Source organism: Methylobacterium gossipiicola, from assembly GCF_900113485.1.
Lineage (GTDB): Bacteria > Pseudomonadota > Alphaproteobacteria > Rhizobiales > Beijerinckiaceae > Methylobacterium > Methylobacterium gossipiicola.
The window spans coordinates 1-90764 of the sequence record NZ_FOPM01000018.1 but is presented as its reverse complement, the minus strand read 5'-3'; the positions used below and the strand labels follow the sequence as shown (position 1 = coordinate 90764).

91 protein-coding genes and 1 pseudogene are annotated in these 90764 nt (G+C 69.4%); 42 read left to right on the top strand and 50 right to left on the bottom strand.

Going from position 1 to position 90764, the window contains the following annotated elements; translation table 11 throughout:
* Positions 1-386: pseudogene (locus BM249_RS15465) on the bottom strand (polysaccharide biosynthesis/export family protein); the annotation flags it as partial.
* Positions 387-624: 238 nt separating this feature from the next.
* Here BM249_RS15465 and BM249_RS15460 point away from each other — a divergent pair.
* The 8 genes from BM249_RS15460 (at position 625) to BM249_RS15425 (ending at position 7595) form a co-directional block, all read left to right on the top strand.
* Complete coding sequence (locus BM249_RS15460; protein ID WP_091973494.1) at positions 625-1929, top strand: hypothetical protein; 1305 nt, start codon at positions 625-627, stop codon at positions 1927-1929.
* On the top strand, positions 1926-2489 hold the full coding sequence (locus BM249_RS15455; RefSeq protein ID WP_091973491.1) for a gluconokinase: 564 nt from the start codon (positions 1926-1928) through the stop codon (positions 2487-2489). Before BM249_RS15460 ends, BM249_RS15455 begins: the two co-directional genes overlap by 4 nt.
* Before the next feature lie 27 nt (positions 2490-2516).
* Entirely contained in the window at positions 2517-3341 is an 825-nt protein-coding gene (locus BM249_RS15450) for a Cof-type HAD-IIB family hydrolase (protein ID WP_091973487.1), read from the top strand.
* Between the two features lie 213 nt (positions 3342-3554).
* Complete coding sequence (locus BM249_RS15445) at positions 3555-4451, top strand: lytic transglycosylase domain-containing protein (RefSeq protein ID WP_091973544.1); 897 nt, start codon at positions 3555-3557, stop codon at positions 4449-4451.
* Between the two features lie 398 nt (positions 4452-4849).
* Positions 4850-5761: a helix-turn-helix transcriptional regulator gene (locus BM249_RS15440; RefSeq protein ID WP_280142685.1), complete on the top strand. Its 912-nt coding sequence runs from the start codon at positions 4850-4852 to the stop codon at positions 5759-5761.
* A 176-nt stretch (positions 5762-5937) separates the two neighbouring features.
* Complete coding sequence (cysE, locus tag BM249_RS15435) at positions 5938-6795, top strand: serine O-acetyltransferase (protein WP_091973543.1); 858 nt, start codon at positions 5938-5940, stop codon at positions 6793-6795.
* Positions 6796-6914: 119 nt separating this feature from the next.
* On the top strand, positions 6915-7127 hold the full coding sequence (locus BM249_RS15430) for a DUF3126 family protein (protein ID WP_091973479.1): 213 nt from the start codon (positions 6915-6917) through the stop codon (positions 7125-7127).
* Positions 7128-7265: 138 nt separating this feature from the next.
* Complete coding sequence (locus BM249_RS15425) at positions 7266-7595, top strand: DUF6949 family protein (RefSeq protein ID WP_091973477.1); 330 nt, start codon at positions 7266-7268, stop codon at positions 7593-7595.
* Positions 7596-7664: 69 nt separating this feature from the next.
* On the opposite strand, the gene BM249_RS15420 is transcribed toward BM249_RS15425, so the two are convergent.
* The 4 genes from BM249_RS15420 to BM249_RS15405 all read right to left on the bottom strand — a co-directional run bounded on the left by BM249_RS15420 (position 7665) and on the right by BM249_RS15405 (position 10943).
* The gene (locus BM249_RS15420; protein WP_091973474.1) at positions 7665-8366 is read right to left on the bottom strand and encodes a transglutaminase-like cysteine peptidase; all 702 of its coding nucleotides are present in this window, start codon (positions 8364-8366) and stop codon (positions 7665-7667) included.
* A 152-nt stretch (positions 8367-8518) separates the two neighbouring features.
* A complete protein-coding gene (locus tag BM249_RS15415; protein WP_425284838.1) occupies positions 8519-9160 on the bottom strand; it encodes a transglutaminase-like cysteine peptidase in 642 nt (213 codons plus the stop codon).
* Positions 9161-9503: 343 nt separating this feature from the next.
* Complete coding sequence (locus BM249_RS15410) at positions 9504-10130, bottom strand: PilZ domain-containing protein (RefSeq protein WP_091973468.1); 627 nt, start codon at positions 10128-10130, stop codon at positions 9504-9506.
* 207 nt (positions 10131-10337) lie between these two features.
* Positions 10338-10943: a PAS domain-containing protein gene (locus tag BM249_RS15405; protein ID WP_091973541.1), complete on the bottom strand. Its 606-nt coding sequence runs from the start codon at positions 10941-10943 to the stop codon at positions 10338-10340.
* Between the two features lie 246 nt (positions 10944-11189).
* Here BM249_RS15405 and BM249_RS15400 point away from each other — a divergent pair, with 246 nt between their 5' ends.
* Together BM249_RS15400 and BM249_RS15395 are read left to right on the top strand one after the other, a co-directional pair.
* Positions 11190-12002 (top strand): rhomboid family intramembrane serine protease, encoded by an 813-nt coding sequence (locus BM249_RS15400; RefSeq protein ID WP_091973465.1) that lies wholly within the window; start codon positions 11190-11192, stop codon positions 12000-12002.
* Positions 12003-12190: 188 nt separating this feature from the next.
* The gene (locus BM249_RS15395) at positions 12191-12622 is read left to right on the top strand and encodes a CBS domain-containing protein (RefSeq protein ID WP_091973463.1); all 432 of its coding nucleotides are present in this window, start codon (positions 12191-12193) and stop codon (positions 12620-12622) included.
* A gap of 11 nt (positions 12623-12633) precedes the next feature.
* On the opposite strand, the gene BM249_RS15390 is transcribed toward BM249_RS15395, so the two are convergent.
* Genes BM249_RS15390 through folE form a run of 3 tightly spaced genes read right to left on the bottom strand, consistent with a single transcriptional unit; the run spans position 12634 to position 14882 of the window.
* Positions 12634-13635: a patatin-like phospholipase family protein gene (locus tag BM249_RS15390; protein WP_091973460.1), complete on the bottom strand. Its 1002-nt coding sequence runs from the start codon at positions 13633-13635 to the stop codon at positions 12634-12636.
* 24 nt (positions 13636-13659) lie between these two features.
* Positions 13660-14103, bottom strand: a complete 444-nt coding sequence (hisI, locus tag BM249_RS15385; protein WP_425284839.1) for a phosphoribosyl-AMP cyclohydrolase — start codon at positions 14101-14103, stop codon at positions 13660-13662.
* The gene (gene folE, locus BM249_RS15380; RefSeq protein WP_483127891.1) at positions 14100-14882 is read right to left on the bottom strand and encodes a GTP cyclohydrolase I FolE; all 783 of its coding nucleotides are present in this window, start codon (positions 14880-14882) and stop codon (positions 14100-14102) included. The genes hisI and folE overlap by 4 nt, the downstream gene beginning before the upstream one ends.
* A 288-nt stretch (positions 14883-15170) precedes the next feature.
* On the opposite strand from folE, the gene BM249_RS15375 reads away from it, so the two are divergent.
* Both BM249_RS15375 and yidD read left to right on the top strand, forming a co-directional pair.
* Entirely contained in the window at positions 15171-15608 is a 438-nt protein-coding gene (locus tag BM249_RS15375) for an iron-sulfur cluster assembly scaffold protein (RefSeq protein WP_091973451.1), read from the top strand.
* A 5-nt stretch (positions 15609-15613) separates the two neighbouring features.
* Complete coding sequence (gene yidD, locus BM249_RS15370) at positions 15614-15994, top strand: membrane protein insertion efficiency factor YidD (protein WP_091973538.1); 381 nt, start codon at positions 15614-15616, stop codon at positions 15992-15994.
* On the opposite strand, the gene BM249_RS15365 is transcribed toward yidD, so the two are convergent.
* Entirely contained in the window at positions 15948-17330 is a 1383-nt protein-coding gene (locus BM249_RS15365; protein WP_244528792.1) for a 2-hydroxycarboxylate transporter family protein, read from the bottom strand. The genes yidD and BM249_RS15365 overlap by 47 nt on opposite strands.
* Positions 17331-17683: 353 nt before the next feature.
* Between BM249_RS15365 and thrS the strand changes: the two genes are divergently transcribed.
* Positions 17684-19711 carry a threonine--tRNA ligase gene (gene thrS / locus BM249_RS15360; protein ID WP_091973448.1) on the top strand — a complete coding sequence of 676 codons (2028 nt, stop codon included), beginning with the start codon at positions 17684-17686 and terminating at the stop codon, positions 19709-19711.
* Between the two features lie 72 nt (positions 19712-19783).
* Here thrS and BM249_RS15355 read toward each other — a convergent pair whose 3' ends face one another.
* Complete coding sequence (locus tag BM249_RS15355; RefSeq protein WP_244528791.1) at positions 19784-20200, bottom strand: hypothetical protein; 417 nt, start codon at positions 20198-20200, stop codon at positions 19784-19786.
* On the bottom strand, positions 20197-21108 hold the full coding sequence (locus BM249_RS15350; RefSeq protein WP_425284837.1) for a hypothetical protein: 912 nt from the start codon (positions 21106-21108) through the stop codon (positions 20197-20199). The genes BM249_RS15355 and BM249_RS15350 overlap by 4 nt, the downstream gene beginning before the upstream one ends.
* A gap of 152 nt (positions 21109-21260) precedes the next feature.
* Between BM249_RS15350 and BM249_RS15345 the strand changes: the two genes are divergently transcribed.
* Complete coding sequence (locus BM249_RS15345) at positions 21261-21824, top strand: nitroreductase family protein (RefSeq protein WP_091973445.1); 564 nt, start codon at positions 21261-21263, stop codon at positions 21822-21824.
* Between the two features lie 5 nt (positions 21825-21829).
* A complete protein-coding gene (locus BM249_RS15340; protein WP_091973442.1) occupies positions 21830-22441 on the top strand; it encodes a flavin reductase family protein in 612 nt (203 codons plus the stop codon).
* Positions 22442-22445: 4 nt separating this feature from the next.
* On the opposite strand, the gene BM249_RS15335 is transcribed toward BM249_RS15340, so the two are convergent.
* From BM249_RS15335 to BM249_RS15270, 14 genes are all read right to left on the bottom strand, one after another.
* Complete coding sequence (locus BM249_RS15335; protein ID WP_091973439.1) at positions 22446-23087, bottom strand: response regulator; 642 nt, start codon at positions 23085-23087, stop codon at positions 22446-22448.
* Positions 23084-23683: a hypothetical protein gene (locus tag BM249_RS15330; RefSeq protein WP_244528789.1), complete on the bottom strand. Its 600-nt coding sequence runs from the start codon at positions 23681-23683 to the stop codon at positions 23084-23086. Before BM249_RS15330 ends, BM249_RS15335 begins: the two co-directional genes overlap by 4 nt.
* A complete protein-coding gene (locus BM249_RS15325) occupies positions 23680-24618 on the bottom strand; it encodes a YncE family protein (RefSeq protein WP_091973525.1) in 939 nt (312 codons plus the stop codon). Before BM249_RS15325 ends, BM249_RS15330 begins: the two co-directional genes overlap by 4 nt.
* Entirely contained in the window at positions 24618-25151 is a 534-nt protein-coding gene (locus BM249_RS15320; protein ID WP_091973436.1) for an SRPBCC family protein, read from the bottom strand. Before BM249_RS15320 ends, BM249_RS15325 begins: the two co-directional genes overlap by 1 nt.
* Positions 25152-25156: 5 nt before the next feature.
* On the bottom strand, positions 25157-26149 hold the full coding sequence (locus BM249_RS15315) for a vWA domain-containing protein (RefSeq protein WP_091973433.1): 993 nt from the start codon (positions 26147-26149) through the stop codon (positions 25157-25159).
* A gap of 10 nt (positions 26150-26159) precedes the next feature.
* Entirely contained in the window at positions 26160-26714 is a 555-nt protein-coding gene (locus BM249_RS15310; RefSeq protein ID WP_091973522.1) for an MxaK protein, read from the bottom strand.
* Between the two features lie 92 nt (positions 26715-26806).
* Entirely contained in the window at positions 26807-27874 is a 1068-nt protein-coding gene (locus BM249_RS15305; RefSeq protein ID WP_425284836.1) for a vWA domain-containing protein, read from the bottom strand.
* Positions 27871-28812 carry a nonribosomal peptide synthetase MxaA gene (locus BM249_RS15300; RefSeq protein WP_091973430.1) on the bottom strand — a complete coding sequence of 314 codons (942 nt, stop codon included), beginning with the start codon at positions 28810-28812 and terminating at the stop codon, positions 27871-27873. The genes BM249_RS15305 and BM249_RS15300 overlap by 4 nt, the downstream gene beginning before the upstream one ends.
* Positions 28812-29687 carry a DUF58 domain-containing protein gene (locus BM249_RS15295; protein WP_091973427.1) on the bottom strand — a complete coding sequence of 292 codons (876 nt, stop codon included), beginning with the start codon at positions 29685-29687 and terminating at the stop codon, positions 28812-28814. Before BM249_RS15295 ends, BM249_RS15300 begins: the two co-directional genes overlap by 1 nt.
* Positions 29684-30715, bottom strand: a complete 1032-nt coding sequence (locus BM249_RS15290) for an AAA family ATPase (protein WP_091973424.1) — start codon at positions 30713-30715, stop codon at positions 29684-29686. The genes BM249_RS15295 and BM249_RS15290 overlap by 4 nt, the downstream gene beginning before the upstream one ends.
* A gap of 281 nt (positions 30716-30996) precedes the next feature.
* Positions 30997-31287 carry a methanol dehydrogenase [cytochrome c] subunit gene (locus tag BM249_RS15285; RefSeq protein WP_091973420.1) on the bottom strand — a complete coding sequence of 97 codons (291 nt, stop codon included), beginning with the start codon at positions 31285-31287 and terminating at the stop codon, positions 30997-30999.
* Positions 31288-31373: 86 nt separating this feature from the next.
* Positions 31374-31979, bottom strand: a complete 606-nt coding sequence (gene moxG / locus BM249_RS15280) for a cytochrome c(L), periplasmic (RefSeq protein ID WP_091973417.1) — start codon at positions 31977-31979, stop codon at positions 31374-31376.
* An 86-nt stretch (positions 31980-32065) separates the two neighbouring features.
* The gene (gene moxJ / locus BM249_RS15275) at positions 32066-32941 is read right to left on the bottom strand and encodes a methanol oxidation system protein MoxJ (protein ID WP_091973414.1); all 876 of its coding nucleotides are present in this window, start codon (positions 32939-32941) and stop codon (positions 32066-32068) included.
* Between the two features lie 143 nt (positions 32942-33084).
* Complete coding sequence (locus tag BM249_RS15270) at positions 33085-34968, bottom strand: methanol/ethanol family PQQ-dependent dehydrogenase (protein WP_091973411.1); 1884 nt, start codon at positions 34966-34968, stop codon at positions 33085-33087.
* A gap of 353 nt (positions 34969-35321) precedes the next feature.
* On the opposite strand from BM249_RS15270, the gene BM249_RS15265 reads away from it, so the two are divergent.
* Positions 35322-36215 (top strand): trypsin-like peptidase domain-containing protein, encoded by an 894-nt coding sequence (locus BM249_RS15265; RefSeq protein WP_091973409.1) that lies wholly within the window; start codon positions 35322-35324, stop codon positions 36213-36215.
* A gap of 4 nt (positions 36216-36219) precedes the next feature.
* Here the strand turns inward: BM249_RS15265 and BM249_RS15260 are convergent, their stop codons facing one another.
* Complete coding sequence (locus BM249_RS15260; protein ID WP_091973407.1) at positions 36220-37152, bottom strand: DMT family transporter; 933 nt, start codon at positions 37150-37152, stop codon at positions 36220-36222.
* An 85-nt stretch (positions 37153-37237) separates the two neighbouring features.
* Positions 37238-38329: a bifunctional DNA-binding transcriptional regulator/O6-methylguanine-DNA methyltransferase Ada gene (gene ada, locus BM249_RS15255; protein ID WP_091973405.1), complete on the bottom strand. Its 1092-nt coding sequence runs from the start codon at positions 38327-38329 to the stop codon at positions 37238-37240.
* Positions 38330-38541: 212 nt separating this feature from the next.
* On the opposite strand from ada, the gene BM249_RS15250 reads away from it, so the two are divergent.
* Both BM249_RS15250 and BM249_RS15245 read left to right on the top strand, forming a co-directional pair.
* Complete coding sequence (locus BM249_RS15250; RefSeq protein WP_425284835.1) at positions 38542-38778, top strand: hypothetical protein; 237 nt, start codon at positions 38542-38544, stop codon at positions 38776-38778.
* Between the two features lie 419 nt (positions 38779-39197).
* Positions 39198-40034 carry an SGNH/GDSL hydrolase family protein gene (locus BM249_RS15245; protein WP_091973401.1) on the top strand — a complete coding sequence of 279 codons (837 nt, stop codon included), beginning with the start codon at positions 39198-39200 and terminating at the stop codon, positions 40032-40034.
* A 21-nt stretch (positions 40035-40055) separates the two neighbouring features.
* On the opposite strand, the gene BM249_RS15240 is transcribed toward BM249_RS15245, so the two are convergent.
* The 9 genes from BM249_RS15240 to BM249_RS15200 form a co-directional block, all read right to left on the bottom strand.
* Positions 40056-40859, bottom strand: coding sequence for an MBL fold metallo-hydrolase (locus BM249_RS15240; RefSeq protein ID WP_091973399.1), 804 nt, complete (start codon positions 40857-40859; stop codon positions 40056-40058).
* Between the two features lie 78 nt (positions 40860-40937).
* Entirely contained in the window at positions 40938-41717 is a 780-nt protein-coding gene (locus tag BM249_RS15235; RefSeq protein WP_091973397.1) for a TatD family hydrolase, read from the bottom strand.
* Positions 41718-41761: 44 nt separating this feature from the next.
* Positions 41762-43258 carry a methionine--tRNA ligase gene (metG, locus tag BM249_RS15230; RefSeq protein ID WP_244528795.1) on the bottom strand — a complete coding sequence of 499 codons (1497 nt, stop codon included), beginning with the start codon at positions 43256-43258 and terminating at the stop codon, positions 41762-41764.
* 140 nt (positions 43259-43398) lie between these two features.
* Complete coding sequence (locus BM249_RS15225; RefSeq protein ID WP_091973392.1) at positions 43399-44460, bottom strand: DNA polymerase III subunit delta'; 1062 nt, start codon at positions 44458-44460, stop codon at positions 43399-43401.
* Positions 44450-45127, bottom strand: coding sequence for a dTMP kinase (tmk, locus tag BM249_RS15220; protein ID WP_244528786.1), 678 nt, complete (start codon positions 45125-45127; stop codon positions 44450-44452). Before tmk ends, BM249_RS15225 begins: the two co-directional genes overlap by 11 nt.
* A 10-nt stretch (positions 45128-45137) precedes the next feature.
* The gene (locus tag BM249_RS15215) at positions 45138-46337 is read right to left on the bottom strand and encodes a D-alanyl-D-alanine carboxypeptidase family protein (protein WP_143103782.1); all 1200 of its coding nucleotides are present in this window, start codon (positions 46335-46337) and stop codon (positions 45138-45140) included.
* Positions 46338-46511: 174 nt separating this feature from the next.
* A complete protein-coding gene (locus BM249_RS15210) occupies positions 46512-47921 on the bottom strand; it encodes a septal ring lytic transglycosylase RlpA family protein (protein WP_091973385.1) in 1410 nt (469 codons plus the stop codon).
* 470 nt (positions 47922-48391) lie between these two features.
* Positions 48392-48718 (bottom strand): ribbon-helix-helix domain-containing protein, encoded by a 327-nt coding sequence (locus BM249_RS15205; protein WP_091973382.1) that lies wholly within the window; start codon positions 48716-48718, stop codon positions 48392-48394.
* On the bottom strand, positions 48702-49340 hold the full coding sequence (locus BM249_RS15200) for a ParA family protein (protein WP_091973379.1): 639 nt from the start codon (positions 49338-49340) through the stop codon (positions 48702-48704). The genes BM249_RS15205 and BM249_RS15200 overlap by 17 nt, the downstream gene beginning before the upstream one ends.
* Positions 49341-49671: 331 nt before the next feature.
* Between BM249_RS15200 and BM249_RS15195 the strand changes: the two genes are divergently transcribed.
* The gene (locus BM249_RS15195) at positions 49672-50238 is read left to right on the top strand and encodes a PAS domain-containing protein (protein ID WP_091973376.1); all 567 of its coding nucleotides are present in this window, start codon (positions 49672-49674) and stop codon (positions 50236-50238) included.
* Here the strand turns inward: BM249_RS15195 and BM249_RS15190 are convergent.
* Together BM249_RS15190 and cobF are read right to left on the bottom strand one after the other, a co-directional pair.
* Positions 50235-51464, bottom strand: coding sequence for a COG3904 family protein (locus BM249_RS15190; protein WP_143103781.1), 1230 nt, complete (start codon positions 51462-51464; stop codon positions 50235-50237). The genes BM249_RS15195 and BM249_RS15190 overlap by 4 nt on opposite strands.
* 249 nt (positions 51465-51713) lie before the next feature.
* Complete coding sequence (gene cobF / locus BM249_RS15185) at positions 51714-52475, bottom strand: precorrin-6A synthase (deacetylating) (protein WP_091973370.1); 762 nt, start codon at positions 52473-52475, stop codon at positions 51714-51716.
* 95 nt (positions 52476-52570) lie between these two features.
* Between cobF and BM249_RS15180 the strand changes: the two genes are divergently transcribed.
* The 11 genes from BM249_RS15180 (at position 52571) to BM249_RS15130 (ending at position 65301) form a co-directional block, all read left to right on the top strand.
* Positions 52571-52969 (top strand): hypothetical protein, encoded by a 399-nt coding sequence (locus tag BM249_RS15180; RefSeq protein WP_091973367.1) that lies wholly within the window; start codon positions 52571-52573, stop codon positions 52967-52969.
* A 78-nt stretch (positions 52970-53047) separates the two neighbouring features.
* Complete coding sequence (locus BM249_RS15175; protein ID WP_091973364.1) at positions 53048-54739, top strand: efflux RND transporter periplasmic adaptor subunit; 1692 nt, start codon at positions 53048-53050, stop codon at positions 54737-54739.
* Positions 54740-54751: 12 nt separating this feature from the next.
* A complete protein-coding gene (locus tag BM249_RS15170; protein WP_091973362.1) occupies positions 54752-57880 on the top strand; it encodes an efflux RND transporter permease subunit in 3129 nt (1042 codons plus the stop codon).
* Between the two features lie 19 nt (positions 57881-57899).
* Entirely contained in the window at positions 57900-58289 is a 390-nt protein-coding gene (copM, locus tag BM249_RS15165) for a CopM family metallochaperone (protein ID WP_091973516.1), read from the top strand.
* A 70-nt stretch (positions 58290-58359) separates the two neighbouring features.
* A complete protein-coding gene (locus tag BM249_RS15160; protein WP_091973359.1) occupies positions 58360-58893 on the top strand; it encodes a (2Fe-2S)-binding protein in 534 nt (177 codons plus the stop codon).
* The gene (locus BM249_RS15155; RefSeq protein WP_091973356.1) at positions 58890-59921 is read left to right on the top strand and encodes an FAD binding domain-containing protein; all 1032 of its coding nucleotides are present in this window, start codon (positions 58890-58892) and stop codon (positions 59919-59921) included. The genes BM249_RS15160 and BM249_RS15155 overlap by 4 nt, the downstream gene beginning before the upstream one ends.
* Before the next feature lie 2 nt (positions 59922-59923).
* Positions 59924-62155: a xanthine dehydrogenase family protein molybdopterin-binding subunit gene (locus tag BM249_RS15150; RefSeq protein WP_244528781.1), complete on the top strand. Its 2232-nt coding sequence runs from the start codon at positions 59924-59926 to the stop codon at positions 62153-62155.
* A gap of 105 nt (positions 62156-62260) precedes the next feature.
* Entirely contained in the window at positions 62261-63235 is a 975-nt protein-coding gene (locus BM249_RS15145) for a S1C family serine protease (protein ID WP_091973353.1), read from the top strand.
* Between the two features lie 45 nt (positions 63236-63280).
* Positions 63281-64699 carry a methylenetetrahydrofolate--tRNA-(uracil(54)-C(5))-methyltransferase (FADH(2)-oxidizing) TrmFO gene (trmFO, locus tag BM249_RS15140; protein WP_091973350.1) on the top strand — a complete coding sequence of 473 codons (1419 nt, stop codon included), beginning with the start codon at positions 63281-63283 and terminating at the stop codon, positions 64697-64699.
* Between the two features lie 108 nt (positions 64700-64807).
* Entirely contained in the window at positions 64808-65092 is a 285-nt protein-coding gene (locus BM249_RS15135; RefSeq protein ID WP_091973347.1) for a BrnT family toxin, read from the top strand.
* Positions 65059-65301 carry a helix-turn-helix domain-containing protein gene (locus BM249_RS15130; protein WP_244528779.1) on the top strand — a complete coding sequence of 81 codons (243 nt, stop codon included), beginning with the start codon at positions 65059-65061 and terminating at the stop codon, positions 65299-65301. Before BM249_RS15135 ends, BM249_RS15130 begins: the two co-directional genes overlap by 34 nt.
* Before the next feature lie 370 nt (positions 65302-65671).
* On the opposite strand, the gene BM249_RS15125 is transcribed toward BM249_RS15130, so the two are convergent.
* Both BM249_RS15125 and BM249_RS15120 read right to left on the bottom strand, forming a co-directional pair.
* Positions 65672-66202, bottom strand: coding sequence for a GNAT family N-acetyltransferase (locus BM249_RS15125; protein WP_091973344.1), 531 nt, complete (start codon positions 66200-66202; stop codon positions 65672-65674).
* A 112-nt stretch (positions 66203-66314) separates the two neighbouring features.
* Entirely contained in the window at positions 66315-68009 is a 1695-nt protein-coding gene (locus BM249_RS15120) for an L-lactate permease (protein ID WP_091973509.1), read from the bottom strand.
* A gap of 290 nt (positions 68010-68299) precedes the next feature.
* On the opposite strand from BM249_RS15120, the gene BM249_RS15115 reads away from it, so the two are divergent.
* Entirely contained in the window at positions 68300-69223 is a 924-nt protein-coding gene (locus BM249_RS15115) for a manganese catalase family protein (RefSeq protein ID WP_091973341.1), read from the top strand.
* 54 nt (positions 69224-69277) lie between these two features.
* Here the strand turns inward: BM249_RS15115 and BM249_RS15110 are convergent, their stop codons facing one another.
* The 6 genes from BM249_RS15110 to yajC form a co-directional block, all read right to left on the bottom strand.
* On the bottom strand, positions 69278-70684 hold the full coding sequence (locus tag BM249_RS15110) for an alginate export family protein (protein ID WP_091973338.1): 1407 nt from the start codon (positions 70682-70684) through the stop codon (positions 69278-69280).
* 369 nt (positions 70685-71053) lie between these two features.
* Positions 71054-71935 (bottom strand): phytoene/squalene synthase family protein, encoded by an 882-nt coding sequence (locus tag BM249_RS15105; protein WP_091973335.1) that lies wholly within the window; start codon positions 71933-71935, stop codon positions 71054-71056.
* The gene (locus tag BM249_RS15100; RefSeq protein WP_091973332.1) at positions 71932-72318 is read right to left on the bottom strand and encodes an Mth938-like domain-containing protein; all 387 of its coding nucleotides are present in this window, start codon (positions 72316-72318) and stop codon (positions 71932-71934) included. Before BM249_RS15100 ends, BM249_RS15105 begins: the two co-directional genes overlap by 4 nt.
* Before the next feature lie 3 nt (positions 72319-72321).
* Complete coding sequence (gene secF, locus BM249_RS15095) at positions 72322-73287, bottom strand: protein translocase subunit SecF (protein ID WP_091973329.1); 966 nt, start codon at positions 73285-73287, stop codon at positions 72322-72324.
* 61 nt (positions 73288-73348) lie between these two features.
* Positions 73349-74956 carry a protein translocase subunit SecD gene (secD, locus tag BM249_RS15090; RefSeq protein ID WP_091973326.1) on the bottom strand — a complete coding sequence of 536 codons (1608 nt, stop codon included), beginning with the start codon at positions 74954-74956 and terminating at the stop codon, positions 73349-73351.
* A 63-nt stretch (positions 74957-75019) separates the two neighbouring features.
* On the bottom strand, positions 75020-75355 hold the full coding sequence (gene yajC / locus BM249_RS15085) for a preprotein translocase subunit YajC (RefSeq protein WP_091973323.1): 336 nt from the start codon (positions 75353-75355) through the stop codon (positions 75020-75022).
* 214 nt (positions 75356-75569) lie between these two features.
* Between yajC and BM249_RS15080 the strand changes: the two genes are divergently transcribed.
* From BM249_RS15080 to BM249_RS21375, 4 genes are all read left to right on the top strand, one after another.
* On the top strand, positions 75570-76442 hold the full coding sequence (locus BM249_RS15080; RefSeq protein ID WP_091973321.1) for an ATP-binding protein: 873 nt from the start codon (positions 75570-75572) through the stop codon (positions 76440-76442).
* Positions 76443-76584: 142 nt separating this feature from the next.
* Positions 76585-78210 (top strand): hybrid sensor histidine kinase/response regulator, encoded by a 1626-nt coding sequence (locus tag BM249_RS15075; protein WP_091973319.1) that lies wholly within the window; start codon positions 76585-76587, stop codon positions 78208-78210.
* Between the two features lie 527 nt (positions 78211-78737).
* Entirely contained in the window at positions 78738-79847 is a 1110-nt protein-coding gene (locus BM249_RS15070) for an AAA family ATPase (RefSeq protein ID WP_177232428.1), read from the top strand.
* Positions 79844-80461, top strand: a complete 618-nt coding sequence (locus BM249_RS21375) for a DUF3226 domain-containing protein (RefSeq protein WP_143103780.1) — start codon at positions 79844-79846, stop codon at positions 80459-80461. Before BM249_RS15070 ends, BM249_RS21375 begins: the two co-directional genes overlap by 4 nt.
* 80 nt (positions 80462-80541) lie before the next feature.
* Here the strand turns inward: BM249_RS21375 and BM249_RS15065 are convergent, their stop codons facing one another.
* Positions 80542-80949 carry a DUF3597 domain-containing protein gene (locus tag BM249_RS15065; protein ID WP_091973506.1) on the bottom strand — a complete coding sequence of 136 codons (408 nt, stop codon included), beginning with the start codon at positions 80947-80949 and terminating at the stop codon, positions 80542-80544.
* A gap of 362 nt (positions 80950-81311) precedes the next feature.
* Between BM249_RS15065 and BM249_RS15060 the strand changes: the two genes are divergently transcribed.
* The 5 genes from BM249_RS15060 (at position 81312) to BM249_RS15040 (ending at position 84820) form a co-directional block, all read left to right on the top strand.
* Positions 81312-82316 carry an ABC transporter substrate-binding protein gene (locus BM249_RS15060; RefSeq protein WP_091973311.1) on the top strand — a complete coding sequence of 335 codons (1005 nt, stop codon included), beginning with the start codon at positions 81312-81314 and terminating at the stop codon, positions 82314-82316.
* 6 nt (positions 82317-82322) lie between these two features.
* Positions 82323-83075, top strand: coding sequence for an ABC transporter permease (locus BM249_RS15055; RefSeq protein WP_091973309.1), 753 nt, complete (start codon positions 82323-82325; stop codon positions 83073-83075).
* A 2-nt stretch (positions 83076-83077) separates the two neighbouring features.
* Positions 83078-83842 (top strand): ABC transporter ATP-binding protein, encoded by a 765-nt coding sequence (locus BM249_RS15050; protein WP_091973503.1) that lies wholly within the window; start codon positions 83078-83080, stop codon positions 83840-83842.
* A 136-nt stretch (positions 83843-83978) separates the two neighbouring features.
* A complete protein-coding gene (locus tag BM249_RS15045; protein ID WP_091973308.1) occupies positions 83979-84191 on the top strand; it encodes a DUF2842 domain-containing protein in 213 nt (70 codons plus the stop codon).
* Positions 84192-84433: 242 nt separating this feature from the next.
* Positions 84434-84820, top strand: coding sequence for a hypothetical protein (locus BM249_RS15040; RefSeq protein ID WP_244528778.1), 387 nt, complete (start codon positions 84434-84436; stop codon positions 84818-84820).
* Between the two features lie 50 nt (positions 84821-84870).
* Here the strand turns inward: BM249_RS15040 and BM249_RS15035 are convergent, their stop codons facing one another.
* Positions 84871-85920: a polysaccharide deacetylase family protein gene (locus tag BM249_RS15035; RefSeq protein WP_091973305.1), complete on the bottom strand. Its 1050-nt coding sequence runs from the start codon at positions 85918-85920 to the stop codon at positions 84871-84873.
* 176 nt (positions 85921-86096) lie between these two features.
* Here BM249_RS15035 and BM249_RS15030 point away from each other — a divergent pair, with 176 nt between their 5' ends.
* Positions 86097-87278, top strand: coding sequence for a GNAT family N-acetyltransferase (locus tag BM249_RS15030; RefSeq protein ID WP_091973303.1), 1182 nt, complete (start codon positions 86097-86099; stop codon positions 87276-87278).
* 91 nt (positions 87279-87369) lie between these two features.
* On the opposite strand, the gene BM249_RS15025 is transcribed toward BM249_RS15030, so the two are convergent.
* The gene (locus tag BM249_RS15025) at positions 87370-89643 is read right to left on the bottom strand and encodes a GumC family protein (protein ID WP_091973300.1); all 2274 of its coding nucleotides are present in this window, start codon (positions 89641-89643) and stop codon (positions 87370-87372) included.
* Between the two features lie 210 nt (positions 89644-89853).
* On the opposite strand from BM249_RS15025, the gene BM249_RS15020 reads away from it, so the two are divergent.
* Complete coding sequence (locus BM249_RS15020; protein WP_244528777.1) at positions 89854-90426, top strand: polysaccharide biosynthesis/export family protein; 573 nt, start codon at positions 89854-89856, stop codon at positions 90424-90426.
* A gap of 6 nt (positions 90427-90432) precedes the next feature.
* Here BM249_RS15020 and BM249_RS15015 read toward each other — a convergent pair.
* Positions 90433-90764: transposase (locus tag BM249_RS15015; protein WP_143103779.1), on the bottom strand; the 332-nt coding region annotated here is incomplete at its 5' end.

The window sequence follows — 90764 nt, the reverse complement described above, 5'->3', positions numbered from 1 at the left end:
CCGTCGCGCGCCACCACCTGCTCGGGGATGGTGGCGGCCTTGGAACCGGCGGAGAAGCGGTCGGCGGAGAGCGGCCCGGAGAACAGGCCGCCGGACCCGGCCTCCCAGACGGAGACGGCGACGTAGTCGCCGATCCCGATGACGGGCTCCATGGACGGGCGGTGATCGCCGAAGGAGGCGAGCAGGCTGTCGAGGGGCCGTCCGCGCAGGGCCTCGACGGTGGCGGCGGTGAGATCGATGATCTCGTAGCGCGCGAAGGTACCCTCGCTCGTCGACACGTCCGCCCCGTCCACGATGGCGCCCGTCGTCGGGCCGGCGCCCGGAAGGATCGAGGAGCAGCCCGACACCGCCAGGGCGGTGCAGAGGGCCAGGGGTAGAACGCGCATGCAGGATCGCCTGTCGGTTTCTCTCGCCTGCTGCCTAGACCATCCCCATCGCCCTGTCCGTGGCGAGGCGGTCACAGTCCCGTTGGGACCGGCCGGACCGTGCCGTCATCCCCGCTGTGCACCGGCTCCCGCCTGTTCGATCTGGACATTCGGGACGCTTGTGGCGGCACGCGCGATGTGCCCACCTGTCGGCGGCCCTTCAGACCTCGATCCCCCGAGGCCACGGGCAGCGTGTGCCATGCTCCCTCTCGATTACACACCTCCGGGCCTCGCCGAAGCGATTCCGGGGGCGGTCCGAAGGCGTCAGATCTTCTATATCCCGGGCTACGATCCGGAGGGGCGCACCCGCTACCGGATGCTGTTCGTGCGCGAAGTCTCGCGCTGGGCCAAGCGATTCGGATTGCCCAAGCCCCGGATCGGACCCGCCACGCTCAGCCCGGATGGCCGCGTGCAGGGCTGGAGCGTGGCCGCCGAGCCCGCCTGGGGGGCCGCGCGGACCGACTACGACGTGCTGCTGTGGGACGACCTCGTGGTCCGCGACTTCGCCCGCTCGCGCTTCGTCAGCGCCGGACTCCTCGTGCTCGGCACCCTGCAGGTGATCGTCACCGGCCTCATGGTGCGGTTCTACCGGCTCAATTGGAAGTACGGCAACGTCATCCTCTACCCGTTCGTCCTGCTCTTGATCCTGGGCCTCGGCACGGCGTTCATCGCGGGCCTGGTGCACGCCCATCTCGGCGACGGGTTCGGGCACAGCCTGGGCTGGCCGCTCTGGGCGACGGTGCCCCTCGGGCTCCTCGTGGGCCTCGGCTGGATCAAGGCCATCGAGGCGCTCCTCAACCGCGTCTTCTTCTGGCAGCTCCTCAACGACTGGGTGTTCAACTGGCAGCACGGCCAGGGCTGGCGGCCGGACTACGCGGCGCGCCTCGACGCCTTCGCAGACCATGTCCTCGCGCGCCTCGCCGCCCTCGCGGCCGAGGGCGCCTCCATCGATGAGGTGATGCTCGTGGGCCACTCCTCCGGCGCCATGACGGCGGTGGAGGTCGCCGCGCGGGTGCTGGCGCGCGATCCGACCCTCGGGACGGGCGCGGCGAATTTCGCCCTCGTCACCCTCGGCTCGGGCCTCCCCCTCGTGGCGCTCCAGCCCCGCGCGACCCGCCTGCGCGCCGAGATCGCCGCGCTCTGCACCAGCCATCGCGTCGTCTGGGTCGATTACCAGGCGCCGCAGGACTGGATGAACTTTCCCGGCTTCAATCCCCTGCAGGAACTGGATTTCGCGCTGGGCGACCGCCCCGCCACCAATCCCCTGATCCGTTCGGCGCGGTTTCGCGACATCATCAGCCCGGAGACCTATCACCGGGTCCGCTGGCGGCCGTTCCGGATGCACTTCCAGTTCCTGATGGCGAACGACCGGCATGGGGCCTATGACTTCTTCGCCATGACCCTCGGCCCCCAGCGCCTGCGCGAACGGGTCCTGACTCCTCGCCATCCGTCCGCCGCCGCGCCCGACGCGCCGGCGCCGTTGGACCCCGAGACCGCGGCATGACCGGATTTCCCGAGCCCCAGTTCGCCCCGGCCGCCCCGGGCGCCCCCACCGTGGTCGTGGTGATGGGCGTGTCGGGCTCCGGTAAGAGCACCGTCGCGGCCTGCCTCGCCGAACGCCTCGGCTGGGCCTTCGTCGACGGGGACAGCTTCCACAGCGCCGCCCACATCGCCAAGATGCGGGCGGGCCATCCCCTGGACGACGACGACCGCGCCCCCTGGCTCGCCGCCATCGCGGCCTGGATCGACCTGCGGCTCCAGGCGCGCGAGCCGGGAATCGTGGTCTGCTCGGCCCTGCGGCGCGCCTATCGCGACGCGCTCGTGCGCGGACGCCCCGAGGTTCGCATCGCCTATCTCCACGGCGACCGCGCCCTGATCGAGGCCCGGCTCGCCGCGCGGCGCGGGCACTTCATGCCGGCCAGCCTCCTCGATACCCAATTCGCCATCCTCGAGCCTCCGACGGCGGAGGAGGGGGCCGTCACCGTCTCCGTCGACGCGCCCGCCGAAACCGTGGCGGCAACGATCGCCGCCCGTTTGGGATTGAGGGAGGCCAAGCCAGAATAGAGCAAGCCAGAATAGAGACGGGCCGCCATGAATCCCTCCGCCCCGCCCATCGCCCTCGTCATCTCCGATGTCGACGGCACCCTGGTGACCACGGACAAGCGCCTGACGGACGCGACCCGCGCGGCCGTGCGGCGCTTGGGACAAGCCGGCATCGGCTTCACCATCGCGTCGAGCCGCCCGCCCATGGGGCTCGGCTCCCTCGTGGCGGACCTCGACCTGCGCCTGCCGCTGGGGGCCTTTAACGGCAGCACCATCGTGGCGCCCGACCTCACGGTCCTGTCCGAAACCCTGATCCCCGGCGCCGTGGCGCGGGAGGCGGCGACCCGGCTCGCGCAAGCCCGCCTCGACGTCTGGGTGTTCGCCGACGGCGCCTGGAACCTGACCGACCCGCACGGCCCCTATACCGACCTCGAACGCAGAACCCTCGGGGCCGAACCCACCCCCGTCGCCAGCCTCGATCCGCTCCTGGACCGGGCCGCCAAGATCGTCGGCGTCAGCGGCGATGCCGGGTACCTCGCCGCCTGCGAAGCAAGTCTCGCGGCGGCCCTGGGGGAGGGGGCCGATGTCCACCGCTCGCAGGCCTACTACCTCGACGTCACCCCGGCCGGCGCCGGCAAGGGCGGCTTCGTCGAGGCCATGAGCCGCCGCCTCGGGATCGACCGGAGCCGGATCGCCACCCTGGGAGACGCGGGCAACGACGTGCCGATGTTCGCGCGAGCCGGCCTGTCCATCGCCATGGGGAACGCCGCGCCGCACGTGAAGGCGGCGGCCGGCGCCGTGACGGTGAGCAACGACGCGGACGGCTTCGCCCACGCCATCGACGAATTCGTTTTGCACAGCCGATCCGCCTGACCGTCCACGGCCGGCGGGCGGGCCTCACGGCCTTGCGGTGCTTAACAAATCCGTCCCGGGGGCGGAATTTATGTTTCTCAAGTGTGTATCCCGTGCGCCACAGCACATGGGGAAAGCAGAGTTGGCTCGCCCCAATCGCGGCGACAAGCCGCTTTCCAGCCTCATTTGGCCCCGACCTTGGCCGCTCAGAACAAGGACGATCCGGGTCACCGCATGCACCAGCGCCTCTTGCTCCTCGCCGTCGCCGCGTTGGCCGTTCCGGCTCAGATCCTGCCCACCCCGGCCTGCGCCCAGGGCAAGACGGCCGCGCGGGACAACATCGACGCGCTGATCGAGGCGCAGGCCCGCGCCGCCGGCGTCCCGGCGAGCTTCGTCCACGCGGTGGTGAAGCGCGAAAGCAACTACAATCCCAACGCCAAGGGCGGCAGCGCGCTGGGCCTCATGCAGATCAAGCACGCCACGGCGCGCGGCCTCGGCTATCAGGGCGACGCGGCCGGGTTGTTCGATCCGGCGGTGAACCTGCGCTACGGCATCGCCTACCTCGCGGGCGCCTACAAGACCGCCAAGGGCGACCTCGCCCGTGCCTACGGCTATTACAACCGTGGCTATTATTACGCCGCCAAGCGTCTCGGCATCGAGACCGAGGCCCCCGAGGACGTGACCACCGTGGCCTCCGGTGCGAAATCCGGCGCCAGCTTCACCAGCGCCTTCGATCGATCCGCATCCGCCGCCCCCAACGTCGCCGCCGCCAACACCGCCCTGGCCTATGCCCCGAGCCCGGCGGCGAACGCCGTCCCGACGGAGAGCGTCGAGGTTCCGCTGCCACCGCGCCGGCCCGCCTCCCTCTCGGAGGCCGCCGCGCCGACCGCGATGGCGAGCCTCGATCCGTCCCCCGTCTCGATGACGCCCCTCGCGCCGGTGCCGACGACGGCCGTTTCGCTGACGACGCCGACCTCCATGGACCCCGCCCCGAGCGAGCGGGTTGCCGTGCCGCTGCCCCCGCGCCGACCCTCTTCCGTCCTGCTCGCCTCCGTTGGACGCCTCCCCGTCGCGAGGAAGACCGGCGTCGCGCCGATCCTCGAAGCCTCGGCGCTTCCCGCCGCACAGTAACCCTTTCGAAACCGCCTCCGCCCCCCCAACCCGCTGGGCAGCGGGCGCTGCGAACCCTCGTCCCGCCCATGGGCGAGACCATCGCCCCCTGCACAAAAGTGCGGCACGACCCGCTTTTCCCCAGCAGCCATGCGGGAGACGCTTGCGCTCACCCTTCCGCGACCTCACATGCCGCATTGCAGCGTGTTCCGCGCCGGACCAATACCGGAAGAGTGGCGTGCTCAATTGAATACGATTGAGCTATGTCTCCTTGGACGCGATAGGATACGGGTCTTTCGATCCCGAGGATCGGTCGATTCGTCACCTGTCGCGTGATGATGGCGTTGTTTTCGCGCGTTGGCCGCGAGCGACGGCAAGTTTGAAATCAAGGGCTGCGCGGGCTTTCGGCCTGCCAGCATATCAGGAAGACGGACGACGGCATGGCCGGCGCGGTAGAAGAAGAATCGATCTTCCTGACGGAACTCGGCCGGCGGGTCCGGCACGCCCGCACGCTGCGTGGGCTCTCGCGCAAGCTCCTGTCACAGACCTCCGGTCTGTCGGAACGCTACATCGCGCAGCTCGAGAGCGGCCAGGGCAATGTCTCCATCATCCTCCTGCGTCGGGTCGCCAACGCCATGGGCGTACGCCTCGACGACCTCATCGCCGGCGAGAGCATGGCCCCCGACTGGCCCCTGGTCCGCGATCTCCTGGGACAAGCCTCGGCCGAACAGATCGCCCTCGCCAAGGGTATCCTGTCGGGCCAAGCCCCGGCGCGCGGCGAAGCCCCGCAGCCGCGCGTCGCCGTCGTCGGCCTGCGCGGCGCTGGAAAATCGACCCTCGGCCGCCGGGTGGCCGAGCGCCTCGGCTGGACCTTCGTCGAACTGAACGCCGAGATCGAGCGCGAGAACGCCCTCTCGGTCAAGGAGATCTTCGCGATCTACGGACAGGAGGGCTATCGCCGCCTGGAGCAGGTGGCCCTGCGTCGCCTCACGGAGCATCCCGGCCCGCTCATCCTGGCGACGAGCGGCGGCATCGTCGCCGAGCCCCTGACCTACGACCTGCTGTTGCAGGCCTTCTTCACGATCTGGCTCAGGGCGCGGCCCGAGGAACACATGCAGCGCGTGCGCGATCAAGGCGACCTCGCCACCACGGGCGACCATCCCTCCGCCATGCAGGAATTGCGGGCCGTGCTCGCGAGCCGCGAGCCGCTCTACGCCCGGGCCTCCTCGGTGGTCGACACGTCGGATGTTCCCGTCGAGACGATGGTCGATCGTCTCGCGGCCGCCATCGAGGCGCGCTTCGGCGCCCTCCCGGCGATGCGTCACGCCTGAAGTGTCACGGGCCGCCCTTGATCGGCACCCGGTCGAACCACACCCTAAGGTGGGACACGAAGAGACGTTCTCCCAGCGGCCCGGCAGGCGCGGCCCCTGACCTCCGGGGGCGATCGCTCGTAGACGATCATACGCCCGACGCGTCGCCGAGGCCTTGAATGTGCGAGGAGGAGATCATGTCCGTCCGTTCTTCCCCGACCCGCCCGAGCGACCGGAACACGATTCCGACCCTCGATCCGATCTGGTCCCGCTTGCGCGCGGAGGCCGAGGCCCTCGTCCGCGCGGAACCGCAGCTCGCCTCGTTCATCGTGGCGACCATCCTGAACCATCCCACTCTCGAAGGGGCCGTGGCCCACCGGGTGGCTTCGCGCCTCGGTCACGCGTCCCTGCAGGCCGAACTCGTGGCCCACGGCTTCCACGAGGCCATCGCCGACGACCCGCGCCTCGGCGAAATCTTCCGGGCCGATATCGGCGCCATCCTCGACCGCGACCCGGCCACGACCCGGGCCATCGAGCCGGTGCTGTACTTCAAGGGTTTCCACGCCCTTCAGGCCCATCGCCTCGCCCATTGGTACTGGACCCACGACCGGCGTGACCTCGCCCTCTATCTCCAGAGCCGGTCGTCCGAGGTCTTCCAGACGGACATCCATCCGGCGGCCCAGATCGGCCGGGGCGTGTTCCTCGATCACGCCACCGGCCTCGTGGTCGGTTCCACGGCGGTGATCGACGACGACGTGTCGATCCTGCACGCAGTGACCCTCGGCGGCACCGGCAAGCAGCGGGGCGACCGCCATCCGAAGATCCGCCGGGGCGTGATGATCGGGGCCGGCGCCAAGATTCTCGGCAACATCGAGGTGGGCGAATGCGCCCGCGTCGCCGCCGGTTCGGTGGTGTTGCGGGCCGTCCCGCCCCACACCACGGTGGTGGGCGTGCCCGCCCGCGTCGTCGGCACCGCCGGCTGCGCCGAGCCGTCCCGCGCCATGGACCAATTGCTCGGTCTCGACGCGTTCATTCACATCGCCGAAGGCATTTGAAGCGGGTCGGTCCCGGCGCTTGCCCACGCCCCGGCGGCATGGCAAGCGGTCCCGGACTCGAGCCCGCGACCGTCACCGGGCGCAGGCCGATCCGACCCCGAACGCGAGAGGCGATCAGCGTGACCAAGACCGACATCACCAAGGTACAGGACTACCTTCGCCGGACCTTCGCGAACACCAACATCCGTCTCGTGCCCCGCCCCAAGAAGGACGATTCGGCCGAGGTCTACATCGGAGAGGAGTTTTTGGGCGTGGTGTCCGTGGACGACGAGGACGGCGACCGTTCGTTCAACTTCGCCATGGCGATCCTCGACATCGACCTCGAGGACTGAGTCCACGCGCGTTCCGCACGGGCGATCACCGATGGCCCGTGCACAGGCTTAACCCTAACGCGGGGAAAGCCTTAACGTTTCGTAAACGACAGGGCACAGTGCGCTCCAAGGCTTCTTCAAGCGTGGAGCGTTCGCGTGATGACACTCACCCCCTCGGCCCTCGAATCCCTCCAGACCCTGTGCATCGGCCTCGCCCTGTCGGGCCTCCTCGCCAGCGCGTTCGAACTGTTCACCGCGCGGCGTGCGAGCTTCAGCCTGCTCGAGCGCGGCGGCGTCACCGCCGTGGCGGCCCTGCCGATGCTGGCCTTCGGCGCCCCCTTCATCATCCTCCGCAACACCCTGCGCGGACGCCGTTTCGAGCGTCGGCCGATCCCGTTCGTGATGATCGCCACGATGATCGCCTGCGGCTGGAGCCTGATGTCGGGCCGCGTCGCCCTCGACCTCGCCCACATGATCGCGGGGGCGTGAAGGCCATCCCCCGGCTCCGTATCGCCTGGTCCCGAACGCCGAGCCGGCCGCGGGACCTCGCGACGGGCTTCAGCGGTTGGCCGTCGCCACCGGGGACTCGCCGCCGTTGAGGGTCACCCAGGCGAGACCGTCCTGGCCTTCGCGCTTGATGAAACTGTAGCCCGTCCCCTGCGCGGACAGGATCGCGTCGGTCTTGTTGTCGAGGATGAGGTCGCCGCGATCCGTGCGGACCATGAGAACCGCATGGCCCTCGCCGAGGTCGTCGATCACCACGGTCATCCGCAGGGCGCGCCGGGGCAGGCCCCGCGCCACCAGCATCCGCCGCTTGAGAAGCTGAAAATCCTCGCAATCGCCCGTCCCGTCGTCGGGAAAGTCCCACCGGTCGACCACGCCCCAATGGGCCATATCCGTGATCGGCCGGATGCGCGCATTGACCCGATGGTTGACGCTGTCCAGCATCGCGCGGATGGACGGCGTCAAGGCGATGCGCGCCGGCTCGCGGACATTGACGGCGCATTCGCCCGGATGGCGCGCGCAGAAATCGGTCCAGGCGGCCACCGGCCGGGCTTCGGTTCCCGCCCGCAGGGCAGGGGCCTCGGGCAACGCCGCCGTGGAATGGGCCTGCACGGGACGGGCCTGCGTGCCGACCCCGCCACACAGCAGGATCGCCCCGGTGAAGGCGAGGCGACCGGCGCGGCTCAAGCGCGCGCGGAGAACGCGCCGCCTGCCGAATGCCGATGTGCCGAGCCTCTGCAGAATCGCGTGCCGCATTCGGGTCGCCCTGCCGTCCATTGCTGACGCGGCAAAGTTGGCACGGTAGCGCCCGGCGCTCAATCGGAAAGTTAAACCCTTTTTAACGCACCTGATCGGGCCCGGTTCCACCTCGGAGCGGACAATTTCGGCATTCGGAGTCGAGCCCGATCTCAGCGGTTGGCCGTGGTGGTCGGGGAGGTGACGCCGCCGAGGGAGACCCACGCCACGGCATCGGTGCCTTCGCGCTTGATGAAGACGTAGCCGGTCCGGTGCCAGGGCAGGACATGGCTGGTCTTGTTGTCGAGGATGAAGTCGCCCCGATCCGTGATCAGAGTCAGCACGGCGTGACCCTCGCCCTTCTCGTCGATGACGACCGTCATCCGCATGGCCCGGCGCGGCAGGCCAGATTCGGCTAGGAGCTTGCGCTTGAGGAGCTGGAAATCCTCGCAATCGCCCGAACCGTCCTCGGCGAGGTCCCAGCGGTCCGCCGACCCCCAATGATCGAGATCGGTCACCGGCTTGATCCGGGTGTTCACCCGGTTGTTCACGGACACGATGAGGTTCCAGGTGGCCGGCGTGAGGACGATCCGCGCCGCTTCGTTGGCGTTGACGGCGCATTCGGCCGGATAGCGATCACAGAACGTGCTCCAGGCCGCGATGGGGCGAGCCGGCCCGACGGGCGACGCGAGGGTCGCCGGAGCGGGCAGGGCCGCGAGGGTCGTCTGCGCCGTCTGAGCGTTGGGCACAGTCGTCCCGAACGCCGTCGCCAAGAGTGTCAAGGCGCCTACGGCAACCGATTTCATCCCATGCATCGCAACCCCCGTCCTTCGATGCTGTCAGGATGGGGCGCGGGCCACTGCACCGCGCTGAAATCGATCCGCGCAATTTTATCGAATCGGGCCCCATATCCGGCTCATCCGAGACAGCCCCAATCCGCCGCTTCCCCGATCGTTCACAATTGCCCGAGGGGTTTCACGAAACGGAAACCATCGCGGCGCCGCGCCCCCTCCGCCGGGACGATACGCGCGCTTCGCCGGGGCGGCGGAAACGATGAAGGCCCGAAGCGATATCCCGATCCGAAGATCGGAGCATCGCTCCGGGCCTTTTTGAGACCGCAGGTTCTCGATCCGAGGCGGAGCCTCGAATGGGGCCGGGCTAGAGGCGGATTCCCTCGTGGAACAGGTCCGCCGAGATCGGCAGAAGGAAGCTCACGCCGAAACCGCCCTCGAACTGGCGCACCACCCGCCCGGGGGTCCGGCCCACCACGACGATGCTGCCGAGGGCGGGAGCGATGCCGCATTTGATGGCCGCGCCCGACATGGACACGTCGATGAGCAGGGCGGGAATTTCGCGACCGCCGTCGAACCGCAGGGTCACGCCCGGCACGGTGGGCTTGAGACGTTCGTGGGTGCGGCCCTCGGGCAGGCCGAGGCTTTCGCGGTTGGCGAGCCAGGTGAGCTGGGACGCGATCTTCTCACGCTTGCGCGAGGTCGAACTCAGACGCACGGCGAAGCCTTCGGGCACGACGCGCGCGATGACACCCTCCAGCCGCCCGATCTGCTCGAGATAGAGCACCACGCGCTCGTCGATCCGTCCCGCTTCGGCACAGGTGAGGCGCACGCCCCCCGGGGACATGTCCACGGTCTGACACGGAAATTCCCGGCGGTCCGTCAGCATGTATCGGCCCAGCAGCGCGACCTTCACGCGCTGGTGCCGGCGCTTGTCCGTCACACGGATCCCACGGGCGGGTTTCGCCTCGGGGCGGACGAGGTCCTCAAGCATGATCGAACACGGTCCAGCTCTCTGAAAGCCAGGCACGCTAGGCCGCGCTCAGTTACGAAACCCTTCCGCGAATGCGATCGCGCGGCCCCGGGATGCGTCTTCGCTCGCCGGCGAAGTGACTTCCGTCACCTGGGTCGAGGGCGACAATCCCGAGGATCACGGCCGGACCAGCCCAGGCGGAAAATCCGGCCTGTCCCAGGCCCGACCTCAGCCCCGGCCGCCGGGGTGGACGAGAAGATGGCCGCGGCGAAACGGCAGGGCGTCGTTGGCGGGGGCGGGCAGGTCGCGGAAAGAGGTCTCGGCGCCGCCGAGGCGCCGCAGGTCCGGCCCGAGGACGCGCAGGGACGTGGTGCTCAAGCGGGTGACCGGCCGCAGGCCGAGCCAATGCGGCACCACGTGGGGGCTCAAGGCCCCGAGGATGCGCGTCTGGGTCTGGCCCCGGTGGCGCAGGGGCAGGAGGATGAGTTCGAGGTCGATGGTCTCGTTCCGGGCCGTCGTTCCCGTCAGCCCGGCCACCACTCCGAGGGTATCCACGGCCACGGTCTCGACGAGACGCCACGGATCGGCATCCGGGGCCCCCCAGAGGTCGGCGAACGCGTTGGTGCGCAGTTCGCGGCCGAACAGGGCACAGACGCGGGTGCCGGCAAGCCGGATCGCCGCGCTGCTGGCGGGCACATCGACTTCGAGGATCAGGCTGTCGGCCAGGAGGTTGCGGATGGCGCCGGGCTCGACCTCTCTGCGGTCGGGCGCGGCCCGCCCCCGGCGGAGACCGTCCCAGTAGGCGTGGAGCAGGCGACTGGTCGGATGCTTCATGATGTCCTGCGGTGGCATGGCCCTGACGGGTCCGGCGCGATGCGTTTCCTTTCGGGACGCGGAGGACCGCGCGCCGAAAGGATTTCGAAAGGCACAGCACACCCTATGCCGCCTGCGAAACGGGCGCGCGCTTAACCTTTGTTTAAGGTTAATGTCTTTAAGGTTAATACGGTCTGCGTGCTCGGGCCGGAACTTTCGCCGGACCGGGGCTTGCCGCATCCGCGAAAGCCCCGACATGGTGGCGCCATGGATGCCATGCCCGATCTGCCGCCTCAGAACCGCGTCCCGATGTTCAACATGCCGGGCGTCGTCACCGCGTCCATCGCGGTGCTGCTGGCGATCCACGCCCTGCGTGACTTCGTTCTGCCCGACGAGTGGGACATCTGGACCCTCATCCACCTCGCCCTGATCCCCGGGCGCTGGACCGTGGCCATCGATCCGTCGCGGATCGCGGACCTCCTGAAGGCGGCGGGCGCGGCGGGCGATCCCGACCTCGTCGGCGCGCGTCAGGCTTTCGCCCGCTACATCGCGGCCGAACCGTCCGCCAGCCCCTGGACCTTCGCGACCTACGCGCTCCTGCACGGCTCGTGGACCCATGTGATCTTCAACACCGTGTGGCTCGCCGCCTTCGGCTCGCCCGTGGCGCGCCGCTACGGCGCCCTGCGCTATGGAATCCTCGCGCTGGCGGGCGCCGTCGCGGGTGGCGCCCTGCATGTGATCCTCGATCCCTTGAGTACCGCGCCCCTCATCGGCGCGTCCGCGGGGGTTTCGGCCCTGATGGCGGCGGCGGCCCGCTTCGTCTTCCAGCCGCCGCCGGCCTATCGGCCCGCTCAGCCCTGGCAGTTGCCCCCGCCCCAGCGCCTGCAGACGATTCCGGAATTGCTGCGCAACCGCACGGCGGTGATATTCCTCACCATCTGGCTGGTGACCAACTTCCTGTTCGGCGTGATCTCGCTGCCGCTCGGCGCGGAGGCGACGGCGGTGGCCTGGGACGCCCATCTCGGCGGCTTCCTCATCGGCTTCTTCCTGCTGCCGTTGCTCGACCGGCACCGGGGCTGACGCGGGCGGGGACGCCGCCCACGCCGAATCATGGTTGACGCATCCCCGCTTGCCAGGACGTCGCGACGGCCACACTATCGCCACAGACGGCTTCGGAGCCGAAGGAGGCTGGACCGTTCGACCTCAAGAACCGCGAGCCGGGACCAACCCAGCCGCAGCTCAAGCGCGCATCAGGAAGGGAACACGCCATGACCGTCGCCCGTATCCTCGCCGAAAAAGGCCGCTCCGTCGTCACCGTGGAGCCGCAGCGGACCCTCGACGAGGCGATCCATCTCCTCGCCGAGAAACGCATCGGCGCCGTCGTCGTCAGCGATGCCGAGGGCGCGGTTCTCGGCATCCTGTCCGAGCGCGACATCATGCGGGCGCTGGCCCGCCAGGGGGCGGCCGCCCTCGACGCCCTCGTCTCCGAACACATGACCGCCGACGTCGTCACCTGCGCCCGCGACGCGAGCGTCGAGGATGTGATGCACCTCATGACCGACGGCCGCTTCCGGCACGTCCCCGTGCTGGAGGGCGGGCGGCTCGCCGGGCTCATCTCCATCGGCGACGTGGTCAAGCGCCGGATCGCCGCCGTGGAAGCCGAGCATCAGGCGATGCGTGACTACATCACCATGGCGTAAGTCGGCGGGACTCAGACCCGCGCCGCCGCCGACGCGACGGTGGCGCGGATGGCCGGCAGGGCGGCTTGCGCCGCCTCGCGACCGAGGGCAATCCCTTCCGCCGCGCGGTGAAACTCGAACAGGCCCATCTCGGCGAGACGCGGCGCGATCGTCGCGTCCGGCGGATCGCCCGCGAGGCGCGCCCGCGAGATCTTGTCCTGGGTGATGTTGAACGCGTCGAGCATCACCCGGGCCAAACCGGGGCTCGGCGCACCGGACGGTGGAGAACGCGGATGCGGCGGTTTGGACCGCAGCAGGGTCCATGGCCGGCGCCGGCGTCGCGGGGGGGCGACGAAAACCTCTGCCGCGGGCGCGACCGGGTCGAGGATCACCGGCCCGCCATCCGGGCGCGGATCGCCGTTGAGGTTGATGCAGACCACCACATCCGCCCCGAGGGCGCGGGCCAGGGTGACGGGGACGGGATTGACCAGGGTCCCGTCCATGAGAAGCCGGTCACCGAGCCGCACGGGCGGGAACACTCCCGGCAGGGCGTAGGAGGCCCGCAGGGCATCGACGAGGTTGCCCCGGGTGAGCCAAATTTCCGCGCCGGTCCCGAGGCAGGTGGCGACACTGGCGAAGCGGACGGGCAGGGCCTCGATGCGGCGGTCGGCGAGGTCGCGTTCCAGGCGCCGGCGCAGGCGGGCCCCCGCGATGAGACCCGATCCGAGGCGGAGATCGAGGAGACCGACGACGCGGCGCTTGGTCAGGGACAGGGCGAACGCCTTGAGCAGGCCGAGCTGACCCGCCGCGTAACAGCCCCCGACGACGGCGCCGATGGAGCAGCCCGTGACGACATCGGGATGGAGCCCGGCCTCCTCCAGCACCTCGAGGGCGCCGATATGCGACCAGCCCCGGGCCGAACCACCGCCGAGGGCGAGGCCGATCCGGGGGCGGCGCGGGGCGGGCGCCGCCACGGGCTCGACGGTCCCGGCGCCGATCCGGGCCGCGTCGGATGCCGAACCGTCCCAGGTCATGCGAGGACCGTCATGCGGGGAAAGTCATCCGGAGGCCGGCGTCGGCGAAGCGGCGGGGTGAAGGCGCACTGTTCCCGCCGAGGCTCCGAGCTCGACGCCGCGGTAGAAGCAGTCCCGCCGCCCCGTGTGGCAGCACCCGCCATCGCCGCCGACCGCGACGCGGATCAGCACAGCATCCTGATCGCAATCCACCCGCATCTCGACGACGCGCTGAATCTGCCCGGAGGTGGCCCCCTTGTGCCAGAGTTCACCGCGCGAGCGCGACCAGTACCAAGCCTCGCCCGTCTCCAGGGTGCGGGCGAGGGACTCGGCGTTCATGTGGGCGAGCATGAGCACCTGCCCGTCCGTCGCGTCGACGGCGATGCAGGCGATGAGGCCGTTGGCGTCGAAGCGGGGCGTGAAGACGGTGCCCTCCTCGACCTCGGCCTTTGCCCCCGGAGCGGGAAAGGAGATCGCCACCGCCGTCAGGACTTGTTGCGCACGAGGGTGAGGAAGCGCACCTGCTCGTTCGGATCGTTCCTGAAGGCCCCCCGGAACTGGGTGGTGATGGTCGAGACGCCGGCCTTCTGGACCCCGCGCATGGCCATGCACAGGTGCTCGGCCTCCACCATCACGGCGATGCCGCGCGGCTTCAGGATGCTCTCGATCACGTCGGCGATCTGCGCCGTCATGGTCTCCTGCGTCTGCAGGCGGCGGGCGAAGGTATCGACCACGCGGGCGAGCTTCGACAGGCCGACCACGCCCTTGGTAGGGTAATAGGCGATGTGGGCCAGCCCCATGAACGGCACCATGTGGTGCTCGCAATGGGAGTAGAACGGGATGTCGCGCACGAGGACGATGTCCGAGTAGCCCTCGACCTCCTCGAACACCCGCTCGAGGAGCGCATCGGCATCCTGCTCATAGCCGCCGAACAGCTGGCCATAGGCTTTCGCCACACGGGCGGGTGTGTCGCGCAGGCCCTCGCGGTTCGGGTCATCGCCGGCCCAGCGCAGGAGGGTGCGTACGGCGGCCTCGGCCTCCTCGCGGCTCGGGCGGCCGGTGGCGATGGCATCGGGCACGCGCTTGGCGGAGGCCGGCAGGGGCGCGATCTCCGCCGTCGGTGCGGGGGCGGGCGCGTTGTCGTTGCGCAGGCCGTTCAGGGGCGCGGGCACGGCGGCCGGGCGGGCCGCTTCGGGAATCTTCTGAGCCATCCGCGAATCCTCCGTCTCGGTCAGGCGGTAGGAAAGGGATTTGAGCGCGGCATCCATGGCATCTTCCGCCCGAGCGATCCGGGTCGTCATCGTGTTGCTGTCGGGCTTGGCGTACATCGTCGAACCATTGCCGTCTGGGGCTTCGGCCGGCGGGGACGCCCAGGCCGCAGGCGCGATCCAGGCCGTGGGCGCAGCCCGGATCGACGATCCGCCTCCTCGCGAAACGGCGCGTTGGCGCCTATATCGTCGTTATCGTGCCGCCGCGCAATGCGGGTAGCGCGGATCGGACAACCGAACCGGAAGCCGGCTTCGTACGAACCCGCGCAGGCCGCGAGGACAGCGCTCATGCTCGACGACATCTACAACCGCCGCATTCTCGAACTGGCCGCCGACATTCCCCGGCTCGGGCGCTTGTCCGCCCCGGATGCCAGCGCCACGGCGCATTCCCGCCTGTGTGGATCCACCGTCACGGTGGACCTCTGCGTCGCCGACGGGGTGGTCACGGATTTCGCCCACGACGTGAAGGCCTGCGCGCTCGGCCAGGCCTCGTCCTCCCTCATGGCCCGCCACGTGGTCGGGGCGACGGTGGAAGATCTACGCGGCGTGCGCGAAGCCGTGCGGGCCATGCTGAAGGAGAACGGCCCGGCGCCGGAAGGCGTGTGGGCGGATTTCGCCGTGCTCGAACCGGTGCGCGACTTCAAGGCCCGCCACGCATCGACCCTCCTCACCTTCGATGCCGTGGTGAGCGCCCTCGACCAGGCGGCATCGCGAAAAGCCGCCTGAGCGTGCTGCGGGCCGCCGCCCGAGGGGCGAGTCATGTGGCGATTCGCGCCTACCAGCTCACCCTGTCGGGTCTGATCGGTCGCCAGTGCCGGCACTGGCCGTCCTGCTCGACCTATACCGACGAGGCGATCGGGCGGCACGGCCTCTGGGCCGGCGGCTGGATCGGCGTGTCCCGGATCTGCCGCTGCGGCCCCTTCGGTACCCACGGCATCGATCTTGTGCCCGAGACCCTGCCGGCGCAGGCCCGCTGGTTCCGGCCCTGGCGCTACGGGCGCTGGCGCGGCGTCAACGCGCCACCCTCGCCATTCGCCTGCGAGGGGGTCGAGGCGGATGGCCGCCCTACACACCGATCCAGCGCATCACCACCAGGGTCCCGGTCACCGTAAGCGCCCCGCCGATGCGGGTGGCGATCTGCGCGAAGGGCATCAGGCTCATCCGGTTGGCGGCCGTCAGGATGGCGACGTCGCCGGTGCCGCCCTGGCCGCTGTGGCAGGCGTTCACGATGGCCGTCTCGATGGGATACATCCCGAGCTTGCGCCCGACCACGAACCCCGTCGCCATGAGGGTCACGACGGTCGCCACGATGGTGATGAGGTTCGGGACGGTGAAGGCCGCCACCAGCTTCTCCCAAGGGGTCAGCGACACGCCGACGGCGAAGAGAAGCGGGTAGGTCATGCTGACCTGCACGAACTTGTAGGCGACGAAGCCCCCGGCCTGAAGGCGCGGCGACACGGCGCTGGCGAGCTTGGCCAGCACGGCGAGGAACAGCATCGCCACGGGGGCGGGCAGGCCCGTGAGGTGGTGGGCCATCACGCCGAGGAGATAGAGCGTCACCGCCGTCAGGGCCGCCGCCCCCACGGTGGCGGCGTCCACGGGGATGTCCTCGGCCTTGGCGGCGGCGACGTCGTTGTCCCGATCCGGCTGCAGCCGGCCCTCGCCCGTGAGGTGGGGCCGACGCTTGCCCACGGCGTTGAGGGTGCCGGCGAGGATGATCGCCGTGAGGCTGCCGAGCATCACCGGTGGCAGTACCTGGGCGAACACGTCGCCCTGGCCCTGCCCGAGGATCGCCGCGTAGCCGATGGAGAGGGGGATCGCCCCCTCGCCGACGCCCCCGGCCATGATCGGCACCACGAGGAAGAAGAAGGTGTGGTAGGCGCCGAGCCCCAGGAGCGTGCCGACGAAGGTGCCGACGATCCCGGCCGCCACGGACCCGAGCGCCAGGGGCACGAAGATCTTGAGGAAGCCCTTGATCAGCACCTCGCGATCCATGCCCAGGATGCTGCCGACGATGATGGTGGCGATGTAGAGATAGAGGAAGTTGGTGAACTTCGTGAAATCCGTGATCGCCTTGAAGATCTGCGGCGGGATCAGGCCGTAGAACACCAGGGCGGAGGGGATGAAGGTCGCGAAGATCGCTCCGGCGCCGATGCTGCGCAACACCGGCAGCCGCTTGCCGATCTCGGCACAGGTGAAGCCGCCGAGCACCAGCACGGCGATCATCGTCGGCGCATCCGCGCGAATCTCGCCTTCCTGCGTCAGGATCGCCAGCAGGACCACGAGCACGACGTAGACCGGGAACGGAATGATGCCGATCTTGAAGTCGACGAGACGCCACCAGCCCTGGGGCCAGAACCTGCGCGCGGGCCCCTGCGCGCCCGGCAGATGCGCCGTCGAGGTGATGGCAATGCCCTCTGGGTGCGCCGTCGGTGTGGGGCTCGGCATGGTGTGTCTCCCGGCTGAGCCCTTGTGCCGCGCGGGCCGGACCCCTTGTTGTTCTCGTGGCGTGGATTTTTCCTCGGCCGGAATCGTGCCCGGCGCAGCCTTGCGCCAGCATCAGTCGCGTCGCGCTCACGTTGTCAATTGACGCGACACCACCGTGAAACGTGGTGACGTGACGATCATCCGGACTTGTCAGTCCGGCGCCCGCCCGCTCCAGTCACCGTCGCGGCCGGTTTCGCGTTCCTTCGCACGGCGAATGGGGCTAAACGGCACCGCGCGCTTCGACGCCCCGACCCGAACGAGACCCGCTTACCTGCCGCGTACGCAGGAGTGAGCGCCCAAGGAGCCCCTCGGCCATGCCGATCCTGACCTTCCCCGACGGCAACACCCGCAGCTACGACGAGGCGATCACCGGCCGCGCCATCGTCGAGGGCATCGCCAAGAGTCTCGCCAAGCGCACCGTCGCCATGGCCCTCGACGGTCAGGTGCGCGACCTGTCCGACCTCGTCCAGCACGACGCCCGCATCGAGTTCCTCGACCGCACGGACCCGCGCAGCCTGGAGCTGATCCGGCACGATTGCGCCCACGTGCTGGCCGAGGCCGTGCAGGCGCTGTGGCCGGGCACGCAGGTCACCATCGGCCCGGTGATCGAGAACGGCTTCTACTACGATTTCGCCCGCGACCAGCCGTTCACGCCCGACGACTTCCCCGCCATCGAAGCCAAGATGCGCGAGATCATCGCCCGCGATGCCGCTTTCACCAAGGAGGTCTGGGCCCGCGACGATGTCCGCAAGCTGTTCGCCGAGAAGGGCGAAGCCTACAAGGTCGAGCTCGTCGATGCGATTCCGGCCGGCGAGGACCTGAACATCTACCGCCAGGGCGATTGGTTCGACCTGTGCCGCGGTCCGCACATGACCTCCACGGGCAAGGTCGGCACCGCCTTCAAGCTCATGAAGGTGGCCGGCGCCTATTGGCGGGGCGATTCCAACAACCCGATGCTCACCCGCATCTACGGCACCGCCTGGGCCACGAAGGAGGATCTCGACGCCTACCTCAACCGCCTGGAGGAAGCTGAGCGCCGCGACCACCGCCGCCTGGGCCGCGAAATGGACCTGTTCCACTTCCAGGAGGAGGGGCCGGGCGTCGTGTTCTGGCACGCCAAGGGCTGGACGGTGTTCCAGGAGATCATCGCCTACATGCGCCGGCGCCTGAAGGGCGACTATCAGGAGGTGAACGCCCCGCAGATCCTCGACAAAGTGTTGTGGGAGACCTCGGGCCACTGGGAATGGTACCGCGAGAACATGTTCGCCGCGCAATCCGCCGGGGACGAGGCCGAGGACAAGCGCTGGTTCGCCCTGAAGCCCATGAACTGCCCCGGCCATGTGATGATCTTCAAGCACGGCTTGAAGTCCTACCGTGACCTGCCCCTGCGCATGGCCGAGTTCGGCGTGGTGCACCGCTACGAGCCGTCGGGCGCCATGCACGGCCTGATGCGCGTGCGCGGCTTCACCCAGGACGACGCCCACATCTTCTGCACCGAGGATCAGCTCGCCGACGAGTGCCTGAAGATCAACGACCTCATTCTCTCCACCTACGCCGATTTCGGCTTCGGCGAGATCGTGGTGAAGCTCTCGACCCGGCCCGAGAAGCGTGTCGGCTCCGATGCCCTGTGGGACCATGCCGAGGCCGTGATGACCCGCGTCCTCGCCCAGATCGAGGAAGCGTCGGGCGGCCGGATCAAGACGGCGATCAACCCGGGTGAAGGCGCGTTCTACGGGCCGAAATTCGAGTACGTGCTCCGCGACGCCATCGGCCGCGACTGGCAGTGCGGCACGACCCAGGTGGATTTCAACCTGCCCGAACGCTTCGGCGCCTTCTACGTCGATGCCGAGAGCGGGAAGAAGCCGCCCGTCATGGTTCACCGGGCCATCTGCGGCTCCCTGGAGCGGTTCACCGGCATCCTCATCGAGCATTTCGCCGGGCATTTCCCGCTCTGGCTGGCGCCGGTGCAGGTGGTGGTGGCCACCATCACGGGCGATGCCGACCCGTATGCGCGGGACGTGGTCGCCGCCGCGACCCGCCTCGGCCTGCGCGTCGAGGCCGATCTTCGCAACGAGAAGATCAACTACAAGGTCCGCGAGCACTCGCTGGCCAAGGTGCCCGTGATTCTCGTGGTCGGCCGCAAGGAAGGCGAGGAGCGCACGGTCTCGGTCCGGCGGTTGGGCAGCCAGCAAACCCGGACCGGCAGCCTCGACGAGACCCTGGCGGCCCTCGTCGCCGAGGCGACGGCCCCCGACCGCATCCGCGCCGACAGCGTCGCGGCGCGCGTGCCGAGCGCCGAGGTGAGCCTCGACACCCATCACGGCGAGGCCCCGACACCCTGAGCCCCAGCCGTACGGACCCTGCCCCGCGGTCAGGGTCCGTGAGATCCGGCGGGCGGCCGGGAACGAGAACGGTCAGATCGCGCAATTGGCGGAGAACAGCGCGAGGGTCCGCTGCATCGCCGCGTAATGGGCCGGGCTGGCCGGGTTGCGAAGCTCGGGACCGTCCGGGACGATGGCGGCGAAGCCGCTCTCGAGATCGGCCACGAAACCGCGCGGGCCGACGTGTTGGCCCATCCGGTTCGTCGTATCGACGTCGCCGCAGATGGCCCCCGCCCGGCCCGGGCGCAGGCGACCGTAGCGGGCGGCCTCGGGGGCCTTCAGCCCCTTGCCGAGGAGGGCCATGACGGCGGGCGCCGTCCCGGCGGGCAAGGCGGCGTCCGAGCCGTCGGCGATGGTCTGCGCCCGCGCGGCCGAACCGGCCATCAGCAGGGCGGCGAGGACCGAGGCGAGCCGCGACGGCCGCGGCGAAGGACGGAGAAACTTCGTCACGTGGCCTTCGCCTCCACCTCGATGTCGCGGTCCATCCCGCTCTCGACCTTGAATTCGCGGGTATAGACCTGCCCGTCGTGGCGGGCGATGAGCACGTAGTCGCCCTCGGCCAGGACCACCTGCGGAAAGGCGCCGATGGCCTCGCGGATGGTGTCGCCGCCCGGCGTCAGCACGCTGAAGGCCGTCCCGGCGAAGGCCTCGGCTCCGGGGGCGGCGACGAGCTTCAGGGTCACGGTGGCGGCGTGGTGGCTGAGCGTGGCGTCCGTGACCTTGCCGTTCTCGACCTTCAGGTCGGCGCGCTCGATGGCGTTCGACTCCCCGTAGGTGGACACCACGTGATAGGTGCCCTCGGGCAGGCGCAGCAGCTCGCCGGATTTGACGCCGCTGCGCACGAGACGACCCTCGGAGTTGGTGCCGATGGGCACGAACACCGAGAACGCGACCTGGGCCGCCGGGATCTTCACGTCGCCGATGGCTCCCGAGAGCTTGAGCGCCCCGGCACTGACCTTGAGCACATCCGAGACCGGCGCCCCCGCCATGACGATGCGCTTCGCGGCACTCGCGAAGCCGTACGTCACGGTGGCGACGTAGGCACCGGGCGCCAGGGTGAAGCTCGGCTCGGGGGCCTCGGAGCGCGCGACGATGGCGGGCTTCACCCCGTCCGTGCGGTCCTCGTAGATGCGCCAGGCGAGGCCCGAACGCAGGGGCTTGTCGTTGCCGGCGAACACCGCGCCGAGGGTCAGGGGCGCGTCGATCCGGGGGGCGGAGGGCTGCGGTTCCGGCTCGGTCAGAGACGGGGTCGGGAGGTTCGGCCCGATCCGGTTGTGGAGGCCACCATCCTGCGCGCGCGCGGGCATCGCCAGCCCCAGGGCCATCATGGCGACGGCGACCGTCGGGCTCCTGTTCATGCGACCTCTCCCTTGCGCGCGGCACACCTCGGCGGGCGCGCGGACCGCTCTGCGACGGGACCGTGGCGACGGCATGACCGACGGCATCGGCCGCCATCTATGCTAGATCTCCCGCAACGCCGCCATCCCCGGCCCATCGCCACAAGGTTTCGATGAACGCCACCCTCGATCTTCTGCGCACCCGCCGCTCCGTGCCGCCGCCTCGCCTCGACGGACCGGGGCCGAGCCCGACCGAACTCGACACGCTCCTGACCCTGGCCGCCCGGGTGCCCGATCACGGCAAGCTCGCGCCCTGGCGCTTCCTCGTCCTCGAAGGCGAGGCACGAACCCGCATCGGCGCCACCATCGCGCAGACCTACGCCGCCGATCATCCGGAGGCGGATGCCGCGCGCCTCGACCTCGAATCCAAGCGCCTCGCCCACGCCCCCGTGGTGGTGGCCGTTGTCTCCCGCGCCGGCCCCCACACGAAGATCCCCGAATGGGAGCAGGTGCTGTCGGCGGGTGCCGTGTGCATGAACCTCGTGGTGGCGGCGAACGCGGCGGGCTACGCCACCGCCTGGCTCACGGAATGGTTCGCCTACGACCGCCGCGTCCTCGAGGCCCTCGGGTTGAGCCCCGCCGAGAAGCTCGCCGGCTTCATCCATATCGGCCATCCCCAGGAGGTGCCGAGCGACCGGCCCCGGCCGGATCTCGCCGACATCGTCACCCGGATCTGAAGCCCATGCATTACGATTCCGAGACCCGGGGCCTGCCCCACAACCCGTTCAAGGCCCTCGTCGCGCCCCGGCCCATCGGCTGGATCAGCGCCATGAACCGGGCGGGTCAGGTCAATCTGGCCCCCTATTCCTACTTCAACGCCGTGGCCGCCGACCCCGACATGGTGATGTTCTCGTCCTCGGGCCGCAAGGACGCCATGACCTTCGCCGAGGAGGGCGGCGAGTTCGTGTGCAACCTCGCGACCCATGCCCTGCGGGACGCCATGAACGCCACCTCGGCGCCCCTGCCGCGGGGCCAGAGCGAGTTCGAGGCCGCCGGCCTGACACCGGTGCCATCGCGAAAGGTGCGGCCGCCGCGGGTGGGCGAATCGCCCGCCGCCATCGAGTGCAAGTGGGTGCGCACCGTGCCGCTGCAGCCCCTCGACGGATCGGACGCCAGCCACTTCCTGGTGATCGGGCAGGTGGTGTCGATCTACATCGACGACGCCTTCATCCGCGACGGCCTCGTGGAGACCGGGGCCATGCGGCCGATCCTGCGCGGCGGCTATTTCGATTACTTCACCGCCGAACCGGAGACGCGATTCTCCCTCAAGCGACCGGCGGGCGCCGGGCAGTAGGAACTCAGCGGGCGGGGCCGGCCTCGCCGTGCGAGACGGCGACGTGGATGAGTTCGGCCAGCGTCCGGACCCCGAGCTTGCGGCGCAGGCTGGCGCAGGCGGCGATGACCGTGCGGTAGCTCACCGCCAGGGTGTCGGCGATGGCACCGTAGGATTGGCCTCGGCCGAGAAGCGACAGGATCTGAAGCTCGCGCGCCGTGAGATCGGCCAGCGGCGCCGGCTGGCCGGCGAGGCCGAGCACCGCCACGCGGGTGGCGAGGGCATGGTCGAGGTAGCTCCGCCCGGACCGCACGGTCTCGAACGCCTCCTGGAACCGGGCCGCCGGGACGTCCTTGAGGACATAGCCCGTGGCGCCGCTCTCCAGGGCCCGCGAGACGATGATCGGATCGTCGTGCATGCTGAAGGCGAGGATGCGGGTGTCGCGCGCCAGGGTGCGGATCTGCCGGATGAGGGACAGGCCCGCCAAGGCCCCCGTGCGGAACGTGAGATCGACCACCACCATGCCGGGGCGCAGGCGGTTGAACAGCCGGTATCCCCCGGCGATATCCGTGGCCTCGTGGACGGTCTCGACCCCGGCATCCTCCATGATGCGGCGAAAGCCGCGCAGGATCACCGGATGGTCGTCCACGATGAGGACGCTCGTCATCGCGCGGTCCCGGGAGCGGGGCCGGGCGCATCCCCGGAGGCGGGGGGCGGACCGGCCTTGTCGTCGCCGCTGCCCTGGGCGGCGTAACGCTCCGTGAGGCGCGCCAGGGCGGTGGCCCGGTCCACCCCCTGACGGCGGGTGTTGTAGTACTGCTGGCACATCTCGCCGTAGAGCTGCTTACGGGTGGTCACCGCCGCCACGGCCTCCAGCCCGTCGAGGAGGTCGGCATAGGGTTCCGGCATCCCGGCCTCGGTCAGCATTTGCCCGAGTTGCACCGTGCGGTTGGCCACCATGCGCGGATCCTCGATGAACACCTGCTTGGCGCGGGCGAGGCTGTGGCGCAGATGATCGGCCTGCGAACCCACCTCGGGGGCGGGGCGGCCGAGTTCACGGCTGGCGAGCCAGCGGGCCGGCTCCATGGGGTCCGTCGGCGAGAGCCAGGGCGGAACGTCCGCGTCGGATTTCGTCGCGACCACGGTCCCGTCCTCGGTCTCAGGCCGAGCCTTGGCGGCCTCCTCCGGCCGGTCGCAGGCGGCGAGCCAGAGCGGAATGCCGAGGGCGAGGACAGGTCGCCGCCATGTCACGCGACGCTTCATCGGGGGGCCTCCGCCGGGTCCTGTTGCGCGAGAACGGCGAGGCCACGCGGTCCCTCGCCGACGGGAAGGCGCGCCGTCTCGGTGAGGGTGGGCAGATCGATCACCGACACGGAATCCGAGAACCAGTTCGCCACGTAGGCCGTGGTCCCGGAGACCACCACACCCTCCGGATAGCGTCCGACGGGAATCTTCGTAACAGGCGCGAGGGTGGCATCGAGGACGGTGAGCGTTCCGGTCTGCTGGTTGGTGACGAGGATGCGCGCCCCGTCACCGCTCACGGCGACGCCGTACGGCATCCCGCCGAGGACCGCGCGCCCCACCACCGCCAGGGTGGCGGTATCGATGGCGTAGAGGTCGCCGCCGCGCACGCAGGCCACATAGAGCCGGTCGCCCGCCGGGTTCAACGCGAGGGCGAACGGGGCCTCGCCCACCGGCACCGTACCGATCCGGGTCGAGGTGGCGGTGTCGACGACGCTGACCCGATGGCTCTCACGGTCGGCCACGTAGAGGCGGCCGGCGCGATCGAGGACGAGGCCCGCCGGATCGCGGCCGACGGCGACGCTGCCCTCGACCGCGCCGGTGGCGCTGGACAGGCGCACCACGCGGTGCCCCGACCAGTCGCCGACGAATACGCTTCGGCCGTCCGACGCCACCGCGAGGCCGAAGGGCTGGCCCGCGAAGGGGAAGCGGGCGACGACCCGGCCGCTCCGCCCCTCGACCATCGAGACGGTCTGGGTGTCCGGATAGGCGAGGGCGAGCCGCCCATCCGGCCCCGCCGCCACCTGCGCCGGCCCCTTGCCCACGGGGATCGCCGCACCCTGCGGCGCCACCGGCGTCAGGGTGCCGCCCTCCTGGCTCACCACGTAGACGGTCTGCCCCAGCACGGGGCCGCAGACCGTGCCGGCGAGGAGAACCGCGAGGGCGAGACGGAGAATCACTTGCCCTTGCCGCCCTCGACCTTGGCCTTCAGCCCCTTCAGGCCATCGGCGAAATAGGTGTTCATCGCCTTGCGGCCGGCCTCATCGCTCAGCTCCTCCGGCGGCTCATTGCCAGTGTCGCCCCGGTAGAACCGCGCGAGCCACTCCACCTTCGAACCGTCGCCGTCCGGCGTCACCGTGAGGGTCGCCGAATAGGACGAGACCGGCAGTGCCTTCAGGTCGGGGTCCGACAGGCGATACGAGTACGAGAAGCCCTTGTCGTTCATCTCGTCGAGCCCCTCGTCGAGGGTGCCGCCGTTCTTGAGGGTGATCTTGCGACGCCCGCCGGCGGCATTGCCATCGATGGCGACGCTCTTCGCGACATCGGGGTGCCACCCATCGATGCCGGCGAAGTTGCCGACCACCTTCCACACCGCCTCGGGCTTGGCCGCGATGGTGACGGTCTGGTCGACCTTCTGCGGCGTCGGGCCGTGGGCGAGGGCGGCCGTGGCCAGAACAGAGAGGAACACGGTCGGAACGAGAAAACGCATCCGGATCAGGCCTTTTTCAGGGTAGGACGGCGCGGAAATCGCAAAGCGCGCCAGGTGGGGAGCAGGAAGACGCAGAGGACGAGGGCTAGAGCGGCCCCGCCGAGGAACGGCCGCAGGTCGAGGCGACCGGCCAGGGGGCGCGGAGTTGCCGCGGCGCGAAGCGGGGCGCCGAGGCCAGCCGGTCCATCGAGATGGGCGTAGGCGAGGCCGGTCTCGGCCGCGAGCTTCTTGAGGTAGGGCTCGCGCACGGAGGAGAGGTGCTCGCTGCCCGTGGCGGCGGCCCCGCCGAAGGGGGCGTTGCGGGGGTTGTAGCCCTCGCGGCTCTCGGCATCCGCCGGGGGCGGGCCGAAGCGGTTCTCCTGCTGGACGTCGCCGGCCCCGTAGAAGCCGATCTCGCGGCCCCGGTCGTTGTAGCGGGGGATCGGCGACAGGGCATAGGCGCCCACCCCGACGATGAGGCCGCGCACGGCGCCGGGCTTGCCCTCGAAGGCCGGACCTCCGGTGCTGGGGAGTGGCGGCGCCTCCTGCCCGTCCGTCAGGAACAGGAGATCGGTGTCGAGGCTTCGAGCCATTTCAATGGAGCGGAACAGGCCGGCCGAGATGCGGCTGTCCCCCTCCCAGGCCATGCGCCAGTCGAGGGCCGCGAGCGCCCCGTCGATGGGCGCGAAATCGGCGCAGACCTCGATGGGCGTGAACAGAAGGAACGGCCGGCGCTCCGTGAACAGGCCGAGCGCGAACCGCGAGCCGCACGGCAGGGCGGCGACGAGGTCGCGCAGGGCGGCGCGCGCCGTGTCGAGGCGGCTCACGGGCTTGCCGTCGGCCCCCGTGTAGTCGCGCACGTTCATGCTGCCGGTGATGTCGACCACCGCCAGCACCGACACCCCGGTCCGGGTCAGCGGCAGGGCGGGCAGCACGAAGGTCAAGGCGGCGAGAAAGGCCGCTCCGGCCAGGGCCTGGAAGCGACCGTCGCGCAGATTGTGGGCGAGATGCGCCTTCACGGCTCGCCCCTCACGGTTCACCCCGGGGCTGGCCCGGAATGTCCGTCCAGATCTGCTTCGGCTCGGCCTTCAGCTCGTCGCCGGTCTTGCGATCGAACTCCGGAAAATCACGCACGAGGCGCGAGGCCACATCGAGGTTGAACTTGGCGTCCCAGTAATCGGGATTGCCCTGAAGGGCTCGGCGATAATCCTGGCGCGCCAGGGTGATGAGGGGACCGGCGGGGTCGAGGTCGCTGCGCTCCAGATGCGAGAACGCCTGCCGCAGGCGGGTGTTGGCTAGGGCGTAGCGGGCGCGGGCGACGCGATCGGTGTCGCCGGCCCGCGCGAGGGCGTCGATGAGGGGCTCGATCCCCTCGGCCTGGCCGCGCCGGGCCAGATCCTGGATACGCGCCAGCAGCAGGGGCGCCGAGGCATCGGTTCCGACGGGCACGTCGCGCCCGGCCCGGAGCCCCGCGATGGCGGCGTTGTTCCGCTCCACCCGCCACGCCGCCGCGCCGAACCCGAGGGCCGTGAGGCCAAGCAGGACCGGCAGGGCGACGAGGAGATGCGGCCGGGCCCGGCGCAGGGCTCCGACGACATGGAACCGGAGGGCCGGGGCGGCTCGCCCCTGGACGAGGGCGCTGCGCGCGGGCGGGGCGAAAGGAGGAGACGCAGGAGTCACGCGGCGATCCTTTCCGGGGCCGTCGCGGCCGGTCGCGCGGCGGCCCCGCGCCCACGTCGAAAATCGGCCTCGGCGAGCTTGCCCGCCACGAGGACGAGGAGCCCGAACAGGGCCATCCCGAAGGCGATCCAGGACAGGTCCCGGCGCGGGCGCTGCTCGGTGTAGGGAATGGGATCGCGCTCCAGGGCTTCGATCTGGCGAATGGCGGCGGCCACCGCCTCCGGGCCCTCGGCCTCGAAGGCGCGATAGGGGACGCCGAGGCTCTTGAAGAACAGGTCGAGGTGGCGCTCGGGCGCGGCCTGGGGCGTGTCCTCGCCGGCCGGCTTGTCGGAGATCGACGGCGAGCCCTTGGTGCGCAGGAACAGCCAGTAGAGGTTCGGGCGGACGCGGGCGAACTCCGCCCGCAGGGTCCCCTGGACCCGGGGATCGATCACCGCCGCGCCGTCCGAGACCATGAGGAGGGCGCGCGAGACATTGGCGGCCTGCGGCCCGAACTGGGCGAGCCCCAGGGCGAGACCGCGCGCCACGTTGGTGTAGTCGAGGCCCGGCCGGTCGATGGCCTGGATGGCGGCGCGTACGGCGGCGTGGCGGTCGGTCATCGGCACCACCAGCATGGGCGCCGTGGAGAAGGCGGTGACGGCGAACTGATCGTGGGCGCGGCTGCCGACGAAATCGCCGAGCAGACGGCGCGAGGCCGCCGCCTTCGATTCCTCCGCGCCCGAGGGCTGACGCCCGGCGAAGGTCTCGTTCATGCTGCCCGAGCGATCGACGAGGATCGAGACCTGGGCGCCGATGCCGGTCCGGGTCACGGTCTCGCCCCGGCGATACGGGCCGGCGACGCCGACGACGAGGCCCACGATGGCGAGGCACCCGGCGCCGCGCAGGGTCCAGCCGATCGTCCGGGACAGGGGATCGGCCGGCCCGGCATCCAGGGACGCCACGGCGACGACGCGCTGGGCCGAACGCCGGAACGGTAGCAGCGCCAGGGGCAGCAGCCACAGGACCAGGGGGGTGTCGACGGCGAACCGGGCCAAGGCCTCCGTCAGGGGGTCGCTCGGCATCATGCCGCCCGCTCGATGGCGGCGAGGCGCCGGGCTAGAGCCTCGAGGGCCGGCCAGGGCAGGGCGGCGCGGGCGGCGGCGAGGCCGGGACCAAAGAAGGCGAGGCGGGAGGCGCCGAGGAGGTTGCCCAAGGCTCCCGCATCCGGACGGTAGGCGGGGTGGCGAGCGAGGAAGCCGGGCAGATCGTCGGCGAGAACCCGGCGGCCATCGGTGGCGTCGAGGCCACGATGCAGGGCGAGCAGGGCCTCGCCATAGGCGGCCTCCGCATCGGGCGCGCGGCGGAGGCGGCGCAGCTGCGCCAGGGCGGCTCCGAACGGGCGTCCGCGCCGCGTCCGGAACGGACCCCAGGCCCGGTCACGGGCAACGCCCGCGAGGGCCAGCAGGGCGAGGGAGGCGAAGCCTCCCGCGCCCCACCACAGGGGGCCCGCATCCACGGCCGCGACGCGACCGTCCGGCCGCATGTAATCGACCGGATTCTCGCGGGTGGGCGGCACCACCTCGCGCAGGGGCGAAATCGTGAACGACCACGCCGGGACCTGCGCCGTGGCGGTGGTGGCGCCGTGGACGCCGACATTCTCGAAAGTGACGGCGAATCCTGGAATCTCCAGGGCGCGGACATCGAGGGCGGCGTAGAAATTCTGGTAGGTCAGGAAGAGGCGGACCCGACGGGCCTCGCCCTCGGAAGTCTTTTCGGGGCCGAGATCCGCGACGCGCAGATCGCGCAGGTCGAGCCAGTAGGCCTGCGGTCCGGGCTGCGGCAGCGAAGCCGCCTGGAGGGAGAAGCCCGCATCCACGACGATGTCGACCTGAGCCCGCACGAGGTCGCCGAGGAAATAGCCGAACGCGCGCGGCGCGCGGACTTCGACGCTGCGAACCTGGGCCTGCGCGGCACCGGCCCAGAGCAGGGCGAGGACGGCGAGGGGAAGCGGACGGACGCGCATCAGGTCCCGATGAGGTGGCGGGTGAGGGCCTCGGCCTCGAACCGTCCGGCGAGGCGGAACGGCGGGCGTCCGTAGGCGGTGGCGATGCGGCGCAGGGTATCGGCACGGGCCTGCTCGTGAGCGAGCCAGCGTCGGCGCAGGGCCGGGCGCATGAACACAGTGCGGCGCCCGGCGCCTTCGAGGTCGTCGAGTTCCATGAGGCCCCAGGCCGGCAGGCCTTCGTCCTCGGACGGATCGGCCAGCACCACGGGAACGAGGTCGTGGCGGGCGAGGCCGGAGAACACTTCCGCCACGAGGGCCTCGGGCCAGCGGAAATCCGAGATCACGAACACGATCTTCGGGCGCCCCACGAGGCGACGGCCCGCCTCGCGCAGGCCATCGGCCCGCGCGGCCGTGCAGGGCGCGGCGAGCAGACGTTCGCGGATGGCGGGGCCGATGCCGCGTCGGCGGGTCGGCGGCAGCGAAACGTCCTCGCGCACGGCGCCGTCACAGCCCAGCAATCCGAAGCTGTCGCCGATGCGGGTCGCGGAGGCCGCGAGGCTCGCGCAGAGGGCGGCCACGAGGTCCATCCGGTCGGCCTCGCCCCGGTAGCGCATGGAGGCGGAGAGATCGACGAGCGCCCACACCTCGACGGCCGTGCGGCTCTCGAACCGGCGCACATGCGTGCCCTCGAACGGGTCGCGCAGGGTCGCGCGCACGTCGATGCGGCGCGCATCGGGCATCCGCAGGAACGGAACCTGATCGCGGAACGTACCGAGCCCCCCGGCATCCCGCCCGCGATGGGCGCCGACGCTCGTGCCCGGCACCCGCCCGCGCGGGCGGTAGACGATGTCGGGCTGCGCGGTCTCGACCCGCGCGGCTTCGCCCGCCGTCATGGGGCCGGCACCGTGTCGAACACGGCGCGGCAGAGATCGGGCACGATGGTGGCGCGGCGCATCTCGTAGACGGGTTCGAGGAACACGCGGTGCGCCATCACATCGGGGAACACGGCGCGGATGTCCTCGGGCACGAGGAAGGTGCGGTTCTCGAGCCAGGCCCGGACCTTCGCGGCGCGCACGAGGAAGGCGACGCCGCGCGGCGAGGCTCCGCCCTGCACGAGGGCGTCCATGTCGATACCGGAGAGGCGGATGCCGGCGCCCCCCGGCCGCACCAGGGCTTCCCACAGGCCGACGACATAGGTCTCGATGGCGGGACTCGCCTGAACCCCGTGCTGGATCGCGCGGGCGATGCCGGGAATCGCCGCGTGGTCGAGGACATCGGCCGCGATGCCGTCGATGAGCGCGTCGGTGTCGTGGAAGCGCGGATCGAACACGAGGGCGCGGCGGCTCTCGGCATCGCGCGGCGCCTCCAGGCCGATCTCCATGAGGAAGCGGTCGCGGGCGGCGGCCGGCAGCTCGAAGGTCTCCTCGCGCTCGACGCGGTTGCGATCAGCGAAGACCTGAAGGTTGGGGAAACGGTATTCGCGGTTGAACGCGGTGAGGCTGCGCTCCGCCATGAGGCGCAGGAGCAGGGAATGCACCTGGGGCCGGGCGCGGTTGATCTCGTTGAAGAAGAAGATCGACAGGTCCTCGGCCCGGCGCAGGACCGGCCCTGGCTCGACGCGGGGTCGCCCGTCCTCGGCGAGATAGGTGTGGTAGACGAGGTCCGTGGGCATCATGTCGACGGTGCCCTCGACGCGCTCGTAGGCGCCCCCGAGCGCCCGGGCGACGGCCCGCAGCAGGGTGGTCTTGCCGACGCCGACATCCCCCTCCAGCAGCACGTGGCCACGGGCGAAGATCGCGATGGTGAGCAGGCGGATCGCCCGGTCCTGCCCGACGACGGCCCCGCTCACGGCCCGCTCGAACCGGACGGCGGCCTGGCGCCAATCGGTGAGCATCGCGTCGCCGGGGCGGGTTTCATTCATCAGGGGGCCTTGGATTCTTCCAACGTAAGATTGAGCCGAGAGACGGTCCGGCCGCCCGGGAACGGCATTTCGTGGCGGGCTTGGCCCTTCGCGCCTCGCGCGGCGCGCCACCCTGTTCATGCCTTGATCGGATCATCGTGAGCCCCCTCTCCCAGACGGGAGAGGGGTTCTGTCGCGCCTGACGCCGACGTTCGTGAGAACGGTCGCCGCACCGACGGACCAATTCGGGGACGGTCCGGAAGGAGCGCCCTGCGCGAGGACGCACCTCGCGCGGAACCGGTTCAGTTCGCCGACAGCTTGGTGACGTCGTACTCGAACTTGCCGGTCTTCTTCGCGGCTTCGATGCGCTTCGCGTTGCGCTCTTCCATGCCCTTGATCGACTCGGCCTGCTTGTTCAGCTCCTTCGGGTCGTGCTTGGGATCGTACTTCGTACCGGCGATCTTCTCCGGGAAGCCGGGCTTCGGCTCCCAGCAATTGCCGGCGGCCTTGCACTTGGTGCCATCGTAAGCCATCGCCGGAGCCGCCAGCATCGCGCCTGCACCGAGCGCCACCGCAAAAATGAACGTCCGCATGTCTGTCTCCTCCGTTTATGGTTGGCGCGGCACGGGCCGCTCTCATTCACCGCGCGGGCCTCGCGCAGCGTGACTTCCCAGGGACGCTAGTTCTCCAGCGGCTTGCACTGGCCCTTCACGTCCTTGGGGAAGGTCTCGCCCTGCTTGTAGGGCGTGTAATTCTTCTTCTGATCGGCATTGAGCCAGACCGCATCCTTGACCGGGCCGGTGTAGAGGTGCCGGATCCACGCGATGGTCTGCAGCATCTCGTCGGGGGTCAGATTCTCGTTGTGCGGCCCCATCATGCCGTTGGCGCCGCCGAAGATGGTGGCGAACAGGCCGGTATCCTCGGTGTTGGACGGATAGGTCCAGTAATTGTCGTTGAGGCCGGGGCCGAGCTTGCCCTCGGCCAAGTGCCCGTGACAGCCCGAGCACGAGGTCGCGAACAGGGATTCGCCGTTGCGCAGGCAAGACTTGTCGTCGATGTAGAGGTTCTTGCCGGTCTGGAGGAACTCCTTCACGGCCGGCGTGTCGCGGCCGCCTTCCTTGCCTTGGGACACGTCGAGCGGTTCACCCGTCACGGTGTTGCGGAAGACGATTCCGGTCTGGGGGCCGCCCGCGGGCTGGGCGAGGGCGGAGAAGCCGGCTGAGAGCCCGGCAGTGACGAGGCCGAGGCCGACGAAACCGGCCAGAAGGCCTTTGAAATGACGCATGAATTCGCTCTGACAGGGGTTTCGGCCGATGGGCCGTACTCTAGGGTGGCCCGCCTCGGGATCAGGCCCGGGGCGGCCGATGCGGATCAGTTCGAGGCGACCGAGAGGGGGACCCCCTCCTGCTTCAGGATCGCGTCGATCTGGGGCTTCGCCTTGGCGATGCCGGCGTCCAAGGCGGCCTTCAGGGCGGTGTCGTCACGGCGGACGCCCATGGATTGGTCGAAGCTCTGGGGCAATTTCTGACCGTCGCTGCGCACGGTGTCGTCGGGCACGGGGGTCACGCGGAGCGGCGTGCTCGACTCCTTGACGTAGCGGGCGACGTCGGGGCCGAAGGCCACGGCGACATCGGCCTTGCCGCCGGCGACTTCACTCACCATCCGGGCCGGATCGATCTGGGTGTATTGATTGCGCGGGGCGCGGAAATTCACCAGCGAGTAGAGGTAGGCCATGTCCTCCTCGTAGCGGCCGATATCCTTCAGCATCACCTCGCCGGGCGTGCCGAAGCCCACCACCATGTGGTCGACGCTCTTCAGGCGCGGATCGGCCCAGGACTTGATGTCGAGATCGCGGTCGGCGCGGGTGATGAAGACGTAACCGCTGCGGTAATATGGCTTGGTGGCGAGGACGCGCGGGTCGTCGCTGTCGAGCCCCACCACCACGTCGCAGAGTTTCTTGTCGAGGCCGTCGCGCACGAGATAGATCGCCGGCTTTTCGATCCACACGAACTGGGCCTTGCGCCCCATGGCCTCGGCGACGGTCGTCGCGATCCGGTTCTCCAGCCCCGATCCGTCCTTCATCGACAGGGGCGGCTGCACCGCCGCGCAGATGCGCAGGGTGGTATCGTCGGCGGGCGCCGGAGCCTTCGCCGCATCCTCGGCGGCGTGAGCTGAGGACAGGCAGGCCAGCGCCAGGAGCGAGGCGGCCGAGAGCGCCGCGCGGCGACGTCCGGTGACGAGCGACATGGAGATGATCCGTTGTTCGGTTGTTCTTGAGCTGCGCGGCGGCGGGACATGGCGTGTCCTCACATTGGCCTTCGCGCGCGGGATCGTCTTGAGAAGCCCCCGCCGACGGGTCGTCGGCGGGGGCCGTGTTCAGGTCGCGGGCCTTACTTCTTGGCGGCCGTCTGGTACTCGCCGACGTTCGGATCGTCGTACGGACCCTTGCCGTTCAGCGAGAACACCATCACGCCGCCGCCCATCTGGGTGTAGTTGGCGAGCTTCTTGAAGGCGCCCACGGCACCGAGGCCGGCGGTCGGATCCTGGAGATCGAACACGAGGCCCACGCCCGGCCAACCACCGACGCCGTAGTAGATGGCGACGTACTGATCACCCTTGTGGCTGTAGGTGATCGGGTAGCCGATGGCGCCCGACGGCAGCTTGAACTTCCAGAGGAGGTCGCCGTTGTCGGAGTTGCGGGCCTTGATGTAGCCATCCAGCGTTCCGTAGAACACGAGGTCGCCGGCGGTGGCCATCGTTCCGCCCCACACGGCGAAACGCTCCATCTTGTCCCACTTATATTCGCCGGTGATGGCGTTGTAGGCCTTGATCTGGCCGAGACCCTCGTAGTTCTGACGGTCACCCTTCGGGCCGGGGTACATGTTCAGCGTCGCACCGACGAAGAACTGACCCGCACGGTACGGAAGCATGAAGGGCTCCCAATCCATGCAGATGTGGTTGATGCCCATGTAGAAGAGCTTGCGCTCCGGATCATAGGAATCGTGGCCCTGGTTGTGGTAGCCCATGGCCGAGGGACAGACGTCCTTGGCGAGGTGGTCCATCCGGGTGCCGTACTCGGGGTCGCGCACCGGCTGGCCAGTCTTCAGGTCGACGGACTTGAAGACGTTGACGGTGTCGTCGAGCTTGTTGGCCGAGACGAGCGAGCCGTCCGTCCGGTCGAGGGTGTAGACGATGCCGTTGCGGTCCGGATGGGTGAGGAGCTTGCGTTCCTTGCCGTCCTTGTCCTTCTGGTTCGACAGCATCATCACGTTGACGCCGGCGTAATCCCACTCGTCGTGCGGGGTCTTCTGGTAGCCGAACTTGGCTTCACCCGTATCGGCGTCGCGACCGAAGATGGTCATCGTCCACTTGTTGTCGCCGGGGCGCATGGTCTCGTTCCACGGCGCCGGGTTGCCGGTGCCGAAGTAGATCAGGTTGGTGCCGGGATCGTAGGCGTACCAGCCCCAGTTGGTGCCGCCGCCGATCTTCCAGGCATCGCCCTCCCAGGTCGCGGTGCCGAGGCCCTTCTGACCGTAATGGGCGTTCTTGACGTTGAAGTCGGGCGCCAGGAGCAGATCCTTGTCCGGACCCGTGGCGTAGGCGCGCCAGACCTGGGCACCGGTCTTCACGTCGTAGGCGGTGAGGTAGCCGCGCACGCCGAGCTCGGCGCCCGACGAACCGATGATCACCTTGTCCTTCACCACGTAGGGGGCGATGGTCAGGGTCGAGCCCATCTTGATGTCGGAGTTCTCGACCTTCCACACCGTCTCGCCGGTCTCGGCGTTGAGCGCGGCGACGTTGCCGTCGAGCTGCGTCTTCAGGATGAGGGCCGGCACCTTGCCGTCGCCCGGCCAGTAGGCGAGGCCGCGGTTCACGAGATCGCAGCAGGCGACGGCGCGGGCGGCCGGGTTCTGCTTCGGCTTGTCCTGCCACAGGATGTGGCCCGGATCGTCGAGGCCGAGGACGAAGGTGTTGTTCGGGAACGAGGTGTGAATGTACATCTTGCCATCGACGACGAGGGGCGCGCCCTCATGGCCGTTCAGCAGGCCGGTGGAGAACGACCACGCCGGCTTGAGCTGCTTCACGTTGCTCGTGTTGATCTGCTTGAGCTTGCTGTAGTTGTCCGAGTCGTAGTCCTTACCCGGCATGACCCAGTTTTCGTCGCTCTTCGACATCTCGACGAGCTTGTCGTTGGCGGCCGCCTGGGTGGCCATCCCGATGGGCGCCAGGGCCATCACGGCCAGCACCGACACGGAACTCAGGTACCTCATCATCGTGCGTCTCCTCAGATGCCGCCCCGTCTCTCGACCTTGCGGTCGCGCGTGGCTGTCTCTCCCGCCGTTTCGGAACATCGCCGCTTCGGGTCCCAGAAGAACCGCTGCGGTCTTAAGCTTCCATAAGACTAGATTTGTCTTATAAGATGCTTATTACTGTTCCTTCAGCCCCTATTTCTAGACATCTTCGCGGCGCGAAGTCTTTAGACAGTCCGACATTTCTAGCTAGGATATTCTGGCAAGTTGAGCTTGAAAATTACGCAGCGGCACCCCGTCGCTTGACCGTCTCCCGGGGCCGTCGCACCACTGTCGCAACGGCGCGGCGAACGGGCCGTCAGGCGGGAGGGGGATCGATGGCGCCAGGGCTTGGGTGGGGGCTCGGACGGATGCGCAGCGCCCTGCGGGACGCCCTTTGGCCCCCCGGCGGGATCGTGCGCCGGATCACCCTCGCGGCCCTGGTCTGCGCCGCCGGACCGGCCCCGGCGCGGGAGCTTCACCCACAGGATATCCCGGGCCGCACCCTCGCCGCCCTCTATCCGCGGGACGGACGCCGCGACCTGACGGGGGAGGACATCGCGCGGTATCCGGGGGCGGGCGTGCTGTTCTGCCACGGGGCGGACGGGATTCCGCGCAAAGCCGCCGCCGCCTGGCTCATCGGCGACCCGTCCGTGGTGGTCCTCAACGCGCACAACTTCCGCAATCGCCGCCTCGAGACCACGCGGGAGGTCGCCGACTGCTTCTTCCAGATCGGCGGGCGCAACTACGATTTCGTTCCCGACACCATCGAACTGGGAGCGGTGCCGGGGTCACACGCGCTGCACATCACCGACGATTGGGCGATCCTGCGCCTGGCGCGCCCCGTCGAAGGCGCGCGGCCCCAGCCCCTGCCCGAGGCGCCGACCCTGGGCGAGGGGCCCATGCGGCTGCCCATCGTGATGGTCTCGCCGGGCGGGCACGAGAACTATCGCGGGTCGGCGAGCCTCGAATCCTGCGCCATCCGCCAGGTCGATCCGCCGAGCGAGGGCGGCATCCGGCGCCTGCGCCACGATTGCAACGACGGCTTCGGCGGATCGGGCTCGGGCCTGTTCGACGATGCCGGGCGGCTCGTGGCGATGCAGAGCGCGTCCCTCTCGATGAACGCGCGCAAGCCCTTCGACATCGACTTCCACTACGGCTCGGCGCTGGCCTTCGAGGGCGATCTCCTCATCGCCCTGCGCAAGGCGGTGGGGGCGCCGACGGGACGCTGAATCGTCACCGCCGCCGGCCGAGGCGTTCCGCGATGGCGATGCCGCCGAGGACGAGGCCGAGGGCCAGGGCATCGTTCCAACGGAACGGCTCGCCGAGGAACAGGACGGCGAGGCCCGCTCCGAAGATCGGCACGAGGTTCACGAACAGGCCGGCCCGGTTTGGGCCGATGAGTTCGACCCCACGCATGAAGCCGAGCTGGGCGGCCAGGGTCGGTCCCAGGGCCACGAACGCGACGATGAGCCAGCCCCGCGGCGTCGGCCAGACCGTGTGGCCGAGCCACCATTCGGCGGCGAGGGGCGGCAGGGAGGTGAGGAAAGCGGCGAGCGCCATGGCGCTGAAGAAGGTCAACCCCGAGACCTTCGGCCGCGCACCGAGCGCGACGGCGTAGCCGGCGTAGAGCAGGCAGGCCCCGAGCATGAGCAGGTCGCCGCGATTGAAGCCGAACTGCGTCAGCACCCGCCAATCGCCATGGGTGGCGGCCACCACGGCTCCCGCCAGGGTCACGACGACGCCGATCGCCTGCGCCCGGCTCACGGCGACCCGATGGACGGCGTAGTTGATGAGGATGACGAGGACGGGAATCGAGCCCTGGAACAACGCGATGTTGATCCCCGTCGTGTAGAGGCCGGCGGCGTAGAACAGGCTCGCGTAGAGTGTGTAGCCGCAGGCCCCCATGAGCAGCACATAGCGCCAGTGCGCCTTCAGCGTTCCCCATTCGGCCCGCAGGCCCGCCCGCGCCGGCAGGACGAGGACGAGGCAGGCGAGGGCCCAGCGCAGGCAGGTAAGCACCTGCGGCGAGACCTCGCCCACCGCCGACTTGCCCGCCACGACGTTGCCGCCCCAGAGCAGCATGGTGAGGGCGAGGATCGGATAGGCCGAGAGGGCCGCTGATCGGTCCTGCGGGGGCCGGGCGGGGGAGGGCGGTGTCACGCTCAACGGATCGGGGGCCTTTCGCGCGGCGAAGGCCCCTCTTCCCCCGTCCGGACCGAGCGGGCAAGGGCCGAGGGCACAGGACACCCGGTCACTCCAGATCGCCCGGGCCGGGCTTCTCGCGCCGCAGGAGTTCGGCCTTGCGGGCGACGCCCCAGCGATAGCCGGCGCGCGATCCGTCCTCCCGCACCACGCGGTGGCAGGGAATCGCCACCGCGTGGGCGTTGGCGGCGCAGGCGCGGGCCACGGCCCGGACGGCGGCGGGCTGGCCGATCCGCCCCGCGATCTCCGCGTAGGTCGCCGTCCGCCCCGGCGGGATCGCCCGTAGAGCCGCCCAGACCCTTTGCTGGAAGGCGGTGCCGCCGATGTCGAGGGGCAAGGCGAGGCCGAGGCGCGGCGCCTCGACGAAGGCCACGACTTCGGCGACCCGGGCGGCGAACCCGGCCTCCGCCTCGGCGAGGTCGGCTTTGGGGAAGCGCACGCGCAGGTCGTGGACGAGGGCTTCGGGATCGTCGCCGAGCAGGATGGCGCAGAGGCCCCGCTCGGTCGCCGCCACCAGAACGGACCCGAGGCTGCACGCCGCCACGCAGTAGCGGATGGCAATCCCGGCCCCGCCCCTGCGGGCGGCCCCCGGCGCCATGCCGAGGCGCTGTTCCGCAGCGGCATAGAACCGGCCCGCCGTGCCGTAGCCCGCCGCGTAGGCGGCTTCCGTCACCGTTGCGGCCTCCGGCAAGGCCGCCGCGAGGCGCTCCGTCCGCACGGCCTCGGCATAGGCCTTCGGCGTCACCCCCGTGAGCTCACGAAACACCCGATGGAAGTGGAACGGGCTCAGGCCCGCGACGCGCGCAAGGGCCGCGAGGGCAGGGGGCTCCTCCGCCGCCGTGATGAGGCGGCAGGCCCGGGCCACGGCCTCGGCGTGTCGGGCGCTCCGGGGGGGATCGTCCGGGCGGCAGCGCAGGCAGGGGCGAAAACCGGCTTCCCGCGCCGCCGCCGGGGTGGCGTGGAAGCTCACGTTCTCCCGGCGCGGGGTGCGGGCGCCGCAGCCCGGCCGGCAATACACACCGGTGGTGCGCACGGCATAGACGAAGCACCCATCGGCCGCCGGATCGCGGGCCACAACGGCGGCCCAGCGGGCATCGGCGTCCGGAAGATCGGGGGCGGCAGCGGGGAGGGGGCTCGACATCGCACGATCCTGGCCCCTCCCGGGGACGAAGGCATCCCGTTCCTTGCTGCCGAAACCGCCCTCACCCGCGCCTCTCCGTTCCGCGGAAGACGGGACCGTTCCTGATGGTTTCCTCATCTCATCGCGCCCCGGTCCGCCTCGAACCCTTATGCGCGCTGGTGCAGATGACGGATGCGGTCCCAGTAGCGGATCGCGCGAACCCCGGCCGATCCATGCCCAGTCCGATGCCCGTCGCCATCCCCCTCACCCCGAATCCTGCGATCCGTGCGCCATCCCGGTTCGTCGTCGGCCAGGACCCGCAGGGATTCTGGGTCGCCACGGAAATCCACGGGCTGGCCGGGGGCCTGTTCCGGACGCGCGCCGACGCGCTGCACTACGCCACCGACGCCACGGAGCACCGACCCGATGCCGTGGTGCTCTCGGCGGATCGGATCGAACTTCGGCTCTGATATCGAACTCCGGCTCTGATCCGGCGCCCGCCCGACCCAAGCGGTCGCGGACCGACGGGCGAGGGCGCTCCGACCGGGCGGGAGGCTTGGTCGGAGGCCGCCGAGCGGGTGCCGACCGGGCCCCGACCGGACCTCCCGGAGCGAACCCATGGCGTTCGCATAAGATATATTATGGAACTATCCCTGACAGAATCAGGGGGCAGGGGGGTTCCTGAGGGCCTTCGGAGCCCTCCACGATGAACCCGGGATTCATCTTGAGCCCGGGGTTCGGGGCATAACTCGGACAAACGGGGCACATTGTGCCATGGAGATCGTTAACGCCCTCGCCTTCGTCATAATCTTGGCTCAAGAAATAATTTATACGGTCGCACCGCCTTGCCGGGCGTGGACCGTTCTGACAGCCCAGCGAAGCGAACGTGATGTCGATCCCCGCGCGTGTCTCCCTCGTTCCGGTCCTCGGCCTTACCCTGACGGCCCTGTGTGCCCCGGCCTGGTCCGAGCCGGCCCCGCTTCCCGTCCTCCATGTTGGGTTGGACGCGCCCGCGCCGGTGCGGCCGGCTTTCTCGGGCCGCCCGGCCCTTCATGCCCGCACCCTAGCGCGCCTGCCGCGCGTCGCCGGCCTCGTCGCCGAGGGCAGGGACATCCGCATCGTGGCCTTCGGATCGTCCTCCACGGAGGGCATCGGCGCCTCCTCGCCGGCCTCGGCCTATCCGGCGCAGCTGCAGGAGGATCTGGAGGCGCGTCTCGGCAAGGCCGGCCACCAGTCGGTCACGGTGATCAACCGGGGCAAGGGCGGCGACGATTCCGAGGCCATGGCCCAGCGTCTCGCGCGCGACGTCCTGGCGGAGAAGCCCGATCTCGTCGTGTGGCAGACGGGCAGCAACGACCCGATGACCGGCGTCAGCGTCGAGCGCTTCGCCGAACTCACCCGCGCCGGCATCCTGGCGATCCGCGCCACGGGCGCGGACGTGATCCTCATGGATCAACAATGGTGCAAGCGCCTGTCCGGCACCGCCGGATCGGAGCGCTACGGCACGGCCCTGCACGAGGTCGCGACGGAACTCGGCGTGCCGGTGATCCGCCGCAATGCCCTCATGCGCGCCTGGGTGGCCAAGGGCCTGCTCACGCCGACGCAGATGATCGGCCCGGACGGCCTCCACATGACCGATGCGGGCTACGACCAGCTCGCCAAGGCCGCCTCGGCCCAGATCCTCGTCAATGCCGGCTTGGCCGAAGACGCTCCGGCCCGGAACTGACCGGACCGCCCTCCTCCCGCATCACGCATCCACCGTCAGGCTCAACCCGTCATAGGCCGGCACCACGTGGGCCGGGAGCTTGCGCGCCAGGGTGGCGTAGTCGAGATCCGTGTGGAGATTGGTCAGCACGGCGCGGCGGGGCCGCACCGTCTCGATGAGTGCCAGGGCGTCCGAGACCGAGTAGTGCGTCGGGTGCGGCGTCTCCCGCAGGGCGTCGATGATGAGAAGATCGAGGTCGTGCAGCCGCGCCTGCGCCGCCTCCGGCATCAGGCTGACATCGGGGGCATAGGCGGCCGAACCGAAACGAAACCCGAGCGCCGCCTCGTTGCCGTGCTCCATGGCGAAGGGCAGGGCCGTCACGGCGCCGCCCGCCCCCTCCACCGTCACGCTCTCCCCCGCCGCGAGGCTGTTCAGGTCGAGAATCGGCGGATAGTCGCTGCCCGGCGGCGTCACGAAGCAGTAGCCGAAGCGGCGCTCCAGGAGCGTGCGGGTGAGGGCATCGGCATAGACCGGGATGCGCTGGTGCATGTGGATCACGAGGGGGCGGACATCGTCGATGCCGTGGGTGTGGTCGGCATGGGCGTGGGTGAACAGCACCGCATCGAGGCGCTTCACCCCGGCCCCGATGAGTTGCTCGCGCAGGTCCGGCGAGGTGTCGACGAGGACGGTGGTGCCGTCGCCCGGCCCGCCCCGCTCCACGAGAAGGGAGCAGCGCCGCCGCCGGTTCTTCGGCTCGGCCGGATCGCAGGCGCCCCAGCCATAGGCGACGCGGGGCACGCCGCCCGACGAGCCGCAGCCGAGGATCGTCAACGTCAAGGAACCCATCGCACCCTCCGGCTCCGTTGGTATCGGAGGGGGCAGGGGCCTGTCACGCCCCCTCCTCCGCTCCAGCCCCTGCCCGCGTCAGGCGGCGGCCTTGTGGAACAGGCGGTGAAAGTTGGCGGTGGTGAGGGCGGCGAACTCCTCGAACGCCATGTCGAGGGTCTTGGCGAGGGACCGCGCCGTGTCGGCGGTGTAGGCCGGCTCGTTGGTGCGGCCCCGGTGCGGCTCGGGCGCCAGGAACGGAGCGTCGGTCTCCACCAGCAGGCGGTCGCGCGGCACGGACAGCGCGATGGCCCGCAGCTCCTGCGAGCGCCGGAACGTGACGATGCCGGAGAACGACACGTAGAGCCCGAGTTCGACCCCGACCTCGGCCAGACGCGCCCCGGACGAGAAGCAGTGCAGCACGGCGGTGAAGGCCCCCTGCCCCATCTCGTCGACGAGGATCGCCTCCATCTCGGCATCGGCGGCGCGGGAATGAATGACGAGGGGCAGGCCGGTCTCGCGGGCCGCCGCGATGTGGCGGCGGAACACCCGCTCCTGCACCGCCTCCGGGGCGGCGTTGTCGTAGTGGAAATCGAGGCCGGATTCGCCGATGCCGACGCAGCGCGGATGCCGGCTGAGCCCCACGATGGTCTCGGTCGGCACATCGGGCTCGTCCCCGGCCCCGTCCGGATGGGTGCCGATCGTGTGCCAGATCTCGGGGTGCGCCTCCGACAGGGCCGCGTAGACGTTCGCCTTCGCCACCCGCGTCGAGATGGTGACCATGCGGGTCACGCCCGCCTGCCTGGCGCGGGCGAGGACGCCCGGCAGATCTTCGGCGAAGTTCGGAAAATCGAGGTGGCAGTGACTATCGACCAGCATTCTAGACTCGATGGTTCTCGACCGGCGCGGCTTCGGCGGCGCCCTCAGCCCGCCGTCGTTTCCGGTTCGACGTAGCGCGGGAACAGCCCGACGGGGGCGGGGAGCGGGGTGCCGGGGACGAGGCGCCCCCCCTCCCCCACATCGGCGAGGCGGCGGCAGTCCGCCGGCACGGCCAGGAGATCGAGGAGTTTTCCCGCCGAGTCCGGCATGAACGGCTGCACCAGGATCGCGATGGCCCGCAGGGTCTCGGCCACCACGTAGAGGGAGGCGGCCATGCGCACCGGGTCGGTCTTGCGCAGCACCCAGGGCTTCTGGGCGTCGAAGTAACGGTCCGAGGCCGTCACCACCGCCCAGATCTCGGCCAGCGCCGTGTGCGGGGCGAGCCGGTCCATGGCCTCGCGGACGGCGCTCGGCAGGGCATCGGCGAGAGCCAGAAGGGCGCGGTCGTCGTCCGTGAAGTCGCCGTGCTCCGGGATGAGGCCGCCGAGGTTCTTGGCGATCATCGAGAGCGAGCGCTGCGCGAGGTTGCCCAGCCCGTTCGACAAGTCCGCCGTGTAACGGGTGACGATGGCCTCGTGGGTGTAGTTGCCGTCGCCGCCGAAGGGGACCTCGCGCAGGACGAAGTGGCGCAGGGCGTCGACCCCGTAGGTGGCCGCGAGGGTCATGGGGTCGACGACGTTGCCCAGCGACTTCGACATCTTCTCGCCCTTGGAGAGCAGGAAGCCGTGGCCGAACACGCGCTTGGGCAGGGGCAGACCGGCCGACATGAGGAAGGCCGGCCAATAGACGGCGTGGAAGCGCACGATGTCCTTGCCGATGACGTGCAGGTCCATTGGCCAGAACTTCTTCCGCGCGTCCGACTCGTCCGGGAATCCCGTCACCGTGAGGTAGTTCGTCAGGGCATCGACCCACACGTACATGACGTGATCGGGATGCCCCGGCACCGGCACGCCCCAGTCGAAATTGGTGCGGCTCACCGAAAAGTCCTTGAGGCCGGAGCGGACGAAGCTTGCCACCTCGTTGCGCCGGGTCTCGGGGCCGATGAAATCGGGCTGCGCCTCATAGAGCGCCAGGAGCCGATCCCCGTAAGCGGAGAGGCGAAAGAGGAAATTCTCCTCCTCCATCCAGGTCACGGCCGTGCCGGTCTCGCGGGCGCGGCGCTCCCCGTCGGGGCCGATCTCCGTCTCGTCTTCGTTGTAGTAGGCTTCGTCGCGCACGGAGTACCAGCCGGCGTATTTCGACAGGTAGATGTCGCCATTGGCCTCCATCCGGCGCCACAGCTCCTGGGCGGCGGCATAGTGCTCCGGCTCGGTGGTGCGGATGAAGCGGTCGTGGGAGCAGTTCAGCGCCTCGGCCATGGCCTTGAAGCGGGCGGCCATGTCGTCGACGAGGTCGCGGGGGCTGATCCCGGCCTTGGCAGCCGTCTGCTGAATCTTGAGGCCGTGCTCGTCCGTGCCCGTGGAGAACAGCACGTCGTAGCCGTCGATGCGTTTGAAGCGCGCGAACGCATCCGTGGCGATCACCTCGTAGGCGTGGCCCATATGCGGCGCGCCGTTGGGGTAGGAGATCGCGGTGGTGATGCCGAAGGTTTTTTCGGAAGCCGGGTCGGTCACGTCGAAGGTTCCCCGGAGGCAGGGTTCAAAAGGATCACGGGACGAATCGCGATGAGGGTCCGTCCGGCTCAAGCCGCGCGCACGGCGCCGGCGAGGTCTCCGAACAGGGACAGGACCAGCGGCCGGCGGTCGAGATTGTAGGTCGCGGCCTCCCGCGCGGCGCGGGCGATCTTGTCACACACCTCGACCAGGGCCGCAAGGCGGGCGGGGTCCTCGTGGGCCCGCCGGTCGAGTTCGGCCGAGACGAAGCGGAACACCGTGTCGAGGCTGGCGGTGAACAGGTCGTCGGCGTCGCGCCCCGAGAGCTTTTCCGCGAGCGCCAGGATGCGGCGCCAGTCCGGGTGGTCGAGGCGGGCGAGCAGGGTCTCGACCTCCGCCACGAGGTTGGCGGTGGCGGGCTCCAGCATCGCGAGCGCCTGCGCCACGGAGCCTTCCGAGAGGGCGATGGCCCGGGCGAGGGCGTCCGGCTCCGGCTGGACGAAGGGCTGCGGAAATCCCGTCACCACCCGGGCGATGTCGGCCTCGGCCAGTGGGCGCAGGGTGAGGGCCCGGCAGCGCGACCGGATCGTCGGCAGCAGCCGGCCCGGCGCGTGGCTGACGATGAGGAACAGGCAGCGGGGCGGCGGCTCCTCCACCATCTTCAGGAGCGCGTTGGCGCTGTTGGCGTTCAGGTCCTCGGCGCTGTCGACGATGCAGATGCGGTAGCCCGCCGTGCCGCCGGTGGAGCCGAACAGCGCGAGGGCGCCGCGCGCCGCATCCACGGAGATCTTCGTCGCCAGGGTTTTCGCCGTCGGCGGCCGGATCCGACGCAGGGCGACGAGGTTGGGGTGCGACAGGGCCGCGACCTGTCGCGCCGCCGGGTGATCCGGATCGACGTCGAACGTCCGGGGCGCGGTGCCGGGCTCCGGGTTGGCGATGAGCCAGCGGGCGACGCGATAGGCCAAGGTCGCCTTGCCGATGCCGCGCGGGCCGCCGATGAGCCAGGCGTGATGCAGACGCCCCGCCCCGATCCCCTCCATGAGGGCGGCCTCGGCTTGCCCGTGGCCGACGAACCCCGCCTGATCGCGGGGACGGGGGATGTTCGGAAGGTCGCCGGCTTCGACGTCCTCGGGTAGGCGTTCAGGCCGCATCGCCGTGCGCCTCCCCGAGAAGGCGGGGCAATCGCGCCGTCACGGCGGTCCGGATCGCCGCCTCCACGGCCTCCGGTTCGGCGCTCGCGTCGATGAGCACGCAGCGCCCCGGCTCGGCGGCCGCGATGGCCCGGAAGGCGTCGCGCAGGCGGGTGTGGAAGGCCAACGCCTCGGCCTCGAACCGGTCGGGACCGGCCTCGGCGCCCTCGGCCGAACGCTTGGCGGCGCGGGCGAGGCCGAGGGCCGGGTCGAGGTCGAGGATGAGGGTGAGGTCCGGGCGGGTCGGACCGACGACGACCCGCTCGAGGCTCGTCACCAGGTCGGGGGCGAGGCCGCCGGCCGCGCCCTGGTAGGCCCGCGTCGAATCCGCGAACCGGTCGCACAGCACCGTCTCGCCCCGGGCGAGGGCCGGGCGGATCAGGGTATCGAGGTGGTCGATGCGGGCGGCGGAGAACAGCAGGGCCTCGGCGAAGGGGCCGTAGGGCTTCGCGACCCCCGACAGCAGGGCCGCGCGGATCGCCTCGGCCTTGGGCGAGCCGCCGGGCTCGCGCGTCACCACCACGGGGTGGCCGGTGCGCAGGCGCGCGGCGAGGCGCCGGACCTGGGTGGATTTCCCGGCCCCCTCCCCGCCCTCGAAGGTGATGAACGCCCCTGTCGTCCCGGTCACGGTTCGCCCGTCACGATTTGGCGCCGACCTTCTCGAAGGCGCGGCGGAACAGGCCGGTGCCGACCTCCATGGCGGCGTCGAGGGCGCGCTGGGGAATCGTGCCCGCCGCCACGGACGCGCCGGCATAGAGCGGCTGGTCGAGGGCCTGGGTGTCGCCGCGCATGATTTTCAGGCGGCCGATGGCCTGCCCCTCCTCCACGGGCGCGACCAGGGGACCGTCATACACCACCTTGGCGGTGATCCGGTCGCCGGTGCCGCGCGGCAGCAGAACCCGCACGGGCTTCTTCGCCACGAGCGGGACGCTGCCCTGGGCGCCGCCATAGACCGAGGCGTCGGCCACGGTCTCGCCCGCCGTGAAGACCTGTCGCGGCTCGAAGGCGCGGAACCCCCATTCCATGAGCTTGCGGGATTCCGCCGCCCGGTCGCGGGCGGTCTTCAAACCACTCACCACCATGATGAGGCGCTGGCCGTTCTGCACCGCCGAGCCCGTGAGACCGTAGCCGGATTCCTCGAGATACCCGGTCTTCAATCCGTCGGCGCCGATGTCGAGGGCGAGGAGCGGATTGCGGTTCTGCTGCTTGATCTTGTTCCAGGTGAACTCGCGCTCGGAGAAGATCTTGTACAGATCGGGATAGGTGTCGATGAGGTGCAGGGCGAGCTTCGAGAGATCGCGCGCGGTCACCTTCTGGTCGGGCGCGGCGTAGCCCGTGGCGTTGCGGAAGGTCGAGCGGGTCAGACCGATCTCCTTCGCCCGCGCCGTCATCATCCGCCCGAAATTCTCCTCCGAGCCGGCGATGCCCTCGCCGATGGCGATGGCGGCGTCGTTGCCCGACTGGACGATGAGCCCGCGCAGGAGGTCAGACAGTTTGATGCGGCTGTTGAGCTGGGCGAACATCGACGAGCCGCCGCCCCCCGCCCCGCCCCGGCGCCAGGCATCCTCGGTGATCTGGAACTCCGAATCCATGGTGAGCCGGCCCTGCCGGATCTCGTTGAACACGATCTCGGTGGTCATCAGCTTGGCCATGCTGGCCGGGGAGAAGGGGTCATCGGCGCCCTTCTCGAACAGCACCGAACCCGAATCCGCGTCGACGAGGATCGCGTGCGGCGCCGCCGTCTGGAAGCTCTGGGCTCGCGCCCCGCCCAGGGCGGACAGGGCGAGCACCCCGCAGAGCAGGGCCGTCCGGGTCGCGTCGAGAATCGTCGCGCGCATCACTCGCCTCACACCATTCGGACCGGAATCCCCAGCCCCCCGCCGCTCAAGCGTGACGATACAGGAATCCGGGGGGAGATCGAACCCCAATCCGCTGCGCCGCACCGTATCCCGACCGGCCGCGACCGGTCGACGCGCATCCGCTCGGTCACGCGGCCGTTCGGCGGCGAACGCTCAGCGCGCCTCGGCGATCCGTGCGCGGGTCGGCTTCGCCGTGGCGGTGCCGGATTTCGCGGCGCCCTTCTCGGATGCGACCTTGACGACCGGGGCCTTCGCGGCGACGCCCTTCGCGGGCGGCGCGGAGGCGAGGACGGGAGCCCGCGCGGGCGCGGCCTTCGCCGATCCGGTCGGCCTGGCGGCGACCGGTGGCGCGGCGGCGAGGGCCTTGGGACTCGCCTTGGGCACCGCCCCCTGACCGGGACCGGACGCCTTCGCGGATGCCATCGCCTTGACCGAAACAGTGGTCGAGCTGGAGGCGCCGGCCTTCGCGGTCGCCTTGCCGGGCGGCGGGGGCGGCGCCCAGGCGGCGGCGGTGCGGGTCAGGGGCTGCCCGATGGCGGGCATCCGACCTCCGGTCCGGTGTGGGCCGTCCGATCCGTGAGTCGGCGACCGGGAGGCCGGGGCCGGGGCGATGGAAGCGACCCGGACCGGGGCGACGGGCTTGAACGACGTCTCGCGGGCGGCGGTGGGCTGGAGGGCGGCGGGCACGGCGACGCCGGCGGCCCGGGCCATGAGCACCGGGGCGGGGCGGGCCGGACGCGCGGTCTCGGCCTCCTCCGGTGCGTCCTCGGCGGCGGGCTTGAACGCCAGGGCCGAGCGGTTTCGGTTGAAACGCTCGCCAGCCGAAGGCTCCGACGGGGCGGACACGCGCGACGGGGGCTCTGCGGCATCGGGGCCGAGATCGGCCAGCATCATCGGGGACGGACCTCCGATGGCGGCGGGCCGGCCATCCGTCCGCAGGGTGGCGAGCAGCTTGCGATCGTCGCTGCCGGCGGTGGAGGCCATGCCGACATACTCGACCCGCACGCGGGAGGTGCCGCTGCGATGGAATTCGAGGGCCTGGGCCACCTCCTCCGACACGTCCATGACGCGGTCGGCATGGTACGGCCCACGATCGTTCACCCGCACGATCATCGAGCGATGATTGGCGAGGTTCGTGACGCGGGCGTAGCTCGGCAGGGGTAGGGTCGGGTGCGCGGCGGCGATGGAATGGCGGTCGAACACCTCGCCGTTGGCGGTCATGCGCCCATGGAAGGCGGCGCCGTACCAGGAGGCCAACCCCTCGCGGACGTAACCCTTGGCGTTCTCACGCGGCACATAGGTGCGCCCGGCCACCACGTAGGGCTTGCCCGAGAAGCGCCGGCCGCCGCCCTTCGGGATCACGTCGCCCTCGTTGTAGAGGCGCGGGCTTGCCTTGACCCCGTATTTCGGGTCGATGCCCGAGCCCGTGGGGCCCGCGAGGGGCTGCTGGGGAGTCTGGGCGCAGTTGGCGGTGGCGAGGGCCACGGCGCAGACGCCGAGGATTCGCCAGGGCGTGCCGGCCGGCAAACCGGACATGAGACCGGCCTTCGTCGAACGCGTCATCCCGATGATCCGCCCCGCCGCCTCCCGCACGCACACACACCCGCGACCGAGGACGGCAAGGCCCGCCGGGTGCCCGGAACGGCGCGAACGGGCGCCGCCTCGGGACACAGAGGTTTGTCGCACCTGCGTAAACGAAGGCTGAAGGAAACGGACAGGATCGCTCGGACATCGGATCGGGGGAGGGCCGATGGGGGATCATGCATCCCCTTCAGATCCCCCCCACACGCCCTTGATGGCGTTCAGAAAAACCCCTCGTCGGAACGGTCGGGCCGCCTCCCCGAGATCCGGCTTTCCGGCTGCACCGCAGGATCAGGATCGGCGCATAAGTGTCTCTCACGAAACCGGCCCGCGATCCGTCCTTTCGGCCCCGATCCGGCATCCCCTCGATCCCGGCGGACGCTCCGCGCAACGGATCGCCGGAAGGCGCCCCCGGAGCGGACCCCAGGCCCGGATGCCCGCCCCCCAGGCCGTCAGCGGGAATCGCCGTCCGTGAGGTGTCGAATGGAGCGGGCGCCGCGCTGCTTGAACAGCAGGTCGAGGGCCTCGAGCATGAGGCCGTGCATCTTGGCGCGCTCGGCATGGGCGATGTCGCGCAGCTGATCGTAGACCGGCGGCTCGAGGTAGACGGACATTTGTCGTGCCCGCTCCTTGAGGGTGGTGCTGGGCCGCGAGCGGGGCGTCCCGACGTCGAGCTTGACGATCTCGGCGCTGGGCAGGGGGCGGCTCGTCGCGGTCGAGGCCGCGACGATGGAGGCGAGATTCGGCCGGACGAGACCCGGTTTAGGCGGCTTTGACATGCTTCGAGACCTGCATCCGCTTCTCGATCCAGGTCCAGAGCTTGCGCACCTCGCCCGCCGCCTGTCCCTTCGGGTTGAACTCAGTGACGCCCTGGCCGACCCCGATGGCGTCCTGATGGTCCGTGCGGGCGACGATGTTGACGTCGGGCAGGATGCCCAGCACCGCGAGACCGTCGGCCGCGTCGCGGATGCGGTAGGAGCGGGGCGGGGTCTGGTTCAGGACGAAGGCGAACTTCTTTTCCAGGCGATAGACGGCGGCCAGGGTCGGCTTGAAGGCGCGCAGATCGGCGGGCGTCGGCCGGCACGGGATGATGCAGAGATCGGCCGCGCGGATCGCCGAGAGGGTGCCGGCGGAATCGACGCCCGGCGTGTCGATGAACACGTAATCGTAGGACGACTCGCGCAGCTGGGCCATGACGGCGTCGATCTGGGTGGCGTCGATCTGAGCGACCTCCGGGCCGTCGGCGGTGCGGTGGTCGAGCCAGTCGGAGATGGTGGCCTGACGATCCATCTCCAGGATGCAGACGGAGAGCCCGCGCTCCTGGGCGGCGACGGCGAGCGAGATGCACAGGGTGCTCTTGCCGCTCCCCCCCTTCTGCGTGACGAACGTGATGGCCTTCATCCTAGCGCCCCTTCCCGGCTCGCGGTCCGTCCTGGCCTCCAAGGGACCGGCGGCGCCGGGCTGTCCTGTGACGCAAGGATGACTCCATCGGGTCTGATCCATCATGGTTAATCAACCCTTAAAGGCCGTCTTGCGCCGCAGCATCCGACACACGGCCACCCCCTCCCCCACTGCCAATCTGAGGTTGATTTTGATCGATAAAAGCGCAACCTCCCCCCTTCTCGAAATGGCGCTTTCGCCTTAGCCTGCGGTGAAACCGGAGGAACCCGTCCGGCATCGGACAAACCTCAGGTAAATTCAGCACCCCGGCCCGTCCCGCCCCAGGAGGATCATGTCTCTGCTCACGCTCACGGCGGATGGCGATGACGTGCAGGCGGCCCTGGTCGCCTCCGGCGTGATCGGCCTGTGGACCTACGACATCCGGGCGGACCGCCTCCTGCTCTCGGGTGACCTGGCGGAGGGGATGGGCCTCGATCCGGCGGATGCGGCCTCCGGCCTGTCCCTGGCCGAACTCCTCGACGGCGTTCACGGCGCGGACCGTGCCCGCGTCGAGAACACCGTCCACGCCGCCATCGTGGGCGGCACGCCGTTCGACGTGGCCTTCCGCACGGCGCGGGGCGGGCGCACCCTCTCCTGGCGCGGACGGATCGCGTGCGACGGAATGGGACAGCCCCGGCACGGGCGCGGCATCGCCCTCGATCTCACCCACGAAGGCGGCCTCGACCGGCCGGCCCAGAACGCCGTGAACCGCATGGCCGAGCACGCCATCGCCCTGCAGGGTCTCGCCGGCCACCTCCACCGCCCCGCCCTCGCCCGGCTCCTCGAAGGCCTCATTCGGGAGATCGGCCACGAACTCGCCCACCATCTCCAGGGCAGGGCGGGCGAGCGACGGCATTAGGGCAGGGCGGACGCCTCGCGCACGGATGCGCCGGCCCGCAGCACCAGGGTCCGGACGGACTCGGCCGCCTGCGCCGGAGACCGGGCCAGGGCGCGGGTATAGGCGTCGATCTCGGATGCGCAGCCGCGCCCGCGCGCCGATTCGGGCGGAACCACGGGCACGGTGAAAGCTCCGATCCGCGCCGTCAGCGCCGTCGCCTCCGCGCCATCGCCCACGGCCTCCCCGGCTGCGACGAGATCGGCCCCCGCCCCGATCCGCGCGCACAGGCTGCGATCCGTGTCGCGGGTCGCCAGCATGGCCCGCAGGAGAAACCGCCCGGCCGCCAGAACCGTGGCCGCGTCGGCCCGGCCCAGGGCCTGCGCGATCCCGAGGGCGGCACGGCGGCGCAGGCCCGCGACGTTGTCGGCCTCCGAATGTCCGGCGCCGTAGGCCTCCGCGTACCAGGCCGCCAACCCGTCGACCGAGGAAGCAATCCCCGCACCGGGGGTCATTTCAAGGACCGGGAGCAGGCGCAGGACCGCCGCCCGCGCGCCGGCCGGGCTCGGATCGTCGTCGAGGGTCGAATCGGGGAACCGCCCGGTGTCGACGGTGTCGGTCACGGCGTGGGCGGCCAGGAGCCGCCCGGGCTCGGGCACCCACAGATCCTCGGACGGCGTCGCCAGGGCTTGCGCGACGAAGGCCGGATCGAGGCCGGCGGCGAGGTAGGCCGCCCGTTCGGGCACACCGTCCGCCTGGACGATCCGGCCGGACGGACCGGCCTCGTAGGGGGCGTGGAAGCCGAGGCGCCCGCCCTCCACGAGGTAGCGCCGGCTGCCGCGCACGAAGGCGAGGGTGCAGGCCGAGACGCAGTAATCGGGCACGTAGGTGGCGAGCCCCCGGGCCGCCACGAGGTCGCCGATGGCCTGCCCCTCCTCCACGAGCCCGCCCTCGCTGGTGAGGTGCAGGCGCTCCACCCCGGGATTGGCGGCGAGAAGACGCCGCAGGCGCTCCGCCGTCCCCTCCCCCAGTTCCCCGGCGAGGCGAATGTCGCGGCCCCGGGGTCCGAGGGTGACGCGGGCGGGGGCGGTGGATGCCTCCGCGTCGAGACCGTCCTGGGGCAACGGGGGCAGGGCCGCGACGGCCTGACGGTCGAGGCAGGCGAGGGCGGCACCGAGGACGAGGCAGACGGCCCCCGCCCCGATCACCCGCCGCAGGCGTCTCCCGCCCCGTCCCACCGTTTCCGCCATCTCCGGTCCTCCGGCGCATCGACCCGATGCGCGGGACCGATGATCGCCCCCGGCCGGGCTCCGGAAAATCCCCCCACCGCCGCGCAACCCGGTGGCGACGTCCAAGGGAAGACCCCGAGAGGAGACGGCACCTGCGGCGGCGCACCGGGACGGATCGATTTTTCGCCGCACCCCGATCGGGGGCGATTTCGTTCCGAGGCCCGGGCGACTATGCCGCAGGAACAGGGCGTTGGGGGCACCCCGAACCGATCACCCCTCGCCGGGCACTCGCAGCAAGTAGGTGTCCATGATCCAGCCGTGACGGGCGCGGGCCTCCGCGCGGGTCCGGCCGATGGTATCGGCGATGGTGCCGAGGCGCCCGGACAGGACGATTTCGTCCGGTGTCCCGAGATAGGCGCCCCAGTAGATCGTGAGATCGGGATCGAGGTGGTCGAAGCGCGGATGCCCGTCGAGCATCACCACGGTGGTGTCGGCGCCGGGCGGCAGGCCGTCGGCGATCTGCCGGCCCGTGGTGATGTGGACGGGGGCGCCGATGCGGTTGAGGGCGATGCGGTGGCTGGCGGCGAGCGCCTGGACGCTGCTGATCCCCGGGATCACGTCGTAGGTGAAGGGCACGCGGCCGCGCGCCACGATGCGCTCGATGATCCGCAGGGTGCTGTCGTAGAGGGCGGGATCGCCCCAGACCAGGAAGGCGCCGCATTGGCCGGGGCCGAGTTCGCCCGCGATCATCGCCTCGTACAGGACCGCCCGGGCGGCGTGCCACGCCTCCACCGTCGCCCCGTAATCGGCGGGGTTGCGGTCGCGCTCGGGGTCCCGCGCCTCGACGAAGCGGTAGGGCCGTTCGGTGATGTAGCGCTGGCAGATCTCGTGGCGCAGGGCGACGAGGCTCGCCTTCTCGCTGCCCTTGTCGAGGACGAACACCACGTCGACGGTGTTGAGGGCGCGGATGGCCTGCACGGTGACGTGCTCGGGATTGCCGGCGCCGATGCCGATGACGCGCAGGGTTCGCACCGTGTGGGGTCCTTGGGTTGGGAATCGTCGCCTTCGATTAAGCGAGAACGATCCGTCTGTCGCCGGGGCGCCGCCCGTGCTATGGCTTCGCCGTCATGACCTGCGCCCGCACCCTGGCACTCTGGCTCGTGGCGACGATCGTTCTGATCGCCGCCGGCCTCATGCCGTCCGGAGCAGAGGCGCATGCGGGCCATGCCCATGGCGGACCGGGCCGCCCCTCCGTGGCCGCTCCCACCACCCTCGCGACCGTGACGAAATCCGTCACCGCCGCGACGGTCCAGGCAAGCCCGGAGACCGGCCTCGCCCGCCCCTGCGACGGGGCCTGCTGCCGCGCCCCCGGCACCCATTGCTGCACCGGCGCCGCCCTCGCGGCCGATCCGCAGGCGGCCCTGCCGCCCCGCGACCCGGCGGGCCGCGCCCTGCCCCGGGCCTTTCCGGCGCGGACGGACGTGGTGCCCGAAGCCCTGCCCGAACCCCCGAGATCCTTCGCCTGACGCCTTCGCGCGTCCCCGTCGAGCCGCCGCGCGCGGTTCGGGGGCGCCGTTCCGTGTTCCGTCGGCGAAAGACTTTTCATGCTCCTCGTTCCCATGGCCGCCCTGCGCGCGCTCGCCCTCGCCTGCTTTCTCACCCTCCCCGCACTCGTATTCGCCCATGAGGGCCACGACCACGGGGCCGAGCCGCCGCCCGCGCCCGTGGCGGCCGCCCCCCGTGCCGAGGCCGTCTCGAAGCGGTTCGAACTCGTGGCCGTGGTCTTGGGCGCGGATCTCGTCTTCTACCTCGATGACGTCGCCACCAACGCCCCCGTGGCGGGCGCCGGCCTCGCCGTGTCCCTGGAAGGCCAGCCGCGCCGCAAGGCCGTCGAGACGGCGCCCGGCACGTATCGCCTCCCCCTCCCCTGGGCCAAGGGCAGCACCCACAACGACCTCCTGGTGGGCGTCACCGCGAACGGCGCCACCGACATCCTGAGCCTCGACCTCGATTTGGACGAGGCCCCGGCCGCCACGGCGAGCACGGGCGCGGCCACCCCGACACTCGCCGAGATCCTGCGCCGGCAGAACCCCCTCGCCACCGCCGCCGGATTCCTCCTCGGGCTCGCGGTCCTCTCGACCGTGCGCGGCCGCCGAACCGTCCCGGTCCTCGCCCTCCTGGCCGTCACGGCGACCCTGGTTCTCGGCGGCACCGCCCGCGCGCATGAGGGACACGCGGACGGTGGCCACGCCGCCGCCCTTCCTGCCGCTCCCTTGCCGGCTGCCCTCACGCCCGGCGCCCCCGAACGCGCCCGCCGCCTGCCCGACGGCTCGGTGTTCGTCCCCAAATCCCTGCAGCGGCTCCTCGCCCTGCGGACGGACCGCACCGCCCTCGCCAACGTCGCCCGCGTGACGGAACTGCCCGGCCGGATCATCGCCGATCCCAACGCCAGCGGCGTGGTACAATCCTCCGTCGGCGGCCGCCTCGCCCCGCCGCCGGGCGGCTTTCCGCGCCTCGGCACCCGCGTGCGGCGCGGCGACGTCCTGGCCGTCGTGACGCCCCCGGTCCAGGCCGTGGACGTGTCCGACATGCGCCAGCGCCAGGGCGAGCTCGACCAGCAGATCGCGATCCTGATGCGCCGGGTCGACCGCTTCGAGCGCCTCGCCACCACGGGCGCCGTGGCCCGGACCCAGCTCGACGATGCCCGCTCAGAACTGGACGGCCTGCGCGACCGCCGCGCCGCCCTCGACGCCGTCCGGCGCGAGCCCGAAGCCCTGGTGGCCCCCGTGGACGGGGTCATCGCCGAGACGGGCGCCGTGGCCGGCGCCATGGCGGCCCCCGGTACGGTGGTCTACCGCATCGTCGATCCGGGCAAGCTCTGGGTCGAGGCCCTGAGCTTCTCCGCCCTCGACGAGGGCAGCGCCGCCACCGCCCGCCTCGGCGACGGCGCGAGCCTGACCCTCGCCTATCGCGGCGCGGGGCTGGCCGACCGCAATCAGGCCGTCCCCGTCCAGTTCGCCATCACGGGGGAGACCGGCGGCCTGCGGCTCGGCCAGTTCGTCACCGTGCTGGCGCCCACCGGCGGCCCGCGCGAGGGCCTGGCCCTGCCGCGCGGCGGCCTCGTGCGCCACGAAGCCACGAGCCTCGTCTACGAGCACGTCAGCGCCGAACGCTTCATCGCCCGCGCCGTGCGGGCCGAAGCCCTCGATGCCGACCGGGTCCTCGTGGCCGACGGCCTCGCGGCGGGCCGCCGCGTCGTGGTGCAGGGCGCCGAACTTCTCGACCAGATCCGCTGAAGGCGCGCTCCGATGTTCGAGACCATCGTCGCGCAATCCCTGCGCAACCGCCTCCTCGTGCTGGCGCTGGCCGCCGCCCTCGTCCTCACGGGCGTACTGGCCCTGACCCGCCTGCCCGTGGACGTGCTGCCCGACCTCAACCGCCCCACCGTCACGGTGATGACGGAGGCCGAAGGGCTCGCCCCCGCGGAGGTGGAGCAGCGCGTCACCTACCCCATCGAGACCCGGATGAACGGCCTGCCCGGCGTCACCCGCGTGCGCTCGGTCTCCGGCATCGGCCTGTCCATCGTCACGGTGGAGTTCGAATGGTCGGCCGACCTGTTCCGGGCCCGCCAGTTCGTGGCCGAGCGCCTGGCGCTCGCCCGCACGGAACTGCCCGCGACCGTCAATCCGCAGATGGGGCCGGTCTCATCGATCATGGGCGGCATCCTCCTCGTCGCCGTCACGGGCGAGACCGCCTCCGCCATGCAGCTGCGCGAGACGGCCGACTTCACGATCCGGCCGCGCCTCCTGTCGATCCCGGGTGTCGCCCAGGTGATCCCCATCGGCGGTGAAGTGCGCCAGTTCCGCGTCGCCCCGAACCCCGCCGCCATGCGGGCGCTCGGCGTCACGAACGAGGCCCTGGCGAAGGCGCTGGAAGGCTTCGGCACCAATGCGGGCGGCGGCTTCACCGAGGCGGGCGCCCGCGAGGTGCTGATCCGGGCGGTGGGCCGCACCACCGACCTCGCGGATCTCAGCGGCCTCGTGGTACCGACGCCCGGTGGGCCGGTCTACCTGCGGCAGGTGGCCGACATCGCCTTCGCGCCCCGGCCGAAGCGCGGCGACGGCGGCTATATGGGAAAACCCGCCGTCATCGTCTCCGTGGAGAAGCAGCCCGGCATCGACACCGTGCGCCTCACCCGCACGGTGGAGGCGGCGCTCGCCGAAATCGCCCCGGCCCTGCCCAACGGCATCGAAGCGCGGAAGATCCTGTTCCGGCAGGCGGACTTCATCGAGACCTCGCTGGGCAACGTCGTGCGGGTGCTGTGCGAGGCCGTGGCGGTGGTGGCCGTGGTGCTGTTCGCGTTCCTGATGAACGCCCGCACCACCCTCATCTCCCTCGCGGCGATCCCCGTCTCGATCCTGGCCACCGCGGCGATCTTCTCCGCCCTCGGCCTCTCCATCAACACCATGACGCTGGGCGGCCTCGCCATCGCCATCGGCGAACTCGTGGACGACGCCGTGGTGGACGTGGAGAACATCCTGCGGCGCCTGCGCGAGAACCGGCACGCCGGCGCCCCCCGCCCGGCCTTCGCCGTGATCGTGGCGGCCTCGAACGAGGTACGCTCCGGGATCGTCTACGCGACCGCCATCATCTGCCTCGTCTTCGTCCCGCTCTTCGCCCTGTCGGGCATCGAGGGCCGGCTGTTCGCGCCCCTCGGCCAAGCCTACATCATCGCGATCCTGTCGAGCCTTCTCGTCTCCCTCACCCTGACGCCGGCGCTGGCCTCCTGGCTGCTGCCCGGCCTCAGGAGCCTGGAGGCGCCCGAAGGCCGCCTCGTCCGAGGGCTGAAGGCCGGGAATGCCCGCCTCGTCCGGGGGGCGCTGCGCCACCAGGGGGTGGTGATGGCCGCCGCCCTCCTCGGCGTCGGCCTCGCGGTCCATGGGGCGATGGGCCTGCCGCGGGTGTTCCTGCCGCCGTTCAACGAGGGCTCGTTCACCGTCAACCTCGCCTTCACGCCGGGCATATCCCTCGCCGAATCGAGCCGCATCGGCGCCATCGCGGAGGGGCTCGTCATGGACATCCCGGAAGTCGACCGCGTCGGACGCCGCACGGGCCGGGCCGAACTCGACGAACACGCCGAGGGCGTCCACTCTTCCGACCTCGAAATCGGCCTCAAGCCGGGCGGCCGCCCCCGCGACAGCGTCGTCGCCGACATCCGCGCCCGCCTCGGGGTGCTGCCGGTCTCGGTGAATGTCGGGCAGCCGATCTCCCACCGCCTCGATCACATGCTGTCGGGGGTGCGGGCCGAGATCGCCGTGAAGCTGTTCGGCGAGGATCTCGACACCCTGCGCCGCACGGCCGAGGATCTGAAGACGCGCTTCGAGACGATTCCGGGGCTCGCGGATCTCGCCATCGAGAAGCAGGTCCGCATCCCGCAGCTCGACGTCCGCGTCGATGGCGGCCGGGCCGCCCTCTACGGCATCGCCCCGAACGCCGTGGTGGATGCGGTCAGTCGCCTCGCCAACGGTCGCGTGGTCTCGACCCTGGTGGACGGCCTGCGCCGTTTCGACGTCACCGTGCGGCTGCCGGAATCCGGCCGCTCCGTCACGGCCCTGCGCGACCTCCTCATCGAGACGCCGACGGGCTGGGTGCCGGCCCATGCCCTGGCCGACATCACCGAGCGCGACGGCCCCAACCAGATTCTTCGCGAGAACGGCCGGCGGCGCCTCGTCATCCAGGCCAACACCGTGCCGGGATCGGACGGCTCGGCCGTGGCGGCGTCCATCGGGCGGATGCTCGCCGAGACGAAGCTGCCCGAGGGGGTCTCGGCAAGCCTCGAAGGGGCGTTCCAGGCTCAAGGGGAAGCGACGCGGACCATCGGCCTCCTCAGCCTCGTGTCGCTCGCCCTCGTCTTCGCCCTGCTGGCGAGCCGCTACCGCTCGGGGCGGCTCGCCCTCATCGTCATGGGCAACGTGCCGCTGGCCCTCATGGGCAGCGTCGTCGCCCTGAAGGTGACGGGCCTCCCCCTCTCCGTCGCCTCGATGATCGGCTTCGTGACGCTCACCGGCATCGTCGCCCGCAACGGCATCCTCAAGATCAGCCACGCCCTCAACCTCGGGCTCACCGAGGGCATCCCCTTCGGCCCGGCCCTGGTGCTGCGGGCGAGCCAGGAGCGCCTCGTGCCCGTGCTCATGACGGCCCTTGCCGCCGGCATCGCCCTGGTGCCGTTGCTCCTCGACGGCACCGCGCCCGGCAAGGAGATCCTCCACCCCGTGGCGGTGACGATCTTCGGCGGGCTCTTCAGCGCGACCCTGCTGGACGCCGTCCTCACCCCGATCCTGCTCCTGCGCTTCGGTGGCCCGGCCTTCGCCCGCCTCGCCGCCGCTCCGGAGCCGGCCCTGTCCCCCACCGAAGCGCCGAGCCCGGCCCTGTTCTGACGATGGAGTTCCCATGACGATGAAGACCACCCTCGCCGCAGCCCTCGCGGTCCTCGCCCTCGGCACCGCCGCCCTCGGCCACGACGACCATGCGGGCCACGACCACCGCGTCGACAATCACGGGCAGCCACCCGCGAAGAAGGGTGCCGAGGCGGCCTCCACCCGCGCCTTCCGCGAAGCGAACCTGCGGATGCACGGCGACATGGACATCGCCTATTCGGGCGACGTCGACCGCGATTTCGCCGCCGGTATGATTCCCCACCACGCGGGCGCCATCGCCATGGCGAAGGTGGCGCTGCAATACTCGAAGGACCCGGAGGTGCGGGCGCTCGCCGAGCGCATCGTCCAGGCCCAGGACGCCGAGATCGCGCAGATGCAGGCGATTCTGAAGCGCAAGGGGACGCACTGACCGGCTGGTCGCCTCCGCGCGTAGCCCTATCTGGAGGCATTCCAGTCAAGCCGCGCGGAGCCGACCCGGCATGAACTCTCCTGACACGGGCTTTCCCATCACGCTGACGGTGAACGGCGTGCCCCGCAGCCTCGTCCTCGAGGATGCGCGGGTCACCCTCCTCGACGCCCTGCGCGAGCGCCTCGACCTCACGGGATCGAAGAAGGGCTGCGACCGGGGCCAGTGCGGCGCCTGCACGATCCTCCTCGACGGGGTGCGGATCAATGCCTGCCTGGCGCTCGCCGTGAGCCATGACGGGGCGTCGATCACCACCATCGAGGGGCTGGCCGACGGCGACGTGCTCCACCCCGTCCAGGCCGCCTTCGTGGACCACGACGCCTATCAGTGCGGCTTCTGCACGCCCGGCCAGATCATGAGTGCCGTCGGCCTCATCCGGGAGGGGCAGGCGGGCGACGATCCCGAGCGGGTGCGCGAGGGCATGAGCGGCAACCTCTGCCGCTGCGGCGCCTACGCCGGCATCACCGAGGCCGTGCTGGCGGCGCACGCCGCCATGAACGCCCCCGACGTGCTGCCCGGCGGCCATCTCAGCGAGGACGCGGCATGAACCGGTTCGATTATATCCGCGCCGGCAGCGTCGCCGAGGCCGTGGCGGCCCACGCAGCGGGCGCCGCCTATCTCGCCTCCGGCACCAACCTCCTCGACCTCATGAAGGGCGACGTCACCCGCCCCGAACGCCTCGTCGACATCTCTCGGATTTTCGGCCTCGATGCCATCGAGACCTTGCCGGACGGCGGCACCCGCATCGGCGCCCTCGTGCGCAACGCGACCCTGGCGCACGATCCGGCCTTCGCGAAGGCGTATCCGGCCGTGGCCGAAGCCCTGCTGTCGGGCGCCTCGGCGCAGTTGCGCAACGCCGCCACCACCGCCGGCAACATCCTCCAGCGCACCCGCTGCCAGTACTTTTACGACACCGCGAGCGCCTGCAACAAACGTCAGCCCGGCGCCGGCTGCGACGCCATCGGGGGCGTCACGCGCACCCACGCGGTCCTGGGGTGGAGCGAGCATTGCATCGCCACCCACCCGTCCGATTTCTGCGTGCCCCTCGCCGGCTTCGATGCCGTGGTCGAGATCGAGGGTCCGGCCGGGCGCCGCGAGATTCCCCTGGAGAGCTTCCACCGCCTGCCCGGCGACGCGCCCGAGCGCGAGACCGAGTTGGCCCCGGGCGACCTCGTCGTCGCCGTGCGGCTGCCCCCGGAAGCCAAGGCGTTCGCCGCCCATTCCCGCTACCTCAAGGTCCGCGAGCGCACCTCCTACGCCTTCGCCCTGGTCTCGGCGGCGGTGGGCCTCACCTTCGCGGGCGATCGCATCGGGCAGGCCCGCATCGCGCTGGGCGGTGTCGCCCTCAAACCCTGGCGGGCGCGGGCGGCGGAGGCCCTGCTCGCCGGAGCGATCCCGAGCCCCGAACTGTTCGCACGCGCCGCCGACGCGGCGCTTCAGGGGGCGAGCCCATCCGGCGACAACGCCGCCAAGATCGACCTCGCCCGCCGCATCGTCGTGCGCGCCCTGACACTGGCGCAGGCCGGCACCCCGGCCCGCATCCCCGCCTTGCCCGCCAGCCCGTTCGGAGCCTGACCATGAGTGAGCGCATGCGCCACGGCGCCTCCATCGGCCAGCCCCTCACCCGGCGCGACGGCCCCGCCAAGGTCACGGGCGCGGCCCGCTACAGCGCCGATTTCAAGCCCGAGGGGATGCTCCACGCCGTCATGGCGGTGAGCACCATCGCGCGGGGCCGGGTCACCCACCTCGACGTCGCGGCGGCGAAAGCCCATCCGGGCGTCGTCGACGTGATGACGCCCGAGAACGCCCCGGCGCTCGCCAAATCCCCGGACGAGAAGGACAATCCCTTCACCTTCCGCCTCGACCTCCTGCAGAATGCGGGCGTGCGCTACGCCAACCAGCCCATCGCGGTGGTGATCGCCGAGACCCTGGAGGCTGCCACCGAGGGCGCCGCCCTGCTGGCGCCGCGCTACGATGCGGAAGTGCCGGAGGTGGAACTCGGCGGTGGCGAAATCTTCACCCCCAGCAGCGTCGGGGCCGGCTCGCCGACGGAGGAAGGGGCGGGCGACGTCGCCGCCGGACTGGCCGCCGCCGACACCCGCCTGGAGGCCACCTACGAGACGGCGGCGCAGTATCACAACGCGCTGGAACCCCACACCAGCGTGGCCGCCTGGGACGGCGACCGCCTCACCCTGCAGACGCCGACCCAGGCCCTGTGGATCGCCAAGGGACGCCTCGCCGAGCTGTTCGGGATTCCCCCCGAGAACATCCGGATCGTCAGCCATTTCCTCGGGGGCGGCTTCGGCTCGAAGGGCTTCATCGCCGCGCCGCAGATCCTCGGGATCATGGCGGCGAAACTCGTCGGGCGGCCGGTGAAGCTCGTGACCCGGCGCGAGCAGATGTTCGGCCCCGTGGGTCACCGCGCCTCGACGCGCCAGACCCTCAAGCTCGGTGCCAAGGCGGATGGCGGCCTGACCGCCCTCGACCACCACACCCTGACCCTGACGAGCCGCCACGACGACTTCGTGGAAGCCTGCGGCCTCATCGCCCGCCACCTCTACGCGGCCGATGCCATCGCGACGACCCACGCGGTCTCGCGCGCCGATATCGGCACGCCCCTATTCATGCGCGCCCCCGGCGAGGCGCCCGGCAGCGTCGCGGTGGAATCGGCGCTCGACGAACTCGCCCTCGAACTCGACATGGACCCGCTGGAGCTGCGGCTTAGGAACTACGCCGAGGTCGAGCCCATCACCCACCGGCCGTTCTCCTCGAAGGCCCTGCGCGAATGCTATGCGCAGGGCGCCGAGCGCTTCGGCTGGGCCAAGCGCCCGAAGCAGCCGCGCCAGATGCGGGACGCGCACGGGCTCCTCGTCGGCTGGGGCATGGGGACGGCCACCTATCCGGCCGGGATGATGCAGGGCGAGGCCCGCGCCACGATCCGGGCCGACGGCACGGCTTTGGTGGAAACCGCCGCCCAGGACATGGGCCAGGGCGCCTGGACGGTGCTCGCCCAGATCGCCGCCGACGGGCTCGGACTCGGCCTCGACGCCGTGGACCTGCGCATCGGCGAGTCGGACCTGCCCAATGGCGGCCTCGCGGGCGGCTCCACGGGGACGGCCACCGCCGGCAGTGCCGTCCATGCGGCGACGCAGGCGGCTTTGGCCGAACTCGAAGCCCTCGCGGTGAACGACCGCGCCTCGCCCCTCTACGGCGCCGGAAATGCCGGCACGGTGGCGCAGAACGGGCGCCTCGCCCGCCGCGACGATCCCACTCGCTCGGAGAGCTTTTCGGAGATTCTCGCCCGCGCCGACAAAGCTTCCGTCGAGGCCAAGGGCACGGGGGCGGGCGAACCGGCCTCGCGCAAAACCTACGCCATGCATGCGCATGGGGCGGTCTATGCCGAGGTGAAGGTCGATCCCGATCTCGGGCAGATCCGGGTGACGCGGCTGGTCGGCGCCTTCGCGGCCGGGCGCATCGTCAACCCGCGCCTCGTGCGCAGCCAGTATTACGGCGGCATGATCTGGGGCGTGTCCCTGGCGCTCCACGAGCACGCGGTGCTCGACACGCGCTCCGGCCGGGTGATGAACCCCAATCTCGCCGAGTACCACGTGCCGGTGAACGCCGACGTGCCGTCCCTGGAAGCGATTCTGGTGGAGGAGCACGACCCGCACGTGAATCCCCTCGGCATCAAGGGGGTCGGCGAGATCGGCATCACCGGCACGGCGGGCGCCATCGCCAACGCCGTCTGGCACGCCACGGGGGTCCGGGTGCGTCACTTCCCCATCACCCTCGACAAGCTTTTGACCTGAGGACAGAATCAGGGCGCCCCTCGCGACGGGGGCGAACCTGTCGACGGGGTAGCCGGCGACCTATCTCCCGGTCTCCCCGAACGACGACGGCAGAAAGACACCCCCATGGCGACGCCCGGAGACTGGAAGATCCCCGCATCCGTGCAGCCCCGGGCCGGTGATTACGGTTTCGACCTCGCCCAGGCGCTGACCGCCATCGTCGCCCTCTCGACCCGCGTGCCCGACGAAGCCTTCTCGGCCGAGACCCTGGGCACGGAGCGGGCCGGCAACGGCGTCGTCATCGGCGACGACGGCCTCGTGCTCACCATCGGCTACCTCGTGATGGAGGCCGACACCGTGTGGCTCACCACCCATGACGGCCGTTCCGTGCCCGGCCACGTCGTCGGCTACGATGCCGTGACGGGCTTCGGCCTCGTCCAGGCCCTCGGCCCCCTCAACCTGCCGGCCCTGCCGCTGGGGCGCTCCGGCCCCGTGAGGGTCGGCGACCGGGCCATCGTGGCCGGAGTCGGCGGGCGCCAGCGCAGCGTCGCCGTGGAGATCGTCGCCCGGCAGGAATTCGCCGGCTACTGGGAATACGTCCTCGACGAGGCCCTGTTCACCGCCCCCGCCCATCCGCAATGGGGCGGCGCCGCCCTCATCGGCGCGGGCGGCGAGTTGCTGGGGATCGGCTCGCTCCAGTTGCAGCAGGGCACGGCGGAGGGGCCACGCACCATCAACATGATCGTGCCCATCGACCTCCTGCCGCCGATCCTCGACGACCTCGTCACCCGAGGCCGGGCCGACCGGCCGCCCCGACCCTGGCTCGGCCTCTATGCCAGCGACGGCGACGACGCCGTGGTGATCATGGGGCTCGCCGATGACGGCCCGGCGGAGGCCGCGGATCTGCGGCCCGGCGACGTCGTCACGGCGGTGGCGGGCGAGCCCGTGGCGGATCTCGCCGGCTTCTTCCGGCAGGTCTGGGCCTTGGGCGAGGCCGGCGTGCGCGTGCCCCTCACCATCCGGCGCGACGGCCAGACCATCAAGCTCGCGGTGACCTCGGCCAACCGCGAGCGCTTCCTCGTGTCGCCGCCCCTGCATTGACCCGGTTGCATTGATCCGGCCGCCCCGGGGGTCTATCCCCGGGCGATGACCGAGACACCAATCCACATCGTCGGCGGCGGCCTCGCGGGCTCGGAAGCCGCCTGGCAGATCGCGCAAGCCGGCCACCCGGTGGTGCTGCACGAGATGCGCCCCGTGCGCGGCACCGAGGCCCATCACGGCCAGGATCTCGCCGAGCTCGTCTGCTCGAACTCGTTCCGCTCCGACGACGCCAACGGCAACGCCGTGGGACTGCTGCACCAGGAGATGCGCACCCTCGGCTCCCTCATCCTGAAATCCGCCGACGCGCATCAGGTCCCGGCCGGGGGGGCGCTCGCCGTCGACCGCACCGGGTTCGCCGCCGCCGTCACCGCCGCCCTGGAGGCGCATCCCCGGGTGAGCATCGTGCGCGAGGAGGTCGAGGGCCTGCCGCCGGACTCCTGGGGCCAGACCATCGTGGCCACGGGGCCGCTCACCGCCCCGTCCCTGGCGAGCGCCATCCGGGATCTCACGGGTGCGGAATCCCTGGCTTTCTTCGACGCCATCGCGCCCATCGTCCACCGCGACTCCATCGACATGGACAAGGCGTGGTTCCAGTCGCGCTACGACAAGGTCGGCCCCGGCGGCACGGGAGCCGACTACATCAACTGCCCCCTGGACCGCGAACAGTATGACAGGTTCATCCAGGCGCTGATCGAGGGCGAGAAGATCGGCTTCAAGGAGTGGGAGGCCTCGACGCCGTATTTCGACGGCTGCCTGCCCATCGAGGTCATGGCCGAGCGCGGCCCCGAGACCCTGCGCCACGGCCCCATGAAGCCCGTGGGCCTGACCAACCCGCACAACCCCACGGTCAAGGCCTGCGCCATCGTGCAGCTGCGCCAGGACAATGCGCTCGGCACCCTCTACAACATGGTCGGCTTCCAGACGAAGCTCACCTATTCCGAGCAGGTGCGGGTGTTCCGCACGATCCCCGGCCTCGAGAACGCCGAGTTCGCCCGCCTCGGCGGCCTCCACCGCAACACCTACCTCGACAGCCCCCGCCTCCTCGACGCCACCCTGCGGTTGAAGGCCCGGCCGTCCTTGCGATTCGCCGGTCAGATCACCGGCTGCGAGGGCTATGTCGAGAGCGCCGCCATCGGCCTCATGGCGGGCCGTTTCGCCGTGGCCGAGGCGCAAGGCCGAGCCCTGGCGCCGCTGCCCGCCACCACGGCGCTGGGGGCGCTGATCGGCCACATCACCGGAGGCCACATCGCGGCGGAGGATGCGGGCGCCCCGCGCTCGTTCCAGCCCATGAACGTGAATTTCGGCCTGTTCCCACCCCTCGACCACGCCCCGAAGGGCGAGGCCTGCAAGCGCCTGCGCGGCCCGGAAAAGGCGGTGGCCAAGAAGCAGGCCCTGACGGATCGCGGCCGGGCGGATCTCGCGGCATGGATCGGGGCCGACGCGGCACGGGTCGCGGCGGAGTAGCCGAGGTCGACGCCGGATGAATCCGGGTGGCATCTCGGAATCGGTAGAGGCAGGCCCCCTGCCCCTCGCTCATCGTTGGCCCTCTATGAGCCCTGGGCGTACAACCCTATGGATTTCGATTGGCATGATGAGAAATCGGATCGCAATCTTGCCGGGCGTGGGTTTGGATTCGACTTTGCGGCCCTGATCTTTCTCGGACGCGTTCTGCTAAGAGCCGACGGCCGCCAAGATTACGGCGAGGTTCGCCAGAACGCACTCGGGGAGATCGACGGTGATATTGATCACGTCACCTTCACGGATCGGGGGGATGTGCGGTGGATCATCTCCGCGCGCCGAGCCAACCGCAGGGAGCGTCAACGATGGCACGCATCAGCCTCGACCGACTTCGAATGAACCGGCCGCAGGTGGACCGTGAGAGGATCGACGCCACGAGGGAGGCCGATATCCGCCGCCATACCGTCGAGGACGGGGGCGATCCGGACGCCGAGCCAACCGAGTATGCCCTCGCGTCTGCGCCGGCCGAAATCCGGAAAAAGCTCGGCGTCACACAACAGCGCTTCGCCGATGCCCTCGGTGTCCCCGTCGCAACCTACCGAAATTGAGAACAGGGTCGGAAGCTGCCCGATCCGGCGGCCCGCTCCCTCCTCACCATCTTCGACCGCGAACCGGAAGCGGCGATGCGCGCCCTCGGCATCGACCGGCTTCGTCTTGCGGGACGCGACGACTGATACGGTTTCCGGTTGATTGCTTCGGATCGACTGGGCGCGACGGGCTCCCTCTCCTGGAAGGAGAGGGTGGGGGTGAGGTGTAGTCCATCTCCGAAGAGGTCACACACCTCACCCTGTCCCTCTCCTTACAGGAGAGGGGACCCGCGCTTGCTGGAGACCGAATGGATCAACCGGAAACGGTATGATCCGGCTTCCCACCGATCGGAGGTGAAACCGGGTCGGCGTAAAGCCCCGTGCGGGACGCTCAATCAGGCTTCGCCTCATACGCGAAAATCCGCCGCCCCGGCCGGTGGCCCTCGTCGCCGGTGTCGCGGAACCCGACCTTCGTGAGCAGCCCCACCGACGCCGTGTTCTCGGGCCGGCATTCGGCGATGAGGAAGCGGTGGGGGAAACGTTCGCGCAGCAGGCCCACCGCACCCGTCACGGCCTCGGCGCCGTAGCCCTGGCCGCGCGCGCCGCCGCCGACCCAGTAGCCGAGTTCGACCGCATGGTCGCCGCGCAGGTGCAGGCCGACGATGGCGACGAGTTCGTTGTCGGCCCGCGTGCGGGCGCCGAGGAAGCAATCTTTTCGGATCTTGGCCGGGCCGATGAGCCCGCGCGCCGCCGCCAGGGTGAAGGGGGATGGCAGGAAGTCGATGGCGCCGGTGATGGCCGGATCGTCGGTGAGCGCCCGCACGGCCTCGGCATCCCCCGGCACCAGGGGGGCGAGGCGCAGGCGGGCGGTCTCCACGGGGGAGAGCTTGGCGAGGGAATAGCGCGCGGCGAGCTTGAACATGGCGACGCCACCCTACCCCATCGCCGCGTCCGCGCGCGAACGGTTTGGCCCAACAAAAACCCGCCCCGGCAAACCGGGGCGGGCGCGTCTCGTCAGCGTCGGGCGCTCTCCCTTACGGGTGAATCACCATGGCGTTGAACGGATAGACGTAGGCCTGGAGCATCACCAGCACGCCGACGAGGCAGGCGAGCACGATGGAGTGCCAGAACACGAAGCGCAGGATCTTGCCCTCCTGCCCGAAATAGCCCGTGGCCGTGGAGGCGACGACGATGGACTGGGCGTCGATCATCTTGCCCATGACGCCGCCGGACGAGTTCGCCGAGGCCATGAGGATGCCCGACAGGCCGAGCTGCTCCGAGGTGATTTTCTGCAGGCCGCCGAACAGCACGTTCGACGCGGTGTCCGAGCCGGTCAGCGCGACGCCGAGCCAGCCCAGCAGCGTGCCGAAGAACGGGTAGAGGATGCCGGTTCCGGCGAACGCCAGACCGAGGGTGGCATCGACGCCCGCGTAGCGGGTGAGCACGCCGAGCGCCAGCATCGCCGAGATGGTGATGAGCGAGTAGCGCAGCACCCAGATGGTCTCGAGATAGGCCGTCACGAGGCGCCAGGGCGAGAACCGCATGAGCAGGCCGGAGATGATGGCCGCGAACAGCACGCCGGTGCCGGTGTAGGACATGTAGGTGAAGGCGAAGACGGCGGCTTCCGGATGGGCCTTGGCCACCACCGGCGGCACCTTCATGATGACGTTGTGCAGGCCCGGTACCTCGTACTTCCAGGTGAAGATCGGGTTGACGAGGGCCTTGAACCAGCCGGTGCCCCAGATCGCGACGATCACCGAGAGGATGATCCACGGCACCCACGCCATCATGATCTCGGAGGACGAGGCGGTGCGGGCATAGGCGCCCGTGGGGGCAGCCTTGGCGCCGCCCTCGGCGGTGACGAAGCCGAGCGACGGATCGTTGCCGCGTAGCGCCGGCGAGGTCCAGATGGTGGCCGGGCGCCAGACGCGCAGGAACAGCACCAGGGCGCCCATGGAGACGAGGGCCGCGCCGATATCGACGATCCAAGGGTTGACGTAGTTCGAGATGCCGAACTGGGCGAGCGCGAACGAGCCGCCGCAGACGAGGATGGCGGGCCAGATCTGGACCATGCCGCGGAAGCCCGCGAACACCCAGATGAGCCAGAACGGCACCAGGATGGAGAAGAACGGCAGCTGGCGGCCGATCATCGCGCCGAGGATGTAGGGGTCGTAGCCCGTCACCGAGGCGAGGCCCTGGATGGGGGCGCCCAGCGCCCCGTAGGCCACCGGGGCGGTGTTGGCGATGAGGGAGAGGCCCGAGGCGGCGAGCGGCGAGAAGCCGAGGCCGATGAGGATGGCACCCGTCACCGCCACCGGGGTGCCGAAGCCGCCGGCGCCCTCGAAGAACGCCCCGAACGCGAAGGCGACGAGGAGGAGCTGCAGGCGCCGGTCCGTGGTGATGCCGGCCACCGATTGCTGCAGGGTGGCGAACCAGCCCTTCTCCACCGTCAGGCGGTAGAGGAAGATGACGTTGAGGATGATCCAGCCGATGGGAAACAGGCCGAGCGCCACGCCGTAGCCCGAGGCGCGGGCGGCGAGATCGGCCGGCATGCCGAACAGGAACACGGCGACGCAGAAGGCGAGCACCAGGGAGAGGACGGCGGCGATGTGGGCCTTGACCTTGCCGCTGGCGATCATGCCGAGCAGCGCGATCACCGGCAGGGAGGCGGCGAGCGTCGAGAGCCAGGGGCTCCCGAACGGATCGTAGACCTGATTCCAGGTGGTCACGGTATTCACGGGCGTCCTCCCAAGGTGATTCCGATCTCCCGCCGGAACCTTGGGTCGTTGCTAGCAGAGGCCCGAAGTCGGCTCAACGCGGGTTAATGATGTATTCAGAGACAGTTGCGGGCGGGACACCATGGGCGCGATGAGCGTACGCATCGGTGCGTCGTCGCGCCGTTCCGGAATGTTCCAAGCGTGGGTGCAGCCTGCGTGATCGTGGCGCGGTTACGGAACATGCCGGGATACCTCCGGTTCCCCCGACATGCCCTCCGGGGCTCGGGGACGGAGATAAATCTATGTTTATGCGCGTCGATCAGCTGCAAGCCGAGTTGCCTGCGCCGAAACGGAAAGATCCCAATGCCGCTGCGGCACTCCAGGAACTGCTAGGCGGCAAATATGGTGAGATGTCGACACTTGGGAACTACATGTTCCAGAGCTTCAACTTTCGCAGCAAATCGAAGCTGAAGCCGTTCTATAGCCTCGTTGCCGCCATCACGGCCGAGGAGCTCGGGCATGTCGAGCTGGTCTCGAACGGCGTCGCCATGCTCAACAACGGCCCCGACAACGACGGCGACGAAGGGAATGGCGGCGACATCTCGGGCGCGCCGTTCGAGGACATGAAGGACATCCGCCTCGCGGCGGCCTTCCTGTCGAATGGCGGCGGCGTGACCCCGGTGAACAGCAACGGCGCTTCGTGGAACAACGACTTCATCACCACCACGGGCAACGTGGTGGTCGATCTCCTGCACAACTTCCACCTCGAATGCGGTGCCCGCCTGCACAAGCTCCGGGTCTACGAGACGCTGACCGATCCGACGGGCCGCGAAGTCTGCGGTTACCTCCTCGTGCGCGGCTCGGTCCACGCCCACGCCTACGCCCTGGCGCTGAAGAAGATCACCGGCGTCGAGCTCGACAAGTTCCTCCCCACGCCGAACATCAACCTCGACAAGATTCCCGAGTGCCAGAAATACCTTCAGGAGGGCTCGCACCGCCGGCTCTATACGTTCAGCCCGAGCGACTACAAGGAAATGTCCGGCATCTGGGGCAACGGCGAAGTCGCCCTGCCGGGCGATCCGCCGGGTGAGCTCACCGTGGTCGAGGGCATGCCGGATGGGGGCAAGATCCATCAGCTCACAGGCATCCCGTCCGCCTTCACCCCGGATTATGCCCCGGAGGAGATGTTCGAGATCGCCGCGAAACTGACGAAGAAGGCGCGCTGAGGCCGTGTGGTCCGGGGCGGCTCACGGCGAGCCGCCCTTTCCCGTGCCCCCGCGTCAGAAGAAGAACGTCGTGGTGACGGACCCGTAGACCGTATCGCCCGTCCGGGGCGCGTTGGGGGCGTCGCGCAGGACATCGCCCTTGAGGAGGTAGGCGACGCCGACATCGACGAGCATCGAGCCGGGGACGAGCCAGTGACGGACACGGCCCTCGATCTGCTGACCGGCATAGCTCCCCGATCGGCCGCTCCGGTCGCGGATGCCCGTGGCGGCGAAGCTGTCGGTGGGGTTCTCCAGCCAGAGGCCGCGATAGCTCACGAACACGTCGAGATCCGCCGCGGGCGCGAATTCGAGGCGAATGCCCGGTGAAATGAGGTTCGCGCGCTGCACCGGGCCGTAGAGGCTCGTCGGGCCGTAATCGAAGCGCCGCGCTCCGTACAGGGTGTCGAAGCGGGTGTTCCGGCCGGGGTTGCGGTCGTCGCCGCTGGCGTGATCGTATTCGAGGGAGACCCGAGGCGCCCAAGCCGCGTCGAAGGTGTAGCCGAGTTCGGCATGGACGAAGTAGGCCGAGACCGGCACGTCGGTGACGTCCGTCACCGCCGTCGTGTTGCGGGCGGTGCCGGTCTGGTAGATGGCCTCGAATTCGTGGTCGAACTGCCCCACCTTCGGGGCGCGGAACAGCCGGAATCCCGGCGTGAACAGGCGCCGGTCGCGGGTCTGGATGCCTTCGAGCTGCGAGCCGCTGTCGCGTTCGAGCAGGCCGAAGCCGTAGACCTCCAGGATTCCGCCGAGCACCCCCGCCTTGGTGACGATGCCGCCGAACAACTGGGTGTCGAGGCCCTCGTGATCCCAGGCGACGCTGTTGCTGAGGAGGCCCGGACGGTCGAAGGGCTCGCGGATGTGCGGCAGGGTATAGAACAGGTGCAGGGCATCCTTGCCGGCATTCTGCCAATCGTAGGCGATGCCCGTGAAGGAATTGATGGTGTTGCGGAACTGGTTGCGGGCGATGAGTCGGCGCGAGCCGACATTCTGGGTGAAGCGCCCGGCCGTGACCGTGCTGACGGTTCCGGCCCCGGCGGCGTCCGCGAGGTCGAAGCCGAGATAGGCCTGACCGAGTTCGAGGGCGTTCACCTCGGTGGTGGCGATGGAATTCGAGCCGCGCCGCTGGAAATAGGCACGGCTGTCGAAGAGTTCCCCGCCGATCCGAACCGGGCCGGTGTCGTATTCGGCGAACAGCGTCGTCTGTAGGGAGAACAGGTCGTTGCTCGCCGGGGCGGGGCCCGGCCGGAACTGACCGCCGAGGGCCTCGTAACGCGGTCGCACCGTGCCGGAGATCTTCCACCCCTCGGGTTTGCCCAGGGCCTCGTAGAGCGCGAAGTACGGCGTCGTCTTCAAGGCCTGGGCCGCCGCCGCGCAGGGGAGGAAACCCGCCAGAAGGGCCGCGCACAGGAGCGAGCGCCGCATCCCGACACGGCCGAACGTAGAATAATCCACATCACGCGATAAATATTTCACATCATCCTCTGAACAGCCGAGTCGAGACTTGGTATCAGTACAGAGATGCGTGCTCAACGCGAGCGCGGAAAAGCATTCGGAAAAGGCATAGCCTTCTCCATCCGCGGGAAATTCGAAATCGGATTGCCGTCGTCGCGACGATCCGGAGCATGTCCGGCGCGACGGCTGCGTGCGGACGTTCTTCGCGCACGCCCGAATCGCGCGAAAACGCCCCTCGTGCTGTGACGCAATCACTTCGTTCATGCGCCAGAGCACGAGGCTTGTGTTTTCGCATCAATCTTCCCAGACACGGCTGAAGCCTCCGTCTGGATCGATGCCCTAGGATGCGCGGCGCGAGGCCCGCCACAGATGCCACAACCGCCGCCAGCGCGGGATCTCGATCTGCGTGTTGAGGGGGTCGTAGCCCGGCCGCTCCATGACGGCGAGGTAGGGCTCCACCAGGGCCACGGGCAGGAAGGCGGCCCGGGCCGCCGGAACGATGGTGCCGCGCGCGCCCTCATAGGCCGCGAGGTGACGCCGCGCCAGGGCGCGCAGATCGGCGCAGGCGTGGACGAGGCCGGGGCCGCCGCGCCCCGTCACCACGTCCTCGCGGGTGACGCCGTAGGTCTTCAGGATATCGGCGGGGAGATAGACCTGTCCGTCGCGCGCGTGCCACGGCAGGGCGCGGAGCAGCCCGGTGATGCCGTAGGCGACCCCGGCATGGCCGGCGGCGGCGGCTCCGCCGGGCTCGGCGCCATCGCACAGGACGAGGCTGGCGAGGCGGATGAGGGCGGAGGCGGTCTCGCCGCAATAGCCTTCGAGGTCGTTCACCCGCGGCATCGGATCGTCGTAGAGATCGAACACCCGGGCGTCGATGAGGTCGACGAAGGGCTGTCGCCCGAGCCGGCGCTTGACGATGGCGTCATCAAGGGCCGCCGCCACGGGATTGGCCTTCACGTCGCCGCGCGCCTCACCCTGCAGGGCGTCGCGCCACCATTGCAGGCGGATTTCCCCCGCCATGGGGGTCGAGACGGCTTCGCGGGTGCGGGCGACGGTGAGGCTGAAGGCGTAGAGGGCGAAGAGGTGGGGCCGGAAGACCGCCGGGGCGAACAGGGTGGCGAAGTAGCGGTCGGGGTCGCCGGCCTTCACCAGGGCCTCGCCATGCGCAAACGCGAAGGCCAGTCCCCCCGTCGTACCGGCCTGGATGTCCGTGTCCGTCATGCGACCGCGATCAGGGCGGCGGCGACCTTGCGGTTCTCCGCCATGAGGATGTTGTAGGTGCGTGCCGCCGCGCCGGTCTGCATCACGTCGAGGCCGATGCCCGCCTCCTTGAGCCAGCGCCGCAGGCTATCGGGAAAGGGCGCGATGTCGAGGCCGGTTCCAATGAGAAGGAGTTCGACGGCGCGGCCTTCCGCCACGACGGGACGCAGGGCCGCCCGGTCGATGGCTTTGGGCTCCGTCGTCGACCAGGCCCGGATGCCCGAGGGCAGCACCAGGATCGAGCCGCGATGCGACATCTCGGCGAAGCGGAAGCCGCCGTTGCCGTAGGCATCGATGAGGTGGCGGCCGGGAACGAAGCCGTCAGGGAGGCCGCCGGCTGCCATGCGCTACTCCGCCGCCTGCGGCACCCGCCCGCCCGTCGGGCCGCTCCCGCCCGTCGGGCGGGTCTGCGCCTTCACACCCGACAGCATGAGGCCGAGATAGATCAGGACCGGGGTCGAGACGAAGATCGCCGAGTAGGTGCAGATGACGACGCCGGCCAGCATCACCACGGCGAAGCCCTTGATCGCCTCGCCGCCAAACAGCACCAGGGCCAGCAGCGACAGGAAGGCGGAGGTCGCCGTCATCACCGTGCGCGACATGGTGGAGTTGATGGAGAGGTTCAGGAGTTCGACGGTGGGAATGGTCTTGTAGCGGCGCATGAGTTCGCGGGTTCGGTCGAACACCACCACGGTCTCGTTGAGCGAATACCCCACGATGGTCAGGATCGCGGCGATCGAGGTCATGTTGAACTCGATGCGGGAGATGACGAACACCCCGATGGTGAGCACGATGTCGTGGAGCGTGCCGACGATGGCGCCCAGAGCCAGTTCCCGCTCGAAGCGGAACCAGAGGTAGAACAGCACGGCGAGCACCGACAGGACGACGCCGATGGTGCCCGACTGCACGAGTTCGCCCGAGACGCGCGGCCCGACGGTCTCGGTGCGGCGGAACTCGTACTCGGCGTCGAAGGCGCCGTGGGCCTTCTGCATCACCGCCGTCTGGCCCTGCTCGCCGGGCTGGAGCGGGAAGCGCACGAGGATGGTGCCCTGGCCGCCGAGTTCCTGCACCTCGGTCTCGCCGAAGCCGAAGCCATTGGCCGTATGGCGCACGGCGCCGACATCGGCGGTGCCGGACTTCGCCTGCAGCTCCACGAGGGTGCCGCCCTTAAAGTCGATGCCGAAGTTTAGGCCCACCGTGAGGAACAGGATCACGGTGGCCACCGACATCAGCGCCGAGAGCGGGAAGCTGAACCGCCGGAAGCGCATGAAGTCGAAGTGCGATTCGTCGGGCCAGAGGCGGAGCAGACGCATGATCGGTCTCGGATTCGTGTCAGGGCCGGGCGGGCCTTCGCCCTAGAACGGCAAGGCTTTCTTAGAACGGAAGAGCCTTGGGCCGGGCGAGATTGTACCACAGGGCGATCATCATGCGGGTCAGGGTCACGGCGGTGATGACGGTCGTGAGGATGCCCAGGATGAACACCACGGCGAAGCCCTTCACCGGGCCGGAGCCGAGGAAGAACAGGATCAGGGCGGCGATCGCCATGGTCGAGTTCGAATCGATGATGGTGGCGAACGCCTTGTCGAAGCCGGCCTGGAGCGCCGAGACGATGGAGCGGCCCGCCCGCACCTCCTCGCGCACGCGCTCGTAGATGAGCACGTTGGAATCCACCGCCGTGCCGATGGTGAGCACGATGCCGGCGATGCCCGGCAGGGTCATGGTGGCTTCCAGCACCGACATCAGGCCCAGGATGAGGCCGACATGGACGATGAGGGCGATGTTGGCGAAGAAGCCGAACACCCCGTAGGTGGCGAACATGAAGGCGATGACCAGCGCCCCGGCCACCAGGGTCGCGAGCTTGCCAGCCTGGATCGAATCGCGGCCGAGGCCGGGACCGACGACGCGGCGCTCGACCACGGTGAACTTCGCCGGCAGGGCACCGGCCCGGAGCAGGACCGAGAGGTCGTTGGCCTGGGCCACGGTGAAGTTGCCGGTGATCTGGCCCGAGCCACCGGTGATCGGCGTGTTGATGCGCGGCGCCGACACCACCTCGTTGTCGAGCACGATGGCCATGCGGCGGCCGACATTCTCGGCGGTGGCCTGCCCGAAACGCTGGGCGCCCTTCAGGTTGAACTTGAAGCTGACCATCGGCTCCTGGGTCTGATGGTCGAAGGCCGGCTGGGCGTCGGTGAGATCGCCGCCATCGGCCATCACCCGGCGCTCCACTGGGACCTTGGCGCCCTTCTCGTCCTTGGAGGGCAGCATGTCGACGTCGCCGGTGGGCGAGTCGGCGAGCATGCGGAATTCGAGCTTGGCGGTGGAGCCCAGCAGCTTCTCGAGGCGCTCCGGATTCTGCTCGCCCGGCACCTGGATCAGGATGCGGTCGGCGCCCTGCTGCTGGATCGACGGCTCGGTGGTGCCCGTCGAATCGAGGCGGCGGCGGATGACCTCGATGCCCTGGCTCACGGCGCGGCGGGTGCGCTCGGTGATGCCCGCATCCGTGAGGGCGAGGCGGATCAGGCCGTCGGGCTGCTCGGTGATGTCGAGGGTGCGGCCGGCGCCCTGTCCGACCAGTGGGTTGGAGATGGGCTGGGCGAGTTCACGCAGCTTCGGCAGCACCTTCTCGCGGGCCGCCGCGTCGGCGATACGCACCTGCACGCCGCGCTGGAGCAGCTGGATGCCGCCCTCGGCCCGGACGCTCTCCTGCTGGAGGATGCGGCGCACGTCGTCGCGCAGGGCTTTCGCCTGCGAGGCCACGAGTTCGTTCTGATCGACCTCGAGGAGGAGCTGCGAGCCGCCCTGCAGGTCGAGGCCGAGCACGATGGCGCGCTGCGGCACGATCCAGCTCGGGAACCAGCCCGGCAGCCCCGCCATGAAGCCCTTGCGCTGTTCGGGCGAGAAGAAGCTCGGCACGGCGAGACTGAGGCCGATGAGGATCAACGCCAGGGTCGTGACGATCTTGGTTCTCGAGAAGCGCAGCATCCGCCGGTCCTGTCTTGTTCTTGGCGAGGCCGACTCGTGCGCCGGCCCCTGGCGTGGTCGGTGTCAGGCGGCCTTGACCGGAGCGCCCTTGACCCGGACCTCCGAGATCATGGCGCGCACGACCTTGACGCGGACGTTGGGGGCGATCTCGACCTCGATCTCGGAGGCCTCGTCGGCGACCTTGGTGACCCGGCCGACGATGCCGCCGGTGGTGACCACGGTGTCGTCCCGGCGCACGTTCTTCACCATGGCCTGATGCTCCTTCACGCGGCGCTGCTGCGGGCGGAGGATCAGGAAGTACATGATGACGAAGATGAGGACGAACGGCACCACCTGCAAGGCGATGTCCGCGCCGCCGGCGGCCGCATTGGCCCCTTGCGCGAAGGCTGGGGTGATCAAGCGCGTGTCTCCTCGAGGATGGGACCCATGGCCGCCCGTCTCGGGCGAGGGGCGTCGGACGGGTCAAAAAGCGCGCGGACTATAGCCACGGCCTAAGTGAAAGCAACGCCGAGGGCCTGAGGCGAAACGGAGCCGGAGACAAGCCCCCTCCCCCGGATAGCCTGATCTTTCGCGGGATTTGGCCTAAAGCGGGCGCCTGTCCGAGGGATTTGCCATGACCCGTTCGTCCGCCGACCCCGCGCTCCTCGCCGTCCTGGAGCGCATCGCCGTCGCCCTGGAGCGCGCCGCGCCCGTGCCCGCGCCGACCGTCGACGTCACGGCGGCCGATGCGTTCCTGTGGGGGCCGGAGCGCCGGCTGATCCCGGTGCCGCGGGTCAACCGCGTCGAGATCGGCCTGCTGACGGGCATCGACCGGGCCCGCGATATCCTCGCCGACAACACGCGGCGCTTCGCCGCCGGGCTGCCGGCCAACAACGCCCTGCTGTGGGGCGCGCGCGGCATGGGCAAGTCGTCCCTGGTGAAGGCGGTCCAGGCCGAAATCAACGCCGGCCGGGGCGACGCCCCGCCGTTGAAGCTCGTCGAGATCCACCGCGAGGACATCGAGGCCCTGCCCGACCTCATGGTGACCCTGCGGGGTGATTCCCATCGCTGGATCGTGTTCTGCGACGACCTGTCGTTCGACGGCGACGACACCTCGTACAAGTCCCTCAAGACGGCGCTGGACGGCGGCATCGAGGGCCGCCCCGAGAACGTGCTGTTCTATGCCACCTCCAACCGTCGGCATCTCCTGGCCCGCGAGATGGTGGAGAACGAGCGCTCCACGGCCATCAATCCGGGCGAGGCCGTGGAGGAGAAGGTGTCGCTCTCCGACCGCTTCGGCCTCTGGCTCGGCTTCCACAAATGCTCCCAGGACGAGTACCTCGCCATGGTCCGCGCCTACGTGGCGCATCACGGCCTCGACGCCGATCCCGACACCGTGCGGGCCGAGGCGCTGGAATGGGCCACTACCCGGGGCTCGCGCTCGGGGCGCACGGCGTTCCAGTACATCCAGGATCTCGCCGGGCGCCTCGGGCAGCGCCTCGCCTGACCGGCACCGGGGTGCGACCTTTTCGGCGTCCCACCGCGGGTCACCGTTAGTTCAATGGCTATTTCCCGGAGGCGGCACATATAGTGCCCGCGTGTTTGGAGTGTCTCGCGACTCCGGCGTTCATCGAGACCCCGAGACTTCCTTGCCGACCTCTCCCGAGAAGCCCAAGACCTACGGCCCGAAGACCCCCGTCACCGGCAGCGGTCCTTCGGGCGTGGTCGACCAGCATCACGACATCTTCTTCGCCGCCGTCGAGACGACGCGGATGCCGATGATCGTCACCGATCCGCACCAGGCGGACAATCCGATCATCTTCGTCAACCGCGCCTTCGAGCGCATGACCGGCTACACCCGCGACGAACTCATCGGCACCAATTGCCGCTTCCTGCAGGGGCCGGAGACCGACCGCGAAGTGGTGGCCGAGCTGCGCCTCGCCATCGCCGAGCAGCGCGAATTCTCCACCGAGATCATCAACTACCGCAAGGACGGCTCCTCGTTCTGGAACGCCCTGTTCGTCTCGCCGGTGTTCAACCGCTCGGGCGACCTCGTGTACTTCTTCGGGTCGCAGCTCGACGTGTCGCGCCGGCGCGACGCCGAGGAATCCCTGCATCAGGCCCAGAAGATGGAGAGTCTCGGCCAGCTCACCGGCGGCATCGCGCACGATTTCAACAACCTGCTGCAGGTGATCTCCGGCCACAACGAGGTCATGCTCGCGCTCCTCGACCAGTCCGATTTCGACACCGGGCGGATGCGCCGGGCCGGCGAGGCCGTGCGGGACGCCTCCGAGCGCGCCGCCAAGCTGACGCACCAGCTCCTCGCCTTCTCGCGCAAGCAACGCCTGGAGGGCCGGCTCCTGAACCTCAACGGCCTCGTGCAGAGCATGAGCGAGATGGCCGAGCGGACGCTCGGCGATCACGTCACCCTGCGCCAGGACCTCGCGCCCGACCTCTGGAACACCCGCATCGACCCGACCCAGGCGGAGGTGGCGCTCCTCAACGTCATGCTGAACGCCCGCGACGCCATGCCGGGCGGCGGCACCGTGACGGTGAAGACCGAGAACCTCCTCGTGGAGGACGAGGACGCGGACCTGTTCAAGACGGTGGGCCCCGGCGCCTACGTGGTGGTTTCCGTCACCGATACGGGCAGCGGCATGGTGCCGGAGATCCTGAACCGGGTCATGGAGCCGTTCTTCACCACCAAGGGCGAGGGCAAGGGCACGGGCCTCGGCCTCGCCATGGTGTACGGCTTCGCCAAGCAGTCGGGCGGCTCGGTCAAGATCTATTCCGAGGTCGGGCACGGCACGACGGTGCGCCTCCTGTTCCCCGCGAGCGATCAGAAGATCGAGGAGGAGCGCAAGGCATCCCAGCGCGCCGCCGACCGGCACGGCACCGAGACGGTGCTGGTGGTGGACGACCGCCCGGACGTCGCCGAGACGGCGGGCATCATCCTGGAGGATTTCGGCTACAAGGTCATCGTGGCCGACGGACCCCGCGCCGCCATCGAATTCCTCGACGGCGAGCGGCGCATCGACCTCCTGTTCACCGACCTCATCATGCCGGGCGGCATGAACGGGGTGATGCTGGCCCGCGCCGCGCGGGAGCGCCAGCCGAAGATCAAGGTGCTGCTCACCACGGGCTACGCGGAAGCCTCCCTCGAACGCACGGATGCCGGCGGCACCGAGTTCGAGGTGATCAACAAGCCCTACAAGCGCCTCGAACTCGCCCGCCGCGTCCGGCGGGTCATCGACGGGCCGACCGGGGTGGGCTGAACTGATTTTTTTGGGATGGTGTTAGAGCTTCACCAGTAAGGTCGTCCCAGAAACGCCTCACTCTATGTCATCTCCAACCGTCAGCATCTCTTGATCCGCGATGTGGAGAGCACAGGCGCCCCAAAACCATTATCCGCGGAGTCAATAAAGGGAAAAATTACCGCCTGCTGGACCGCCTTATCTCTTAGCTTTACCTGAATGAACGCTCCAATATCGAGCATTCTGTTATAATTTTTGCCTATATTCCATTATAATTTAACGACAATATTAATAAAATACAGACCAAGCCCCGGAATTCCTGCAGATTTGGGCCAAAATAATTCCAATGCACTCAAACATTCATCAAAACACCGCGACAACAGCTTAATAAACGGTATTTATAAGTATCTCATGTGGGCATTATTAATTTATGTTTTATTTTATCCATAGGTGACCCTTTATAATTTTGGTTCTCCGCACAGCATGCCCAATCGTTGCAGCCCCGACCATCCCCGGGTATCTCATAGCGAGAACATAGGATGCACCCGATGGCCAGACGTCTTGAGGCTCTGTCAATCCGAAATTTTCGGGCGATTGATGAACTTAAAATTCCAGAAGTAACTGACATTAATCTTATTGTCGGAAAAAACAGCACCGGAAAGACCACGATTCTTGAAGCGATTAGGTTATTGCTTGTTGGAGACCTACGCCCCAAGCTCTACAGCCTCCTGTCCGACCGTGAGGAGTACACCTTCGGGCGGCGGGAAAATTTTAACAGAGCTCTAGCTAGCTCAGGCGGGGATTTAGCTTTCAATACGCTATTCTGGGGGAGGCCTGAACTCTCAGAGCAATGTCACTTTGAAATAGACGGCGGACCTTCCGGCCCTTTTCTTGAGGTTAGGTTTGTTTGGCTAAGAGTCGAACGAGGATCGGATGCCTCTATTAGATACATTCCTTCACCTACCCCCGATACTGAGCCAGATACCGTTCCAGGTTTTACGTTTAATCGAATGGAGGGAATACAAGCCGTCCTTCCTCTTGATCGAATCAATCGCGTTATAAATCGCAGAGCATTGAGAGACGACATTGAAGGAGACATTGTCTTCCTGCCGTCATCTGGAATGTCGATGGATGAAATTGGTCGGCTATGGGACAGTGTGGCGCTCACTGACGACGAAGATGACGTTGTTGACGCCCTTCGCATCATTGCTCCCAATTTAGAGAAGCTTGTTATGGTCCAGTCACCAGACAGTCGATCTGATCGAATGCTGATGGCGAAAGTATCCCAATTCCGTGGCCCAATCCCATTCAAGAGTCTTGGGGAAGGAGCAGGTCATTTACTCAGTATAGCCTTAGCACTCATTAAAGCTAGAGGCGGAGCTTTATTAATAGATGAGATCGCAACTGGCATCCACTACTCTGTTCAACCAACTCTATGGGAAATGATTTCACGTCAATCATCTCGATATAAAATTCAAGTTTTTGCAACTACCCATAGCTTAGATTGTGTTCGTGCTTTACGCAGCGCAGATCAAGTACCCTCTGGGGCGGTCCCTTCATTATTTAGAATTGAGAAAACAGATTTCGGACTTCGAGCGGTAACATTTTCGTCTGAGGAGATTCACGTTATCGACGAGGAAGAGATTGAAGTACGATGAATACAGGAAGGCACTTACTCGTTGAGGGCGCAGACGACCAGCACGTGATATGGGCGCTACTAAAACATCATAATGTGCAAGAAAATTTTAGAGTCGAAGAAAAGAAAGGGATAGACAATCTATTTAAGGCGCTTCCAGTTCTCATCAAAGGAAGCGAAATAGAATCTGTTGCCATCGTTATTGATGCTGATGCCGAGGCGGAATCTCGGTGGGCAAAAATCAAGGCGTCTTTGGCGAGAACAGGCTACACTAGCTGTCCGGATACCCCTCCGAAGGAAGGCCTTGTGCTTGATGAAGAGAACCTTCCTCGCTTCGGCGCTTGGATTATGCCAGATAACTCACTTTCTGGTATGCTGGAAGACTTCATAAGCTGCTTAGTGCCAACAGGCGACAAACTTTGGGTTCATGCGGTTCAAACCCTGGATCAAATTCCTGAGGATATGCTTCGATTTAAAAAACCGCATACTAGAAAGGCTCAAATTCACACATGGCTAGCTTGGAATGAAGAGCCAGGGACCCCTATGGGACTTGCAATAACCAAGAAATGGCTGGACCCGGAAGCCGACTCTGCCAAACCATTTTTGGCGTGGATAAGAAATATGTTTAAATCATAGATCAGGGAAGGCCCGGCCGAATAAAAATCCGGACCTTCCTCAATCCCAGAGTGTGAAAGCAGCTGGATTTAACCTAGAGATCAATCTTTCAGATCGGCCGGGACCTTGCCGCCGTTCTCTTCGAGTTTCTTGATTACCTGCTTGTGCAGCCAGACGTTCATGGAGGCCGAGTCGTCCTTGTCGCCGGTGTAGTGGAGTTCGTCGGCGAGCTGCTTGCGGGCGGTGAGGCTGGAATCGAGGTCCAGCAACTTCATCAGGTCGACGATGGAGGTGCGCCAGTTGAGGGTCTGGCCGTTCTTGGCGGCCATGTCGTTGAGCACCTGCTCGACATCGACGGGACCGGAGGACGTCGCGCCGCCGCCGGCGGGCGTCGAAGCGGGGGCATCGGAACCGCCCGTGGGGGCCGGGGCGTCGGCGGGCTTGGCCTGGGCGTCGCCGCCTCCGAAGGGGTGGAGGATCTTGCTGACGATGCTGCCGAGGAGGCTCATGGTGCGGATTCCCGATTCTGGCGCCATCGGCCCGGTGGCCGCGGCGGGGAGATAACGGAGGCCGCCCGCTCCCGTTCCCGTGATCGGCGCGGTCGGATGCAAGGTGGGCCGTTCATGCGCGGTTCCCCTCTCCCCGCAAGCAGGGAGAGGCGGTGCACGGGCCACGCCACCAGGGGTGAACCCCGTCGCCATCGCGCCCGCGCGCGAAAACATCTTCCAAATTTCGGTTTGCCCACGCTGGACCTTGAGCAAATTCTTGCGTGATCCCGTCCGCCGTGCCACTGCCCGATCGATTCGTGCGGCGGCGCCTCGGGGCGTCCCGTGCCGTCGGCCGCCCCCTCGCCCCTGACCGGACCTGCCCGATGCGCCTCCTGCCCGTTTTCGCGATGATGCTGTCCCTCACGGGCATCGCCGCGGCCCAAAGCCCGGTGCCCGTGCGCGTCGGCGTGATCCCGGTGATCGGTGCCGCCCCGGTCTTCGTCGCCAATGGCGAGGGCTGGCTGAAGGAGGCGGGCCTCACCCCCACCTTCACCACCTTCGAATCCGGGCCGAACATGATCCAGGCGCTCGCGTCCGGCACCATCGACGTCTACGTGGCCGGCATCGCGCCGTTGGCCGTCGCCCGCACCAAGGGCATCGATGTCCGCGTGGTCGCCGCCACCGCCATCGAGGAGATGGTGTTCGTGGCCGGCCCCAAACTCGCCCCCTATTTCGCGAACGGCGCCTCGAAGGCCGAGGCGTTCAAGGCCTTCAAGGCCAAGGAGGGCCGCGCCGCCCGCCTCGCCACGCAGCCGCCGGGCTCGGTACCCAACACCACCCTGCAGCATTGGCTGTGGCAGGTGGTCAAGGCCGACAAGGCCGATGCCGAGGTGGTCGCCATGGGCATCGACGCCACGCAGCAGGCGATGCTGGCCGGCGCCGTCGACGGCGCCTCGATCCGCGAGCCGGCGCTCACCATCGTCCAGGGGCGCAACCCGGCGATCAAGCTCATCGCCACGGGGGGCGAGATGTTCCCGAACCAGCCCGGCACCGTGGTCGGTGTGTTCGGCGCCTTCGCGGACAAGAACCCGGCGGCCGTCGAGGGCTTGGTGAAGGCCGTCGTGAAGGCGACGGACCTCCTGAAATCCGATCCCGCCCGCGCGGCCAAGCCCGTCGAGGCGGCGCTCGGCAAGGGCATCACCGATCTCGCCACGATTCAGAAGGCCCTCACCTCCCCGGCGGCGAAATTCACGGCCGATCCCCGCGCCATCGTGGACGCCACGAAGCAGATGCAGGCCTATCAGGTCTCCATCGGCACCCTCGACAAGGACGTGCCCCTCGACGGCCTGTTCGATCCCCGCCCCTACGAGAAGGCCACCGCGCGCTAACCCATCATGACAGCGTTCCGCTCCACGGCGCTCGCCGCCCTCGGGCTCGCCGCCTTCCTGATGGTGTGGGAGGCGGCCCCCCGCCTCGGCCTCATCAACCCGGCCTTCCTGCCGCCGCCGAGCACGATTCCCGCCGCCTTCCTGCGGGAGATCGAGCTCGGGGTGTGGGGCGAGGCCGTGTGGTCGAGCCTCAGCCACTACGTGGCCGGCCTCGCCGCCGGGGCCGGGGCCGGCATCGGCCTCGGCCTCCTCAGCGGCATGTTCTCGGGCTTCGAGGCGTTCACCGCCTGGATCGTGCGGCTACTGCGCCCGATTCCCGGCCTCGCCTGGGTGCCCTTCGCCATCATCTGGTTCGGGGTGCAGCCCTCGGCCGCCGTGTTCATCATCGCCATCGGGGTGTTCTGGATCGTGTTCTTCGCGACGCAGGGCGCCGTGCGCGGGGTCGACCGCGACCTCGTCGAGGTCGCCCAGGCCTTCGGCTTCCGCTCGCCCTGGGCGCGGCTGACCAAGATCCTGCTGCCGGCCGCCACCCCCGGCATCCTCGTCGGCCTGCGCACGGCGCTGGGTCAGGCGTGGATGGCCGTGGTCGCCGCCGAAATCTTCGGCGTTCCCGGGGTGGGTGCGCGCATGATGCAGGCCTCCAGCCTCCTCTCCACCGACATCGTGGTCGTCTACATGCTCACCATGGCCGGCCTCTACGGCCTGTTCGACACCGGCTTCGTCGCCCTCCAGGGCTGGCTCCTGCGGTGGCGCGCGTGAGCATGGCCCCCCCCTCGCCCATCATCGCCATCCAGGGTCTGAGCCTCGCCTACGAGCGGAACGGGGTGCGCAACACCATTCTCGCCGACCTCGACCTCACCATCGGGCGGGGCGAGTTCCTCGTCATCGTCGGCGAATCGGGGGTCGGCAAATCCACGGTCTTGCGGGTGCTCATCGGCCTCGCCGAACCGAGCGCCGGCACCGTGCGCGTCGAGCCCCGCCCGGATTGCCGCACCCCCATGGCGCTGGTGTTCCAGGACGCCCGCCTGCTGCCCTGGCGCCGGGTCCTCGCCAACGTCGCCTTCGGCCTCGAGGGCAGCGGTCTCACCCGCGCCCAGCGCCTCGCCAAGGCCCGCGAGATGCTGACCCTGGTGGGGCTCGGCGACCTCGGCCATCGCTGGCCGCACCAGCTCTCGGGTGGCCAGCGCCAGCGGGTCGCCATCGCCCGGGCCCTCGCCGTCGATCCCGACGTGCTCCTCATGGACGAACCGTTCTCGGCGCTCGACAGCTTCACCCGCGAGGGCATGCAGAACGAGTTGCAGCGCATCCAGGCGGCGACCGGCAAGACCATTCTGTTCGTGACCCACGACATCGACGAGGCCGTGACCCTGGCTGATCGGGTCGTGGTCCTGGCCGGTTCCCCCGGCCGGGTCACGGCCGAACTCGCCGTCACCGTCCCCCGGCCCCGCCGCCGTCGCGATGTCGCCCTGGTGGAGGCCGCCCGGCAGTTGCGGGCCGAATTGTCGGGCCGTTCGGCGGAACTGTGACGGAGCGTCCGGCGCATCCGGGGGACGCGCCGTTCCGTGCCGGCGGTGGACCGGCTCAGCGGGCCGCGCCCGCGCCGGGCTTGTCGCGCCTCCGGAACGGCCGATCTTCCGTACGAAACCCACGAGGACCCAGCCGATGCGCCGCCGCACCCGCTCCCTGATCGGCACCGTGACGATGCTGGCCTTCGTCATCGTCTACGCGCCCCTCGCCATGGCGCTCGCCGACAGCCGCATCTCCCAGACCCCGGCCCTCGTGCAGGCCGTGCTCTACGCGCTCCTGGGCATCGCCTGGATCTTTCCCCTGATGCCCCTCATCCGGTGGATGCAGCGCCCCGATCCGGAAACCTGAGACGGGCGGAATCTTTTCGCGCCCGGGGGTGTTGGCTCCGGAAAAGCGCTGCTTCCTCTGGGAGATACAGCAACGCGTTGAATGTTTCCTTTCAAAACAAGCTCCAAGCTCCTGACCTGAAGGTCTTATTTTCCGGGCGCGCCGGGTTCCCCGTGGAGACGAGCCTCCGGTGCCGGCTTTTCGCCGTACTCGGCGGGCAGAGACGCACACGCTCTCGCCCGATCCGCCCGTGTCGAAGGTCGATGCCCCGCACCATGCTCCTCCGCCCGACCCTCGTCCTCCTCGCCATCGTCGCGCCCTGCCTCGCCGCCGCCCAGGGGGCGCCTCGCTCCGTCGGCGAGTGCGAGCGCCTGAAGAACGATCTCGCCTACAACCAGTGCCTCGCGATGTTCGGCCCCGCCGCCAAGAACGTCGCCGGGGGCTTCGCCCAGGGCGCGGCCTCCGCCTCGACCTCCGTGGCCACGGCCCTGGCGGCGATTCCGTCGAGCATCGCCGCCGCCCTTCCGCCCGCCCTCTCGGACACCGGCGGACGGAGCCGCCGGGGGCGCTACGGTCGTCACGGCCGCCAGAGCGCCAGCTTCGACACCGGCGGCGGCGGGCGCCATTACCGCCGTCATCGGCGCCGGTGATCCCGGTTTAGGAACCTGGCGCATCGTCCTGATGAAGAACAAGAACTTTCTCAGTCGACATTGAGCCGGCGCCCCCGGTTCCAGGCGAGGAACGGCACGCCGGACAGGAGACTCGCGAGGGCGGCCTCGCTCTGATGGCACCCGTTCACCGACACCCTCGGCAAGGCCCATAGGTGGTCCGCATGGCCGGGGAACAGGTGCCCGGGGCGCGTGGTCACCGCCGTGGCGAAGCCGAGCTCCCGTGCCAGGGCGAATTCCCGCGGGCCCGCGGAGGTCGGATCCCCCACGGGGTAGGACAGGTGCCTTACGGGACGGCCGAGTTCGTAGGCGAGGCGGTCGCGCCCCGTCTCGATCTCCCGGCGCACGGTCACGGCGTCGTGCTTGGCGAGCATCGGGTGGCTGACCGTATGGGCGCCGAACGTCACCGCCGGGTCGCGGGCGAGCGTGCGCAGTTCGTCCCAATCGAGGCATAGGTCGGGCGCCAAAGTTCCCGCCGCAAATCCGGCCTGCCCGCACAACTCCGCGATGATCGCACGCAGCCGGTCCTCGGCTCCGGCGCGCAGCGTGCGGTAAACCGCCTCGAACGCCGCGAGCTTCTGCGTTTTGGTGCTCGTAGGCAGGTCGATGTCCGTTCCGGGTAGGCGCACCCGCACGAGGCGCGCAATGGCCCGCTCCAGCTCGAGCCACCACAGGCGTCCCCACCCGTCGGCGAAGTCGCTCGTCACGAACAGGGTCCAGGGAACGCCGTGGCGCCGTAGGACCGGCAGGGCATGCTCGACGTTGTCGCGATACCCGTCGTCGAAGGTGAGGACGGCGAATGGAACCGTCCCGGCTTTCCCGAGCCGCTCCGGCACAGCATCCAAGCCGATCACCTCGAAGCCGCGCCGGGCGAGGTGGACGAGCACCCGATCCAGGAAGGCCGGCGTGATGGCGAGGATCCGGTTGGGGGCGTAGGCGCCCGGCGGTTCGTGGCGGACATGATGAAAGGTGAGGATCACGCCCCGCCCCCGCGCCAGGGGGGCGAGCCACCGGTCGGCTCCCGTCAGCGCGATGGCCCGGAACCCGGCCTCGAACAGCTGATGACGGCGAGCTGTGGACATCGGACCTCCGGACGCGGCTTCACGATGCTACTTCGGCAACCCGCAAGGTTCCGTTACCCACGCCGTGAGGTGGGCACCCTCGCTTCACCCGTCGTTTAAGCCTCGCAACCACAGATCGATGGGATTGAGCGGGGGCGACGTCCATGGCGAGCGGCGTACAAATCGGTGGAGCGGAGATGATCCAGGACACGGCACGCAGCGCGCCGACGACGGAGGTCTATTCTGATCTGGCATCCGTCGAAGCCCTGTGGCGTAGCCTGGAGAGCGATCCTACGGTCTTCGCCACGCCGTATCAGCGGTTCGACTGGGTGGCGGCCTACGCGGCATCGGAGCCGGATGTCGCCCTGCGTGTGTTCGTGCTGCGCGATGGCTCCGGACGGCCTCAGGCCCTGATCCCCTGCCAAGTCGCGCGCGAGTATGGCCTGCGCGTCGCCCGGGTCATCGGAGCCCGACACGCCAATTTCCATATGCCCCTCTTCGCCTCACGGGCGGCGGCGGCGGATCTGCGGCCCGAGGATCTGGTCGAACGGCTGCGCAGCGCGGCCCGAAGCGACGGCATTGACGTCTATGCTTTCTCGCATCAACCCCTGTTCTGGGACGGGGCGGCCAACCCCCTCGGCATCCAGGCCGACCCTTCGCCGAGCGATGCCTACGGCCTCCTCCTGGGTCCCGATGCCGATGCTACCCTCAAGCGTGTGTTCAGCGCTGACGCCCGCAAGAAGCTGCGCGCCAAGGAGAAGAAACTCGTCGAGGCGTTCGGCCCGGTGGCCTATCGAGTCGCGCGGACGGATGCGGAGGCTGCGGCCTATCTCGGCGCATTCTACATCCAGAAGGCCGCGCGCTTTGCCACACTGGGCATCGCCAACCCGTATGCCGACGCGCGCATCCGCGATTTCATCGCGGCCGGTGCCCGCCGGGACGTCCGGTCCGGAGAGGCGGCCATTGAGGTCGCGGCCCTGGTCGGCCTTGAGGGCGAACGCGTGTTCGCAGTCTTCGCCGGTGCCGTCGATACGGACCGCTACAGCGGCATGATGACGTCGTTCGATCAGGACCCGTCCGTGAGCCGATCGAGTCCGGGGGACATCCTGCTGCAGTACCTCATTCGGGATCAGGCGACGCGGGGCCGCCGCGCCCTCGACCTCGGCGTCGGCGAGGCGCGCTACAAGACCAATACCTGCGACGAAACCATCAGACTCGGCGAAACGACGGTTCCCGTGACCCTGCCGGGTTATCTCTTCGCTCTCAAGACCGTCGGCACCGCTCGACTCAAGCGCCGGATCAAGCGCAATCCCCGCGTGATGGCCCTGATCGGGCGCTTGCGCAGGCGCCGCAGGGGCGGCGGGCAAAGCTTTCCCTGAAGACCGATACGCTCGGAGTCGGCGAGGTTCGGCGGATGCGAAGCACCCACCCGCGGACGCAGCGGTGGACGGACTTTCCTCACGGAGACCTTCAGGCGGCCGAACGGCGCAGCTCGAAATCCGAACCGAACGCCCGATCCGACATCTCCGCGACGGCCCGGCCCCGGGCGACGAGGATCCGGCGCCCCCCGGACGCTTCGACCAACGTGTAGAGCCCGACGAGTTCATTGTCGTCAGCCTCCCGGTTCGAGGCGATCACCACCGTATCCATGGCGCCGCCCACGACCTCCAGAAGCGACGGGAGGGCCGCCCCCTCCGCGGTGCCCTCCTCCTGGCGCAGGCGGCACAGAATCCAATCGTAGGCTTGAGCCAAGGCATCGAGGGTGGCGTCGAGATCCTCCCTCTGCTCCGTGAGGACCGCCAAGTCGAGGTACCCGCGCTGGATCCTGTCCACCCGCGAGCCCGGAACCCGCTGAATCACGTCGAGGAAATCCGCCTCGTCGGCGACCAGATCCGTGAGTCCGACATCCTCGACGCCGCAGGCGGGACCGTTGAGGTCGAGCAGAACGGTCCGACCACGGGCGGCGAGCGCCTCCGCCAAGCTGTCGAGCAGGGTCTCGGACGCGGCGTCGTCTCCGAGGTTCTCCAAGACAACGTGGTGCTCCAACACGTCCGCAGCCTCAAGGAACAGGATGCGATGGCCGACGCCATCGGATCCATTCGTGCCAAGGCGGGCGAGAAGGCCGTCGAGGTCGAAGCGGCCGGGCACCGAGGCGAGGGCCGTCGAAGGGGCGAGATGCAGCGCGGCGGATTGTGTCTGCTCCGGAGCCGGTGAGGCTTCCATGGCGACCTCGCGCGGGGGCACGGGTTCGGGCGGAACCGCCGCCATGCCCGTGCTGGCAGCCGCGTCTGTGCCGGCAGCCTCTTCCGGCTCCCTGCGCCGCACCTCGCCGGGATCGGTCAGAAGATGCCGGGCGACGACGCCGCCCATGGACAGGAGCAGGGCCATGAGCACCGCCAGCGCGATGATCGGCACCTTCTTGGGGAAGGATGGCGTCTTGGGCACCACGGCACGCGAGACGATGCGGGCATCGGCCGGCGTCGCGCTCTCGGCATCGCGGGCCGAGGCCTCGCGGTAGCGGGACAGGTAGGATTCGAGTTGCTCGCGCTGGACCTTAGCCTCGCGCTCGAGGGCCCGCAGTTGGACCTCGCTCGAATTTCCCTTCGAGACCACGTCGCGCTGGGCATCCACGGCTGCCCCCAAGCTCTCGACACGGGCCTCCGCGATGCGCGCGTCGTTCTCCATGGTGCGCACGACGCGCTCGGCTGTGGACCTGATCTGGGAATCGAGGTCCGCGACCTGGGCCTTCAGTTCCTTGATGCGTGGATGCGCGGGCAGGAGCGTGCGGGATTCGAGGGCGAGTTGCCCGCGCAGGGTCACGCGCTGCTCCACCATGCGGCGGATGACGTCGTTGTTGGCGACATCCCGGATCTCGAAGACGCGCCCGTCCTTGATCATCTCCTTGATCAGCTTCACCCGGCCCGCCAGATCGGCCTGGGCGCTACGCGCCTGGGAGAGTTGTGTCGAGAGCTCGCCGAGTTGCTGCGCACTCAGGGGCTGGCTGGCCGTGCCGCTTCCGATGAGGCCATTGCGGGCACGGTATACTTCCACCTTGGCTTCCGCTTCGGCGACACGGGTCCGCAGGGTCTCGATGTTACCGCCGAGCCAAGTCGAGGCGTAGCGCGCCGTGTCCGTCTTGGCCGCTTCCAAGGAAGCGATGTAGAGTTCGGCAATGGTGTTGGAGGCGAGAGCCGCCAACTCTGGATCCTTCGAGCGGAACTCCACGGACAGGATTCGCGACTTTCCGGCCGCGTAAACGAGGAGACGGTCGAAATAGGCTTCGAGCACACGGTCTTCGGGCGCTCGCTCCAACGGGTTCGCCGTGGCGCCGATCATCATCAGCAAGCGCCGCACGGGTCCGATCTCGGCGACGGCCGGATCGAACTCGGCATTCCCCACGAGCTTGAGCCGGCGGATCGCCTCGCGGGCAAGGTCGCGGGACATCACCACCTGGACCTGGCTCGCTACGGCCTGCTCATCGATGGGTGCAACCTGCTCGCCCCGCTCCTGGGTCGAGCGCGCGAACGCGGCCTCCCGGCTTTCGAGGAGAACTTTTGCCTCGCCTGTGTACCGGGGCGACACCATCTGCACGAAGGTGACGGCGCCAACACCCGCCACCATGGTCGGAATGACGATCGAGCGCCACGAACGACGCAGGAGGCGGCCGAGTTGCGCGAGACCGAGGCCGGCCTCCAATTGGGGCGGCCCCGGCGGATCGACGGACATCAGCGGGGAGCGAGGCATGGGAAAATCTTTGTCCGCTCGTGCAAGGTCATGGCCGCAAGGCTGGCCTCCATCGCGCGACACCATCATGTTAGGGTTGACCAAAGGTTAAGCCTACTCCCCGCGCCCGGACTCCCAGAATTGAAACGCGCCGACGGAGAGCGAATCAGCTTTCCTTAACCATACGTCGATAGAACGTGACCACAATTCATGGTCATGGCGGCATTGGTGATGAACCGACGCACACTTCTTCTCGCACTCTCGTCCACCTTCGCGTTGGGCGGCTGCCTGCGCCCGGACTTCCGGACGGAGCAGCTCGACGCCACCACGACGGGCTCGATCGGCGCACGCTACACCCTGTCGACGGGCGACCGCCTGCGGGTGATCGTGTTCGGGCAGGACAACCTGTCGAACATCTATGCCGTCGACGGCGGCGGCAACATCGCGATGCCCCTCATCGGCCTCGTCAAGGTCGGTGGTCAATCCACAGCCCAGGCGGCCCGCCTCGTCGAATCCAAGCTCGCGGCGGGCTTCGTGCGCGAGCCGCACGTCACCGTCGAAGTCGATGCCTACCGGCCCTTCTACATCCTGGGCGAAGTCACGACCTCGGGCCAGTACCCTTACGTCAACGGCATGGCCGTGGAGACGGCCGTTGCCATTGCGGCCGGGTTCGGCCCCCGGGCGGCCCGCGACTACGCGGTTCTCACCCGCGAAGGGCGCAACGGCCTCGTCTCCGGCATCGTGCCGATGACCTATCCGGTTCGCCCCGGTGACACCATCGTGATCAAGGAGCGGTTCTTCTAGGGCGTGTCATCGCTTGAGCCAATCGAGGGCGGCTGCGAGGCAGAGGACGCCGGTGAAGCTGGCGGCGGTCTTTTCGTAGCGCGTGGCGATGGCCCGCCAGTCCTTGAGCCTGGCCCAGAGGCGCTCGACTTGGTTGCGGTTATTGTGGATCCAGTCCGGGCAGGCGACGGGCGCCTCATGGCGCTGGGGCGGGATCGCAGGCCGTGCGCCCATGGTCCAGATGTGGTCGCGAAAGGCGTGGCTGGTGTAGCCACGGTCGCCCACGACCCACTTGGGCACGCCGGGCAGCCCATCGAGCAACGGAACCGCATGGGGCAGCTCATGGGCCTGACCGGGCG

Coding starts and splice junctions, on each gene's coding strand:
- BM249_RS15395 (WP_091973463.1), top strand. CDS start 12,191: ATGACCGTCGCCCGTATCCTCGCCGAAAAAGGCCGCTCCGTCGTCACC.
- BM249_RS15405 (WP_091973541.1), bottom strand. CDS start 10,943: ATGAAGCATCCGACCAGTCGCCTGCTCCACGCCTACTGGGACGGTCTC.
- BM249_RS15245 (WP_091973401.1), top strand. CDS start 39,198: ATGTCGATCCCCGCGCGTGTCTCCCTCGTTCCGGTCCTCGGCCTTACC.
- trmFO (WP_091973350.1), top strand. CDS start 63,281: ATGACCGAGACACCAATCCACATCGTCGGCGGCGGCCTCGCGGGCTCG.
- BM249_RS15080 (WP_091973321.1), top strand. CDS start 75,570: ATGACCCGTTCGTCCGCCGACCCCGCGCTCCTCGCCGTCCTGGAGCGC.
- BM249_RS15150 (WP_244528781.1), top strand. CDS start 59,924: ATGAGTGAGCGCATGCGCCACGGCGCCTCCATCGGCCAGCCCCTCACC.
- secF (WP_091973329.1), bottom strand. CDS start 73,287: ATGCGTCTGCTCCGCCTCTGGCCCGACGAATCGCACTTCGACTTCATG.
- BM249_RS15240 (WP_091973399.1), bottom strand. CDS start 40,859: ATGGGTTCCTTGACGTTGACGATCCTCGGCTGCGGCTCGTCGGGCGGC.
- BM249_RS15060 (WP_091973311.1), top strand. CDS start 81,312: ATGCGCCTCCTGCCCGTTTTCGCGATGATGCTGTCCCTCACGGGCATC.
- BM249_RS15125 (WP_091973344.1), bottom strand. CDS start 66,202: ATGTTCAAGCTCGCCGCGCGCTATTCCCTCGCCAAGCTCTCCCCCGTG.
- BM249_RS15210 (WP_091973385.1), bottom strand. CDS start 47,921: ATGACGCGTTCGACGAAGGCCGGTCTCATGTCCGGTTTGCCGGCCGGC.
- BM249_RS15105 (WP_091973335.1), bottom strand. CDS start 71,935: ATGACGGACACGGACATCCAGGCCGGTACGACGGGGGGACTGGCCTTC.
- BM249_RS15285 (WP_091973420.1), bottom strand. CDS start 31,287: ATGCGGACGTTCATTTTTGCGGTGGCGCTCGGTGCAGGCGCGATGCTG.
- BM249_RS15025 (WP_091973300.1), bottom strand. CDS start 89,643: ATGCCTCGCTCCCCGCTGATGTCCGTCGATCCGCCGGGGCCGCCCCAA.
- BM249_RS15375 (WP_091973451.1), top strand. CDS start 15,171: ATGCTCGACGACATCTACAACCGCCGCATTCTCGAACTGGCCGCCGAC.
- BM249_RS15425 (WP_091973477.1), top strand. CDS start 7,266: ATGACACTCACCCCCTCGGCCCTCGAATCCCTCCAGACCCTGTGCATC.
- BM249_RS15305 (WP_425284836.1), bottom strand. CDS start 27,874: ATGATGCCGAGCGACCCCCTGACGGAGGCCTTGGCCCGGTTCGCCGTC.
- BM249_RS15350 (WP_425284837.1), bottom strand. CDS start 21,108: ATGAACAGGAGCCCGACGGTCGCCGTCGCCATGATGGCCCTGGGGCTG.
- BM249_RS15200 (WP_091973379.1), bottom strand. CDS start 49,340: ATGAAGGCCATCACGTTCGTCACGCAGAAGGGGGGGAGCGGCAAGAGC.
- BM249_RS15155 (WP_091973356.1), top strand. CDS start 58,890: ATGAACCGGTTCGATTATATCCGCGCCGGCAGCGTCGCCGAGGCCGTG.
- BM249_RS15050 (WP_091973503.1), top strand. CDS start 83,078: ATGGCCCCCCCCTCGCCCATCATCGCCATCCAGGGTCTGAGCCTCGCC.
- BM249_RS15170 (WP_091973362.1), top strand. CDS start 54,752: ATGTTCGAGACCATCGTCGCGCAATCCCTGCGCAACCGCCTCCTCGTG.
- BM249_RS15190 (WP_143103781.1), bottom strand. CDS start 51,464: ATGGCGGAAACGGTGGGACGGGGCGGGAGACGCCTGCGGCGGGTGATC.
- BM249_RS15100 (WP_091973332.1), bottom strand. CDS start 72,318: ATGGCAGCCGGCGGCCTCCCTGACGGCTTCGTTCCCGGCCGCCACCTC.
- BM249_RS15065 (WP_091973506.1), bottom strand. CDS start 80,949: ATGAGCCTCCTCGGCAGCATCGTCAGCAAGATCCTCCACCCCTTCGGA.
- BM249_RS15290 (WP_091973424.1), bottom strand. CDS start 30,715: ATGAATGAAACCCGCCCCGGCGACGCGATGCTCACCGATTGGCGCCAG.
- BM249_RS15295 (WP_091973427.1), bottom strand. CDS start 29,687: ATGACGGCGGGCGAAGCCGCGCGGGTCGAGACCGCGCAGCCCGACATC.
- BM249_RS15040 (WP_244528778.1), top strand. CDS start 84,434: ATGCCCCGCACCATGCTCCTCCGCCCGACCCTCGTCCTCCTCGCCATC.
- BM249_RS15160 (WP_091973359.1), top strand. CDS start 58,360: ATGAACTCTCCTGACACGGGCTTTCCCATCACGCTGACGGTGAACGGC.
- metG (WP_244528795.1), bottom strand. CDS start 43,258: ATGGGCCACGCCTACGAGGTGATCGCCACGGATGCGTTCGCGCGCTTC.
- BM249_RS15225 (WP_091973392.1), bottom strand. CDS start 44,460: ATGCGGCCTGAACGCCTACCCGAGGACGTCGAAGCCGGCGACCTTCCG.
- BM249_RS15115 (WP_091973341.1), top strand. CDS start 68,300: ATGTTTATGCGCGTCGATCAGCTGCAAGCCGAGTTGCCTGCGCCGAAA.
- BM249_RS15455 (WP_091973491.1), top strand. CDS start 1,926: ATGACCGGATTTCCCGAGCCCCAGTTCGCCCCGGCCGCCCCGGGCGCC.
- BM249_RS15345 (WP_091973445.1), top strand. CDS start 21,261: ATGAACGCCACCCTCGATCTTCTGCGCACCCGCCGCTCCGTGCCGCCG.
- thrS (WP_091973448.1), top strand. CDS start 17,684: ATGCCGATCCTGACCTTCCCCGACGGCAACACCCGCAGCTACGACGAG.
- BM249_RS15270 (WP_091973411.1), bottom strand. CDS start 34,968: ATGATGAGGTACCTGAGTTCCGTGTCGGTGCTGGCCGTGATGGCCCTG.
- folE (WP_483127891.1), bottom strand. CDS start 14,882: ATGGATGCCGCGCTCAAATCCCTTTCCTACCGCCTGACCGAGACGGAG.
- BM249_RS15335 (WP_091973439.1), bottom strand. CDS start 23,087: ATGACGAGCGTCCTCATCGTGGACGACCATCCGGTGATCCTGCGCGGC.
- cysE (WP_091973543.1), top strand. CDS start 5,938: ATGTCCGTCCGTTCTTCCCCGACCCGCCCGAGCGACCGGAACACGATT.
- BM249_RS15445 (WP_091973544.1), top strand. CDS start 3,555: ATGCACCAGCGCCTCTTGCTCCTCGCCGTCGCCGCGTTGGCCGTTCCG.
- BM249_RS15175 (WP_091973364.1), top strand. CDS start 53,048: ATGCTCCTCGTTCCCATGGCCGCCCTGCGCGCGCTCGCCCTCGCCTGC.
- BM249_RS15110 (WP_091973338.1), bottom strand. CDS start 70,684: ATGCGGCGCTCGCTCCTGTGCGCGGCCCTTCTGGCGGGTTTCCTCCCC.
- BM249_RS15330 (WP_244528789.1), bottom strand. CDS start 23,683: ATGAAGCGTCGCGTGACATGGCGGCGACCTGTCCTCGCCCTCGGCATT.
- BM249_RS15035 (WP_091973305.1), bottom strand. CDS start 85,920: ATGTCCACAGCTCGCCGTCATCAGCTGTTCGAGGCCGGGTTCCGGGCC.
- BM249_RS15420 (WP_091973474.1), bottom strand. CDS start 8,366: ATGCGGCACGCGATTCTGCAGAGGCTCGGCACATCGGCATTCGGCAGG.
- moxG (WP_091973417.1), bottom strand. CDS start 31,979: ATGCGTCATTTCAAAGGCCTTCTGGCCGGTTTCGTCGGCCTCGGCCTC.
- BM249_RS15070 (WP_177232428.1), top strand. CDS start 78,738: ATGGCCAGACGTCTTGAGGCTCTGTCAATCCGAAATTTTCGGGCGATT.
- BM249_RS15320 (WP_091973436.1), bottom strand. CDS start 25,151: ATGCGTTTTCTCGTTCCGACCGTGTTCCTCTCTGTTCTGGCCACGGCC.
- BM249_RS15055 (WP_091973309.1), top strand. CDS start 82,323: ATGACAGCGTTCCGCTCCACGGCGCTCGCCGCCCTCGGGCTCGCCGCC.
- BM249_RS15300 (WP_091973430.1), bottom strand. CDS start 28,812: ATGCGCGTCCGTCCGCTTCCCCTCGCCGTCCTCGCCCTGCTCTGGGCC.
- BM249_RS15265 (WP_091973409.1), top strand. CDS start 35,322: ATGGCGCCAGGGCTTGGGTGGGGGCTCGGACGGATGCGCAGCGCCCTG.
- BM249_RS15460 (WP_091973494.1), top strand. CDS start 625: ATGCTCCCTCTCGATTACACACCTCCGGGCCTCGCCGAAGCGATTCCG.
- secD (WP_091973326.1), bottom strand. CDS start 74,956: ATGCTGCGCTTCTCGAGAACCAAGATCGTCACGACCCTGGCGTTGATC.
- BM249_RS15180 (WP_091973367.1), top strand. CDS start 52,571: ATGACCTGCGCCCGCACCCTGGCACTCTGGCTCGTGGCGACGATCGTT.
- BM249_RS15135 (WP_091973347.1), top strand. CDS start 64,808: ATGGATTTCGATTGGCATGATGAGAAATCGGATCGCAATCTTGCCGGG.
- BM249_RS15365 (WP_244528792.1), bottom strand. CDS start 17,330: ATGCCGAGCCCCACACCGACGGCGCACCCAGAGGGCATTGCCATCACC.
- BM249_RS21375 (WP_143103780.1), top strand. CDS start 79,844: ATGAATACAGGAAGGCACTTACTCGTTGAGGGCGCAGACGACCAGCAC.
- BM249_RS15400 (WP_091973465.1), top strand. CDS start 11,190: ATGGATGCCATGCCCGATCTGCCGCCTCAGAACCGCGTCCCGATGTTC.
- BM249_RS15145 (WP_091973353.1), top strand. CDS start 62,261: ATGGCGACGCCCGGAGACTGGAAGATCCCCGCATCCGTGCAGCCCCGG.
- BM249_RS15410 (WP_091973468.1), bottom strand. CDS start 10,130: ATGCTTGAGGACCTCGTCCGCCCCGAGGCGAAACCCGCCCGTGGGATC.
- BM249_RS15195 (WP_091973376.1), top strand. CDS start 49,672: ATGTCTCTGCTCACGCTCACGGCGGATGGCGATGACGTGCAGGCGGCC.
- BM249_RS15215 (WP_143103782.1), bottom strand. CDS start 46,337: ATGCGCGCGACGATTCTCGACGCGACCCGGACGGCCCTGCTCTGCGGG.
- ada (WP_091973405.1), bottom strand. CDS start 38,329: ATGTCGAGCCCCCTCCCCGCTGCCGCCCCCGATCTTCCGGACGCCGAT.
- BM249_RS15450 (WP_091973487.1), top strand. CDS start 2,517: ATGAATCCCTCCGCCCCGCCCATCGCCCTCGTCATCTCCGATGTCGAC.
- BM249_RS15390 (WP_091973460.1), bottom strand. CDS start 13,635: ATGACCTGGGACGGTTCGGCATCCGACGCGGCCCGGATCGGCGCCGGG.
- BM249_RS15235 (WP_091973397.1), bottom strand. CDS start 41,717: ATGCTGGTCGATAGTCACTGCCACCTCGATTTTCCGAACTTCGCCGAA.
- BM249_RS15020 (WP_244528777.1), top strand. CDS start 89,854: ATGAACCGACGCACACTTCTTCTCGCACTCTCGTCCACCTTCGCGTTG.
- BM249_RS15130 (WP_244528779.1), top strand. CDS start 65,059: ATGGCACGCATCAGCCTCGACCGACTTCGAATGAACCGGCCGCAGGTG.
- BM249_RS15045 (WP_091973308.1), top strand. CDS start 83,979: ATGCGCCGCCGCACCCGCTCCCTGATCGGCACCGTGACGATGCTGGCC.
- moxJ (WP_091973414.1), bottom strand. CDS start 32,941: ATGTCGCTCGTCACCGGACGTCGCCGCGCGGCGCTCTCGGCCGCCTCG.
- BM249_RS15415 (WP_425284838.1), bottom strand. CDS start 9,160: ATGCATGGGATGAAATCGGTTGCCGTAGGCGCCTTGACACTCTTGGCG.
- copM (WP_091973516.1), top strand. CDS start 57,900: ATGAAGACCACCCTCGCCGCAGCCCTCGCGGTCCTCGCCCTCGGCACC.
- BM249_RS15340 (WP_091973442.1), top strand. CDS start 21,830: ATGCATTACGATTCCGAGACCCGGGGCCTGCCCCACAACCCGTTCAAG.
- BM249_RS15205 (WP_091973382.1), bottom strand. CDS start 48,718: ATGTCAAAGCCGCCTAAACCGGGTCTCGTCCGGCCGAATCTCGCCTCC.
- BM249_RS15030 (WP_091973303.1), top strand. CDS start 86,097: ATGATCCAGGACACGGCACGCAGCGCGCCGACGACGGAGGTCTATTCT.
- BM249_RS15250 (WP_425284835.1), top strand. CDS start 38,542: ATGCCCAGTCCGATGCCCGTCGCCATCCCCCTCACCCCGAATCCTGCG.